Raw genomic sequence first — 111,982 nt, forward strand, 5'->3', positions numbered from 1 at the left:
GTTCGATCGGGACGAGAAGTTCGATCGGGACGAGAAGTTCGATCGGGACGAGAAGTTCGATCGGGACGAGAAGTTCGATCGGGACGAGAAGTTCGATCGGGACGAGAAGGACTTCGACTCGCACGACCGGGAGAAGAAGGACTTCGACTCGTACGACCAGGATGACTCCTACGACCAGGATGACTCCTACGAGAGCGACGAGGAGAAGGACGACTTCGACCGGGACGAGAAGAAGTTCGACGACCAGAAGAAGCGCGACAGGAAGTTCGACTACGCCGATTACGACGAGCAGGCGTACGACAGCGACCGGTACGAGAAGGATTACGACTCCTACGACCAGGACGAGAAGAACTACGAGGAGTCCTACGAATCCGCTCGTGACGAGAAGCAGCGCAACGACGGGTTCGAGAAGAAGAAGAAGAACGACTACGACGACGAGAAGTACGACTCCTTCGACAACGAGAAGAAGAACGACTCTTACGACGACGAGACGTACGACTCCGACGACAACGAGAAGTCTTACGACTCCTACGACGACGACCGGCACGAGAAGAAGCACGGCAAGAGACACGACGACAACGACGACGACGACCACAAGCACCACCACCACTGGGGCTGGCCCTACAAGTGGGACAACACCCACGGTTGGTGGCCTTGGAACGGTGACTGGGGCTACTACTGGCCTTGGGGCGCTCGCTACTGACGGACAGTTTGATTCGGGCTCTCGGGGACGCGTCGCGGCGCGCCCCGGGACCCCACCCCGCCGCACATTCCCACCCCTGTAAACCGATCTCCGCAGCCGAGTGTCAGATCTTCGCACTCGGCGCTTGATGGGAATGTGCGCCCCTCCTCATACTTGTCCGCGCCACTGCTCACGCAGTCGGACGCGGCAATCCTCCCCCCTGCACGGCTAGGCAAAGGGCGCTGCTCGCGCTGCCGGATGCGGCGCCTTCCAGCCCTTGTACGGTTTGGGCAAGTGCATTCAGATGCCGTTTCCTCCGACGCCTGTGCGGCCGGGTGAAGAATGCTGCTCGCGCAGTCGGACGTGACGTCTTCCGCCGCCTGCGCGCTGAGTGAAGTGCAGCCAGGTGCTACGCCCCCCGAAGCCCGTGTTCGCCTATGGGAAGGACCCTTCTTCCGCAATCGGGCGTGACTCCTTCTGGCCCTCGCGTGCAATGTCCTCCGCCCCTGTACGGCACTGGGAAGGTGCTGCTTGCGTGGCTTCTTCCGCCCGGTGCTATGTCCTTCGACGTCTTTGTGGCCGTGGGAAGGGTGCTGCTGCCCGTGTATTCGGATGTGACGGCTTCTGGCCCCGTGCGGCGGGCGAAGTGCATTCGGGCGCTATATGTTCCGATCCCTGGTGCGTCTGGGCAGGGAGGGCCCTGTGCAGGCGGGCGGAGGGTCGGGTGGGGCAGCGTCCTGTGCGGGCGGGGGGAGTGTTGGGTGGGGAGCGTCCTGTGCGGGCGGGGGTGGGGGCGGCGCGGGGAGGGTCTCCTGTGGGGCGGGGAGGGTCCTGTGTGGGTGGGCGGAGGCGTCGTGTGGGCGGGGTGGAGGGTGAGGTTATGTGGTTTGGTGGTGGGCTGTGGCGGCTTGTTCGGCGCGGCGGCCGTACCAGGCGCTCCATACCGCCACCAGCGTCAGCGTGCCGATCAGCAGGGCCGACGACAGGCCCGCCATGATGTCCACCGGGAGCAGGTAGATCAGCGGGATCCGTACTGCCGACTCGGTCACCAGGGCTGCGGCCCAGGTCAGCGTCATGGCCATGTACCCGCGCCGGAACTTCGGGTCCGCCTCGTAGAGCACATCCCAGCGGGCCGCGGTGGCCGCGTCGTCGGCGCCGAAGCGCTTGGCCATCCCGTACGCCGCCGGGTGGCCCGCCACGCAGGTGGCCACCAGCACGACGGCCATCACGCCGGTGGTGACGAACTTGACGGCGAGCATGAAGCGTTCGTCGCCGGTGAGGAAGGCGAGTGCGAGCCCGAGGCCGAAGATCAGGCACATGAAGGCGGCGAAGCCGTCCAGTCTGCGTTCCCGGATCCCGACGTGGGCGGTGCGCACGAAGCGCCAGGACGTACGTGGACCGGTTGCTCAGACTGCGGACCGGTTAGCTGGGCGACTGCCAAGGCTGCGGGCTGGGTGGGCGACCAGGTGGCGGGCTGGGTGGGCGGTCAGGCGGTGGGCCGACTGCTCGGGTCCGGGCTGGCTGGGCGTGTGTGGGTCGGCGGTCAGGCGCCGGGTTGGGTGGGCGGTCGGGTGGTGGGCTGGGTGGGCGCCGGGCGGTCGGGTGGTCGGGTGGTGGGCTGGGTGGGTGTGCGTGGGCCGGCTGCTCGGGCCGTGGGCCAGGTCAGGCTGTGGGTCGGCTCGGCTGCGGGTCGGCTAAGACTGCGGGTCGGCTCGGGCCGCGGGCTGCTTGGGCGTGCGTGACCGGCTGGCCGGCCGGTCGGCGCAGGCTGCACGTCGGCGCAGGTTTCCGGCCGGGTGGCGGGTGTGGGGCGGCTCGGGGTGTGGGGCGGGTGGTCAGCGGTCGACGATCTCGTTCTTGCCGATCACCACAACCCCTCCCCGGGTCAGGGCGAACCGGGTGCGGTCGTAGTCGAGGTCGAAGCCGATCCTGGCGCCGTCGGGGATCACGACGTTCTTGTCGATGATCGCCTTGCGGATGACGGCGCCCCTGCCGACCTTGACGTTCTCCATCAGTACGGAGTCCTCCACCAGCGAGTGCGAGTGGAGCACGACCTTGGGCGACAGGATGGACCGGATCGCCGTGCCGCCGGAGACGATCACGCCGGGCGACACCAGCGAGTCGATGGCCCGCCCCACCCGGTCTCCGTCGTTGTGCACGAACTTGGCCGGGGGCAGCGGATCGTGGCCGGTGAAGATCGGCCACTTGTCGTTGTAGAGGTTGAAGACCGGGTGCGCCGAGATGAGGTCCATGTGGGCCTCGTAGTACGCGTCGAGCGTCCCCACGTCGCGCCAGTAGCCGCGGTCGCGCTCGCTGGAGCCCGGCACGATGTTGTTCTTGAAGTCGTAGACGTCGGCCCCGCCCGACTTGACGAGCATCGGGATGATGTTGCCGCCCAGGTCGTGCTTGCTGGTCGGGTCGAGCGCGTCCTCCCGCAGCGCGTCGATCATCGACTGGGTCTTGAACACGTAGTTGCCCATCGACGCGTACACCTCGTCGGGGGAGTCCGCCAGCCCCACCGCGTCCTTCGGCTTCTCCCTGAACGCCACGATCCTGCGCCCCTGCGGATCGGTCTCGATCACGCCGAACTGGTCGGCCAGCGACAGCGGCTGCCTGATCGCCGCCACCGTCACGTCGGCGCCCGAGTCCTCGTGCTGCTCGACCATCTGACGCGGATCCATCCGGTAGATGTGGTCGGCCCCGAACACGATCACGTGCTCGGGCATCTCGTCATAGATCAGGTTCAGGTTCTGGAACAGTGCGTCCGCGGACCCCGAGAACCACCGCGGGCCGAGCCGCTGCTGCGCGGGCACGGGCGTCACGTAGTTGCCGAGCATCGCCGACAGCCGCCAGGTGCGCGAGACGTGCCGGTCAAGACTGTGGTTCTTGTACTGGGTCAGTACGACGATCTTCAGGAAGCCGCCGTTCGCCAGGTTGGACAGGACGAAATCGACGAGCCTGTATATCCCCCCGAACGGCACCGCCGGTTTCGCCCGATCCGCCGTGAGCGGCATGAGCCTCTTGCCCTCTCCACCTGCCAGCACAACCGCAAGCACCCTCCGGGACCTCATGCCCAGGACGCTACCCTCAAATGGCCGATCTATCGACGAATCCCGGCATGGAGACCTCCCTTCGTGTCCAGATTTGTTGCGCAATGGACGTCGGGGAGGTCGTCGAGCCGCTCAGGTTGACCTCTGGCGCGAAACTCGCTGCTTGTGGTGGCCCACCGGCCGCGGCCCACCATAAGGTCGTCTCATGCGTGTTGATCTGCTCAGCCGGGAGTACCCTCCCGAGGTGTACGGCGGGGCCGGGGTGCACATGGAATACCTGGCCAGGGAGCTGCGGAAGCTGGCCGACGTACGCGTGCGCTGCTTCGGAGCCGACCGCACCGAGCCCGGCGTCTCGGCCTACCGGGTGCCCGAGGGACTGGCGGCCGCCAACGCGGCGCTGCAGGTGCTCGGCGTGGACCTGGAGATGGCCGCCGCGTGCGAGGGCGCGGACGTCGTCCACTCGCACACCTGGTACGCCAACTTCGCCGGGCATGTCGCGAAGATGCTGCACGGCATCCCGCACGTGATCACCACACACAGCCTGGAGCCGTTGCGGCCGTGGAAGGCCGAGCAGCTCGGCGGCGGCTACACGATCTCGTCGTGGGCCGAGCGCACCGCCCTGGCGAGCGCGGACGCGGTCATCGCGGTGTCGGAGGGGATGCGCCGCGACGTACTGTCGGCCTACCCCGAGATCCCGCCGGACAGGGTCAGCGTCATCCACAACGGCATCGACACCGCCGAGTATGCCCCCGACCGCGACCTCGACGTGCTGGAGAAGCACGGGGTGGACCCGCACCGCCCGTATATCGTCTTCGTGGGCCGCATCACCCGGCAGAAGGGCCTGGTCCACCTCCTGCGCGCGGCGCGGTCCTTCGACCGGGACGCCCAGCTCGTGCTGTGCGCGGGCGCGCCGGACACGCCGGAGATCGCGGCGGAGGTCACCGAGCTGGTACGCGGCCTCGACCGGGACGGGGTGTTCTGGATCCAGGAGATGCTGCCCAAGCCCGAGGTCATCCAGTTGCTGACGCACGCGACGGTGTTCGTGTGCCCGTCGGTGTACGAGCCCATGGGGATCGTGAACCTGGAGGCGATGGCCTGCGAGACGGCCGTGGTGGCGACGGCCACCGGCGGCATCCCCGAGGTGGTGGCCGACGGGGAGACGGGCCTGCTCGTCCCGATCTCCCAGGGTCCTGACGGCACGCCGTACGATCCCGACCGGTTCGCCGCCGACCTGGCCGAGCGCGTCAACGCGCTGCTGCGGGACCCGGCGCGGGCCAAGGCGCTCGGGGTGGCGGGGCGGGCCAGGGCCGTCGAGCACTTTTCCTGGGAACGCATCGCCCACCGCACCATGGATCTTTACGCCACCCTGCGGCCCTGAGGTCCCACGAGGGTTCTCAGGGGGCGGTCCCGCCACGGTGGTAGAGGGCCCGGGGAGCGACCACACCATGCGAGCGGGCGCTGGTGAGGGTGCGGCCGTGGGCTGCTGCGTCACGACGGCCGACCGGGGTGAGGGGAGCGGGGCGCGCCGCCCCTGGACTCACACCAGGCCGCGGCGGCTGGCCTGGGCGCCGGCTTGGAAGCGGGTCTCCGCGTTGAGCTCGTCCAGGAGGTGACGCAGCCGGCGGCGTAGGGTGCGGGGGCTGGTGCCGAGCTGGCGGGCGATGGCGTCGTCCTTGAGCCCGGCCGCGAGCAGCGCCAGAAGCCTGCGATCCTCCAGGCTGAGCGCCCCGGCCGCAGGGCTGAGGGCACCGGTCGCGGGGCCGAGGGCACCGGCCGCAGGACTGACCGTCCCCGCGGCAGGGCCGGGCCCACCCGCAGTACGGCCGAGTGCCCCTTGTGCGGGGCTGAGCGCCCCCTGCGCAGGAGTCCCCTCCGTAGGGATGAGCGGTCCGGCCTCAGGGTCGAGGTCCGCGACCGGCGGTCCGGGATCGGTCGGCTCCAGCCGCGAATCACCGAGTTCCTGCCACAGCTCCGGCCGTACCGGAAGCGCCTCCCGCCACATCCGCTCGAACAGCTCCACCAACGCCATCACCATGGTGGACCCCGTGATCAGCACACCGCGCGTCAACGGCGGGTCCATCTGCAGGGGCATGACCGCCCGCCACCGGTCGACGATCGCCATCTTGAACGGCAGCTCCGGCAGGACCCGCGCCTCCTCGCCCGCCTTGATGAGGCTGCCCACCTCGTCGAGCGCCCCCGTATGGTCGAAGGCCTCCGGCACGTAGATGGTCCGGTAGCGGACACCGCTGCGGAGCAGGCCGGTCTGGAGCGGATTGTGGTAGTCCAGCACGTACGGCGGCCGGTCGAAGGTCAGCACCTCCTCCTTGGCCTCCTGCTGCAACCGTACGTACCACCGGGCCTGCTCCTCGGGCCCGGCCAGGACCTCCAGCTGACCGCCCTCGTCCGTGCCCTGGCCGACGGTGCGGAAGGCGGCCTCCAGCTCGTCGGCGGTGTCGGTGAGCCGGTCGAGCTCGCCCTGCATGCCGCGCACCAGCGAGCGGATCGCGGCGCCCGGGTTCGTCGCCGTCCAGCGGGGTGAGCGGCCCCACAGGCGGCTGACCATTCCCTTGGCGCGCAGCCGGCTCAGGGACGACTGGATGCGCCCCGCGCTCTCGCCGCTACGCCTGACCAGCTCCTGCACGGTGATGCCGGGACTGGCCAGCACCCCGCGGTAGACCCGCTCGTCGAAGGCGCTGATGCCCACGACCTCCAGCGCCCGGCCCTCCTCAAGCATGCCCACGATCTTGGCCAATTCCGGCAGTTGCCGCAATAGGCCACATCAACCACCTTGTCACCAAATTTCACTAACAGTTAGAAATCGGGATGTGCTTCAGAGAACCGCCCTTCTGGGCGTCGTGGTAACGGCCCTGATCGCCGCCGCCACGCCGGCCCAGGCGGCCCCCACCCCCGCCCCCTCCGCCAAGGCGACCACCCAGCCGGACAAGCCGTCCGGACCGCCCAAGACGATCACCCTGATCACCGGCGACAAGGTCACCCTCCGCGAGCTCCCCGACAAGCAGACCCAGCTCGACGTCAAGCCCGGCCCCGGCAGGGAGAAGGTCACGTTCGTGCACCGCCGGGGCAAGGACGGGCTCAGCATCGTCCCCACGGACGCGATGCCCCTTCTGGCCGCCGGCCGCCTCGACCCCCGGCTGTTCAACGTCACCCGGCTCGCCGCGCTCGGCTACGACGACGCCGCCAGCCCGGCGCTCCCGCTGATCACGACGTACCCGGACCAGGCCGGCGCCGCCACGCTGCGCGCCGCGGGCGGGCGCCCGCTGCCCGCGATCAACGGCGTCGCGCAGAGCGAGCCCCGCACCGGCGCGGGCACGCTGTGGAAGGCCCTGACCGGGCAGGCCAGGACGGCCGCGGCCGCGCCCGAGAAGATCTGGCTGGACGGCAAGGCCAAGCTCTCCCTCGACGTCAGCGTCCCGCACATCGGCGCGCCCCAGGCCTGGGCGGCCGGCCACACCGGCAAGGACGTGCCCGTGGCGGTCCTCGACTCCGGGTACGACCCCGGCCACCCCGACCTCCAGGGCCTGGTCACCAAGACCCAGAACTTCACCGACGAGCCCGACGTCCGCGACCTCAACGGTCATGGCACCCACGTCGCCGCCACCATCGCCGGCTCCGGCGCCGCCTCGGGCGGCAGGTACAAGGGCGTCGCCCCCGGCGCCAAGCTGCTGATCGGCAAGGTCTGCGTGCAGAGCGGCTTCTGCCCCGACTCGGCCATCATCGAGGCCATGACCTGGGCGGCCGAGAACGGCGCCCGCGTCGCCAACCTCAGCCTCGGCGAGCCCGACTCCATCGGCGTGGACCCCGTGGAGCAGGCCGTCAACAGCCTGTCGGAGAAGTACGGCACGCTGTTCGTCATCGCCTCGGGCAACGACGGCCCCCAGACGGTCGGCTCCCCGAGCACCGCGGACCGCGCGCTCTCCGTCGGCGCCTCCTACCGCGACGACGACACGGTCGCCCAGTTCAGCAGCACGGGCCCGCGCGTGGGCGATGCCGCGGTCAAGCCCGACCTGATCGCGCCGGGCGTGGGGATCGTCGCCGCGCGGGCCGCGGGCACGGGCCTGGGCTCGCCGGTCGACGACTCCTACACCGAGCTGAGCGGCACCTCCATGGCCACCCCGCACGTGGCCGGGGCCGCCGCGATCGTCGCCGGGCAGCACCCCGACTGGAAGGCCGACCGGATCAAGTCGGCGCTCATGGCCTCCACCGCGCCCGGTGACGAGCTGGGCGCCTACGTCCAGGGCTCCGGCCGCGTGGACGTCGCCCGCGCCGTCACCCAGCAGGTCACCGCCGAGCCCGCCAGCCTTAACCTGGGCGAGATCGAGCTGCCCAGCCCCGCGCCCAGGGAGCAGACGCTCACCTACCGCAACGACGGCGACGCCGCCGTCCGGCTGGACCTCAGCGTGATCGCCAAGGACGGCGAGGGCGCGACGGTGACGCCGTTCAAGCTCGGCGCCCCGGCCGTGGAGGTGCCCGCGCACGGCACCGCCCAGGTCAAGGTGACCGCCCAGCCGGGCCCGATCGGCACGTTCAGCGGCACGGTCATCGCCAGGAACGCCGACGTCACCGTCCGCACCGGCATCGGCATGCGGGTCGAGCCGGAGAAGCGCTCGCTCAAGCTGACCTTCACCGGCACCGACGGGCAGCCCGCGCGGGCCGCGTTCGCCGGCGTGATCGACCTCGAGACCAAGGAGCAGCGCAACTACGACATCGCCGGCGGCACGCTGGACCTCAGGCTGCAGAAGGGCCGCCGCTACACCGTCGTCACCCTCATGATGGACAGTGACGGCACCCTGGTGATGGCCGCCGACCCGGAGTTCACGCTCGACGCCGACCGCACCGTCGCCGCCGAGGCCCGCAAGGCGCGCCCGGTGACCGTCCGTACGGAGGAGCCCACCGCGCGGCTGGCCGTCGGCATGCTCGGCATGCTCCAGCTCGCCGAGGGCGTGCAGGCCATGGGCGTGGACATCGACCTGGCCGGCATGTGGGGCGCGGAGCGGGTCGAGGGCATCAAGGCCATCCCGACCACCCGCACCGTGAGCAAGAACTTCGCCTTCTACCGGTGGACGCAGTGGGCCAAACCGAAGGCCGACGGCAGCTACGACGACAGCCCGTACTTCTACCACCTGATGAAGGCCGAGCCGCGCATCCCCGCCGACCCCGGCTACCAGCCGCGCCGCCGCGACCTCGCCGAGGTCACCTCCACGTACGCCACGCAGCACGACGCCAAGTTCGGCGAGCGCTTCGCCCTGCCGGTGCTGTACGGCAAGGAGCTGGCCTGGATGCCGTACGGCCAGGTCTCGCGCTTCTCGCTGCCGTTCCGCAGGACCGAGTACTACACGCCCGCCGACACCGGCTGGTACCCGTCCTTCATCCAGTACCAGACGCCGCCGGACGGCTGGGACGACGTCGACCAGTTCTTCTTCGGCGACATCACCTCCTACCGGGCCGGCACGAAGACCGCCGACCGCTGGAACGGCGGCGTCTTCGCGGCCGCGCTCAACCCCGACGGCGACTACAACTGGCGTGACGAGAACCTGATGCAGTTCTCGGCCGGGCTGTTCGAGGACAGCACGCCGGACCGCGTCTCCTACGGCGACTACATCGCCCCGCAGGCCAAGGTCTACCGCGACGGCAAGGAGATCTACGCCGCCGACTACCTGCCGGGCTCGGTGGACGTGCCCGCCGAGACGAAGGCGAGCGAGTACCGGTTGACCATGACCGCCGACCGCGAGGCGAAGCAGACCAAGGTGTCCACCCGGGTCAGCGCCGAGTGGAAGTTCAGGTCGAAGTCGGCCGAGCCGGGCAAGCGCCAGGTGCTGCCGCTGCTGACCGTCAAGATCGCCCCCGAGCTGGACGACCGCAATCGGGCGGCGGTGGGTCTCATGAGCATCCCGCTGAGCGTCCAGCGCCAGGACGGCTCGCCCGACCTGCCGCTGCGCAAGCTCACGGTGGACATCTCCTACGACGACGGCCGCACCTGGCTGCCCACGCTGGTGCACCCGGCGGGCAACGGCACGTGGGCCGCGCAGACGTGGCACCCGGTCAGCGCGCGCGGCGGGTTCGCCTCGCTGCGCGTCAACGCCGCCGACACCGGCGGCAACGGCTTCACCGAGACCGTCATCAGGGCCTACCAGCTCAGATGACGTGATGGGAGCCCCGTCGCGTCCTGACCGGGCGCGGCGGGGCCCGCGTCACTTGACGCGTTCGAGCACGACGACCGGGATATCGCGGTCGGTCTTCTTCTGGTATTCGTCGTAGTCCGGCCAGGTGCGGGCCATCAGCCGCCAGAGCTCCGGCTTCTCCCCCTTGGAGGCCGTACGCGCGCGGGCCGTGAACTTGTCAGCCTTGACCTGTACCTCCACCTCGGGGTTGGCCAGGATGTTCTTGTACCACTCGGGGTGGTCGGGATCCCCGCCCTTGGACGCGACGATCACGTGGTCGTCGCCGTGCTTCTGGTAGATGAGTGGCGTCGTGTAGGAGCGGCCCGACTTGCGGCCCTTCGTGGTGAGGAGGAGGACGATCGTGTTGTTCCAGTCGTGCCCCTCCTCGCCGTTGGTCTCCTGATAACGCTGTACGTGTTCCTTGCCGTAGAGCATGATCCACAACTACCCATCGGGGGCGTGACCTCACCGTTACGCGCCGGGGTCTGTACGAGAAGTTAACAACCCTGGCAGGATGCATGTGTGTAAGCGCTTACAGTCCAAAGTGGAAGCGCTTACACAACAGGGAGACGCTCGATGGACGTGACCATCTACGAGGTGGCCCAGCGGGCCGGCGTGTCGATCGCGACCGTGTCCCGGGCGCTGCGCGGCACCGGCCCGGTCGCGGCCAGGACGCGCGAGAAGGTGCTCAAGGCGGTCGAGGAGCTCAACTTCACGCCCAGCCGCCTCGGGGTGAGCCTGGCCGAGGGCCGCCACGCCGCCAACGGCATCGTCTTCCCCGACCTCGCCGGCCCCTACTACACCGAGGTCCTGCTCGGCTACGAGGAGGTCGCCTCCGAGCTGGGGCGCTCCGTCGTCATCCTGTCCACCAAGGGGCGCACGCGGGTCAACGACCTGGTCAAGGACCTCGCCGGGCGGGTCGACGGCATGCTGATCTTCGGTCACACCGTCCCCGAGCCGCTGGTGGCCGAGCTGGTGCGGCTCGGCATGCGGCTGGTGTTCATCTCGCGCGACCCGCTGACCGGCGCCGACACGCTGCGCAGCGAGAACCGGGCCTCGGCGGGAGAGCTGGCCGCCCACCTGGCCGGGCACGGCTACGAGCGCTTCGCCTTCCTCGGCGCGCCCATGGCCAGCCAGGACGACGTGGACGAGCGCTGGCAGGGCGTGCGGGCGGTGCTCGGCGGCGCGATCGAGGCCGTGGACACGCGCCACTACACCGTCGAGTGCGGCTTCGAGGCCGCCAGGGACCTGCTCAAAGGCAGGGGCAGGCCCGAGGCGATCATCTGCTCCGACGACGAGGTGGCGCTGGGCGCGCTGCTGGCCGCCGAGGAGCTGGGCCTGAGCGTGCCCGGCGACCTGGCCGTGACCGGCTGGGACGACATCATGGCCGCCCGCCACGCCCGCCCGGCGCTGACCACCGTACGCCAGCCCATGCGCGAGCTCGGCGCCCGCGCCGCCCGCGCGCTCGACGAGCTGATCACCCGCGCCCGCGACCTGCCCCGCCACCAGAGCCTGCCCACCGAGCTGGTGGTCCGCTCCAGCTGTGGCGACCACCCCGAGACGTCACCGAGCCCTGACCGCCGAGCCGGAGATCCGTTCCGGCCGCGGTGACCAACCCCCAGGAGGTACTCCGTGAACACCACCATCCGGCGCGCCGCGGGAGGCGTGCTGGCCCTCGCGATGCTGGCGGCCGGCTGCGGCCGCAGCGCAGACAGGACTCCTGAGCAGGCGCAGAACGTCACGACCGGCAAGATCACGGGGGAGGTCACGGTCTGGGCGATGGGCGAGGAGGGCAAGGCGCTCGGCGCGTTCGTCAAGGACTTCGAGGCCGCCAACCCGGGCGTGAAGGTCAACGTCACGGCCATCGGCTGGGACGTGGCGCACGACAAGATCACCGCGGCCATCGCGGGCAGCGCCACGCCGGACGTGAGCATGGTCGGCTCCACCTGGTCGGGCGAGCTGGCCAAGACCGGCGCGCTGGAGCCGACCCCCGGCAACCTGGTCGACAAGTCCGTGTTCTTCCCCGGCGCCTGGCAGACGGTCGACGTCAACGGCACGGCGTACGGGGTGCCGTGGTACGTCGAGACCCGCGTCCTCTACTACCGCACCGACCAGGCGAAGAAGGCCGGTGTCGAGCCGCCGAAGACGTGGGAGGAGTTCACCGCGTTCGCCAAGGCGCTCAAGGAGAAGGGCGGCGCCAAGAACGGCTTCAACCAGAGCTACACGCAGGGCGCCTCCTGGCAGGAGGTGCTGCCGCTGATCTGGCAGGCGGGCGGCGAGATCGTCAAGGACGGCACGTACACGTTCGACACCCCCGAGGCGCTCACGGCGCTCAAGCAGTACGCGTCGCTGTTCACCCAGAAGCTCGCCCCCAACGACACCCCGGAGGGCGCCTTCCCCCAGAGCTTCATCAAGGGGGAGGTCGGCGGCTTCTTCTCCGGCCCGTGGATGGTCGGCGTTGTGAACAACGACGGCGGCCCCGGCTTCAAGGACAAGTTCGACGTCGCGCCCTACCCCAAGGGGCCGGTCTCGGCGACCAGCTTCCTCGGCGGGTCCGACATGGTGGTCTTCAAGAAGGCCAAGAACCGCGACGCGGCCTGGAAGTTCATCCAGTGGCTGAGCGAGCCGAAGGTCCAGGCCAAGTGGTACACGACGGTGAAGTCGCTGCCCGCGGTCGCGGCGGCCTGGCAGGAGCCGGAGCTGACCGCCGACAAGCAGCTCGCGGTCTTCGGCGAGCAGCTCAAGGACGCCAAGACGCCGCCGCCGTTCCCGACGTGGGAGCAGGTGGCCAGGGTGCTGGAGACCGAGCTGGAGAAGCTGGCCCGGGGCGCGCAGACACCCGAGCAGACGCTCAAGGCGATCCAGTCGCAGGCCGACACGATCGGCACCGGCCTGTGAACGCGGCGCCGACGCGGGAGGGCCCATGAACGCGGCGCCGACGCGGGAGGGCCCATGAGCGTGGCGGTCCCCGCCCGCCGGGTGGCGCCGATCAGGCTCAGGGGCACGTTACGCCAGGCCGGCATCGGCTGGATCTTCATCCTGCCGTTCGTGGTGCTGTTCGCGGTCTTCTACCTGGGCCCGCTGCTGGTCGGCATCGGCATGAGCTTCACCGACATGCGCAGCACCGACGTGAGCGACCCGCTCGCCGTCAACGTGGTCGGGGTCGACAACTACCTGCGGCTCATGAACGACGGCGCCATGCGCAAGGCGGCGCTCAACACCGTGGTCTTCGTGGTCACCGCGCTGCCGCTGACCATCGGGCTCGGGCTGGCCGCGGCCGTGCTGCTCAACTCGGGGATCGCCCGGCTGCCGGCCGCGTTCTTCCGGCTCGGCTACTACCTGCCGAACATCACCAGCATCATCGGCATCGCCGTGGCCTGGAAGTTCCTGTTGGAGCCGGAGGCCGGGCTGGTCAACCGGCTGCTGGAGCTGGTGGGCGTCCAGGGCCCCAACTGGCTGCAGAGCACGTCCACCGCCCTGCCGTCGATCATCGTGATGACGGCCTGGCGCAGCTTCGGCTTCAACATGGTCGTGCTGCTGGCCGCGCTGCAGAGCATCCCGAGGGAGCTGTACGAGGCCGCCGAGGTGGACGGCGCCGGACGCTGGGCCCGCTTCCGCGCGGTCACCGTGCCCTCGCTGCGGCCGGTGCTGCTGTTCTGCACCGTCTACAGCTCGGTCGGCTTCATGCAGTTCCTGGAGGAGCCGCTGGTCATGACCAGGGGAGGCCCGCTTGACTCCACGCTGTCGGCCTCGCTGGCCATCTTCAACCAGTTCGGGGTCGGCAACTACGGCTACGCGGGGGCCGCCTCGTCCGTGCTGTTCGTGGTGATCGTGGCGCTGGCCGTACTGCAGCTCAGGCTCGGGAGGCGCAGATGAGCCGGACCCGCCGCCAGCGCGCGGTCGTCTACCTGGGGCTGAGCCTGGGGCTGGCGCTGGTCGCCGGGCCGTTCCTGTGGACGGCGCTCAGCGCGGTCAAGCCGGAGCGCGAGATCAGGCGCGACCCGCCGACGTTCTGGCCCGAGACGTTCACGCTGGACAACTTCGCCGAGCTGTTCCAGCGGGTCAACATCGGCAACGCCTTCGCCAACAGCATGCTCATCGCGCTCGTGCTGGTCGCCACCAACCTGCTGTTCTGCTCCATGGTCGGGTACGCCTTCGCCAAGCTGTCCTTCCGCGGCAAGAACCTCGCCTTCGGCCTGGTGCTGGTGCAGCTCGCGATCCCGGCGATCGTGCTCATGGTGCCGCAGTTCGTGCTGATCGCGAAGCTCGGCATGGTCAACACGTTCATCGGGATCATCCTGCCGACCGTGGTGACGCCGCTCGGCGTGTTCATGATGCGGCAGTTCATCGCCGACCTGCCGGACGAGCTGATCCACGCGGCCAGGGTGGACGGCGCGGGGGAGTTCCGGATCTTCTTCACGATCATCCTGCCGCTGTGCGGGCCGCCGCTGGCCACGCTGGGGCTGATCACGTTCCTCGGCTCGTGGAACAACTTCCTGTGGCCGGCCGTGGTCGCGCAGAGCGAGAACATGTACACCCTCCCGGTCGCGCTCAACATCCTGAACGGGCACGAGGCCACCCACTACAACCTGCTGGTCGCCGGGTCGGTCGTGGTGATCGCGCCGATCCTGTTCCTGTTCGTCTTCCTGCAGCGCTTCTTCATCCAGGGCATCGCCACCACCGGCCTCAAGTAGAGGAGCCCCCCATGCGCAAGACAGTCCTGTCCGGCGTGCTCGCGCTGGCCCTGACGGTGCCGGCCACCCCCGCCCTCGCCGACGCCTCCGCGAACGCCACCCTGCTCCGCTACGCCGAGGACACCTGGCGGTCGATGGCCGCCATGGTGGAGCCGGCCACCGGCCTGCCCGCCGACAAGGTGACCGGCGACCTCGCGACCAGGGCGAAGGTCACCTCACCCACCAACATCGGCACGTACCTGTGGAGCACCCTCGCCGCCCGCGACCTGCGCCTGATCGGCGGCGGGGACGCCGCCGCCAGGATCGGCCGGGTGATCAAGGCGCTGGAGGGACTTGAGCGGAACACGCCCACCGGCCAGTTCTACAACTGGTACGATCCCGGCACCCTCCAGTTGATCCACACCTGGCCGGAGACCGGCGATCCGGTGCGCCTGTTCGCCTCCAGCGTGGACAACGGCTGGCTGGCCGCGGCCCTCATGATGGTCCGCAACGCGACCCCGCAGTACTCCGCCCGCGCCAACCGTCTGCTGACCTCCATGAACTTCGCCTCCTACTACGACCCCGCCGCCCGCCCCGACGCGGGCACCGGCCTGATCCGCGGGGGCTTCTGGCCCGAGCCGCCCGACGGCTGCTACGTCGCGAGCGACTACGCCGGCACCGGCACGACCGTCTACTCGACCTGCCACCACTACGGCGCGCCCGCCGAGACCCGCATCGGCCAGTACGTGGGCATCGCGCTCGGCCAGCTCCCGCGCGAGAGCTACTTCGGCCCGTACCGCACCTTCCCCGACAACGGCTGCGACTTCGGCTGGCAGGACCAGAAGCCGGTCGGCTCGTGGAAGAAGTACCTGGGCGTGAACGTCTGGGAGGGCACGTACGCCTACCGCGGCATGCGCTACGTCCCCAACTGGGGCGGCTCCATGTTCGAGGCCCTCATGCCGGACCTCGTGGTCCCCGAGGCGAAGTGGGCACCCAAGAGCTGGGGCCGCAACCACCCGGTGTTCGTGCGCGCCCAGATCGAGCACGGCATGAACGAGGCCAAGTACGGCTACTGGGGCTTCTCGCCGTCCAACGACCCGCACGGCGGCTACCGCGAGTACGGCGTGGACCCGCTCGGCATGGACGAGCCCGGCTACACCACCGACCGCGAGCGCACCAGTACCGACCCCGGCTACGAGGGCTGCCGCCCGGCCAAGCCGGAGCCCACGGCCTACGGCGACGGCGTCGTGACGCCGCACGCCAGCTTCCTGGCGCTGCCGTACGCGAAGGACGCGGCCATCGACAATCTGGACAAGCTCCGCCGGAACTTCGACGCCTACGGCCCCGGCGGCTTCTACGACGCCGTCGCGGTCCGCTCGGGGGCCGTGTCCAAGTGGTACCTGGCACTCGACCAGGGCATGGTGATGGCCGCCCTGGGCAACGTGCTCACCGGCGGCGACCTGCACCGCTACTTCGCGGGCTCGGGCGTGGAGGCCAAGCTGCGCCCGGTAATGGAAATCGAGGAATGGAACGTCACTTCATGAACAAGGCTGCCCACCGCGACTGGCAGGAGCGCATCGGCCAGGAGTCCGGTGCGATCACCCCGGCCTCCCGGCCCGAGCTGCCGGCCCCGACGGGCCTGTCGGCGGTCCCGGGAGCGGGCCAGGTGACGCTGACCTGGGACGCCGTGCCCGGGGCCATCGGCTACGTGGTGCACCGGGACGGGTCGCCGGCCACGCCGCCGGACGTGGACGTGCCCGCCGTCCCCTCCTGCCGGTACGTGGACACCGGCCACGGAGCGGCGTCCTACCAGGTGGCCGCCGTCGCCGCCGTGGACCACGCCGGCCCGCTGTCCGAGCCCGTCCAGGCCGCCCCGCTCGAAGGGCCGGCCGGGTTGTCGGTCCACGTGGACGCGGCGCGGGTCACCCGCGAGCTGCCGCGCCCGTGGGCGTACATGGTGGGGTCGGAGCACCTGTCGCACCTGCTGAGCACCGACGAGAGCGGCGGCCGGCCCATCGGCGAGGAGCTGGCCGAGGCGCTGCGTGTCATGCGCGACGAGCTCGGCGTCCAGACGGTCAGGGCGCACGCCATCCTCTGCGACGACCTGGGCGTCTACCGCGAGGTCGACGGTCAGGCGGTCTACGACTTCAGCCGCGTGGACGAGGTCTACGACAAGGTCGTGGCGCTGGGCCTGCGGCCGATCGTGGAGCTCAGCTACATGCCGCGCGACCTGGCCGCCGACCCCTCCAGGACCGTCTTCGGCTACGACGCCGTCGTCTCGCCGCCGAAGGACTTCGAGGCGTGGAGCGACCTGGTCAGGGCGCTCGTGGAGCACCTGGCCGAGCGGTACGGGATCCACGAGCTGATCGACCACTGGGCCTTCGAGGTCTGGAACGAGCCGAACCTGGCCGTCTTCTGGACTGGCACGCCCGAGGAGTACTTCCTGCTCTACGACGTCACCGCCGCGGCCGTGAAGAACGTGCACCCGGACCTGCGCGTCGGCGGGCCCGCCTCGGCGGCCGACGGCTGGGTGGAGGAGCTGCTCGCGCACGTCGAGGAGTCGGGCGCGGCGCTCGACTTCGTCTCCAGCCACACCTACGGCAACGCGCCGCTCGACTGGCGTCCCGTCCTGGCCAGGTACGGCGTGGACGTCCCCGTCTGGTGGACCGAATGGGGGCCCACGCCCACCCACTTCCACGGCATCGGCGACGGGCCGTTCGGGGCCGCGTTCCTGCTGCACGGCATGAAGTCGGCCGCCGGCCGGATCGCCGCGCTGTCGCACTGGGTGGCCTCCGACCACTTCGAGGAGCTGGGCCGGCCGCCGCGGCTGTTCCACGGCGGGTTCGGCCTGCTGACGGTCGGCAACCTGCGTAAGCCCCGCTTCCACGCGCTCACCCTGGCCTCCCGGCTGGGTGACGCGGAGCTGGCCGCCACGCTCGACGGTGACGTGGCCGGCGTCGAGGCGTGGGCGGCCCGGCACGAGGACGGCAGGATCGGCGTGCTGGTCTGGAACGGCACCCTCAACCACGCCCAGGCCGACGGCGCCCCCGAGCTCACCCGTACGGTGTCCCTGACCGTCGACGGGCTCGCCGGCGGGGAGTACACGGTCACCCACCACCGCATCGACCGCGACCACTCCAACGTGCAGGCGACCTGGCAGGCGATGGGCGGCGGCGACTGGCCGGCGGACGAGCAGTGGGACAAGCTCCACGCCGCCAACACCCTGGACGAGCTGGCCCCGCCGGCCACGGCCGCCGGGAGCACGGTCACCCTTGAGTTCGATCTGCCCATGCCGGGCGTGTCCTTCATCGAGCTGACACCGTAAAGAGCGATACCGTACGGGGCGATGTGGAGGTCTGAGGCACGGTTCTGTACGGGCGCGCACGCCGGTGAGAGCCTGTGCCCATGACCGAACCGGCTCGGGCGCTGGCCGCCCGCATCGAGCGGTTCGAGCAGGCCGCGGATCCCGGCCTGATCTGGGATCCCGCGGCCCTGGTCGAGGCCGAGCAGGCGATGCGGGCGTGCGCGGGCGACCGGACCGACGCCGTCACCTGGCGCCTGATCGGCATGCTCCACCTGGCCCGCTACCGGCTGGACCAGCGGTTCACGCAGGACGCGGCGGTGGCGGGCACGTACTTCGCCGCCGTGGCCGTGGTCGATCCGGCGCGGCTCCCGGAGCGGCTGCGCGGCTCGAACGTGCCCCCCGGCGACTCGGCCGACACGTGGACGGGGCTCGTCGAAGAGGTGTTCCAGCACGTGAACCCGTCGGCGTACCCGCACGTGGGGCTGCTGATCCACGCGCTCGTGCGGCGCGCCATGGCGCAGCCGACGACGGAGGTGGCCGACCGGCTCGGCGAGCTGCTGTTGCGGCAGTCGACGGGCTCGCCCGACCCCGCGTGGGCGCCCGGCGCGCTGGCGCTGCTCGGTGATGGGCTGGTGCGGCTGTTCGGGGCCACGGGGGAACTGGAGGTCGTCGACGACGCCGTGCACGTGCTGTTCAGGGCGGCGCTGGCCGAGCCGGCGTACGTGGACGAGCTGGGCACGGCGCTCGGGCTGGCGGCGTTCGGCGACGAGGAGCTGGCCGGGGCGTACGTGACGGCCGCGGAGGCGCCGCCGGCCGGCCAGGACCGGTCGCAGGCGCTGCTGGCGCTGGTGGAGCTCACCTGGGCGCGCTCGACCGGGTCGTACGCCGACCGCGACCTGCTGGCCTTCATCCGGGTCGGGCAGTGCGCGCTGGACTTCTGGCACGAGAAGTGGGCCCATCCCGGCGTGCTGGCGCCGTACGCGGCCGGGCTGGTCGAGTGGTTCGTCGTCACGGGGGACGAGCGCTCGCTCGAGGCCGGGACGGAGATGCTGGAGGCCCTGCACATCACGCCCGGCGAGACGGCGCGCGGGCTCGGCGCCGACCCCGTCGTGCGGCTCGGGCTGCTGGGAGACCGCCGCTGGAACCGGTACGGCGTCACCGGCGACTCCGACGACCTGGAGACCGCCATCGAGGTCATGCGCGAGGCGGCCGGCCAGGCTCCGCGCGGGCACTCCGACCGCGCCAGGCTGCTCGCCAACCTGGCGAACGCGCTGCTCAGGCGGGCCGTCGTGACCGGCGGGGACCCCGCGGAGCCGATCACGGCCGCGCGCGTCGCGCTCGCGGCCCACGGGGAGCGGGACCCGGCCAGGCCCAGGGTCCTGATGCTGCTGGGCCAGGCGCTCAAGCTCGACCTCGACGCCGGGCACGCCGACGAGGCGATCGCCGCGTTACGCGAGGCGCTGGCGGCCGGTGAGCGGCTGTCGGCGCGGGCGGAGGCGTACGGGCTCGTCTCGGAGGTGCTGCGCTGGCGGGCCGCGCGCTCGGGACGGGTGGAGGACCTGAACGAGGCGGTGGCGTCCGCGCGCCAGGGCCTGGAGGTGGCCGTGAAGTCCGCCCAGGACCCGGCGCCCGCGCAGCGGGTGCTGTGCGGGGCGCTGCTGGCGCGCTTCTCGGCGCAGGGCGACCCGGGGGACCTGGGGGAGGTGCTCGAACTCGCCCGGGAAGGGGACCCGGAGCTGCTGTCGCAGCTCGGCGCGGCCCTCGACGGGACGCCGGTGCCGGACGAGCGGCTCGCGGGGGTCGCGACCGAGCTGGCGCTGGCCACGCGGAACGACGAGGTCACGGTCGAGCTGCTGCGTTACGCCGAGCGGCAGGCCGAATCGCCCGGCGAGTTCCTGCTGGAGTCCGGGCTGCGGCTGGCCTCGCTCGGGCGGCTGCGGGTGGCCTGCGCCGTGCTGGGGCGTTCGGCGGAGGCGTTCGGCTCCGGCTTCGAGGAGGGGGCTCGGACGGCGTACGCGCTGGCCGAGCAGGGGCGCGCGTACCAGGAGCTGGGCGAGCTGGGCTCGGCGCTGGAGTCGTTCGCGCGGTCGGCGGCCGGCTACGGCTCGCTGGGCGAGGTCCGGGCCGAAGCGCTCCAGCTCGGCAGCATGGGCGTCGTGCTGCTCAGAGCCGGCGACCCCGTCCGCGCGCTCGAACACCATCACCGCGCCATCGCCCTGTGCGAGAGCGCCGGGCTGGCGGCGGAGGAGGCGGCCCAGCAGGGGTACGCGGCCGAGGCGTTCCTGGCCGCCGGCGACCCTGAAGGGGCCGTGGCCTGCGCGGTCCAGGCCCGTGAGCTCTATCGGGAGCTGGGCGAGACCGTGCCGGCCGCCATGGCGCTCGTCCACGCCGCCCGGGCGGCCGTCGACCAGGACGACCTCACCGCGGCCGCGGAACGCATGGCCGCCTGCGCCATCGAGCTGGAGGCCGCCGGGGCGTGGGAGGACGCGTGCCGGGCGCTCGACGCGCACGCCGTCCTGCTGGTGGAGCGCGGTCACCCCGGGCAGGCCGCCGCCTGCGAGACCCGGCTGGTGGAGATCGTGCGGCGCAGGGGCGAGCGGCGCGAGCCCGCCGACGAGTGGTACCGCATCGCGGGGCGCCGTCGGGGCCGTGGGGACTCCGACGGTGCCCGGACGGCCTTCGGGCTGGCCGAGCGCGAGTACGAGTCGCTCGGCCACTACGACGGGGCCGCCTCGGCGCGCTACAACCTGGGCGCGCTCTCGTACGCGGAGGGGGATCCAGGGGGGGCGCTGGAGGAGTTCGGGGCGGCGGCGGAGGCGTTCGCCAGGTTGCGTGCCGCGGTCAAGGAGGCGTCCGCGCTGACCATGCGCGCCTCCTGCCTGACCGCCCTCGACCGCCACGACGACGCGCTGGCCGACCTGGAGCGGGCGCTGGAGCTGGCCGCCACCGAGGGGGATGTGGGGGCCGTCCTCGTCGCCGTGCTGGGGCGGGTGGCGCTGGACCTGCGGCTCGGCTCGTGGGAGGAGGCGGCGGAACGGCTGAACTCGGCCCTGGGGCTGTCGGCCGGGGACCCGCTCAAGGAGGCCGTCGTCCGCGACCGGCTGGCCGCGCTGGCGGCCCGTACCGGGGACCTGGACGCGCAGGTGGAGGCGCTGGAGCTGGCGGTGGCCGGATTCCACGCCGGCGACCAGCCCCGGCTGGCGGCGCTCACCTCGATCAAGCTCGGCTTCGCGCTGGAGGAACGCGGCGAGTTCCACCGCGCCCGAGCCGCCCTCGAAACCGGCCTCGCCACCCTCACCCCACCACCCACACCTTCCGACCGGCCTTCGCCGCTCGACCCGGCGTCGTCCGGCGGTTCGGGGGAGCGCGGCGACTCCGCGCAGGCCGGCGGGGCGTTTGAGCTCATCGCGGTCATGGGCGGGGGCCTGGACGCGGAGCTGCTGTCGCGCCTGGCCCGCATCCAGCTCACGCTCGGCGAGGCGACCCGCGGCCACGCGACCCTGAACCAGGCGATCAGAGCGGCGGACGGCGACCGGGCCGAACGGCTGGAGACCTGGCTCCGCATCGAGGAGGCGGAGGCCGCCGGCGACCTGGAGACCGCCCGCGCCCTGGCCGAGCAGACGCTCGCCGCGAACCCCGTCAACGGCCGCCCACCCGCCTCCGACTACCACTCGTTCCTGCTGGTCAAGCTCTCCTCCTTCTGCCGGGCGCTGGGGGACCTGGAGGCCGCCCGCGCGTACGCCGCCCGCGGCTACGAGCTGCGCGACGCCCTCGTGATCGACCACCTGCGCAACCTCGGCGCGGCGGCCCGGGACCTGGGCCGCCTGGACGAGGCCGCCGACCACCTCACCGAGGCCGTCGCCCTGGCCCGCGACTCGGACGCCGCGCTCCCCGCGGACCTCGTCCAGGCGCTCGACCTGCTCGGTCGCGTCCGCGCCGACCAGGCCCGCTGGGCGGAGGCCGCACACGCCTTCGACGAGGGGCTGGAGCTGCTGTCCTCGCCGGTCTGGCGCGCGTTGCGGGCCCCGTTGCTGGCCGGACGGGGCGCGCTCCACCTCAAGCTGGGCGAGCTGGCGGAGGCCGAGGCCCTCTACCGGCAGTCCATCGCGATCGTGGAGGAAGCCGGTTCCCGGACAAACCTCGCCGACAGCTACGCCGACCTGAGCCTGGTCTGCGCGCTGCGGGACTCGACGGACCAGGCCAGGCTCTTCGCCGAGAGGGCCCTGGACATCGAACACGCCCGCGGCCGGACCCGCGGCGTGGTCCTGGCGCTCATCCTGCTCGCCCGCCTCGAGGACTCCTCCCGCGCCGAGGTCGACCTGGCGGAGGCCGCGGCCCTGGCCCGGGAGATCAGATATCGGGCAGGGGAGGCGCTCGCCCTCGGCCGGCTCGGCGCGCTGTACGTGGCCACCACCTCGTACGCCCGCGCCCACCGGCACCTGTCGGAGGCGATCGGGCTGCTGGAGGAGCTCGGGCACGAGCTGGAGCTGGGGATCGCCCTGCACAACCGCTCCGTCGCCGCCGAGCGTCTGGGGGACCTGCCGAGCGCGCTCGCCGACGCCGAACGGGCCTGCGACCTGGGCCACACCTCCGGCCGCGACCGCGCGATCCGGCTCGCGGTCCGCCTGGGCCGCGGCCTGGCCGCCTGGCGGCACCTGGAGCACGCCAAGTCCCACACCCTGACCACCCATCTGGGCCACCGCCGCTGGCCAGGGCAGACGGGGGGTGGTGGTGACCGCTGGTCCGAGCCGGCGCGTCAGGGTGAGGAGTCCTGGCCCTGGACGGTCGAGGACCGGCCGACCGCCGCCGACCTCAGCCATCGGCGCTGGCCCGTGCCCGACGGCGTGCCCGCCGAGCTCGTGGAGGCGGAGCGGCGCGGACTCGACACCATGCGGACGCTCAGATCGGCCGCTGGGAACACCCGGGACCCGTCGGAAGCCGCGACGCTGCTCGGACGCGCCCGCACCGCCGAGGCCGAGGTGGAGGCGCTGTGGCGGCGGATGGAACCCCTCGCCCCCGACCACGTCGCCCTGCGCCGGGACCCGCCGCTCGACCAGCTCCACCTCGACGCCCTCGTCACCTCCGAAGGCCGGCCCGGCAACGGGACCGCCGTGGTCGGCTTCCACGTCGGCGAGGAGAGCGTGACGGTGCTCGCCCACCGCACCGGCTGGTCCGAGCCGCGCGCCTTCCCCACCACCGTCGGCCACGACCTGCTGGCCGACTTCACCGCCACCACCGTCGGCCGCCGTCCCGGGCTGCTGGACATCGAGGCGCGCCGCCACCGCGCGGCCGTCTGGCGCCGCCTGGCCGACCTCCTGCTGTCGGACGTCCTCGACGCGCTCGGCGACGACCTGGACCACCTCTACCTGATCCCGCACGCCGGGCTGCACCGGGTCCCGCTCCACGCGCTGGCCCCGGACGGCCGCTCGCTCCTCGAACGCGCCCTCGTGACCTACACGCCCTCCGTCGCCGCCCTGACCCGCCTCACCCGGCGGGGCCCCGCGACGGGCAGCCGGTCGCTGGTGCTCGGGTACACGCCGGATCCCGAACCCGGGGGCGCGCTCGAAGCGGCGGCGCGGGACGCCGGCGCCCTGCTGGACGTCCCGCCCCACACCGGTCCGGCCGCCACCGCGACCCGGCTCCCCGGCACCTGGGACGTGGTGCAGCTGTCGTGCCCGGGCCTGTTCGACCCGGACGACCCGTTCGGCTCGGGCATCGGGCTCGCCGACGGCCTCCTGACCGGCAGGCGGCTCATGAGCATGGCCGTGGACGCCCGGCTCGTCGTCCTCGGCTCCCACGAACGCGACCCCGCGCCGGGTGGCGGCGACGACGTGGCCGCCCTGGCCCATGCGTTCCTCCACGCGGGCGCCAGGTCCGTGCTCCTCCCGCTCTGGCCGGTCTCCGGCGAGGTCACCAGGGCCCTGATGCGCGACGTCCACACCAGGCTGCGCTCCGGCATGGGCCCGGCACGGGCGCTGCGGGAGGCCGTACTGGAGCTGCGCGACCTCTACGGCCCCGCCGAGCCCGACCTGTGGGCCCCGTACGTCCTGGTGGGCCTGCCCTCCTGACGAGCGGGCGAGCAGCCTCTACGGTGGGACGCAGCAGAACGCGAGGAGGACGATGGACAGCCGGCGGCCGATGCGTGCCGACGCGCGGCGCAACAGGGAGCGGATCCTCCAGACCGCCCGGGAGGCCTTCGCCACCGAGGGCCTGGCCGTGTCGCTCGACGAGATCGCGCGCCGGACCGGGGTCGGCCCCGGCACCGTCCACCGCCACTTCCCGGCCAAGGAGGCGCTGGTCGAGGCGGTGCTCGCCGACCGCCTCGGCGGGCTCGCCGAGCAGGCCCGCCAGGCCGTCCGGGCGGATCAGGGCGGGTCGGCGTTCTTCCCGTTCCTGCTCGGCCTGATCGGTGAGGCCCGCGCCAAGCAGGACCTCGCCGACGCGCTCGCCAGGGCGGAGGTCGATCTGTCGGAGCTCACCCGGCGGCTCGCGCTGGACCTGCGCCGGGCCTTCGCCGAGTTGCTCGCGCGGGCACAGGAGGCCGGCACCGTCCGGGCGGACGTGGACGCCGAGGACGTGCAGGCCGTCGTGCTCGCGGCGATCACCGCCGAGCGGCATCGGGCCGACCCCGAACGGCCGGGGCGTATCGCCGCTGTGGTGCTCGACTGCCTGCTGGTCGCGTAGGGCGGCTCAGTCGCCCAGCCACTTCGAGTCCGGCATGAGCGTGGCCGCGACCAGGTAGCCGAAGAAGCCGATGGCCAGGCCCACCGCGTACGCTCCGAAGACCTCGGGGGTGCCCACCAGCGCGGTCACCGCCCCGCCACCCACAGCGGCCAACACCGCCGAGAGGTCGGACAGGCATGCCGCGCCCTGCCTGCGGCGCAGCGTCCCGTACGTGATCCAGCCGATCACCAGCCCGAAGCAGATCGCGCCGAGCACGGCCATGCGAGGACCTCCTCGTGGTCAGCCGCCACCGTGTCGCGCGGCGGCGGCCCGTGGGCCTGATAGCCGTTCACGATCGCACGAGGCGCGCCCGCCTGGCTAGAGGTAGCTCCTGGTCGCGCTCACCAGATCGGGGGTGGCGTCGCGGGTGTCGAAGGAGAGGGCGGAATCGGGGGTGCGCTCGCGGACGTCCTGGTCGCGGATCGCGAACACGGCCGGGACGACCCCCACGTCGCCGTAGCGGCCGGTGACGGCCTCGCCGATCGCCCGACGTACGGCGCCGACCACGTCACGCGAGGTGTGGCCGGGACCGGAGGCGGCGAGATAGCCCAGCATGCCCGCGAAGCGCAGCTCCGCCTCGGCCGCCGGGCGCTGCTCGGGCAGCACGGGACGGTCCAGCCAGAACACCTTGCCCGCCAGGAACGCCTGGTAGTCGTCGCCCTCGTGGCGGAGCACGCGCGCCGTCTCGGCGAGCAGCTCCCCGAACTCGGCCAGCTCCGACTCGGGCGGCAGATCCGTGGTGACGAACAGGGGCACGATCAGCGCGTCGAGCATTGGACTATCCCTCCGTGAGGAGGCTCATCGTAGGACCCGCGACCGACAATCCCGGTTCACGCCACTCCCCGTGGCGCTCTAGCGTTCGGTCCACTCGTCCTGTAACGCCGAGTGCACGATCGAGTCGCGCCACCCGTTCGGCGTGTGCACGTGGTGGCGGATGCGGCCTTCCTCGACCATCCCGGCGGTCAGCATCGCGAGCTGGGCCGGTAGGTTCGCCGGGGAGCGGGCGCCCCAGACGCGGTGCAGCCCGAGCTGCTTGAACCCGAACGACAGTAACAAGCGCACGAGGTCCGTGCCGACCCCGCGTCCCCACTGGTCGGGGTGGAGGCCGAAGCCGATCTCGGCGCTGTGCGGGTGGTCGGCCTCGATGTGCAGGCGGGCCACCCCGATCACGTCGCGGCGGGCCGTGTCGATCACGGCCAGGACGTACAGGCGGCGTGGCTCGGTCGCGGCCGCCTCCTGGGCCTGGGCGACGAGCCCCGCCACCTCGGCCAGGCTGCGGGGCGCGAACGGCATGTGCTGCGTGGCCGTGGTGTCGCCGTAGACCGCGTGCAGCGCGGTCACGTCGGCCTCCGCGACGTCACGGAGGCCGAGCCGTTCGCCGTTGTACACCACCCGCCGCATTTGCAGACGGTAACGCGATTCCCGTGATCTCTACAAGCCCATGTCAAGTGGCGAGTTGACTCCCGTAAGCCCGCGCCACAAGCTCGGCGACGGCGCTGTGCGCGCCGAGCGGCTCCGCGTGCCCGGCATTGATCGAGGCGGCGGCCTGCTCGACGATCCCCGTGGGGGACTCGTGGCCGATCATGCAGGGCGCGATGGCCAGGCGCTCGGCGCCCGCCGCGCGCAGCCGCTGGGCCGCCATCGCGATGCCCGGCTCGCTGTCGAGCGAGGCCGAGACGACCGGCAGCGTGAGCCTGGAGGCCAGGAGCACCGCCGTGGCCTGCACCGCGTGCACCGCGCGCTCCCCGCCCACCGTGGCCATGATGACGGCGTCCACGGGGCTGGAGACGTTCAGCAGCCGTACGCGGTCGGCCCTGGCCAGGCCGCGCTCGGCGAGCCTGATGTGCAGGGCCTCGGCCAGCAGCGGGTGCGGGCCGAGCGCCTCGGTGACGACGGCGCCGCTGCCGCTGGCCGCGACCGCCTTGCCGATCTCAGCCAGGACGACCGGATCGTCCCAGGTGAGCAGGGGCACGATGACGGCGTCGCGGCCGGAGGGCAGGGAGTCCGCCAGGTCGGTGACGCTCGTCAGCCGCACCTCGATCTGCGGGTGGTCGAGGCGTACCACGGCCGCGATCTCTTCGGCCACGCCGGCCGCCGCGCCGGGGGTGGCGAGCACGAGCATGGGGGCGTCCGGCGGCAGGGACGTGGGCACGGGACGGCGGTGGCGACCGCCGCCCGGCCGGGGGGAACGTTCACGTACAGGCAGGCTCACAGCCGCGCAGTTTATGCGTATTAGGTGGAGGTTGCTCTGTGAATAGGTGGCGATTCCGTCACAACCAAGACGCTGCGCGCAAAAGAGTCAACCACATCTTGACTACCGCGACGGAACCACGACCGACTGGGGATTCCCGGGGGCGTACACCGTGATGCCCTGCGGCAGCGACTTGAGCTTCTCGATCTCCGCGCACGCCGGGCACTTGTCGTAACCGTCCTGCCTTGCCCGGTTCGCGTCCGCCTCCGCCTTGGCCTGGGCGACCTTCGCCTGCGCCTCGGAGACAGCCGCCGAGGCGGCCAGCGAGCGGTCCACGGCCTGCTGCACCTCGCCCGGCAGCGTCACCTTGGCCAACGTGAAGCGCAGCCCGGTGAGGAAGTCGCCGCCGAGCGTGGCCGGCAGGTCGCGGGCCAGCGAGGCATTGACCGCGTTCTGGACCTTGACGATGTTGGCGTTGCTGTCCTGCGGTTTGAGCGTGGAGCTCTCCAGCAGCGAGCAGGACGGCACGAGCTCGGCGCAGCGCATGGCGCCGATCTGGCCGCGCAGCGCGTTGTCGATCACTGGGCGGACCGCCTGGCCGAAGAACGCCGACCAGCCCTCGTCGCCCTCCCACGCGTAGAGCGAGCGGTCGTCCTGGGCGCGGAAGGTGCGGGTGCCGTACTTGTCGTCGAACGTCCTCAGCGTGTGATGGTCCAGGTTGAGCGTGAAGTAGAGGGTGCCCTCGATGCCGAGGTTCACCCCGTCGCTGCTGGGCACCGTGACCACGTCCACGCCGAGCGTCGTGGCCCGCTTGGGGTCGGCGGTGATCGTGTAGAAGCGCTGCTGCGCCGGGTAGAGGTGGGTGGACGACCACATGCCGGTCCAGGTCAGGCCGGAGCCGGGGTTGATCACCTGGCGTACCTGGTTGTCGTCGAGCGGGCCGCCGTCGCGGATGACGGCCACCTCGCCGCCGCCGGTGCTCTCCAAGCCCCCCAGGCCCCCGATGAGCAGGGGGACGGCGATGAGCGCGGCGACGACGATCAGGGCGATTCTCATCAATACCCCTTCCGCGCGGGCGGCGTTGGCAGCCGCCGCCCGCGGCTTCTCGCGGCGTTTTCCGGCTGAGCTCAGAGCTTCCGGCTCAGGCGAACGGTCCCACCTGGCCGGGCAGGGAGGCCCTGGCCTCGGAGCCGGGGTCGGGCTGCGCGGCCAGGTCGAGGTCGCGGGTCTCCGGGGCGATGGCCAGGCCCAGGGCCGTGACCGCCAGGGCGACCACCACGTAGATCGACACCGCGACCGTGGTCTTGTACGTGTCGAACAGGCTGAGGGCGATGATCGGGGCCAGGGCGCCGCCGACGATGCCCGCCACCTGGTAGCCCATGGAGGCGCCGCTGTAGCGCAGTCGCGTGCTGAACAGCTCGGCGATGAAGGCCGCCTGCGGCCCGTACATGGCGGCGTGGGTGACGAGCGCTACCACGGCGGCCAGCGCGATCAGCGGGAACGATCTGGTGTCGAGCAGCGGGAAGAACGCGAACGCCCACACCGCCGCGCCCACCACGCCCGCGAAGTAGACCGGGCGCCGCCCGAACCGGTCCGACAGCGCGCCGGCCAGCGGGATCAGCACGAGCTGCAGCGCCGACCCGATCAGCACCGCGTTGAGCGCGTACGAACGCGGCAGCTTCAGCACCGTGGTGAGGTAGACGATGATGTACGCGGTGAACGTGTAGAAGGCCACGTCCACCCCGATCCGCGCGGTGAAGGCGGACAGCAGGGCCCGCGGGTGCGTGCGCAGCACCTCCAGCAGCGGCATCTCCGCCTTGGCGCCCTGCTCCTTGACCTGGGCGAACAGCGGCGACTCGGTCACCCGCAGCCGCACCCACAGGCCCACGAACACCAGCACGCCCGACAGCAGGAACGGCACCCGCCAGCCCCACGACAGGAACGCCGCGTCGGACAGCGTGAACGACAGGAGCGTCAGCAGCCCGGTGGCCAGCACGTATCCGGCGGGCACGCCGACCTGCGGCCAGCTCGCGTTGAAGCCGCGCCGCCGCCCGTCGCCGTGCTCCAGCGACATGATCACCGCGCCGCCCCACTCGCCGCCGAGCCCCAGGCCCTGCACGAACCGGAGCACCGCCAGCAGGATCGGCGCGAGCACGCCCGCGCTCGCGTAGCCGGGCAGCACGCCGATGAGGAACGTCGAGACGCCCATCACCAGGAGCGTCACCACCAGCACGGTCTTGCGCCCCGCCCGGTCGCCGAAGTGGCCGAACACGACGCCGCCGAGCGGCCGGGCGACGAACGCCACGGCGTTGGTGGTCAATGACGCCAGCGTCGCGTTGAACGGGTCGAGCGCGGGGAAGAACAGCTTGGGGAAGACCAGGGTCGCGGCCGTGGTGTAGAGGAAGAAGTCGTACCACTCCAGCGACGTTCCGATCAGGCTGGCGAGGATCACCCGCCGGGTCTGTTGCGCGGAGCCTGTCATTCGATCGCTCCTTGTTCGTCTAGGGGGTCCTCTTCAACATAAGAATCGTTGAACAATTCGACAAGAGGTTTGCTCCATGATTCGCTGTCAAATGTGGATAACGTGGTTGCCGATCTCGCTCAGGACCGCCCCCGGCTGGGCCGCAGCAGCACCGCGGAACGGGTGGCCGACATCCTGCGCGACCGCATCAGCGAGGGCTTCTTCCGTCCTGGGCAGCGGCTGTCGGAGGAGTCGATCTCGGAGGGGCTCGGCGTGTCGCGCAACACGCTGCGCGAGGCGTTCCGGCTGCTCGGCCACGAGCGGCTGCTCGACCACAAGCTCAACAGGGGCGTGTTCGTCCGGCTCCCGTCCGCCGAGGACGTCGCCGACCTCTACCGCGTGCGCCGCGTGCTCGAAGGGGCGGCCGTACGGCGCGGCCCGGCCCCCGAGGCGCTGGCGGTGATCAAGGAGGCCGTGCTCGACGCCGAGCGCGCCGCCGAGCAGGACGACTGGCAGGGCGTCGGCACCGCCAACATCCGCTTCCACCAGGCGCTCGTCTCGCTGAACGAGAGCCCCAGGATCGACGAGGCCATGCGCCAGCTCCTGGCCGAGCTGCGGCTGGTCTTCCACGTGATGGAGAACCCGCGGGCCTTCCACGAGCCGTTCGTCGACCGCAACCGGACCCTGCTCGGGCTCCTCGAGTCGGGGCGGCCCGGGAAGGCCGCCGCGTACCTCGACGACTATCTCGACCACGCCGAACGGCTGCTCATCGAGGCGTACACGCCGTAACGTCTGTGGCATGGACCGGATCTTCACCGTTGACGAGGCCCGCGAGCTGCTTCCCGCTGTCATGCGTGACGCCCGCGAGGTGATCGCCGCCCGCGCCGACCTGGCCGAGATCGACTTCGACCGGCGGGCCACGGGGAGCTCCCCGCTCGGCGGCCTGCCCGAGATCAAGGGGCTGCAGGCCCGCATCGAGGAGATCCTCAGCGGGTGGACCGAGCGGGGGATCGAGGTCAAGGGCATCGCGCCGGTGCTGGTCGACTTTCCCGCAGTGATCGACGGGGTGTCGGTGCGGCTGTGCTGGATCGAGGGCGAGCCGGAGCTGGCCTGGTACCACCGTACGGAGCTCGGCTTCGCCGGCCGCCGCCCGCTGGACCCCGGGAGGGCGTGAGCCGCAGCCGTGGCCGATCTGTGACCAACCGCGCACGTCAAGCGGGTGTCTAACGGGGTGAGCGAAAGGATCACACCGATGAGGCACCCCTCAGCGACCGCGGCCCTGCTGGCGTCGGCGGTCATCGGCGGACTGGGGCTCGCGCCCGGCGCCGCCCACGCCCAGTCGAAGTCCCCGGAGGCCCGCGCCGCCTGGGTCAAGACCTGCACCCACAAGAAGGACGACCTCGAATACCCCTGCGGTCACTGGCAGCTGATCATGCGGGACGGCCGCAAGGTCGCCGTGCCCGGCGCGGCCACCTCGCAGATCGACGCCAAGGGCAACGAGGTCCACGACACCCTCACGTTCGCCATCAGCGCCGACGGCCGCGTGATGGCGTACGAGCGCAAGAGCGACCACCGCCTGGTCGTCCAGCCGATCGCGGGAGGCCCGGCCAGGACGCTGCCCAAGGCCGCGGTCCCCAAGGGCTTCGGCACCTCCGACATCGGCGTCTACCTGTCGCCCAAGGGCGACACGGTCGTGATCGACTACGGCGACGAACCCGTGCGCCTGCCCGCCAAGGTCATCACGGTCGCGACCGGCAAGATCACGACGCTGCCCCGCGGGGAGGGCATGTTCGGGTTCAGCGGCGACGGCGACGAGGTGCTGACCAATCGCTACCTGAGCGACAACACGCTCCGCCTGACCGCGCGCCGGCTCGGCGGCGCCTCGATCAAGGCGACCCCGCCCCAGCTCGTCGTGAACGCCCCCACCCTCGCCCTGGCCCCCGACGGCCGGACGGTGGCCGTGTTCACCGCGGGCAACGCCGACACGAAGAAGCCGCCGCGGGTGCGGACCTACGACCTGGCGACCGGACAGCTGTCCGGCGGCGCCGACCTGCCGCTCACGCCCGGCGTGCCGCCGGACCTCGCCTGGTGGGGCCCGGACGGCCTGCTCCACGCGGTGGTGGAGAGCGGTGACGTCGGGGAGACGGCGGTGATACGGGAGCTCACCGTCGATCCCGGCTCCGGGGCGGTCAAGCAGACCGGCCGATACACGATCAGCAAGACCAGGTACGCCTATGTGAAGGCGGGGGAGTGAACGACATGAAAGCCAAGATCTTCGCGGTCCTCGCGGCCGCCGTCGTCGCGGTGCCGGGGGGCGTCGCGTACGCGGAGCCGCAGGCGCAGGCACACGAGCAGGCACATCGGGGGCATGACAGCGTCCGGTACGCCGCCATCAAGAGCTGCGGCAAGGACGGGGACGCCAAGCCGTGCGGCGACTGGCGGCTCGTCATGCACGACGGCAGCCAGAGCACGCTGCACGACGCCCAGACGGTCGCGCTCGACGTGAAGGGCAAGAAGCTCGTCTACGCCTCGGCGCCCATCGCGGTCAGCGGCAACGGCCAGCGGATCGCGTACCTCACCAAGACCGGCAAACTGGCCGTGCGCACGCTCGGGGGCGGCGTCAAGCTGTTCGCCAAGAACGCGCTGCCCCGGGTGGACCAGAACAACATCACCCTGCGCCTGTCCGACGACGGCGCCCGGCTGGCCGCCGTCATCTCCGGCGAGAAGGTCCAGAGCACGCGGGTGTTCGACACCGCCACCGGCGCCCGGCTCGGCTCCGTGCCGGGCAACCTGATCGTGCTGGGCTTCAGCGGCGACGGGGACGAGGTGCTCACCAGCGCCGACGGTGACGAGGGCGTCACCGACCTGGCCGTCTACAGCGACACGGGCGAGCAGCTCGTACGCGGCACGCCGCCGCAGGTCGTGTCGTCCAACTCGCCGCAGGCGCTGTCCGCCGACGGCCGCACGGTCGCGTCCCTCGTGGCGGGGAAGAAGCCGCAGCTCGTCCTGTACGACATGCAGAGCGACCAGGTCGTCGGCCGCAAGAAGCTCAATCTGCCGGCCGGGGACGTCGACATGGTCGACTGGACCGGGGACACCCAGGTGACCGTCCACCTGGTCCAGTACCAGGAGAGCGGCAACAAGATGACCATCGTCCAGATCGACACCGAGACGGGCGCGGTCAAGGTCCGGGACCGGTATCGGATGCTGAAGGGCATGTTCGTCTTCGCGGCGTGCGGCGGCTGACGCTCCCGAGGGGCAAGCCTCCGCCGGTACGGCGCAGGGCCGGGGCGGCCCGTCAGTATGGGGCGGCCCGTCGTCCGGGATGTATGGCGGGCCAGGGGAGGGCGGCGGGCCTTCCCCGGTCGCGCACTGGCCTCACCTTCTCGAGGTGGAGTTCACCGAATTCTCGGAGGATGCCTCGCCTTCAGCTTCAGGCCGGGGAGGAATCGAAGTCTCGCGGAGCAGGGCAGGGATGGCTGAATCGCCGCCCAGACGATCCGGACTCAGACGACAACGAACGCTCAAAATTGTCGTACCTCCTCGATAGATTAAGCGACCGTGACTGCGGTAGCGATTGCGGGCGAGGATGCCGGGTATGCCCGGTACACCTTCCGGCTTCGTGTGTCGCGCACGGCTGGTCGCGCTCTGCTGGGCGAGTGGGACCGTTGCCGCTGGGTGTGGAATCAGTGCGTAGCCACATCCAAGGCCGCGCACTTGCACAATAGGATCCATCCAGAAGACAAGCAGACCTGTGGCCCGGCCCAGCTCGACAAGATGCTGACAGGGTGGCGCGGCGAGCACGAATGGCTCGCGGCGGGGGCGTCGGTGCCGCAGCAGCAGATTATCCGTGACTTCGCCAGGTCCCGCGCCAAGGCACTCAAGGACATCAAGGACCGGCTGCCCGTCTGGCAGCGGGCCGGGATGCCCGCTTCAAGAAGAGGGACCGGGCCGACCCTAGCCTGAACTACACGCGGCGCGGCTTCCGCCTCAAGGACGACCGTCTGCACCTAGCCGGGAACATCGTCCTGACCGTGGTGTGGTCCCGCCGCCTGCCTGCCGACCCGTCCAGCGTGCGCGTTTTCCGGGACGGTCTCGGCCACTGGTATTGCTCTTTCGTCGTGCCCGCCCGGGCCGAACCGCTGCCCGCCAACGGGCGGGCGATCGGCATCGACTGGGGAGTGAAAGAGGTCGCCACCACGACCAGCGATGACTATGACCTGCCGCACGCCGAGTACGGCAAGCAGGCCGCCAAGAGGTTGTCCCGGTACGACCGGATGATGGCCCGCCGCAAACCCGCCCAAGGACAGCCGGGCTCGAAGGGCTACCGCAAGGCGAAGAAGCTGCGCGCAAAGAAGCACAAGAAGATCGCCCGCCAGCGCCAGGACACCGGCCGCAAGTGGGCCAAGAAAGTCGTTCGCGACCATGATGTGATCGCGGTAGAGGACTTCCGTCCGAAGTTCCTGGCCAAGTCCAGCATGGCGCGCAAGGCCGCGGACGCGGCCATCGGCGCGACCAAGCGCGCCCTGCTTGAGATGGCCCGCAAGCACGGCCGTGAGCTGCGGCTCGTCAACCCCGCGCACACCACCATGGACTGCGCACAGTGCGGAGCGAGAGCCAAGCACGCACTACCTCTCTCCGAACGTACCTACACCTGCGCCGTGTGCGGAGCCGTCTCCCCGAGAGACAAGAACTCCGCACGCGTGATGCTGGTCCGGGCTGGTCTGAACCCGGCTGGTGCTGATCGCGTAAGACCTGACCGTCCGCTGGACGGTCAGGCAGCGTGAGCCAGGAATCCCTCGTTTTCAGCAGGCGGGGGAGCAGTCAATCGACCAAGGCGATGGCCAGTCGAATGCGTGTTTGAACAAAGGCATACACTGGCCGCATGACAGCCTCGTTCCAAGCATCTCTGCTCGGCCTCGACGAGGAGCTCGGGGTCGGGCCGCTCGGCGCCACGGTCCGCAGGACTCACCTCGACCACGGCGCCTGGATCGACCTGCGGCCGGGCTGGCTCACGGGGGCCGACACGCTGTTCGAGCGGCTGGCCGGGACGGTGCCGTGGCGGGCGGAGCGGCGGCGCATGTACGACCGGGTGGTGGACGTGCCGCGGCTGCTGAAGTTCTACGACGAGGACGAGACCCTGCCGGATCCGGTGCTCGAGGACTGCCGCCGGGCCCTCGACGATCATTACGGGGAGGAGCTGGGGGAGCCGTTCCGTACGGCGGGGCTCTGCTTCTACCGCGACGGGCGCGACAGCGTGGCCTGGCACGGCGACACGATCGGGCGGGGGAGCACCGAGGACACCATGGTGGCGATCGTCTCGGTCGGCACCCCCCGCCCGCTCCTGCTCCGGCCGCGTGGCGGCGGGCCCTCCATCCGGCGGGATCTGGGGCACGGGGATCTGATCGTGATGGGCGGGAGTTGCCAGCGGATGTGGGAGCACGCGATCCCGAAGACCTCCCGGCCGGCGGGGCCGCGCATCAGCATCCAGTTCCGCCCCCGCGGCGTCCGGTGACACCGCCTACGGGGTTATCGGAGGGTCAGGTGGGCGAGGCGGCCCTGGTCGCCGGAGGCCCAGCAGGAGAGGTCGCGGGTGCAGGACACCGTGTCGAACGATCCGTTGTCGAAGGTCTCCCAGGTGCGCCCGCCCGACCACGTCACGTCGCTGCCCGAAGGCCCCACCGCGATGGCGGCGAACGGCAGGTGCGGGAGCCATGCCACGCCGGAGCGGTAGGCGGGCGGTGGGGTGGTGGCGGGTTGCCAGGTGGTGGCGCCGTCCCGGGTGAGGGCGGCGGCGCTGGGGGAGGGCTGGTCGGGGCGGTAGTCGCCGCCGACCGCGAGGCCGTGGTGGCGGTCGCGGAAGGCCAGGCCGAAGACGCCGCGGGCCGGGTCGCCCGCGGGGATCGGGGTGTCGGAGACCGTCCAGGTGCGTCCGCGGTCGCCCGAGTGGAACACCCGTGACCGCTCCGCCCCGCCGCTGGCCAGCCAGGCGTCCCGGCCGCCCGCGGTGGCCAGGCACTGCCCGCTCGCCGCGAACCCCGCCTCGCCCGTCAGCGCCGGCGGCATCCCGTCGGCCGGCAGCACCCGCCAGCTCCGCCCGCCGTCGTCCGTGGCCAGGATCCGGAACCTGCCGTCCACCGGGTCGCTCATGGCCAGCCCGTGCCGCCGGTCGAAGAAGGCCAGGCAGTCGTAGAACGCGCGGGGCTCGTCGTTCCTGAACGCCTCCGTCCACGTGCGCCCGCCGTCCTCCGTCCGGTAGACGCGCGAGTCCGTGCCTTCGCCGATCGACAGCGCCACGGCCCTGCGCTCGTCGAACGCCTCGATGTCGCGGAACTGGAGCGCGGAGGTGTCGGGCGGGGAGACGTTCTGCCAGTTCCGCCCGCCGTCGACGGTCCTCAGCACGGTGCCGCCCGAGCCCGAGGCCCAGACCACGTCCCGGCTGACGGGCGACAGGCCGCGCAGGCGCGCGGTCACCCCGGTCTCCTTGAGCTCCCAGCCGACCTTGGGGGTCCCGGCGTGGGCGGCGGGGACCGGGGCGGCGAGTACGGCGGCGGCCGCTGACAGCGCACTCAACGCGATTCGAAGCTTCATGTCGGGCAAACTAGTCCAAAGGATCAACACCGTCCATGGTGTCCGCCCGGGCTTCGGTCAGGCGGACTCGCGGGCCGCACCCCAGGACAGCAGCGCCTCCGCCGTGTCGAAGCGGCGGCTGGAGTCCGACTCGCCGAGCAGCGCGCCCACCAGCGTGTGGCCGCGCTTCTCGCCCGCGAACGCCAGCGTGAACCCGGCCGCCCGGGTGAACCCGGTCTTCAGCCCGATCGCGCCCGGCGTCCCGAGCAGCTTGTTGGTGTTGCGCCAGCTGTACGAGCGGTGCTCGGAGGTGGCGTCCAGCGAGTGGTACCGGGTCCCGGCCACTTCCTTGATCAGCGGCACCTGCACGGCCTTGGCCGCCAGCATGCTCTGGTCGCGAGCGGTGGAGTAGCCGTCCCCGCCGCGCTTGGGCAGGCCGTCGGCGTTGACGTACTCGGTGTCGTTCATGCCCAGCTCGCGCGCCGTCGCGTTCATCTTGCCGACGAAGCCGCCGACGCCCGGGCCGTAGGTGCGGGCGAGCGCGTGGGCGGCGTCCGCGCCGGAGGGGAGCATGAGGCCGTACAGGAGCTCGCCGACGGTGAGGCGGTCGCCGGGCCGCAGGTCGGCGGTGGTGCCGCCGCCGTCCTCCGCGTACTGGACGTCCTCCCGCTTGACCTGAACCACGTCCGTGGGCTTGGCGGTCTTCAGGACGACGTACGCGGTCATCATCTTGGTGACGCTGGCGATCGGGAGGCGGTCGTCGGCGTTCTTGCTGAACAGCTCCTTGCCGGACGAGGCGTCCATCAGGTAGGCGGCGCTGCCGTACACCGAGGGCGCGTCCTGCTGGACGGTGTGGACGGGGGCGGCGGCGCTTGCGGGTGCGGTGAGCCCCGTGACCAGGGCAAGGGCACCTGCCGCAGCGGCCAGGTGGGCTTTCCGGATACGCATCGCTCCAGATTGCCGCGCCCTTTGAGATGCTTTTGCCGAAATGGGCGATATTTCGCGACAAAGGGCGCGGAAAGCCCGGCCATGCCGAAGGAATCGGTCAGGTAAATCTTTTCCCGGACGTCCAGAAGTTGTCGGCCACGCGCTCACCCGCCAGCAACTCCGAGAACAAATCCTCCCACAATGGCATCACCAATTCAGGCGCGTACGCACGCGACGCTTTGTGCGCCGCCTTCCCCATCCGCACCCGCAGCTCCCGGTCACCCATGACCCGGCTCAGCGCGGCGGCCAGCGCGTCCACGTCCCGCGGCGGCACGAGCACGCCGTCCACCCCGTCGGTCAGCACGTCCCGGGGTCCGGTCGGGCAGTCGAAGGCGACCACGGGCAGCGCGTGCGTCATGGCCTCGATCATCACCATCGGCAGGCCCTCGAACCGGGAGCTCAGCGCGTACACGGAGGACTCCGCCAGCTCCCTGTCCAGCCGGTCGGTGCGCCCGGCCAGCGACACGTGCTCGCCCAGCCCGAACCCGTCGATGAGCCCCTGCAACTGGCCCTTGCGCGGCCCGGTGCCGAAGATGCGCAACCGCCATTCCGGATGCTCCCGCACCACCTGCGCGAAGGCCGTGATGAGCAGGTCGAACCCCTTCTGCGGCACCAGCCGCCCGGCCGCGACCACGACGGGATTGACCTGCTGGGAACGTTCCTGGTCGGCCTGATGGACCGCGTTCGGGATCTGCACGATGGGGGTCGAGGGCAGCAGGCGCTGGTACTCGAGGCGGTTGGTGCGCGTCAGCACGGTGACCGCGTCGAACCGGCCGTAGTGGCGGGCGATCTCCCTGCGGATGGTGTCGGGGTACGCCGACAGGTTCATGTGCTCCTGGGCGACCCTGACGACGTCCTTGGCGGCGCGGCGGGCGGCGATCAGGTTCAGGGCGGGCCTGGTGGTGACGAGGACGCCGTCGCGCAGGCCGGAGACGTACTCCATCGCCGCCCACTCCACCCGCTCGGTGAAGTAGTCGGCCGCGAACTCGCCCCTCGGCACGATCTTGCCGCGTACCCTGCGCCAGGCCCTGCGCCCGAACGAGTCCGGCACCCTGCCGCCGCGCTGGTCCACCAGCGCGGTGATCCCGACCCGCGGGTCGAGCGCGAACTGGGGGGTGTCGCGCCGCCGCACCAGGCTGACCAGCTCGACGTCGTGGCCCGCGGCGGCCATCGCGTTGGCCTGGTTGACGACGGTGCGGATGGTGCCGCCCATGCCGTACGCGTGCAGCATGAGGTAGCGGATCTTCACGTGAGGTACCCCCAGGTCCGGCACATGGGTTTCAGCGCGTCCGGGACCTGGTCCGCGGAGGGGAGCTCCCGCGCGGGCTGCACGGCGCCGGAGCGGATCTTGTCGCGCCAGTCGCCGAGGCCCTTCTCCAGGACGGACTGCTTCCCGTAGGCGAGCATCCCCGGCTCCCACTCCAGGCCCAGGAACTCGCAGATCTCGCGGGTCACCCTCTCCGGGTCGGCGCTCAGCTCCTCGTACCTGACGGTCAGGCCGGGCAGGGCTGACCTGGCCCGTTGCACGGCCTTCATGTACCGCAGCGCGTCCAGCGCGGCCTCCTCGGGGGTGCGCCTGTCGGGGCTGGCCTCGTGCCAGGACGCGGCGATCGAGGCGGGGTGGCGGAGCAGGAAGACGAAGCGCGCGTCGGGCCAGCAGGCGGCGATGCGCTGGTAGGCGAAGGCGTTCGCGGGGGTCTTGTCCACGATGAACCGTTTGCCGCTGCGTACCAGCTCCCGGTGCAGGACGCGGTCCCACAGCAGATGCTCCAGATCGGCCTGGTTGTGGCCGAGGGCCGTCATCGCCTTGGCCGCCAGGTTCGTGTCGAACTGCACGCGGAGGCGGCGTACGTGCAGCTCGTGAGGGGCGTGCAGGGCGGAGTGGGCGTTCAGAATCGCGCGCAGGAGCGTCGAACCGGACCGCACGGGGGACAGGAGGAAGACGGGGGAGTCGAGCAACCGGTCGGTCGCCGGATCCGCGGGCGGTCTGATCTCGGGAACGGGCTGGGGAGGAGCCGCTTTTCCTACACGTTCGATCTGGAATCCGGTGAACCTGACCAGCGCTTTGTTCATTTTGCGCTGCCAGTTCATGCCGAGGGAGACTACCCATCGTTCCTGGCAATTCCCTGGCAACGGTAAACGGCGGACGTAATCTGATATTTGCCGATACGCTCGCGCGCGTGGACGATCTCGATCGCGTTTCCTGGGGCAAGCTGAAGCACGCCTACGGCCGGGCCACGGACGTGCCCGGCCAGATTCGGGCGCTCGCGTCCGCCGACGAAGGCGAGCGCCAGAAAGCCATGTCGGCGCTCTACGGCAACATTTTCCACCAGGGCACCCGCTTCCCGGCCACCCCGCACGCGGTGCCGTTCCTGGCCCGCCTCGCCGCCGACCCCGCCACGCCCGACCGTGAGCTGATCCTCCATCTGCTCGCCTCCCTGGCCCTCGGCTACGAGGAGGGCCACCTGCCGGAAGGCGTCGGCATCGCGCGCTGGCGCGAGGAGAGCGCGGGCGTGCAGTCCAGGAGCAAGGAGGAGGCCGACGCCCACCTCGAGCAGTGGGTGGCCGAGGCGCCGAACGACGCCGTCCGCAGGGACCGGGCCTACGTCCGGCAGACGTACGACCACAAGCTGGAGCGCATGTTCGACGCCGCCATGCTGGCCTCCTACGACGCCGTCAGAGAGAACCTGCCGATCTCCCTCCTGGCCGACGGGGATCCGCACGTCAGGACGGCCGCGGCGTACCTCGTGAGCTGGTTCCCCGAGGAGGCGGACACCACCGGGCCCGCGCTCGCCGGCCTCGTCGAGGCCGACGCCGGCCCGGTCGCGGTCGCGACGGCGATGTTCGCGCTCTCCCTGCTGCCCTGGCCGGCAGAGGCGTCGGCAGGGGCGTCGGCAGGGGCGATCGAGCGCGGGCTCGGCCACGCCGACGGCCTCGTACGCGACGCCGCCGCGCTGGCGCTGGTCAACCTGCACGGCGAGGACGCGCCCCAGCAGGCCCGCGACGCCGTCGTCAGGCTTCTCACCGCCACCGGCGACACCCCGCTCCCGTACGCCGAGGGCGACCTGGCCACGCTGGCCGCCCGCGTCAGCAAGCGACGCCTGCCCGGTGAGGCGCCCGCCCGGGCCCAGGCCCTCATCGCCCGCCTGGCGGCCGCGAAGCCCGTGGACGCCTTCCCGATCGCGGGCGACCTCCTGGAGACCGTCGCGGACGCGCCGGAGCTACGGCGCGCCGCCCTCACGGCCATCGCCGACCTGGGTGACGACGCGTGGAGCTGGATCAACCTCCAGGAGGTCCTGCGCGCCCACGGCGTCCCGGACGACCGGGACGCCCTGCGGGAGCACCTGCGGGATCACTGACCGGCCAGGCCGGTGTGGGCGACGCCGCGTACGATCTGCCGCTGGAAGAGCACGAACACCACCAGCAGCGGCAGCCCGGCCAGCACGACCGAGGCCATGATCTGCGCGTACCGCAGCCCGAACGTCCCCTGCACCACGTTGGCCAGCCCGACGGGCAGCGTCATCGTGTTCGGGTCGGTGGAGACCAGGAACGGCCAGAGGAAGTTGTTCCAGGTCGTGATGAACGTGAAGATCGACACGGCGGCCAGCACCGGGCGCGACAGCGGCAGCACGATCGTGAAGAACACCCGCCACCGCCCGGCCCCGTCCACGAAGGCCGCCTGTTCCAGCTCCGGCGGCACGTCCTGGAAGAACTTGAACAGCACGTACACGATCAGCGGCGCCGCCACCTGCGGCAGGATGATCGCCCACCAGGTGTCGACCAGCCCGAGCGCCACCATCTCCGCGAACAGTGGCGCGATCAGCACGTGCGGCGGCACCATGATCCCGGCCAGGATCACCGCGAGCAGCACCCGCTGCCCCTTGAACTGTGTGCGCGCGAACCCGTACGCGGCCATCGCCGAGAACAGCACGGTCAGGAACGTGACGATCACCGCGGTGACGGTCGAGTTGATCGCCCACTTGACGATGCCGCCGGTGCCCAGGACCAGCCGGTACGAGTCCAGCGTGATCTCGCTGCCGAACCACTGCAGCGGGACCTTCGTGGTCTCGGTCTCCGGCTTGAGCGAGGTGGCGATCGCCCAGGCGATGGGCGCGAGCCAGACGACCGCCAGGGCCAGGGCGACCACCAGCAGGACGAGCTGGCTGAAGCTGAACCGCTTGGTCATGACGAGACCTCCGTCCGCTTGCGGAACAGCCGCAGCTGCGCCAGGGAGACGATGACGATCAGGACGAACAGGATGTACGAGACGGCCGAGGCGTAGCCGGTGCGGTAGCCGGTGAAGCCGACGTCGTAGGCGTACTCGATGATCGGCCTGGTGGAGTCCTGCGGCCCGCCGGCGGTCATCAGGTAGATCTGGTCGAACACCTTCAGCGACGCCAGCAGCTGCAGCACCACGATGAGCGCGGTCGTGCGGCCGAGCAGCGGCAGGGTGATCGAGCGCAGCTTGTCCCAGGCCGAGGCGCCGTCGATGGCGGCGGCCTCGTACAGGTGCTGCGGGATCGACTGCAGCGCGGCCAGGTAGAGCAGGAAGTTGAAGCCGACCGTCCACCAGACCGTGGTCAGCACCATCGACCACATGGCGACCGACGGGTCGCCCAGCCACAGCGTGTCCGTGCCGAGCGTGCCGTTGAGCAGGCCGTAGTCGGGCGGGTAGATCATCTGCAGCCACAGCAGCGACACGACGGCGGACGGCAGCAGGAACGGCCCGAAGAACGACAGCCGCCACAGCCACTGCACGAACCGCAGGTGGTGCACCAGCAGCGCGAACCCGAGGCCGAGCAGCACCAGCGGGACCGTGCTCAGCACGGTGAACACCAGCGTGTTCCACAGCGAGTGCCACATGCGCGGGTCGGCGAACGCCTCGGCGTAGTTGGCGAACCCGACCAGGTGGTTGTTGCCGCCCGCGATGTTCACGCTCGACAGGCTCATCCGGAAGCCGAGCACCGTCGGCCAGACCAGGAAGGCCAGGTAGATCAGCAGGAACGGCGCCACGAACAGCAGCCCGTGCTGCGTCCAGCCACGCCGGACCTTCGCCTGGGCGACGGGGGCGGCGGTCGCGGGGGCGGCGACAGTGGTCATGCGCCCTCCTTCGTCGGTCGCACGACCAAGGTGCCGTGTTCATTGGTGACCTCGACAAGCTCGGTCATGCGCGCTCCTTCGTCGGTGCGATGACCTCGACGAGCTCGGTCATTGGCGCTCCTCGGCGGGGAAGGGGTTCGGGGCGGACAGCAGCCGGTCGAGCGCCGCCTTGGCCGCGGCCAGGCCCTCCTCCGGCGTGTGGTCCCCGGTGATGACCGGGGAGAAGGCCTGCCCGAACTCGAGCCACAGCCGCGACGCCGACCCGGCGAACCACACCTGCGGGTCGAGCGCGACGTCGGTGATGACCGAGCGGTACTCCGACTGCGGCTGGAGAGCCAGGTACTCGGGCTCCTCCAGCGCCGGCAGGTACGCGGGCACGTGCCCGGCGACCGCCCAGTCCGCGCTGTTCTTGACCAGGTAGGCGATGAACCGGTACGTGGCCCGCTCCACCTCGGGGTCGCGGTCGCGCTGGTGCGGCAGCACGAACGAGTGGCAGTCGGCCTGCGCCGCCCCCGAGCCGAACACGTTGGGGAACCGGGTCATGCTGAACGGCGTCTTGCGCTCCTTGAGCCCGGTGGTCTCCCAGTCGCCGTTCCACAGGAACGCGGCCTGGCCGTTGGTGAAGTTGGCCACCGAAGCCCCGTAGTCGGTGCGCCGGTCGCACAGCCCCTCCTCCCCGAGCCGGCGCATGAACCGCAGCACCTCGAGCGCCTTGGCGTCGTCGATCGCGATCTTGGTGCCGTCGTCCGACAGCAGCGTGCCGCCGCTCTGCGGGTAGAGCGAGTACCACACGCGCCAGGGGCCCACGGTGCCGATGCCGAGCGCGTCGTAGGCCAGCGGGGGCTTGCCGCCCATCACCTCCTTGGCCTTGTTCAGCGCCGCCACCAGCTCGTCCACGCCCGTCGTGGGCTTCAGCTTGCCGTCGGGGCCGAGCAGCCCGGCCTTCCCGCAGATGTCGGTGTTGTAGTACTGCACCATCGGGTGGGCGTCGAACGGGATCGCGTACAGCATTCCGTCGAGGTGGGCACGCTCCCAGATGGGCGGGCTGAAATCGGCGGCCCGCAGGCCGACCTCCTCCAGCAGCTTCACGTTGATGGGGTCGAGGATCTGCCCGGCGCCGATCCCGGCGAGGCGGGCCAGGTGGAAGGTGGCCAGATCGGGGGAGCGGCCGCCGGAGCCGGCCATCGCGATCTTCGTGTAGTACGGCTCGCCCCAGGCGAGCACGTTCTCCTCGACGAAGATGTCCGGGTTGTCCTTGGCGAACGCCTGGACCATCTTGTTCATGATGATCCCGTCGCTCGCGCCGAGGAAGTGCCAGTACTGGACCCGGGTCCGGGACGAGCCGAGCCCGACGGGGATGGCGCATCCGGTGGCGGCGGCGCCGGCGAGTGCGAGGCTTCCGCCGAGAAGCAGGCGGCGGGAGATGTGAGGGGGATCTTGCACGGTGGCCTCTTCCTGCGAGCTGTCGCTTTCCGCTGAGGTCGGGGGCCGTTTGTTTCGATGGGGTTACCCGAGTGTTAGCGGTAACAACCGGCGTGTCAAGCCCCTCCCTGACCAGCGCCACCTGGTGGCGCACCCCTTGACCGGCCTCCTTGTTATCGCTAACAATCTGGATCACGTAACGCCCGCGAAACCCAGGAGATCTCTCCGTGCACCAGGCAAAACTCACGCTCGATCCCGCGTTCAAGGTCGCCCCGGTCCGGCGGCGCACCTTCGGCACGTTCGTCGAACACCTCGGGCGCTGCGTCTACACCGGCATCTTCGAGCCGGGCCACCCGTCGGCCGACGAGGACGGCTTCCGCGGCGACGTGCTCGACCTGACCAGGGAGCTGGGGGTGTCCACGGTCCGCTACCCGGGCGGCAACTTCGTCTCCGGCTACCGCTGGGAGGACGGCGTCGGACCCGTCGATCGGCGCCCCCGCCGGCTGGACCTGGCCTGGCACAGCACCGAGACGAACGAGGTCGGCGTGGACGAGTTCGTCCGCTGGTGCCGCAAGGCCGGCGTCGAGCCCATGATGGCGCTCAACCTCGGCACCCGCGGCATCGAGGCGGCCCTCGACCTGCTGGAGTACTGCAACCACCCGTCCGGCACCGCGCTGTCCGACCAGCGCATCGCCAACGGCTCCAAGGAGCCGCACGGGATCAGGATGTGGTGCCTGGGCAACGAGATGGACGGCCCCTGGCAGACCGGGCACAAGACCGCCCACGAGTACGGCCGGCTCGCCGCCGAGACCGCCCGCGCCATGCGCATGGTGGACCCGTCCCTGGAACTGGTCGCCTGCGGCAGCTCCAGCTCCAGCATGCCGACCTTCGGCGCGTGGGAGGCCACGGTGCTGGAGGAGGCGTACGACGTGGTGGACTACATCTCCTGCCACGCGTACTACGAGGAGAAGGACGGCGACCTGGGCAGTTTCCTGGCCTGCTCGACCGACATGGAGTACTTCATCCGCTCGGTCGTGGCCACCGCCGACTCCGTCGGCGCCCGGCTGAAGTCGCGCAAGCGGATCGACATCTCCTTCGACGAGTGGAACGTCTGGTACCTGTCGCGCTTCCAGAACGCCGCGCCGCCCGCCGACTGGCCGATCGCGCCGCGGCTGCTGGAGGACCACTACCACCTGGCCGACGCCGTCGCCTTCGGCGGCCTGCTGATCACCCTGCTGCGCAACAGCGACCGGGTCACGGCCGCGTCGCTGGCCCAGCTCGTCAACGTCATCGCGCCCATCGTGACCGAGCCCGGCGGGCGGGCGTGGCGCCAGACCACCTTCCACCCGTTCGCGCAGGCGTCCCGGCTCGCGGCCGGCGACGTGCTGCGGGTGGAGCCGGTGTCGCCGTCGTACGAGACGGCGCAGTTCGGCGAGGTGCCGCTGCTGCACGCGGTGGCCACGCACTCGGAGGAGGGCACGACGCTGTTCGCCGTCAACCGCTCGACCGACGGGCCGCTCTCGCTGGAGATCGACACCCGGGCGCTCGGCGGCGCCCGCATCGTCGAGGCAACCACCCTGACGGACCCGGACGTCTACGCCCGCAACACGGCCGACGACCCGGACCGGATCGCGCCCCGGGCCAACCCGGACGTGGAGCAGGACCCGGCCCGCGTGCTCCTGCCCCCGGTCTCCTGGAACGTGATCCGCCTGGCCCGCCCGTAACCACCACACCGGGCTGACCGTTGGCGCTCAGCCCGGCCCCTTTGCGGGGCTGACCGCTGACGCCCAGCTCGGCTCCTACGCCTCCGGGGCCGGGGCCGGGGCCGGGGCGGTGCTCTCCCTTACGACCAGCTCGGGCTCCACCAGCCGCCGCGCGTCGACCGACGCTCCCGCCATCCGGTCCAGCAGCAGGTGGAAGGCGTGCCGGCCCACCTCGTGGAAGTCCTGGCGTACGGTCGTCAGCGGCGGCCAGAAGTACGCCGACTCGGGGATGTCGTCGAACCCGGCCACGCTCACGTCCTCCGGCACCCGCCGCCCGGCCTCACGCAGGGCGCGCAGCACGCCGAGCGCCATCTGGTCGTTGGACGCGAACACGGCGGTGACCTCGGGATCCCGGGCCAGCTGCTGCCCGAGCTGGTAGCCGGAGCGCGAGCTCCAATCACCCCGCAGCACCTCGGGCACCGGCCGGTCGGCGGACTCCAGCACGCCCCGCCACCCCTCGATGCGCCCGTTCGCGTCGAGCCAGTCGGCGGGCCCGGCCACATGCCACACCGTGCGATGGCCGAGGCTGAGCAGGTGCCGGGTGGCCCTGGCGGCGCCCGTACGCTGATCCACCTTGGCCACGGGCACGGGGATGTCGTCCCCGGCGTCGACCGCGACCACGGGCATCTCGGCCGGCAGATGCCGCAGCCCGTCGGCGGCCGACTCATGCGGCGCGACGATGATCACCCCGTCCACGGCCTGGTCGCGCAGCCGTTCCACGCCTTCCTCCATCGACCTGCGGCTGAGCGAGGGCAGGCTGGCGATGCTCACGTTGAACCCGGCGTTCCTGGCGGCCTGCTCGATGCAGTAGAGCGTGGAGGCGGGCCCGTACAGGGTGGTGTCGATGCTCACCACCCCGAGCACCCCGGACCGCCCGGTGACGAGCTGGCGCGCGGCCTGGTTGGGCCGGTAGTCGAGCTCCTGCACGGCGGCGAGCACGCGCGCCCTGGTCTCGGCCCGCACCCGATCCGGCGCGTTGAGCACGCGCGACACGGTCATGGCCGAGACTCCGGCGAGCACGGCTACGTCCATGAGCACCGCAGGCCTGCCGTCCCTGGATCTCACGGAGGCTCACCCCCTTGCCGATAACGCTAACAGCCGCCGATCCCGAACGCGCGGACCATTATCACCGCCCGACCCGCCTCCCGAAAAGCACGGCCTTCCACGACGGGGCCGCTTCGCGCTCCGAATTCCAGACAGCGCCTCCCACGCTGTTTCAGGCGCCTTCGACGATGTTCCACAGCATGCTGTGGAACTTGGCATGCTCGGAAGCCGGGATGGCGGCGAGGCGTTCGCTGATGGCCGCGTCGCGGGCCACGGCGACCTGGTTCTTCACCTCGACGCCCCTCGGCGTGGCCGCCGGAATGCGGACGCGCCGGTCGCGTTCGGAGACGTTGCGGACGATCAGGCCGTCCTTCTCCAGGCGGTCGATGATGGCCACCAGCGTCGTCTTGTCGATGTCGAGCTCGCGGGCGATCTCGAGCTGAGTGCGCTGAGAGCCGTCGCTGACCAGGGCGAGGACGAGCCAGTCCCGCAGGTCGGCGAGGCCGGCCGCGCGCGACACCCTGTTGAAGGCCTCCTTGAGCGCCTCGGCGGCGCGGTGGGCCAGCCAGGTCAGGTCTTCGCTCGGGACGGGGCGGTCACTGTCTCGGTGCACGAGCGGATGCTATCGCATGATCCTCGGATGGTCCGGTCTCATATCGTCTTGCTCCGGATAATCTATCTCCGTATGGTTGAGCTCTCGGAGACCGCCCTCAACGGCTGGGAGAACGCGCATGACCACCGACCTCGAAGCCCGGATCCGCCGGCTCGAAGACCGCGTCGAGATCGTCGAGCAGGTCACCAAGTACGCGATCGGCGTCGACCGCCGTGACTGGGAGCTGTTCGCCGCCTGTTTCACCGACCCCGTGTACACCGACTACTCCGAACTGGGCAGCCCGGCCGGAAGCTTCGCCCGCGACGAGGTCGTCCGCCGCATCAGCGAGGCCCTCGACGGATTCACCGCCACACAGCACCTCAGCCCCAACCATGTCGTCGAATTCGACCCGGACGATCCCGACCGGGCGATCTGCCACTCCGCCATGTACGCGCAGCACCTCCTCGAAGGGTCCGAGCGCGGCGACTTCTACCTGCTGCGCGGCTCGTACACCAACCACATGCTCCGCACCCCGGACGGCTGGCGCATCGAGCGCATCGTCCAGCACGTCGGCTGGGCCGACGGCAACCGCGGCGCGGTCGCGGAAGCCGTGGCGCGGACCCGGGCGAAGGGAATCAGGGGATAGCTGGGGCGCGGGCCCGGGGGAAAGGGACCAGGGGATAGCCGGCGCTCGGCGGGTGCTAGGGTGTGAAACGCTCGTGATCAGAAGCTAGGAGACCAGACGTGGCAGGTGACGACGACATCTCCGGGTGATACCGGAGATTGACCGGCCCCGGCAGGCGCACATGACCGCCGCCGATGTGGCCCTCGTCGTCATTCCCGAACCCCTGTCCCCTTTACCGGGCGGCTTCGGCGCGCCCGCGTTCTCTCACGAGGTCTTCTCGCATGTCCGACGCGTTCATCATCTGCTCCAGCCTGTCCTTCTCCTGGCCTGACGACACGCCCGTCTTCAGCGACCTGTCCTTCACCGTGGGCGGCGGCCGTACGGGCCTCGTCGCCCCCAACGGCGCGGGCAAGAGCACGCTGCTCAAGCTGATCGCCGGCGAGTACCGGCCCGGAGGCGGGAGCGTGTCCGTCGGCGGGCTGCTCGGTTACCTGCCGCAGAGCCTGCCCCTCACCGGCGACCTGACCGTGGCCGAGGTACTCGGCATCGCCCCGGTGATCGCCGCGCTGGACGCCATCGAGTCGGGCGACGCCAGTGAGGAGCACTTCACCACGATCGGCAACGACTGGGACATCGAGGAGCGCACCCGCGCCCAGCTCGACCGGCTCGGGCTCGGCGATCTCGTGTTCGACCGCACGCTGCGGACGCTGAGCGGCGGCCAGGTCGTCTCGCTCGGCCTGGCCGCGCAGCTGCTCAGGCGGCCCGACGTCCTGCTGCTCGACGAGCCGACGAACAACCTCGACCTCGCCGCCCGCCGCCGGCTCTACGACGTGCTCGGCGACTGGAACGGCTGCCTGCTCGTGGTCAGCCACGACCGGGCCCTGCTCGACCGGATGGACCGCATCGCCGAGCTCGACCGGGGCGAGGTCCGCTTCTACGGCGGCGACTTCACCGCGTACGAGGAGGCCGTACGCGCTGAGCAGGAGGCCGCCGAACGGAACGTGCGCAGCGCCGAGCAGGAGCTCAAGCGCGAGAAGCGGGAGATGCAACAGGCCCGCGAGCGCGCCGACCGCCGGGCGAGCAACGCCGCCCGCAGTCTCAAGAGCGCCGGGCTGCCGCGCATCTTCGCCGGGAACATGAAGCGGGGCGCCCAGGAGTCGGCCGGGCGGGCAGGCCAGATGCACGCCTCCCGCGTCAGCGACGCCAAGGCCAGGCTCGACGAGGCCGGGCGGGCACTGCGCGACGACCAGAAGATCACGCTGGAGCTGCCGGGTACGAACGTGCCCGCCGGGCGCACGGTGTTCCACGGCGAGCACCTGCATGCCCGCGGCCTGTTCGCCGAGCCGGGCGTCGACCTGACGGTCCGCGGGCCCGAACGCATCGCGCTGACCGGCCCCAACGGCGCGGGCAAGTCGACCCTGCTACGCCTGATCAGCGGCGACCTGGCACCCGACGGCGGCACGACCAGGCGGGCCGACGGCCGGGTCGCCTACCTGTCGCAGCGGCTCGACCTGCTCGACGTCGAGCGCACCGTGGCCGAGAACCTGGCCGCGTTCGCCCCCCGCAGGCCGGAGGCGGAGCGGATGAACCTGCTCGCCCGCTTCCTGTTCCGCGGCGCCCGCGCGCACCTGCCGGTGGGTGTGCTGTCGGGCGGTGAACGGCTGCGCGCGACGCTGGCCTGCGTGCTCTGCGCCGATCCGGCTCCGCAGCTCCTGCTGCTCGACGAGCCCACCAACAACCTCGACCTGGTCAGCGTGGGGCAGCTGGAAAGCGCGCTCGGCTCGTACGAGGGGGCGTTCGTGGTGGTCAGCCACGACGAACGGTTCCTGGCGGAGATCAGGGTGGAGCGCAGGCTGGAGCTGTCCGGCGGCCGGCTGCTGGAGACCGGAGGGCCCGCCGGTGAGTGACGCGCTGCTCGCCCGCGACCTCGTACGGACGCTGGGCACGCGGCGCGTGCTCGACGGCGTCACCCTCACCGCCGCCCCCGGCCGCCGGATCGGGCTGATCGGCGAGAACGGCGCGGGCAAGTCCACCCTGCTGCGGCTGCTGGCGGGGGTGGACCAGCCCGACTCCGGCACCGTCGTCCGCCCGGCCGACCTCGGCTTCCTGCACCAGGAGCTGCCGTTCGCCAGCGATGCCACGGTCGCCGACCTGCTCGACGACGCTCTGCGCGAGGCGCGCGCGGACCTGGCCGAGCTCGACCGGCTCACCCGGGCGCTCGCCGGGGCCCCGGACGACGCCGCTCTGCTCGAAGCGTACGGAGCCCGGCTCGACCAGGCCCAACAGCGCGAGTCCTGGGACGCCGACCGGCGCGCGGAGATCGTCCTCGACCGGCTCGGCCTGGGTGGCGCGCCGCGTTCCCGTGCGCTCGCGTCGCTGTCGGGCGGGCAGCGCGGGCGGCTCGCCCTGGCGGCGCTGCTCATCAGGCGGCCCGCGGCACTCCTGCTGGACGAACCCACCAACCACCTGGACGACGCCGCCGCGGTGTTCGTGGAGGAGCAGCTGTGCGGCATGACCGGGGCCGTGGTCGTGGCCAGCCATGACCGGGCGTTCCTGGACGCGGTCTGCACGGACCTGGTCGACCTCGACCCCGCGGTGGACGGGCCTGTCCGGTACGGGGGCGGGTACGGCGCGTACCTGGCCGAGAAGCGGGCCGAGCGGGAGCGCTGGGAGCAGCGGCACGTGGAGGAGCAGGCCGAGCTCGGCGAGCTGCGCCGGTCCGTCGCGGTGACGGCGCGGCGGGTGGCGCTGGACGGGCTGCGGCGCGACAACGAGAAGATGGGGTACGGGCACCGCGGGGGGCGCGTGCAGAGCCAGATCTCGCGCAGGGTACGCAACGCCGCCCGGCGGCTGGCCGAGCTGGAACGCGACCAGGTCCCCGCCCCACCGGCGCCACTCCGCTTCCACCCTCCTGCCCTGGCCTCCCACTCGCCGGAGGACGCCGCTCCGGCCCTGGCCTCTCACGCGCCGGACGACGCCACTCCCGCCCTGAGCACCCCCGCGCCCGAGGGCGCCGCACCCGACTCGCCGGAGAACGCCGCTCCCCACGCGCCCCTGCTGTCGTTGAGGGACGTACGGGTGCCGGGACGGCTCGCGATCGACCGGCTCGACGTGTCGCCAGGGGAGCGCTTGCTGATCACCGGACCGAACGGCGCGGGCAAGTCGACGCTCCTGGCGGTACTGGCCGACCGGCTCGACGCGGAGGGCGAGGTGCGGCGGCGGCGCGGGCTGACCGTCGGGCTGCTGGCCCAGGACACCGTGTTCGAGCGGCCGGACCGCACGGTGCGGGAGACGTACGAGCTGGCACTGGGAGCGGAGCGCGCCGAGTCCATCCCGCTGCGCTCCCTCGGCCTGATCGGCCGGCGGGACGTGGACCTGCGGGTGGGCGAGCTGTCCGTCGGCCAGCGCCGGCGGCTCGCGCTGGCGCTGCTGGTGGCGGACCCGCCGGAGGTGCTCCTGCTCGACGAGCCCACGAACCACCTCTCGCCCCGCCTCTCCGACGAACTGGAGGAGGCGATGGGCACGGCGGGACCCGGCGCGATCGTGATCGCCAGCCACGACCGGTGGTTGCGGGCGCGCTGGCAGGGCCGTCACCTCCGGCTTCACCACCGCGACAGGTGACGCCGGCACCAGCCAGGAGGCGAACGACAAAGGCCTCAATCCGCGTGCGGCGGCCCCGCCTTGACGCGCTGCACAAGTTGCTCCATGGAGCCCCGATATCCGTGGAGGTGCTCCAGCCACCAGGTAGCGCCCGCGTCGGCGTAAGCCTTCACCGAGGAGCCGGGCTCACTGACCCCGATGAGCGCCACGTCGAAACCCGCGGCTGAAGGCCGGTGCCGGAGCACCTCTCCGACCTGAACGGCGAGCGAGTCCGGCGACAGCGTCATGCGGCATTCCTGGTCGTCGCCGCCGACGATCCACCCGTCCCAGCGAGCGGCCCGGCGAAGAGCGCCCGGAGCCGAGCCGCCGACCCACACCGGGACCCGGGGGCGCTGGAGGGGCAACGGCGACAGGCGTACCCCGTCGACCGTGTAGTGGGCACCCCGGTGGTGCACCTCGGCGCCGGACCAGAGCGAGGAGATGACCTCCAGCGCCTCGTCGAGCACGTTCCCACCGGGCCGGGACGAGCCGAACGCGGTGAACTCGGCGGTCACTCCGCCCAGCCCGGCACCCAGGATCGCCCGGCCGCCGCTCAGCCGATCGAAAGTGGCCACGGTGTGAGCCAGCGTTTCCGGACGGTGCCGGGCCACGGCGGTTACCGCGGTGCCCAACCGGACACGGGAGGTTTCCTGGGCCGCGGCGGCCAGCACCACCCACGGGTCGGCCGATGGCGTCCCCCAGGCGAAGGCAAGGTGATCCCACACCACCACGGCATCCCATCCGGCGGCCTCGGCCTCCCGAGCCAGATGAACCAAGCGCGATGGCTCTGCGAGCTCACCGAGGATCGCGATGTCGATGCCGTAACGCATAGGCCCACCCAAGCACTCGGCACCGACGTTTCAGGACGACGTCGAGGGCGGGAGTCCGTTGCCGAGGAGGCTCGGCATGGCGGCCGGTCAGGGCGTCGGATCTTGATCGACCTGAGCTGCGGCGTCAGGGTGTAACCGACTCAGGAGGCCGTTCTCGGCGCTGCGCGGCCTCAACGGCGAACTCGCCGTAGTCCCTGGGACGGATGGGCGGGCGGTCTGCTTCAGGGCCGGCCCTCTGCGGCCATGCGTTACCTCCTCATGGCGCTTCGGAGCACTTGCCCGGTTCGGAGCGGACGGTTAGTGTTTTTTGCGAAGCGATCCAGAGTGATGTGCTGCGGGGATGGTCACTCAGGGCCGACGAAGCGGCTGGATCATCCGCGATGCCCGTGCTGGCGGACACGCGGTCATGGGGGGAAGACGCGCAAGCGTCTGGGAAGTGACCCAACGGACCGTGGACCGGGATCGCAGATGATCCTTCTAAACGCAACCTGGCAGCGAGTGGCTCTCGGCGCGCTCTTGGTTCTTCTCCTCATCCCGGTTGTCGCCATAATGGCGCCGGCGTTGCCCATCCTGATCTGGCGGTCGGAGGGGCGTGAGTTCGTTCTCGCCCTGTTCGACAAGGTCACGGAGCTTGCACGGGCACTCGTGCCACGGGATGACGGCAACGACGAAGCCGTCGAAGGTGAGGGCCTCAAGCTCGCTCCGGCCGATCAACAGAGCGTCGAGCCGACAGCGGAGATGGAACCGGTGATAGCAACCACCGCAGCTACCCAGGGCGCCGACAGAACCCCACCTCGATTACCTTCGCAACGATCGTGGTGGATGAAGCTGGGCCAGGGGGCGAGTTGGGACTTCCCGGACAGGTAGTGGGGGTGAGTCGGGCGTCAGCACAATGTCAGCACCAGTGCTGGCAACAACGATGATCGACCCGGAACAACAAGAAGCCCCAGACTCTCGGCATGTGCCGTGAGCTGGGGCTTCAACTCTTGAACTGGTGGACGATACTGGGATTGAACCAGTGACCTCTTCCGTGTCAGGGAAGCGCTCTCCCGCTGAGCTAATCGTCCGTGGAGGTGGCGACGGGATTTGAACCCGTGTGGACGGCTTTGCAGGCCGCTGCCTCGCCTCTCGGCCACGCCACCGAGTCGAATCTCTCCGAGCGGAAGACGGGATTCGAACCCGCGACCCTCACCTTGGCAAGGTGATGCTCTACCACTGAGCCACTTCCGCGTTGCTGCCTCGACAACTCTAGCGCGTTCGCCGACCGGATGGTTACGCGTAGCGGTGGAGTGCGCCTATTTGCGGAGCTGGCGGGCCACGCTCCGCTCAGTGGCGGGCAGGCTGAGGAAGATCTCCAGGATGCGGGTGAGGCGGTGGACCTCGATGCGGTGGAAGGCGGGGCCTTCCGAGCGGGCCAGGAGGAGGGAGAGGGCCAGGGGCGGCAGGGGGGCGTGGATGACGTGCAGCCCCTCCTCCAGCGTGATGGCCGTCGGGCGGGACGGGGTCTCCTCCGGGACGATCAGGTCTTTCGGGGCGCGCCAGCTGGCGTACAGGACGCGCTGCTCGGCCGTCGTGGCGGCCCAGTCGGCGCTGAACAGGACCGGGAGCGAGTCGACGAGCGTGGTGAGCGCGCGGTCGCCCGCCGTGGTGATGTACTTGAGAATCTCCAGCTCAGGGTACGTGCCCGGGGCCTCCCGCGTGGTCCAGATGCCCTCGACCGCCACGCCCTCCACCGTCTCCAGGCTCTTGACCAGCGACTGCCTGGGCGTGCTCTCCGCGCAGAAGACCGTGATGTCGTCGACGGCCTGGCCGGCGCCCCGGTCGAGCACGGTCACCTGGGTGATGTCGGCCCCCGACGCCCCCAGGACCTTGGTCACCTGTGCGAGCGAGCCCGGCTTGTCGGGCAGCGCCACCCGTACGCGAAGAAGCATCCGTCCTCTCTCCGCTCAAGATGCGAACAACAACGTCTCTGATCAGCTTAGCCATCCTGCGTCAGGCATATTCGGCTGGGATCGTTGCCCACCTGGGCGGGGAGGCGTGGGCGCTCACCCTGAGCGACCATGAGATTACCAGGCTTTGGCCTGTGCGGGTAGAACGTGTGAGCGATGCGCGAGTGGCAACCTGACGTTGGCGAATACCGGTTACGGCCTGACCTGCGCTACAACTGACGGGGTGAAGATTGGGCCGATTGGGGTGTGGCCGCCGGTGGTGCTGGCGCCGATGGCGGGCATCACGAACGCGCCGTTCCGGGTGCTGTGCAGGGAGCAGGGCGCGGGCCTGTTCGTCTGCGAGATGATCACGACGCGCGCGCTGGTCGAGCGCAACCCGAAGACGCTGCGGATGATCAGGTTCGCGGAGTCGGAGCGGCCCAGGAGCATCCAGCTGTACGGGGTGGATCCCGACATCGTGGGGCGGGCGGTCAAGATGATCGCCGAGGAGGACCTGGCCGATCACGTCGACCTGAACTTCGGCTGCCCGGTGCCCAAGGTGACCAGGCGCGGGGGCGGGTCCGCGCTGCCGTACAAGAGGAATCTGCTGCGGCGGATCCTGCGGGAGGCGGTGGCCAACGCGGGGTCCTTGCCCGTCACGATGAAGATGCGCAAGGGGATCGACGACGATCACCTGACGTATCTCGACGCGGGGCGGATCGCGGTCGAGGAGGGCGTCACGGCGATCGCGCTGCACGCCCGTACGGCCAAGCAGCATTACGGGGGAGTGGCCGACTGGGAGGCGATCGCCCGGCTGAAGGAGGCCGTGCCGGAGATCCCCGTGCTGGGCAACGGCGACATCTGGTGCGCCGACGACGCCCTGCGCATGGTGGCGCGCACCGGGTGCGACGGCGTGGTGGTCGGGCGGGGCTGCCTGGGGCGGCCGTGGCTGTTCAAGGACCTGGAGAACGCGTTCAACGGCAGCCCCGAGCGGGCCCGGCCCACGCTCGGCGAGGTCGCGGAGGTGATGGCCAGGCACGCCGAAGGGCTGACCGAGTGCTTCGACATCGAGCGGTACGCGGTCGCCGATTTCCGCAAGCACGTGGGGTGGTATCTGAAGGGGTTCACGGTCGGGAGCGAGCTGCGGCGGGAGCTGGCCACGTCCGAGTCGCTCGACGGGCTGCGCGAAGGGCTGGCGAAGCTGGAACACGACCAGCCGTGGCCGCCGAACACCGACACGCCTCGGGGGAAGTCGGGGGAGCGGACCAAGGTGCTGCTGCCGGACGGGTGGCTGGACGACCCCTGGGACTGCGTGATCCCCGACGGCGACGCGGAGTCCGACATCTCCGGCGGTTGACCTCTTCTTCGGGTACGCGGCTTAGTGCGGGCCGGTGATCTCGGTGCCGCAGGGGCCGCCGCCCACGGACGTCGCCAACTGGACGGGTTCGCCCGACATCGTGAGGGTCGGGTAGTACTCGGCGATCCGCTCGGCCGAGCGGCCCACGTAATGGCAGATGAAGCTGCGCCTGAAGCGGTCGGCCGTGCTGTTCGGCTCCGAGCCGTGCACCAGGCTGCCGTTGAAGAACAGCACGTCCCCGGGCTCCATGTCCACCGGCACCTTCGTCAGGCCGGGCGGCGGCGGCACGTACTCCCTGGTGAAGGAGATGTCCTGGTCCGCCTCCTCCGGGCAGAACAGGTCCATGAGGTGCGTCCCCGGCACGACCTCGAGGCCGCCGTTGGCCCGGTCCACCTTGTCGAGCGCCACCCATGCGGCCACGCACGTGCCCGGTTCGACCCGGAGGTAGAAGTTGTCCTGGTGCAGCGCCTGGCCCCTGGCGCCCGGCGGCTTGAAGTAGAACATGCTCTGGGCTGCTATCGGCTCCTCTCCTAGGATGTCGCGGAGAATCGCGGCGATGCGCGTGTCGAGCAGATACCGCAGGGCCAGGTCGTTCACCTGGTGAGGGTGCATGATCCGCGGGTAGTCACGGAGGATGTCGTACGGCCGGCCGGGTTCCTGCGGCTGCGGGGCGAAGTGACCTGGGATCGGCCCCTTGGCGTGCAGCGCCATGAACGCGTCGCGCAGCTCGGCCACCTCTTCCTGGGCGAGGAGACCGGGCACCAGCAGGTACCCCTGATCGTGGAAGTCGTTGAGCCTCATGTTTCCCACGCTAGAGACCGGGATCGTGGAACGGTATGCCTGTGACCGCTGAGGACATGTCTGTTCCTGCTGCCGAGCTGACGATCGTCGGCCACTACGACAAGGCGCCCGGGTACGCCACCCGCCGTCCCGCCGGGTCGCCGAGCTGGCTGCTGCTGTGGACGGAGGCGGGGGCGGGGTTCGTGGCGCAGGGCGGGGCGTCGTTCGAGGTCCGGGCGGGGGACCTGGCGGTGCTCGGGTCCGGGGTGTCGCAGTACTACCGGGTGCTGCCGAAGGCGGAGCGGTGGCGGTTCTGGTGGGTGCACTTCCAGCCCCGGCCCTCGTGGGCGGCCTGGCTGGGGCCGTTCGCCCGGGGTGACGGGTGCCATCTGGTCGGGGGCGTGCCGGTGGGCGTGCGCGGGCGGATGGGGCTGGCGTTCGAGCGCGCGCTCCAGGACGCCCGGTGGGTGCCGGCCGCGCCCCTGCCCGACGCGTACCGTCCCGTGGCGGCTTCCGCCGAGGCGCGACTGCCCGCCGTCGTCCTGTCGGGGCCGGTGCGCGAGCTGGTGCTGGGGGCGGTCGAGGAGGCGATCGTCCTGGCCACCGCCTCCGCCCGGCCCGAGGGGGCGCGGCGGCCGGACGAGGGCGACGAGCGGGTACGCCGGGCGCTCGCGCTCATCGCCGCCGAACCCGGTGCGGCGCACTCGGTCGCCTCGCTCGCGCGTGCCGTCGCGCTCTCGCCGTCCCGCTTCGCCCACCTGTTCGCCGCCGAGACCGGGCGCAGCCCGATGCAGGCGGTCCGCGAGGCGCGGGTACGGCACGCCGCGAGTCTGCTGGAGGTGACGGACCTGGACGTGGGGCAGGTGGCGGCGGCGTCCGGCTTCGTCAGCCCGTTCCACTTCAGCCGGGCCTTCAGCCGCGAGTACGGCCTGCCACCCCGCGACTACCGCGCCCGCCGCCGCCCGCCCTCCTGACCCAAGGGCGTCAGCGGGTGAACGGGAGAGGGCCTCTGTCGGGGGTGAAGAGCTGGTCGTCGAGGTGGTCGACCGCGTAGTCGATGGCCCCCACCACCACGCACTCGTCCCCCAGCGTCGACGCCCGCACCTCCGGCATCCGCATGCACGTACGCTCCAACCGCTCCCGCAGCCGCCCCAGCAGCACGTCGGACGAGCGGGAGAAGCCGCCGCCCAGTACCACCATCTGCGGGTCCAGGATGAGCACCATCGCGGCCGTGCCCACCGCGAGGTCGTCCACGTACCGTTCGACGGCGGCGAGCGCCACCGGGTCCCCGTTGCGGGCGGCGGCCAGCGTCCAGCCGGCCGCGTCCTCGGGCGGCGTGCCCTCGGGGAGGGACGGGCAGGTGTTGAGGTGCTCGGCGGGGTCGTACCAGCGGGCCTCGGGCAGCATGGAGATCTCCCCGGCCGCCGCCCCGAACCCCCTGTGCACCTTCCCGCCGATGATCAACCCGGCTCCCATGCGCCGGCCGACGTGCATGAACACCACGTCCCTGGCGCCCTTGGCCACCCCGCGCCGGGTCTCGGCCATGGCGGCCAGGCGGCTGTCGTTCTCGATGAGGATCTGGCAGGGGAACATCTCGCGCAGCTTGCCCGCGAGGTCGAGGTCGCGCCAGGCGGGTACGGCGGCCGAGTAGATGACGCGCCCCTCGACGTCGATCACGCCGACCGTGCCGACCGAGATCATCCACAGGTCGGAGACCGACGTACGGCTGAGCGCCAGGCAGCCGGAGATGGCGCGTTCGATCGCCGCCAGGCGCTCCTCGATCGGGTCGTCGGGCAGTACCGGCTGCCGGGTCTCGGCGAGGATCTCGCCGTCCAGGTCGGACAGGGCGGCGCGGATGTTGTGACCCCCTATGTCCACCCCGACCAGGTAGCCGCTGTCGGCGCGGAAGCGGTAGCGGCGGGCCGGCCGGCCCATCGTGCCGGGGCTCGGCGGCACCTCCTCCACCCAGCCCAGGCCCATGAGCTCGTCGGTGACCTCCTTCATGGACGGCCGCGACAGGCCGGTGCGCTCGGCGAGCGCCGACAGGGTGAGCGGTCCCGCCCTGCGCAGCTCCCGGATGGCCGTCAGCGAGTTGAGCTGCCGCAGCCGGGACAGGTCGCCGCCGCGAACGTCCGCCATCGCCGTCCTTAAGTAGGTCTCCTCTGTAACCAGAGATTATGCCAGCGATTGACGGCTGTACGCGCCGCCTCCACCTCCTGTTATTGCGCCAAAAATCCGTCATTGACCCCGCCGGAGAGCCAGTGCTACTAATGAAGTGCTCCTTCGTAAGTCGAGAGGATTGAGGATGTCGTTCGAAGACATCGGCGAGATCAGGTGCGGCCCTGGCGAGGCGCGGGTGTTCGAGCACGGCTGGCAGTCGTGGAGCCCCACCGGCGCGTACCGCCTGACGGACACTCCGCCCCGGCCCGCCGACGAGACCATCCAGATCCTCGCCTACCGCCCCGAGACCCCCATCCCCCAGGGGGTGTTCCAGGGCGAAGGGCTGCTGGCCGTCGAGCCGGGTGACGGCTCCGTCGAGCTCTGGTCCGCGCCCGGCCCCCTCCGGGTGCCCTCGATCAGGGCGCGTGAAGAGGGCGGCCGCCTGGTGATCTCCGCCGACGGCCCGGTACGCCACCACCGCGCCGAAGGCGACCTGGACCAGGCCCTGCGCGACTGGGCGGACACCATGACGGAGAAGCGGACGTTCCCAGCCGTCCCGCCCATGTGGTGCACCTGGTACGGCTACTGGGACAAGGTCACCGACGCCGACGTCATCGAGAACCTCCAGAGCTCCGAACGCCTCGGCCTGGGCGCCGACATGTTCCTCGTCGACGACGGTTACGAGGCCGAGATCGGCGACTGGCTGGAGGGGCGGCCGGAGTTCGGCTCGCTGGCGCGGGCCGTGGACGCCGTCACGGGCGCCGGGCGGCGGGCCGGGATCTGGACCGCGCCGTTCCTCGTCGGCCACCGCAGCCGGATCTTCCGCGAGCACCCCGACTGGCTGGTCCGGGACGCGTACGCCGGGCGCATGTGGGACCAGGAGCTGGCCGTGCTCGACGTCACCAACCCGGAGGCGGCCGAGCATCTCGTGAACGTCTTCCGCACGTTCAGCGCCATGGGCATCAGCCACTTCAAGCTCGACTTCATCTACGCGGGAGCCCTCGCGGGCGGGCGGCACGAGGACCTCGACCCGATCGCCGCGTACCGGCGGGGCCTGGAGCTGATCCGCCGGGGCGCGGGCGCGGACGCCACCCTGCACGGGTGCGGCGCGCCCATGCTGCCCAGCATCGGCTTGGTCGACGTCATGCGGGTCAGCCCGGACATCGCGCCGACCCTGCAGCCCAAATCCGGCGACATCAGCCAGCCGTCCCAGCTCGGCGCCCGGCTCACCGGCGCGGCCCGCGAGTTCCTGCACGCCCGCTGGTGGGTGAACGACCCCGACTGCATCATCCTGCGTCCCGAGGTGGAGGCGCGGGAGGAGTGGGCCGCGCACATTGCCGGCACGGGCGGCCTGCGCGGGTCGAGCGACCCGATCGCGGCGCTGGACGACTGGGGCCTGGAGACGACCAGGCGCCTCATGGTCCCGACGGCGACGGACCCCTCGTGACCACCCACATCGCGCGGAGCAGCCTGGTGGCGGACGTCAAGGTGGCCAAGAGGCGGGGGAGCGGCCGGCACGCCTACCTCTTCGTCGCCCCGAGCCTCTTCGGGGTGATCGCGTTCCTCCTGCTGCCGATGCTCATCGTGCTCGTCCTCAGCCTCTTCGACTGGGAGCTGCTCTCGTCCCCCGAGTTCGTCGGGCTGGACAACTACCGCCGCCTGGCGGGGGACGGGCAGGCGTGGCACTCGCTCGGGGTGACGGTCGCGTACGTGCTGCTGTGCATCCCGCTCCAGACCGTGCTCGCCCTGGCCCTCGCCATGCTGCTCAACCAGCGCGTCAAGGGCGTCAGGTTCTACCGCTCGCTCTTCGTGGTCCCCTGGATGGCCACGCCCATCGTCCTCGCGCTGATCTGGAACTGGATCTTCGACCCCCGCGAGGGCGCCATCAACAGCGCGCTCGCGCTGGTCGGCGTCACCGGCCCCGACTGGCTGTCCGACCCCGCGTGGGCGCTGCCCGCCGTCGCGCTGGTCAGCATCTGGCAGTACACCGGCTACAACATGCTGTTCTTCCTGGCCGGCCTGCAAGGCATCCCGAAGGAGCTGCACGACGCGGCCGAGACCGACGGCGCGACCCCGGCCCAGCGGTTCTGGCGGGTCACGCTGCCGCTGCTCAACCCCACGATGTTCTTCGTCAGCGTGACAAACCTGATCGGCGCCTTCCAGGTGTTCGACACGGTGTTCGCGATGACGGACGGCGGCCCCAGCCACACCACCGAGGTGCTGAACTTCCGGATCTACCAGACCGCGTTCAAGGAGTTCGACTTCGGCTACGCGGCCACGCTGTCGACGTTGCTCTTCCTGATCATCTTCCTGGTGACGATGGCGCAGGTCAGGTTCTTCGGCAAGCGCACCACCTACGACCTGAGCTGAGAGCTGAGAGACTCGTGGCCAAGCGAATTTTCCTGTACGCCGTGCTCGCCATCGGTGCGTTCGTCTCCGTCTTCCCGTACCTGCTCGTGGTCCTGACCGCGTTCAAGACGCAGGGGCAGCTCAGCGAGACGGCCCCATGGCTGCCGGGGCTGCCGCCGACCACGGACAACCTGGCGAAGATGCTGGCCGGCGACTTCCCCCGCTACCTGCTCAACACGGCCGTGATGACGGCGCTGCTGACGGCCGGGCAGCTGGTGTTCACCACGTTCGCCGCGTACGCGTTCGCCCGGCTCCGGTTCAGGGGCAGGGACGCGCTGTTCTGGCTGTTCGTGGCCACGATGATGGTGCCCAGCGCCGTCACCATGATCCCGCTGTTCCTGATCATGCGGCAGCTGGACCTGGTCAACACCTGGTACGGCCTGCTCGCCCCGTACGTGCTCGGCACCCCGTACGGGATCTTCCTGATGCGCCAGTTCTTCAAGACCCTGCCCGCCGGCCTGGAGGAGGCGGCGCGGATCGACGGAGCGGGCCCGCTGACGATCCTGCTGCGCGTCATGCTCCCGCTCTGCCGCCCGGCGCTCGGCACGCTGGCGATCATCACCGTGATCTCGTCCTGGAACAGCTTCCTCTGGCCGCTGATCATCACCAGCGGCGACGACACCAAGGTCATCACGGTGGCCATCGCCACGCTCAAGCAGGGCATCGGCGTCGACTACAACCTCATGATGGCCGGCAGCCTGATCGCGCTGGTCCCGATGGTGGCCATCTTCATCTTCTTCCAGAAGCACATCGTCAGATCCGTGGTCCTCACAGGTCTCAAGTAAGAAGAGGTCAGCGAATGTTGCGCAACCCCCCGATTCGCTGGGCGCTGCTCGGCGCCGCCCTGCTCGCCCTCACCTCCTGCGGCTCGGGCTCGGGCGGCGGAGGCGGGTCCGATCAGGTCACGTTGACGTACCGGCTCTGGGACGACCAGCAGAAGGTCGGCTACGAGAAGGTCATGGCGGCCTTCGAGAAGGCCAACCCCGGCATCCACGTCAACATCGAGCTCCTGCCGTACGACCAGTACTGGACGAAGCTCACCGCCGACGTCGTCGCGGGCACCGCGCCGGACGTCTTCTGGATGACCCCCACCCAGTTCCCCGAGTACGTCACCAAGGGCGTCCTGTCGCCGGTCCAGGTGGACGCGTCGAAGTACCACCAGACCGTCGTCGGCTCCTTCACCTACGAGAACAAGCTCTACGGCGTCCCGAAGGACTGGGGCATCGTCGGCCTGCTCTACAACAAGGACCTGTTCAAGCAGGCCGGCGTCGAGATGCCCGACAAGCTGACCTGGGCCAAGGACGGCACCGGCACCCTCCTCGACACCGCGCGCAAGCTCACCGTGGACGAGGCCGGCAAGCACCCCGGCGACGCGGGCTTCGACCCCGCCAAGGTCAAGACGTACGGCTTCGCCTCCTGGAACCACTACCAGACGCAGTGGATGAACTGGGTCAGCTCCAACGGCGGCAAGCTCGTCGACAAGCCCTTCGGCAAGTACGCCTTCAACGACCCGGCGTCGGTCGAGGCGCTGCAGTTCGGCGTGGACCTGGTCAACAAGCACCACGTCGCCCCGCCCGCCACCCAGACGAACCCGCCCACCGGCAAGATCACCGACATGTTCAAGGCGGGCAAGGTCGCGATGTTCCCCGCCAACAACGCGCTGCTGCCGTTCGTGGCGCCGGAGGCCACGTTCGAGATGGGCGTCGCGGCCATGCCCGAGGGGCCGCAGGGCCGCTCCGTCAACCTGAACGGCCTGGCCGAGGCCGTCTACGCCAAGAGCAAGCACCCCAAGGAGGCCATGAAGCTGGCCGAATACCTCGGCACCCAGGAGCCGCAGAAGATGATGGCCGACGGCGGCTACGTCTTCCCCGCGCTCAACGGCCTCAGCCAGGGCTACGTCGACTACTGGAAGGCCAAGAAGATCGACGTCGCGCCCTTCGAGCAGGAATCCACGGGCTCGACCTTCCCGCTGCCGGTCACCACCGGCTTCACCGGCTTCGAGACCAAGCTCAACCAGATCTTCAACGAGATGTACCTCGGCAAGCTCACCCCCAAGGCCGCCGCCGACCAGGCCGTGGCCGAGGGCAACGCCACCGTCAAGTAAGGACCCCCATGATCACCCGGCGTTCACTGTTCGCCGGGGGCGCGAGCCTGGGCATTTCCGCCGCACTGGGTGCCGAACCCGTGCGCGCGGCCGTCCGGCGCGCCCCTCTCTCCGACCCCTTCCAGCTCGGCGTCGCCTCCGGCGAGCCCACGCCCGGCGGCGTGGTCCTGTGGACCCGGCTCGCCATGAACCCGGTCGCCCTCGACGGCCTCGGCGGCATGCCGGCCCGCCCGGTGCCGGTCCAGTGGCAGCTCGCCAAGGACGAGAACTTCCGGCACGTCGTACGGAGCGGCGCCGAGGTGGCCCGCACCGACGCGGCCCACAGCGTGCACGTCGAGCTCGACGGCCTCCAACCGGGCGCCGAGTACTTCTACCGCTTCAAGGCCGAAGGCGAGCTCAGCCCCGTCGGCCGCACCCTCACCGCCCCCGCCCCCGGCACCCGCAGCCGGGCCCTGAACCTGTCGTTCACCTCCTGCGCCGACTACCAGGTGGGCTGGTTCACGCCGTACCGCAGGATGGCCGAGGACCAGCCCGACCTGATCGCCTTCCTCGGCGACTACATCTACGAGTACGGCGACTACAAGTACCCGGTCCGCGACCAGGCCGGCGGCGAGTGCTTCGACCTGGCCGGATACCGGTTACGCCACGCCCAGCACAAGGCCGACCCCGAGTCGCAGCTGGCCCACGCCATCGCCCCCTGGGTCGTGGTGTGGGACGACCACGACATCGAGAACGCCTGGGCCGGCGACGTGCCCGAGCAGCCCGACCCGCCGTTCCTGGCCCGCCGGGCCGCCGCCTTCCAGGCGTACTACGAGAACATGCCGCTGCGCCGCGCCCAGAAGCCGAACGGGTCGGCGCTCAAGCTCTACCGCAGCATCCGCTGGGGCGCGGTGGCCAACCTGCACCTGCTCGACACCCGCCAGTACCGCGACCTGTACGCGTGCACCGGCAAGAGCGGCACCGTCGGCCCCGACTGCCTCGACCGCCTGGAGCCGAACCGCACGATCCTGGGCCGCGACCAGGAGGCCTGGCTGGACGGCGAGCTGAAGGGCTCGCGCGCCACCTGGGACCTGCTCGGCCAGCAGGTCTTCCTCATGGAGATGGACTGGACGAACGGCGAGGGCAAGGGCTACTCGAACGAGGGCTGGGACGGCTACGTCGCCTCCCGCAACCGCCTGACGGCCGCCATCGACACCTACAAGCGCAACGCCGTCGTGCTCACCGGCGACGTGCACAGCCACTGGGCCGGCGAGGTCAAGCGCGACTACCAGGACCCGGAGTCGAAGTCCGTGGCGGTCGAGCTGGTGACCACCTCGGTGACGAGCGCCGGCAACGGCCTGGACGAATACCCCAACACGCAGGTGCTGCTCAACGAGAACCCGCACGTGAAGTTCTTCAACGGCCGCCGGGGCTACGTGCGCACCAAGCTCACCCAGCAGGAGATGAAGGTCGACTTCCGGTCGCTGTCACGCGTCACCGAGCCGTACGCCCCCGCCTACACCTCCGGCTCCTTCGCCATCGAGCCGGGCGCCGCCAGACTCAACCCCGCCTGACAGGACTCCCATGCGCATCCTCACGGCCGCCACCGCGGCGGCCCTCCTCGCCATGCCCTTCGTGCCGTTAGCCGGCACCTTGGCCAGCACCGCCGAAGCGGCGGCCGGTCCGCCGATGGGCTGGAGCAGCCGGTCGCTCGGCTGCTCGGTCTCCGAGTCGTCGGTACGCAAGGCCGCCGACGCCCTCGTGCCCCTCGTCCCGCTCGGCTACCGGTACGTCATCGTCGACGACTGCTGGCTGGCCGCGCAGCGCGCGGGCGGAGCCCTCGCCCCGGACGCCACCCGCTTCCCCGGCGGTGTCAAGGCCCTGGCCGACTACGTCCACGGCAAGGGCATGAAGCTGGGGCTCAGCCTGTCGGCGGGCACCAAGGCGTGCTCCGGCGGCGGCCCCGGCTCGTACAAGAGCGAGGCCGCCGACGCCGAGCAGCTCAAGGGCTGGGGCGTCGACTACGTCAAGTACGACTGGTGCAACATCCCCGCCGCCGACTTCCCCGGCCAGAACGTGCAGCAGATCGCCCAGGTCCTCTACCCCCGCATGCGCCAGGCCCTCGGCGCGGACGTCGTGTTCGCCATGAACAACGAGGACGGCAGCACCGTGCCGTGGCTCTGGGGCAAGGGCGCGGGCGCCACCACCTGGCGGACGAACGTCTACAACCGCCCCATCCCCGACACCTACGCCACGATGGTGGACATCTGGGAGACCAACCAGCTCAGGGCCGAGTACGCGGGCCCGGGCAGCTGGGCCGACCCCGACCTGATCCAGGCCGGACGCGGCGGGATGACCGAGGCCGAGTACCGCTCCCAGTTCACCCTCTGGGCCGTCGGCGCCGCGCCGCTGATCCTGCAGGCCGACCCGGCCGCCGCGCCGCCCTCGGTCGTGGCCAACCCCAAGGTCGTCGCCGTCGATCAGGACTCGCTGGGCGTCCACGGCACATTCGTCAAGACCGACGGCTGGTACCACGTGCTGTCCAAGCCGCTGGCCAACGGCGACCGGGCCATCGCGCTGTTCAACGAGAGCGACCGCGCGGCCACCATCGCGACCCGGCTCGGCGGCTCGCGCTACCGGGTCGAGGAGCTGTGGAGCGGCGCGGTCGCCTCGTCCAAGGGCGAGCTGTCGGCCCAGGTCCCCGCGCACGGGGCGCTGCTCTACCGGGTGAGCGAGAGCCGCGAGCAGGCGCCGCCGCTGGTGACGTTCGAGGCCGACCCGCCCAAATTCCTCGGCGACGACCGGCCCTCGGTGCTGGAGCCGGGCAAGGCCGGCGAGATCGTCACCCGGGTCACCAACACCGGGGCCACCGCACGGCTGCGTGACGTCGAGGTCGCGGCCCGCGTACCGGACGGGTGGCAGGTCGCCGCGCGCACGCCTGCCAGGGCGAGCCGGCTCGACGGCGGCGAGACGCTCACCGTGAAGTGGGCCGTCACCCCGCCCGCCGGCGCGACGCCGGGGAACTACGAGCTCACCTTCACCCAGGGCGCCCAGACCGCCGTGGCCGTCGTGACGGTCGCGACGGCGCCGGGGCCGGGGCGGACCTCCCTCAGCGACGTGGCCTGGACCAGCGCCAAGAACTACTTCGGCCCGGTCGAGAAGGACACCAGCAACGGTGACAAGGCGGCCGGCGACGGCAAGCCGATCACCATCGAGGGCGTCACCTACGCCAAGGGCCTCGGCGCCCACGCGCCCGCCGAGATCGAGTACTACCTCGCCGGACGCTGCTCCACCGTCGAGTTCCAGGCCGGGATCGACGACGAGGTCGGCGCGGCGGGCTCGGCCGACTTCGAGGTCTGGACCGACGGCGGCCGGGTCGCCCACTCGGGCGTGCTCACCGGCGCCATGCCCGCCCGCAAGGTCACCGCGTCCGTCGAGGGCGCCAGATATGTCCGGCTGGTCGCGACCAACGGAGGCGACAACGCGACCTCCGACCACGCCGACTTCGCCGACGCCGCCATCATTTGCAAGTAAGGAGTCTGCCGTTGTTGATCGTTCCCAAGCCCGTCAAGCACGAGCCCAGGCCAGGGGCGTTCGTTCTCGACCGCGAGACCTCGCTCGCCGCCGACCCGGCGCTCGGCGAGGTGGCCGCCTGGCTGCGCGGCGAGCTCGCCCCCGTCACCGGTGGCCAGCTGCTGCCGGGAGGCTCGGGAACGATCACCCTGGCGCTCGGCGACCTGCCGCCGGAGGCGTACCGGCTGACCGTCGGCGCCACGGTGGAGATCGTCGCGGGCGGTCCCGCCGGGGCCTTCTACGGAGCGCAGACGTTCAGGCAGCTGCTGCCGCCCGCCGCCTTCAGGAAGGCCGGGGGCGGCCCCTTCGAGGTGCCCGGCGCGTACGTCGAGGACGCGCCCAGGTTCGGGTGGCGCGGGGCCCTCCTCGACGTCGCCCGGCACTTCATGGTCAAGCGGGACGTGCTCCGCTTCATCGACCTGCTGGCCCTGCACAAGCTGAACGTCCTGCACCTGCACCTCACCGACGACCAGGGCTGGCGGGTCGAGATCCGCCGCTACCCGAGGCTGACCGAGGCCGGCTCCTGGCGCAAGGAGAGCCAGACCGGCTGGGACGGCCCCATGGACGGCCGCCCGCACGGCGGCCACTACACCCAGGACGACATCAGAGAGATCGTCGCCTACGCGGCCGCCCGGCACGTGACGGTGGTCCCCGAGATCGACCTGCCCGGCCACACCCAGGCCGCCATCGCCGCCTACCCGGAGCTGGGCAACCTGGACGCGCCCCTGGAGGTGCGCACGACCTGGGGCGTCGGCCACAACGTGGTCAACGTCGAGGACAGCACGATCAAGTTCTTCCAGAACGTGCTGGACGAGGTGCTCGACCTGTTCCCCAGCCCGTACATCGTGCTGGGCGGCGACGAGTGCCGCAAGGACCAGTGGCGGGCCAGCCCCGCGGCGCAGCGGCGCATCGCCGAGCTGGGGCTGCGGGACGAGGAGGAGCTGCAGAGCTGGTTCATCCACCAGTTCGACGCCTACCTGACGGCGCGCGGCCGCCGGCTCGTCGGCTGGGACGAGATCCTGGAGGGCGGCCTCGCGCCCGGTGCGGTGGTCGCGTCCTGGCGCGGCGAGCTGGGCGCGGTGACCGCCGCCAGGAGGGGCCACGACGTGATCAACTGCTCGAACACGAGCCTCTACCTGGACTACCGGCAGGGGCCGGGGGAGGAGGAGCCGGTCCCGTTCGGGACGGTGCTGGCGCTGGAGGACGTCTACGCCTTCGAGCCCGTGCCCGCCGACCTGCGCGGCGAACCGGCGGCCGACCGCGTGCTGGGCGCGCAGTGCTGCCTGTGGACGGAGCTGATCGACTCCGCCCGGCACGCGGACTACATGGCCTTCCCCCGGCTCACGGCCTTCTCCGAGACGGTGTGGAGCTCTCCCGAGCGCGACCTGGCCGACTTCCGCACGCGGCTGGCGGCGCACCTGCCCCGCCTGGAGGCGATCGGCGTGGAGTACCGGCACGAGGAGGGGCCGCTGCCCTGGCAGACCCGGCCCGGCGTGCCGGGCCGGCCGGAGGACCCGGAGCGCTGGCAAGCCAAACTCGACGCCTGGACCAGCAACCTGCGCCGTTAGACCTCTACGGTGCCGATGTCCACGTGCCCGCCGCTGCGCCAGTAGACGTTGCCCTCCCTGGAGAGCAGTCCCTCGTCCACCAGGTAGCGGCGCAGCGCCGCGTAGTCGTCGTGGAAGGCCCGCAGCGTCACGTTGACGTCCTTCTCCGGGTAGCGCACACCCGGCTCGAACAGCGTGGCGATGTAGCGCAGCACCACGAGCCGCTTGTCGCGGCGCATCCCCATGGTCGTCAGCCGCCCGTCCACCAGGAACGTGCGCAGCACCCGCTCATCGGCGCTCAGCGCCTGCGCCGGCTCGGCCCGCGCCCGCAGCAGCTCCCTGAACCGCTCGGGCGCGGCCCGCCACTTGCCGCTCTCGTCACACGTCGCCAGGCCGCCGCCGGCCAGCTTGCGCAGTGCCTTGGGGGACAGGCCGTCGGTCTCGCCCAGCACCAGGGAGGCGAAGGTCCGTAACGTGTCGTCCTGATAGAGCAGTCCGAGCACGCGCCTGAGTTCTTCGTCGTTCACCCCTACCATTTTGTCGCATGATCCCAGCGCTGTTAGTCGCGGTCTCGCTCGCCATCCCGAACAACTTCCTGCTGTACGAGAAGGCCGCCGCCACGAAGGACGACAACCCCGAGACGAGCTGGACGGCCAGCGGCAAGAGGTCCGCCGCCCTGGTCGTCAACCCGTGCCAGAAAGCCAGGCTCGCCCAGTCGGGCCGCGCCCAGGCCAGGACGCTCACCTACACCGCGGTGCCCGACTACTCCAAGTCCGAGCAGGTGATCCTCTACGCGACGGCCGAGGCCGCGGGCAAGGCCCTGCGCGACCTGGGCGCCGCCGTACGCGCCTGCTCCCGGTCCGGCTACCGCTACTCCGCCGCCGCGATGGACCTCGGCGACGAGGGGCTGAAGGTCACCGGCCAGGCATACCAGGGCAAGAAGGCCGCCGTCGGCGGCGAGCGGGCCATGGTGACCCGCCGCGGGAACGCCCTGATCCTCTACACCGTGGCCGGCGAATGGGGCAAGCCCGCCAAGGCCGACTTCAAGCAGCAGACCAGTGACACCAAGCGCATGCTCGCCAAGGTCTGCACCATCGCCGACTGTTGATTGCGAGAAATGTCTCGATCTTGGGACATTGTCATGACACGACCCCGACGTTCCACCGAGGACACTTGATCCGACAGGCGTGTGCCGGGGCGCCCTTGCCAGTCCGTTCCGGCACACGGCTTGTCATTTTCTGGGGCTGCATTGGGCTTCGGGGGCAGCCCCAGCGCAGCTTCCCAGCCGCCTCAGAGTCTGTTGAGGCCGGTCACGTGCAGGACCGCGCGGCCCTCCTCGTCGGAGGCCGCCAGATCCACCTGGGCGTCGATGCCCCAGTCACCGTCGCCGGCCGGATCCTTGATCGTCTGCCGGACCTTCCAGAGCCCGCTCTCCTCCTCGATCCGCAGCAGCGCGGGCCCGCGCGCGTCGGCGTCGGTGAAGATCTCCTCATGGTCGGCGTAGTACGCGTCCAGCGCCGCGCCCCAGTCGACGTCGGGAGCCAGCTCCTCCAGCTCCTCCTCCTTCTCGATGGCGCACAGCTCCACCAGCCGGAACATCGCGTTGCGCACCAGCACGCGGAAGGCCCGCGGGTTGGCCGTGACCGGCCGCACCTTGGCCTCCAGCTGGTCCTTCTGCTCCAGCGCCTCGGCCGGGTTGGTGAGCTTCTCCCACTCGTCGATCAGCGAGGAGTCGACCTGGCGGACCAGCTCGCCGAGCCACTCGATCAGATCGACCAGATCGTCGGTCTTGAGGTGCTCGGGCACCGTACGCGACAGCGTCCGGTAGGCGTCGGCCAGATAGCGCAGCACCGTGCCCTCGGACCTGGTCAGCTCGTAGAACTGGATGTAGTCGCTGAACGTCATCGCCCGCTCGAACATGTCGCGGATGACGGACTTGGGGCTGACCGTGTAGTCGCCCACCCACGGATGCCCGCGCCGGTAGGTCTCGTAGGCCCCGAGCAGCAGGTCCTCCAGCGGCATCGGGTACATGACCTCGGCCAGCTGCTCCATGCGCTCTTCGTACTCGATGCCGTCGGCCTTCATCTGCGCGACCGCCTCGCCGCGCGCCTTCTTCAGCTGCGCCGACAGGATCTGCCGCGGGTCGTCGAGGATCGACTCCACGATCGAGACGATGTCCAGCGCGTACGACGGCGACTCGCGGTCGAGCAGGTCGAACGCGGCCAGCGCGAACGTGGACAGCGCCTGGTTGAGTGCGAAGTCCTCCTGCAGGTCGATCGTCAGCCTGGCCCGCCGGCCCTGCTCGTCGGGCTCGGCGAACTGCTCCACGATGCCGCCCGCCAGCAGCGACCGGTAGATCGCGATGGCCTGGCTGATGTGCCGCCGCTGCCACTTGCGGTCCTCGTGGTTGTCGGTCAGCAGGTGCTTCATCGCCTGGAAGCAGTCGCCCGGCCGGTTGATGACCGCGAGCAGCATCGCGTTGCTGACCTTGAAGCGGGAGTTGAGCGGCTCCGGCTCGGCCTCCTGGAGCTTCTGGAAGGTCTCCTCGCTCCAGCCCACGAACCCCTCCGGCGGCTTCTTGCGCGCGTAGCCGCGCCGCCGCTTGGGGTCGTCGCCGATCTTGGCCAGGGCCTTGGCGTTCTCGATGTCGTGCTCGGGGGCCTGGCAGGCGACGTAGCCGATGGTGTCGAACCCGGCCCGGCCCGCCCGGCCCGCGATCTGGTGGAACTCGCGGGCGCGCAGCCGCCGCACCTTGTTGCCGTCGTACTTGGACAGCGCCGTGAACAGCACCGTCCTGATCGGCACGTTGACGCCGACGCCGAGGGTGTCGGTGCCGCAGATGACCTTCAGCAGCCCCGCCTGGGCCAGCCGCTCCACCAGGCGCCGGTACTTCGGCAGCATCCCCGCGTGGTGCACCCCGATGCCGTGGCGCACCAGCCGGGACAGCGCCCGCCCGAACCGCGTCGTGAAGCGGAAACCCCCGATCATCGTGGCGATGGCCTCCTTCTCGGCCTTCGTCGCCATGTTGATGGACATCAGGGCCTGCGCCCGCTCCATCGCCGCCGCCTGCGTGAAGTGCACGACGTAGACCGGCGCCTGCCCGGTCTTGAGCATCTCCTCCAGCGTCTCGTGCAGGGGCGTCATCCGGTAGGAGTAGATCAGCGGCACCGGGCGTTCGGCGTGCTTGACCACGGACGTCGGCCGGCCGGTGCGCCTGGTCAGGTCGCGCTCGAACATCGACACGTCACCGAGCGTGGCCGACATGAGGATGAACTGCACGTTGGGCAGCTCCAGGATCGGCACCTGCCACGCCCACCCGCGGTCGGGCTCGGCGTAGAAGTGGAACTCGTCCATGACGACCTGGCCGATGTCGGCCCCGGCGCCGTCGCGCAGCGCCACGTTCGCCAGGATCTCGGCCGTGCAGCAGATGATCGGCGCGCCCGGGTTGACGCTGGCGTCGCCGGTCATCATGCCGACGTTCTCGGTGCCGAAGATGGCGCACAGGTCGAAGAACTTCTCCGACACCAGCGCCTTGATCGGCGCGGTGTAGAAGGTGCGCTGGTCGCGCGTCAGCGCCGCGAAGTGGGCGCCCGCGGCCACCAGCGACTTGCCTGAGCCGGTCGGGGTGGCCAGGATCAGGTTGCTGCCGGAGACGACCTCGATGAGCGCCTCCTCCTGAGCGGGATAGAGAGTGAGCCCCCGCTCGGAGTTCCACTGGACGAACGCGTCGAAGATCGCGTCCGGGTCGGCGTCGATGTCTTCGGGCAGGCGGTCAACGAGTAGGCTCACGCTCTCTATCCTGCCGAAGTTTGCCGGGTGGTCGAACCGGCAGGGGCCTTTTATCGCAAGTCGAGCTGAAGCAGCACGGTGTCGATCCAGCGCCCGTGCTTGAATCCGACCGCCCGCAGCCGCCCGGCCTCCTCGAATCCGAACGCCTTGTGCAGCCGGGCCGACGCCGGGTCGCCCGAGTCCGCGATCACCGCGATCATCTGGCGGGCGGGGGTCTCGCCGGTCTTCTTGATCAGTTCGGCGAGGAGCAGCTTCCCGAGCCCCCGTCCGGTGAAGGCGGGCGCCAGGTAGATCGTGTCCTCGACCGTGTGCCGGTAGGCCGGCTTGGGGCGGTACTGGGCGACGTAGGCGTACCCGGCGACCGCGCCGTCCACCTCGGCCACCAGGAACGGCAGCCCCGCGCCCGCGATGCCGTCCGCCTTGGCCCGCCACTGGCCGATGTCGAGCGGCGTCTCGTCGAACGTGGCCACGCCGCCGGTCACGTAGTGGGCGTAGATGTCGGCGACGGCGGGCAGATCGGCTTCGGCAAGGGCGCGGATACTCGTCATGGCTCACATTCTGCGCAACGGCGTATGACGGCGGCGTTTCGCGATCCTCACCCGTTCCTTCACGTCCGTGCCCGCGGCGCGGTCAGCAGCAGCCCGCCGAGCAGGGCGAGCACCGCGAGGAACGGCCCGCCGCCGGGCGCGAACCCGCCCACCGTCAGGGTCAGCACCCCGCCGCCGATCAGCACGACCGAGGCGAGCGTGCCGCCCCATCCGCCCTTCCCGTACGGCAGCGCGGGCGGCGTCTCGAACCTGTGGAACCCCTTCAGCAGCGGCCACATGACCAGGCACAGCAGCCCGAACCAGATCGGCCACCCGGCCAGCCAGAACGCGCTGCCGGGCCGCGGCGTGTCGATCCCCAGCAGGACCACCACCACGCCGGTCACCGCGAACAGGGCCGGCATGTGCCAGAGGTACACGGTCATGATCCTGGGGCTCGCCCAGGCCAGCAGGCGGCCGGTGCGCAGCCGGAGCAGCCACGGCCGCAGCAGGGTGACCAGGCCGATCTGGCCGATCCCGACGGCCAGCATGGCCAGGGTGGGCGGGGCCATGTTCGACACCTCGGCGCCCGGCAGGCCGATCATGCTGCTCGGGTAGGGGCCGTAGGCCACCAGCAGGGCAGCGGCCCCGTACCCGCCGATCGCCAGCGCCCACGGGCGCCGCAGCCGGCCCTCGGCGTAGAAGAAGCCGAGCTGGTGCACCGCCAGCCAGACGAACACGATGTTCAGGTAGCCCAGCGCCTCGAACCCGGTCGAGAAGCGCACCACGTCCGTCAGCACCGCCCCGGCCGCCAGCGCCGCGGGGACGCGCAGGCCGTACCGCTCGTGCAGGCGCAGCGCGTACGGGGTGGCCGTGACGGCGATCAGGTAGACGGCCAGGAACCACAGGAGCTGGCCGGTCAGCCGCGCGCCCGTCTCCAGCGGCTGCGGCGGCACCCCCAGCGTGAGCAGCACGTGGGGGAGCGGGATCCACACCGCCGCCAGCGGCAGCAGCGGCCAGGCCAGCCGGCGCAGCCTCGTGGCCAGCCACCGCTGCGCGCCCTTGTCCGCCCGGGCGAAGCTGATCGCGTTCGCCGCGCCGCCCGCGAAGAACACCAGCGGCATGACCTGGCTGATCCACGTCACCACCCACACGCCGGGCGTCGAGAGCGCGTTCCCCGTGGTCAGCCGGCCGCCGTCATAGGTCAGCACCGGGATCGTCCAGTGCTGGAACACGATGAGCGCCATGCCGAAGACACGCAGCAGGTCGATGAACGGGTCCCGCACCGCCGTGCGGGTGCCCGCGCGGGACGGCGCCGCGGGAGCGGCGGTGGGGCGGTCCAGCAGGACGGTCATGGGAGAGCCTCGATTCGCACGGAGCGGTGAGCCTGGGGCGGAGAGCGGTAGCTTGCGTGACCAGCGGAGCCCCGTGCGAGCGCGACCAACAGGCACGAGGAGCTGAATCAAGGCTCCCGCCGGGGGCGTCCGCGCACATTGCCGCTCACCACCGTCTTGCGGTGGAGATCACGTGACCCTCCGGGGTAGGGCTGGCCCTACCCTCGGACACCCGTACACCCGCTCGTGCCGGTGACCGCCACGCCATACGGTGATTCCATGCGCTCCCGGATGAGGCGTGTCCTTCTCGACACCCGTTACACGCTCGTCGGCTTCCCCACGGCCGTCATCGGCTTCGTGATCATGCTCGCCGGCTTCGCGGCCGGCCTGGGCACGGCGATCGTGTGGCTGGGCGTGCCCTTGCTGGCCGGCACGCTGCTGGCCGCCCGGGGCTTCGCCGACGCGGAGCGCGGCTGGCTCGCCGACGTGCTGGACCGCCCGCCCGTACGGCCCCGCTACAAGCCCGCGCCGCCCGGAGCGGGCCGCTTCCGCCGGGCGGTCAACCCGCTGACCAGCGGGCAGTCCTGGCTCGACCTGCTGCACGGCATCATCAACCTGCCGTTCGCCATCCTGTCGTTCGTGCTCACCGTGGTGTTCTGGGCGCTCCCGCTGGCGGGCCTGACCTATCCGGTGTACGGCATCATCACCTCGCGCATCCCCGGCAACGTGGAGCTGCCCGAACTGCTCGGCCTGGGCGACGGCTACGGCGTCAACTCGATCTTCTACGTCTCCCTCGGCCTGGTCTTCGCCCTGATCATGCCGTTCGCCGTGCGCGGCTCCGCGCTGCTGCGCGCCGGGCTCGGCCGGGCCCTGCTGACCGGCGTGGCCGAGCTGCAGGAGCGCATCGACGACCTGGCCCAGGGCCGCGCCGCCGCCGTCTCCGCCGAGGCCAACGCGCTGCGCAAGCTGGAGCGCGACATCCACGACGGGCCGCAGCAGCGGCTGGTCTCGCTGGCCATGGAGCTGTCCAGGGCGCAGCGGCAGATGGCCAAGGACCCCGAGGCGGCGCAGGCCACCATCAAGTCCGCCATCTCCGCCACCCGCGAGACGCTCGACGAGCTGCGCGCGCTCTCGCGCGGCATCGCGCCGCCCATCCTGTCCGACCGCGGCCTCGCGCCCGCCCTGGCGGCCCTGGCCGGGCGCTGCACGGTCCCCGTCGACCTCGACGTGCAGACCGTCGAGCGCTACCAGGCGGCGGTGGAGAACGCCCTCTACTTCGTCTGCGCCGAGACCCTCACCAACGTGGCCAAACACAGCCGCGCCACCAGCTGCGCGATCCAGCTGGTCCGCATCGGCGACATCCTCATGCTCACGATCGGGGATGATGGGGTCGGCGGCGCGCACGTCGCCAAGGGACACGGTCTCGCCGGGCTGGCCGACCGGCTCCGCGCCGTCGACGGGGAGCTGAGCGTGCAGTCGCCGGACGGCGGGCCGACAGTGATCGTGGCGGAGGTGCCGTGCGGGTAGTCGTGGCCGATGACGCGGTTCTGATCAGGGAGGGCCTGGTCAGGTTGCTGGAGGAGTTCGGCTGCGAGGTGGTCGCGACCGTCGGTGACGGCGACGCCCTCGTGCTGGCGATCGCCGAGCACAGGCCGGACGTGTCGGTGGTCGACGTGCGGATGCCGCCGTCGTTCACCGACGAAGGGCTCAAGGCGGCCGTGGAGGCGCGGCGCAGGGTGCCAGGGGCGCCCGTGCTGATCCTTTCGCAGTACGTCGAGGTCTCCTACGCCGACGATCTGCTCGCCGACGCCAGGGGCGCGGTGGGTTACCTGCTGAAGGACCGGGTCGTCGACGTGGACGAGTTCCTGGAGGGCCTGCGGCGGGTGGCCGCGGGCGGGACGGTGTTCGATCCGCAGGTGGTGTCCCAGTTGATGGTGCGCAGACGTAAGGACGATCCGCTGGCGCAGCTGACGCCGCGGGAGCGCGAGGTGCTCGGGCTGATGGCCGAGGGGAAGTCCAATCCGGCCATCGGACGGCAGCTCGTGATCAGTGACGGGGCCGTGGAGAAGCACATCAGGAGCATCTTCAACAAGCTCGGCCTCTACGCGGAGGACAGCGACCAGCATCGCCGGGTGCTCGCCGTCCTGACCTACCTGCGTTCCTGATCCTCCCACCGGTCGAGGGCCGGTCCGGGGGAGGGGCGAGGGGGGTGTCGAGGGGTGGTGGCCGGTCCGCGCGGCGTCGCGCGCGGACCTGGCCGCTCGGGGGATTAGCCGAGCGCGTCGACCAGCTTCTTGCGCTGCTGGGCGCCCAGGCCGCCGAGGCGACGCTTCTCGTCGACGCCCGCCTCCTCCATCAGCGCGGTGGCCTTGGCCGGGCCGACGCCCTTGACGGCGCGCAGGGCCTGCGACACCTTGATCTTCTTCGCGATGTCGTCGTCGCGCTCGAGCAGCTGGGCGAACGTCAGCTCGCCGGCCTTGACCTTGGCCAGCAGGGCGGTGCGGGCCGCACGCGCCTCGGCGGCCTTGGCCAGAGCCGCCTGACGCTGCTCGGGGGTGAGAGTGGGAAGTGCCATCTCGGTTCTCTCCTCGGGGAGTTTACGTTCGGGATTCTGTTACCCGTGGTGCAGTGGCTAATCATGGCGGATACCAGCGGTTCGTGTTGCGAAAAGCGCCGCTCAACGTGTCCGCCAGACCTCCGCGGCCGCTTCCGCGCAGACCACGTCCTGCGTGATCGTGCCTCCGCTGACGCCTATGCCGCCGACCACGCGTGCTCCCCCACCGTAGTCCGCCCAGAGCGGGATGCCGCCTCCGACGCAGACGTAATCATGCCTGGGCAGGCCATATAGGTCACCTCCCGGAGCCGTCCGCACGGCCAGCTCCGCGGTGGGTCCGCGCAGGGCCACCGAGGTGTACGCCTTGCCCTGCGCGAGGCCCGGCCCCGCGATCTCCGCACCCTCCATACGCTGGAAAGACACCAGATGTCCGCCCTCGTCGACCACCGCCACGGAGATCACCGCGCCTTCGCGGATCGCCCGCCTGACGGCGGCCTCGGTCATGCGGAGCGCGAGCTCGAGATTCACGCGTGCTTCCCTCGGATCGCCGGGGTCATGATGGGTCTTCCTCTCATGCGTACAACCCTTGGCCGGGCGCGGCAAGATCGCTAGCATGGCTCGGAAGGGGAAGCGGGCCGGAGGGGCTTCACCCTTTCAGCGTGGAATTCATCACATTCTGCCGCTCGGGCGTGTCGCGACCCTGGTCAGGCCGGTTTCCCGCCACATTTCGACACACTCCGGCGTGAGGAAGGCGTCGAACACCGACTCCATCGCCCCCACCAGAGCCCCCCGCCAGCCCAGCGCCGAGCCCTCGATCCTGGGTGGGTGGTCGCGGCGGATGGCCATGAGGCGGGGCTCGCAGGCCGCGAGGAGCGTCTTCCCGGCGCGCTCGCGCAGCTCCACGCCGTGGCCCGAGAGGGTCACGACCTCGGGGTCGTGGGCGTTGACGAGTGCCGCGATGCCGCGTCCGAGCGCTCTGGCGTTGGCCGCGACCGCCTCCTCGCTGGTGGCCAGCACCCGCTCGGCCTGGGCGCGCCCCTTGCCGCCGCCGTGGGCGAGGCCGACGTGGCGGAGCAGGGCGTTCGTGCCGACGTCCATGCTCCAGCAGCCGATCGCGCCGCACGGGCAGGGGCGGTCGCCGCCGGTCAGCGGCATGTGACCGAACTCGGCCCCCGCGCCGCTCGCCCCGCCCAGCGGCCGGCCGTCCACGACGAGCACGCCGCCGAGGTCGAAGTCCACGTGCAGGTGCAGGCCCACCTGGACGCCCTGCAGCCGCCCCCTGCGCGCCTCGGCCAGCGCCGCGAACGCGGTGTCGTTGCCCACGACGGGCGCCGGGACGTCCGGGCCGAGCAGGCGCGGGACGTCGACCGACCGCCAGCCCAGGTGGGCGATGTCCACCAGGCCGCCGTGCCGGACCGGCCCGGCGAAGGCCACCCCGAGGCCCACCACCCGGTGTCCGAGGCGGCGCCGGTGGGCGGCGACGGCCTCGCCCAGGGGTATCAGGACGCCTTCTGGGGTGCCGTCGTGCGGGCGCAGGTCAAGCGTCTCGGTCCGGCCGCCGAGCTCGCAGGCCGCCAGCTCCCAGGCGTCCTCCCGTACGTCGACGGCCAGGGCGAGCGGGCCGCGCGGATGCGGCCCCGGCACCTGCGTCGGGCGTCCCCGGGCGTGCTCCCTGGCGGGTTCCTCGTGCAGCAGTTCGTCCTCGGCGAGCCCGGCCACCAGCACCGACGCCGTCCCTCGCGCCAGGCGCAGGTCGCGGGTCAGCTGCGACCTGGTGCGGGTGGCCCCGCAGTCGTGTACGGCGCGCAGCAGCCGGACCCGGTTGTGCGCGCGAAGCTCGCCACTCGTCGTAGCACCGATCACGGACCACAGTTTATGCTCTAGCCGTGAACAAAAGCCTCATTGACGCCAGACGTGCTCGTGCCGGAGTGTTCGGATTCTTCTTCCTCGCCGGGTTCGTGATGGGTTTGTGGGCCGCCGGGCTCCCGTCCCTGAACGACCGGCTCGGCCTCGGCCCCGCCAGGCTGGGCAGCGTCCTGCTGCTGATCTCGGGTGGCGCCCTGGTGTCGATGCTGGTGGCGGGGCCGCTGGTGGACAGGTGGTCCAGCCGCCGGGTGTGCTGGTTCGCCGGTCCCTTCTCGGGGCTGGTGCTGCTCGGCCCCGCCCTCGCGTCCTCGTACTGGGCTCTGGCGGTGCTCGCGGTGCTGTTCGGGATCGGGCTCGGGGTGACCGAGGTCGCCATGAACGCCCACTCCGTCGAGGTCGAACGCCGCTACGGCCGCCCGATCATCTCGGCCTTCCACGGCACGTGGAGCCTGGGCGGGGCGGCCGGCGGCGGGCTCACCTCGCTCGCGCTGCAGACCGGCGTGGACGCGCAGTGGCTGCTCATCGCGGCGGCGCTGGTCGTGCCCCTCCTGTACGTGCCGGCGGCCCGCCTCCTGCTCCCCGACCCGCCCGCCCACGCCACCGCGTCGGAGACCGGCGCCTCTTCTGGCTCGTCGCTGGGCTGGGGCCTGATCGCCCTGCTCGGCCTGGCCGCCTTCGCGGCGCACCTGAGTGAGGGCGCCGCCATCGACTGGGCCGCCCTGCACGCCCGGTGGGTGCTGGACACGGATCCGGCCATGGCGCCGCTCGCGTACACGATCTTCTCGGTGGCCATGACCACTATCCGCCTGCTCGGCGACCCCATCCGCGCCCGGCTCGGCTCGGTGCGCACCATCCAGCTCGCGGGCGTGTTCGCCACCGCCGGCTACATCCTGGTCCTGGCGTCGCCCGTGGCGGGAGGCGCCCTCCAGATCGTCTGCGCCTGGACCGGCTGGGCGCTGGCGGGCGTCGGGCTGGCCACGGTGATCCCGGTCCTCTTCAGCGCGGTCGGGGCCGCCGGGGGCCGCGTCGGCCGCGCCCTCGCCATGGTGACCGCCTTCGGCTACAGCGGCCTCCTCCTGGGGCCCGCCGTCCTGGGCTACGTGGCCGAGGCCTCGTCCCTGCCGGTCGCCTTGATCATCCCGGCGGTCCTCGCCGCCGTCGTCGCCCTCAGCGGCGCCCCCGCCATCCGCGCCCTGACCCACCTCCCCACCTCAACCCCCAACCCTGACCCCACCCCGGCCCCGGCCCACGACTGACCCCGCGCACCGGACCCCGCGGCGGCTCCCGGTCCCCGTTGTCGCCGCCGCGCACCGGGTGCCGGGTCGGCGGGGTGTGGGGCGGTGGTGCTCGGCGTGACTTGCACGGGGGCCGGTCGCCGTGTGGGCGGTGGCGGGTTGCCGTGGGAACGTGGGAAACTGCGGAATGTGGGTTTGACCTGGTGTTATGCGATCGTGACTTGACCTGCAAGTTACGCGCATATTTCATGTCCCAAACACCGTAAACGTTTACAGCACCTAGATCGTAAACGTTTACAGGACATGGAAGGACAGCCTTGGCCGACGGACCCACGATCAACACGATCGCCGAGCGCGCCGGTGTCTCGATCGCCTCCGTCTCGCGGGTGCTGAACGGCCTGCCGACCAGGCAAGAGACCGTGCGCAAGGTGATGGCCGCCGCCGACGAGCTCGGCTACGTGCGCAACGCCGTGGCCAGGTCGCTCAAGTCGCGCCGCACCCACCAGGTCGCCTTCGCCATGGCCGACGTCGGCAACCCCGCCTACCTGGCCATGCTCCGCCAGATCCAGCCCGTGCTGAAGGCCGCCGGGTACCGGCTCGTGCTGCACTCCACCGACGCCGTCGTGGCCGACGAGATCGACGTGCTGCACAGCCTGGGCGAGCGGTACGTGGACGGGCTGATCATGAGCCCGCTGCGGGTCACCGAGGCGCATCTGCAGATGCTGGCCGCCGCCCGCACCCCCGTCGTGATCATCGGCTCGGTGCCCGAGGGCACCCGCGTGGACAACGTACGGGCCGACTCGCGGACCGGCGTCAGGCTGGCGATCGATCACCTGTACGCGCTCGGCCGCCGCCGGATCGCCATGGTCAACGGCCCGCTGGACACCGTCCCCGGCGCCGCCCGCGGGGCCGCGTACCGGGAGGCGCTCCAGGACCTCGGCTTGCCCTACGACGAGAACCTCGTGCAGATCGGCGACTTCTACCGTGCGGAAGGGGGCCGGGCGGTGGCGGAGCTGCTCGCCAGGGTTCCCGACGTGGACGCGCTGATGTGCGCCAACGACCTGATCGCGCTCGGCGCGCTCGACGTGCTGCGCGCGGCCGGCCGACGGGTGCCGGAGGACGTGGCGGTGGTCGGCATGGACGACACCGACCTGGCCGCCGCCTCCTGGCCGTCGCTGACCAGCGTCTCGCTGGGGTCCGCCGAGCGCGGCAAGGCAGCCGCCGAGCTGCTGCTCGAACGGCTGCAGGGAGGCGATCGCGAGCCGAGGCTGGTCACCGTGCCGCCCGAGCTCGTGGTCCGCGCCTCCACCGCCGGATACGAGCCCGGATACGAGCACCGTACGGACGAAAGGGAAGAGGCGTGACGGCGACCGTGACGAGACCGGCGCCGCCGCGCGGGACGCGGCGCGCCAAGCGCCGCCGGATCTCGCGCCAGACGCGCGAGATGTGGCTGCTCATGCTGCCCGCCCTGGTGCCGGTGGCGCTGTTCAGCGTGGGCCCGCTGCTGTACGGCATCGGCCTGGCGTTCACCGACGCCCGCAACACCCGCAACCACGAGACGAGCTTCGTCGGCCTGGAGAACTTCGGCCGGCTGCTGACCGACGACGAGTTCTGGTCCTCCTTCAAGATCGGTGCGATCTGGGGCGTCTCGGTGACGGTGCTGCAGTTCCTGGCCGCGCTCGGCCTGGCGCTGCTCCTCAACGAGAACCTGCGGTTCCGGGGCGTGGCCCGGGTGCTGGCGGTGGTGCCGTGGGCGATGCCGCCGGTGGTCATCGGCCTGATGTGGAAGCTCGTCTACCACCCCGACGCGGGCATCCTGAACGACCTGCTGGGCACGGACGTCAACTGGCTGGCCGACTTCTCGCTCGCGCTGCCGGCGATCATCGTGGTCGGCATCTGGACCGGCATGCCGCAGACCACGGTGGTCCTGCTGGCGGGCCTGCAGGGCATCCCGAAGGAGCTCTACGAGGCGGGCGAGGTGGACGGCGCGACCCGCTGGCGGCGGTTCTGGAACATCACGCTGCCGCAGCTCAGGCCGGTGATCGTGGCGATCACCTCGCTCGACTTCGTGTGGAACATCAACCAGTTCGGCCTGGTCTACGTGCTCACGCAGGGCGGGCCGGGCGGGCAGACGCGGCTGCCGATGCTGTTCGCGTACGAGGAGGCGTTCCGGTACCGGATGGCCGGTTACGCCTCGATGCTCGGCCTCGCGATGGCGATCGTCGTGCTGGCCGTGCTCGCGCTCTACCTGGGGCGCCAGATGAGGGAGGCCAAGTGATGAGGCGCTTCTCGCAGTACGCGGCGCTGGTCGCGTACATCGTCTTCCTGGCGTTCCCGCTGGTCTGGCTGCTGTCGACGGCGCTGAAGACGCCGCGGGAGATGGCCCTGGCCGACCCGACGTGGATCCCGCGCGAACCGACGCTGGCCAACTTCGCCGACGCGTTCGGCGAGCAGGACCTGGTGGGCGCGGGGCTGCGCAGCCTGGTCGTGGCGCTGTTCAGCAGCGTGATCACGGTGCTGATCTCGCTGCCCGCCTCCTACGCGATGGCGCGCTACCGCAGCCTGCTCAACCGGATCGCCATCGGGTGGGTGCTGGTCAGCCAGGTGTTCCCGTTCATCCTGATCATCATTCCGCTCTTCATGATCCTGCGCGATCTGGACCTGGTGAACACGCTGCCCGGCCTGGTGGTCGTGCACGTGACGTTCACGCTGCCGTTCGCGCTGTGGATGCTGCAGGGGTACGTGCGCTCGGTGCCGCGTGAGCTGGAGGAGGCCGCGGCCGTGGACGGCGCGACCCGGCTGCGCTCGATCGTGAGCGTGGTCGCGCCGCTGCTGGCGCCGGGCGTGGTGGCCACGCTGCTGTTCTCGTTCATCTCGTCGTGGAACGAGTTCATGTTCGCGCTCGTGGTCCTGCAGAACCCCGATGTCATGACGCTCCCGCTCACTCTGGTGCGGTTCACCGGTCCTGAGGGGGTGGCCAGGCTCGGCCCGCTGGCCGCGGCGTCGCTCATGGCGACGATCCCGAGCCTGATCTTCTTCGCAATCATTCAGCGGCGACTGAAGTCCGGCCTGATGGCCGGCGCCGTGAAGGGCTAGGAGGCTCACATGCGAATCACGTCCGCTCTGGCGGCTGCGGCGATCCTCACGCTGGCCGCCGCGTGCGGCGGGGGAGGCGGCGGCACGCAGCCGTCGTCCGCTCCCAACGAGCCAGTAAAGATCAATTTCCTCAGCCTGGCGTGGCAGAAGGAATCCGTCGCCGCGAACAAGCAGCTCGTGGACGAGTGGAACAAGGCCAACCCCAACATCCAGGTCACCTACGTCCAGGGCAGTTGGGACAACGTCAACGACCAGCTCGTCACCCAGTTCGCCGGCGGCACGGCGCCGGACGTCATCCACAACGACTCGCCCGCGCTGTCCGGCTTCGCCTCCGACGGCTACCTGCTCGACCTGAAGGACAAGCTGCCCGCCGAGCTCAAGAGCGACATTCCGCAGCCCGCCTGGGACACCGTCACCTTCGACGACGGCAAGGGCCAGCAGGGCGTGTACGGCGTGCCGTTCCTGCAGGAGTCGCAGGTCATCATCGCCAACAAGAAGCTGCTCGACCAGTCCGGAGTGCGCATCCCGACGCCGGACAGCCCGTGGACGTGGGACGAGTTCTCCGAAGCCGCCAAGAAGATGACCACCCAGCGCGTCGTTCCCTCTTCCGGTGACTCCGAGTCTGCCATGGGTCAGGGGTATGGCGTGGCCTGGCCGATGAAGTCGCCGGTCAACAAGACGCTCAACCTGGCGCTCAACTTCGGCGGCACGTTCTTCCAGACGGCCGACGGCAAGACCACGGTCAAGGTCGGCCCCGAGGAGCGCGAGGTGCTCCAGCGCATCCACGACCAGCTCTACAAGGACAAGTCCGCCGACCCGGCGGCGCTCGGCCAGGGCACCGCGGACCCGCTGCCGGCCTTCTACAAGGGCAAGTTCGCGCTGCTGCCCGCCGGCGTCTACCTGCGCCAGCAGGTCGCCGAGCAGGCTCCGCAGGGCTTCGAGTGGGTCACGCTCCCCGCGCCGAAGGGCACGAGCGCCCAGCAGGGCGCGGTCTCGCAGACGCTGTCGATCGCGCAGGACAGCAAGCACGCGGACGAGGCCATGAAGTTCATCGCCTTCTTCCTGAACGGCGCGAACCAGGCCAAGCTCGCCAAGGGTGACTGGCTCCTGCCGACCTCCCAGGCGGCCGCCGCCGACCCGGCGATGACCACCAAGGAGAACGGCTGGGACGTGGCCACCGCCTCCGCCAAGAACCTCGTCGTGGCGCCGTTCCTCAAGGTGAACGGGTTCGACGAGTGGAAGACCAAGGTGGCCACGCCGACGCTGCAGGAGTACTTCGCCAATAAGATCACCATTGACCAGGCGGCCTCGAAGCTGGTCGAGGACGGCAACAAGGTGTTGGAGCGGTACCAGCGGTGATTTATCGGGATAAAGCCCGTGGGTGTCTCCTCGGCCTCGCGGCCGGGGACGCCCTCGGGGCCCCGGCCGAGAACCTGTCGCCGTCGGAGATCCGGCGGCGGTGGGGCCGGCTCACGGAGATCGAGGGCGGCGGGACCGACGACACGGAGTACGCCATCTTCGCCGCCTCGCTCCTGGTGCGGCACGGGCACGCGCTGACCTCCGCCGACGTGGCGGAGGCGTACCGGCGGGAGATCATCCCGCGGATCGCCGGGCCCATGCGCGGAGCCGGGTTCTCCGAGCTGGGCACTGTCGAAGCGCTTCGCCGCGGGCTGGAGCCGCCGCTGACGGGGCTGGTGCACTCGCACGGCTGGTCGGACGGGCTCGCGATGCGCGCGGCGCCGTACGGGGTGTTCTGCCCGGGCGATCCGGCGGAGGCGGCCCGGCTGGTGGAGCAGGACGGGCTGGTCAGCGGGTCCGGCGAGGGCATCCTGGGTGGCCGCGCGGTCGCCGGGGCCGTGGCCGCCGCGATGGGCGGGGCCTCGGTCCAGGACGTCGTACGGGCGGCCTTGTCGGTGATCCCCGCCGACTCGTGGACGGCCCGCAACGTCGTACGGGCCTGCGGGACCCTGCCCACGACGCACGAGGGCGCGCTCGTCGAGGCGCTGCACGAGGCCGTGGTCGTCAGGCACTACCCCTGGACCGACGTCGCCCCCGAGGCCGTGGCGCTGGCGCTGGCCGCCGTGCTGGCCGGGGACGGCGACGTCGAGGCGTCCGTGACGTTCGGGGTGAGCCTGGGCAGGGACGCCGACACGATCGGCGCCATCGCCGGGGCGATCGCCGGAGCCATGCGCGGCGAGGGCGGCGTGCCCGAGCGGTGGGCGGCCAGGATCGGACCCGTGACAGGCAAATGCCTGCCCGTCGTGGCCGGAAGACACGTACTGGACGTCGCCGACGAACTGGCGGGAGGACTGTAGATCACGATGTCGGGGGACAGAATCAGAGGGGCCTTCGCCGGGCTCGCCGTCGGTGACGCCGCCGGATGGCCGGCGGCCAGGCACCGGGCGGCCCTGCACGCCCCCTGGAGCAGACGCCTGCACAGAGAGCTGGACGCCTTCGCGGAGGAGCACGAGGTCACCACGCTGCCGGTCCCGTTCGCGCTCAACCAGCCCACGGCCCCGCTGGCCGTAGGCCCGTCCGACGACGCCGAATGGCTCGCCTGGACGGCGCTCACGATCGACCGCCCGAGGGCCGAGGCGTTCAGGGAGCTGCCCCGGGACGGCGTCAGAGGACGGATCTCGGTGGCCACCGCGCTCGACAACCTCGCCAAGGGCGTCGAGCCGCCCGCGTCCGGGCACGACAACCCGCACCATTTCGACGACGCCGCCGCCGTCAGGGCCGTGGCGTTCGGGGTCCTGGGCCGGGACCCCACGCAGGACGCCCAGGTGACGAACGCCTACGACGGCGTCCTGGGCGCCCTGGCCATGGCCGCCGCCGTGGCCGAGGCCGTGCGGTCGGGATCGGTGACCGGGGCGGTGGAGGCGGCGCTGGCCGTACTGCCCGAGGACACCGCCATCGGCCACAACGCCCGCGCGGCGCTGGCCGTCACGCGCAAGGCGGGCGACCCGTTCGCGGCCGTGCCCGCGCTGGACGCCGCGCTGCTCGACCACGTCTACAGCTACGGCGTCGGCGCCGCGCAGACCGTGCCGGTGGCGCTGGCGCTGGCCGAGGCGGCGGGCGGCGAGCTCACGCGGGCCGTGCCCGCGGCCGCCTGCCTGGCCTCACTGGCCGACTCGGCGCCCGCGCTGACCGGCGCGCTCGCGGGCGCGTGCCGTGGGCTGGAGGCGATCCCGGAGGGGTGGATCGCGTCGGCCCGCACGCTGGCCGGTTGTTGCCTGCCTGACCTGGCGGGCCGGGATCTGATCCAGCTATCGACAGGACTATCGGAGGGAATCGCATGACGCCGCTTGAAGACAGGGCCACTGGCTGCGTGGCGGGGGCGGCGGTCGGTGACGCGCTGGGCGGCGCCACCGAGGGCTGGACCCCCGAGCAGATCGTCGAGAGGTACGGAGGCCGCGTCGAGGGCATCGTGCCGCCGTTCAACGAGGACTGGCGCAACGCCCGACCCATCGCCCCGTACCACAAGGGCGACGGCCACATCACGGACGACACGTTGATGACGCACGCCCTGATCCGCGTGTATGAGAAGGCCGGCGGGCACCTGACCGCGTACTCGATGGCCGAGCACCTGGTGCCCGAGCTGATGGGCGAACGGCGCTGGATCCCCGAGCTGGAGGCCGAGGCGCTGCCGCTGCAGCGGATCTTCCTGGCCGAGAAGTGGATCGTGGCCAGGCTCCACTACGGGCACGTGGACCCGCGCGAGGCCGGCGTCGGCAACATCGTCAACTGCGGCGCCGCCATGTACGTCGCCCCCGTCGGCATCGTGAACGCCGCCGACCCCGACGCCGCCTACGCCGAGGCCGTCGACCTGGCCGGGGCGCACCAGTCCAGCTACGGCCGGGAGGCCGCCGGGGTGATGGCCGCCGCCGTGGCCGAGGCCATGCGACCGGGCGCCACCGCGGACTCCGTGATCGCGGCCTGCCTGCGCCTGGCCAAGGACGGCACGAGGGCCGCCATCGAGTCCGTCTGCGAGGCCGCCGCCGGGCTGGGGCACTGGGACGGGTCGTTCGAGACGCTGCGTGCCGCCATGCGGCCCTACGACACGGTCGCCGACACCTACCGCGACCAGGGGCTGGGGGCGCGGCGGCCGAGCCGGGTGCACAGCATCGAGGAGCTGCCGCTGGCGCTCGGGTTCCTGGTGATCGCGAAGGGCGACTACCGCGAGACCGTGCTGGGCGGCGTCAACTACGGGCGCGACGCCGACTCGATCGCGTCCATGGGCGGGGCCATCGCGGGCGCTCTCGGGGGGCTGTCCGCGGTGCCGTCGCCGTGGGTCTCGCAGGTGGGGGCGGCCAGCCGGACGGACCTGGTGGCCCCCGGGCTCGCCATCGCGGAGGTGGCGCGCCGGGTGCACGCCGACGACCTGGTACGGCGCCGCGGCCACGAGGCCGCCTTCGCCGACCTCGACCGCCGGTGATCCGGCTCACCTGGGTCCAGCCGGAGGACCTGATCGGGCACGAACTCCGCCAGGCCGCCGAGGACGGCCGGGCCACCGGCCCCGACGCGGAGCGCGTGCGGGAGATCGCGGCCCGCTGGCACGCGGCCGGCGGGCACGACGCGCCCCCGCGCGCCGGGGCCTCCGAGCCGGGTGCGGCCCGGCTGCGGGACCTGGCCGGGGAGCTGCTGGACGAGCTGGCCGCCGTCCCGCCCCCGCTGCCCGAGCCCTCGGACCTGGCCGGCATCGTCGCCGCCTGCCCGTCCTGGCCGGGCACGGCCCAGGGAGCGGCCTCTCGAGCGGCCGTGGATCCGGCGCGGGTGCTGGGCGCGTGGCAGGGGCGGGCGGCCGGGTGCGTGCTCGGCAAGCCCGTGGAGAAGATCCCGCGCGAGGGCATCAGGCAGATCGCCGAGGCCACCGGCAACTGGCCCATCCGCGGCTGGTTCACCGCCAAGGGGCTTCCGGACGACGTCGCCCGCCGCTGGCCGTGGAACCGGCGCAGCGCCGTCAACTCCCTGGCCGAGAACATCGACGGCATCCCCGAGGACGACGATCTCAACTACCCGCTGCTGGCCCTGTCCGTCCTGGAGCGCCACGGCCGCGGCTTCACCACCGACGACGTGGCCAAGCTGTGGCTGGACGAGCTCCCCGCCGGCCGTACGTTCACCGCCGAGCGGGTCGCGTACCGCAACCTCCTGGACGGCGTCGAGCCGCCCGCCACGGCCACGCACCGCAACCCGTTCAGGGAGTGGATCGGCGCCCTGATCAGGGCCGACGTGTACGGCTGGAGCAACCCGGGCGACCCCGCCACGGCGGCGGAGCACGCCTGGCGCGACGCCCGCCTGACCCACACCGCGAACGGGATCTACGGGGCGATGTTCGTGGCCGCCATGTGCGCGGCCGCCTTGGTCGCCACCTCGCCCGAGGAGGTCGTACGGGCGGGCCTGTCGGTGGTGCCGGAGCGCTCGCGCCTGCACGAGGCGGTACGCCTGGCCGTCGCGGACGCCGCCCGCGAGGACGGCTTCGAGCGGGTCGTCGACCGCCTGCACGAACGCCATGGCGGCCTGCACTGGGTGCACACCATCAACAACGCCGCCCTGATCGCGGCCACGCTGATCCACGGCCGGGGCGACTTCACCGCCACGATCGCCGGAGCGGTGGCCGGCGGCTGGGACACCGACTCCGCCGGGGCCACGGCCGGCTCCGTCGCGGGCGCGCTGAACGGCGGCGTGCCGGACCAATGGCGGCTGCGCGACAGCCTGGCCAGCAGCCTGACCGGGTACGACGGGGTGGGGCTGGCCGCGCTGGCCGCCCGTACACAGGAGATGATGGGGCCATGATCTCGGTTTTCGGCAGCGCCAACATGGACCTCGTCGCGTACGTCTCCGAGGCCCCCAAGCGGGGCGAGACGGTCACCGGGCACCGGTTCCGCACCGTGCCCGGCGGCAAGGGCGCCAACCAGGCCATCGCCGCCGCCCGCGCGGGCGCGCACGTGGCCTTCCTCGGGGCGGTGGGCGACGACGGGTTCGGGGCGGAGATGCGCGCCACGCTGGCGGAGGCCGGAATCGACGTACGCGGCCTGCGCGAGGTGCCCGGGCCCAGCGGCATCGCGCACATCGTGGTGGACGACGAGGGCGGCAACTCGATCATCGTCGTCCCCGGCGCGAACGGCACCGTCGCCGGTCCCTCGGGCGAGGACCTGGCCGCCATCGCCCGCTCGGACGCGCTGCTGCTCCAGCTCGAACTGCCCATGGAGGCCGTCGTGGCGGCCGCGCAGGCCGCCCAGGTCTCCGGCGTGCATGTCTACCTGACCCCGGCCCCCGCCCGGCCGCTGCCGGACGAGCTCCTCGACGCGGTCACCACGATCGTCCCGAACGAGCACGAGGCCGCCGCCATCACCGGCGCCGCCGGCCCGGACGCCGCCCTCGACGCGCTGCTGGAGCGGGTCGAGGAGGCGCTGATCACGCTGGGCTCCGAGGGCGCGCTCTACGGGTCGCGCTCGGGGGAGCGGCTGCGGGTGCCCGCGGTGAAGGTGGAGGCCGTGGACACGACCGCGGCGGGCGACACCTTCGTGGGCGCGTTCGCCGTGGCCAGGTCGGAGGGGATGAGCGTGGCCGACGCGCTGGGCTTCGCGTCCACGGCCGCGGCGCTGTCGGTGCAGCGGGAGGGGGCCAGCACGTCCATGCCGACCCGCCACGAGATCGAGGCCGCGCTGCCCTAGCCCTCGGCCCGTTCGTAGCGCAGCAGCGCCACCCCGGCGTCGAACGTGCGCGTCTCCACCAGGCGCAGGCCGGTCCGCTCCTTGAGCGGCGGGAACACCGGCCGGCCGCCGCCGAGGACGACCGGGTGCACCATGATGTGGTACTCGTCGATCAGCCCCAGCTCGGTGAGCGCGCCGGCCAGCCGGGAGCCGCCGTTCAGCAGGAGGTCCTTGCCGGGCCCGCTCTTCAGCTCGGCGACCTCCTTGGCGAGGTCCCCGGAGACGATCCGGGCGTCCCAGCCGGCCTCCTGCAGCGTGGTGGAGAAGACGACCTTCGGGGTGCTGCGCCAGATGGGGGCGAACTTGAGGTCGTGCGGGTCGTCCGAGATCGACTCCGCGTGGGGCCAGTAGTTGGACATCATCTCCCAGACGACGCGCCCGTACAGGAAGGTGCCGACGCGGGCGTGGACCTCGTCCCCGTACGCCGACAGCTCCGGCCCCATCGCCGGCCAGTCGAACTCCCCGTTCGGGCCCTCGATGTGGCCGTCTACGGAGGTGTGGACCCAGTAGATGAGCTTGCTCATGGTGTGCTCCTTCGCGTTGTGCTCATGACTGGGTCGGAGCCGCCCGCGCGTTCTTCACATCCCTTCCGAAGATTCTTTCTCCTGTGTCCAGGGAAGCCTCACGGGGGCCTGGGGCCGTACCCCGGCCAGGAGGTCCGGCAGCAGCGCGGCCAGCCCGGGCGGGAACACGCGCTCCTCGGTGGCGGCCAGCTCGTTCGCGCGCCACCAGCGGTGGCCGAGCTTGAACTCCTCCGTCTCGTACTCCTCCAGCGCCGTGGGGGTGACGGTCGCGGACGGCACGCGGGCGAAGAAGTACGTGTGCACGGTGTAGAAGTGGCGGCCCAGGTTGGACCACGCGCCTTCGTTCACCGCCACGGGGTCGCCGAGGTCGGCGGCGCCGAACACGTGGCCGGTCTCCTCCAGCGCCTCGCGCGCCGCCGCCTGCGCCGGTGACTCGCCCGGCTCCAGGCCGCCGCCGGGCAGGTGCCAGGCGGGCTCCTTCGGCCACGGGTCCGGCGGGATGAAACGGAGCAGCAGAACGCCGTCGTCGGGGGCGGCCAGGATGACGCGGGCCGTGGGCCGCTGCGTGCGGAGGATCACGGTCGAACCGTAACGAACGGCGGGCTGCGCGGGGCTACGAGTCGTGCAGGTGGGCGAGCGTCTGCTCCAGCTCCGCCTGCAGGATCGCGCCCGCCGCCTCCCCGTCCCCGTCCCGGACGGCGGCCACCAGCTCCGCGTGCGTGTCGTGCCCGGGATTGCGGTCGTGCGCGCGCAGCCCCAGCACCTCCACCAGGCCGATCAGCGCCTCGCGCAACGCCGGCGCGAACTCGGCGAACAGGTCGGTCAGCACCGGGTTGCCGGCCGCCGCGACGACCGCCGCGTGCAGGGCGATGTCGGCGTCCACGAACGCGGCGTCGTCCTGCGACGCCGCCCGCGCCCGCGCCGCCAGCGCTTCCTCCAGCGCCGCGACGTCCTCCTCGGTGCGCCGCTGCGCGGCCATCCGGGCGGCCTGCGTCTCGACCATCATGCGCACCTCGTAGACGTCCGTGATGGCGGCCCGACGGAGCCGGGCAGGCCAGTCCTCGGCGATCGCAGTGGCGATCACGAACACGCCCGAGCCCTGCCGGGCCTGCACCAGCCCCGCCCCGGCCAGCGCGCGCAGCGCCTCCCGGACGGTCGAGCGCCCCACTCCCAGCGTCTTGGCCAGCGCGTTCTCGCCGGGCAGGCGGGTGCCCACGGGCCACTCGCCCTGCGTGATCTGCTCGCGCAGGTGCTGGGTGGCCTGCTCGACGAGCGGGCTGGGACGGAGGGAGCCGAGCGGCATCGAACGAACCTCTCAGGTTGTCTGAGGACCTGTGTTGTGATTAGTGTAGCCGCCATGACGCCGTCCGTGTACGCCTGGAACCGTCAACGTCCCAGCACCATGCCCTACCACCGCTACCGGCCCGCCCACGAGCGCGTCGAGGTGCCGCTCACCGAGCGCGACTGGCCGTCCGCGCGCATCACGCGGGCCCCGCTCTGGGTGCCCGTGGACCTGCGCGACGGCAACCAGGCGCTGGCCGAGCCGATGGACCCGGCCCGCAAGCGCCGGATGTTCGACCTGCTGACGGGCATGGGGTTCAAGGAGATCGAGGTCGGCTACCCCTCCTCCAGTCAGCTCGACTTCGACTTCGTCCGCCACCTGGCCGAGCCCGGCGTCGTGCCGGAGGACGTGACCGTGGTCGTCTTCACGGCCGCCAGGCGCGACCTGATCGAGCGCACGTTCGCCGCCATCGAGGGCCTGCCTCGCGCGGTCGTGCACCTCTACACCGCCACCGCCCCCACCTGGCGGAACGTGGTGCTCGGTCATGACAGGCAGGAGCTGCGCGGCCTGATCATGGACGCCGCCGGGCACATCGCCCGGCTCGCGGACGGCCTCGACGTGCGCTTCCAGTTCTCGCCGGAGGTGTTCAACCTCACCGAGCCCGACTACGTGCTGGAGGTCTGCAACGACCTGACGGCCCTGTGGGACGCCGCGCCGGACCGCCCGGTGATCCACAACCTGCCCGCGACGGTCGAGGTGGCCACCCCCAACGTGTACGCCGACCAGATCGAGTACATGCACCGCCACCTCGACCGCAGGGACGCGGTGATCCTCTCGGTGCACCCGCACAACGACCGCGGCACCGGCGTGGCCTGCGCCGAGCTGGCCGTGCTGGCCGGCGCCCAGCGGGTGGAGGGCTGCCTGTTCGGCAACGGAGAGCGGACCGGCAACGTGGACCTGGTGACCCTCGCGCTCAACCTGCACACCCAGGGCGTGGACCCCATGCTCGACCTGTCCGACATCGATGAGATCCGCCGGGTCGTGGAGCACTGCAACCGGCTGCCCGTGCCCGAGCGCCACCCGTACGCGGGGGACCTCGTCCACACCGCCTTCTCCGGCACCCACCAGGACGCCATCGGCAAGGGCCTGGCCCACCACGCCAAGCGGGCCGCCGAGCTGGGCGTGCCGCCGGAGCAGGCGCCGTGGGAGGTGCCGTACCTGCCCATCGACCCCGCCGACGTGGGCCGCGGCTACCAGGCGGTCATCCGGGTCAACAGCCAGTCCGGCAAGGGCGGCATCGCCTACCTCCTGCGCACCCGTTACGGCCTGGAGCTGCCCCGGCGCCTGCAGATCGACTTCTCCTCGGTCGTGCAGCGGGCCACCGACGGCAGTGGCGAGGAGATCACCGCCGAGCAGCTGTGGGAGCTCTTCCACGCCACCTACCTGGCCCCGGGGGAGACCGGCGCGCTGGCCGAGTGGAGCACGAGGGAGACGGCGCCGGGCGTACACGAGTTCGAGGGCACGCTGAAGTCGGGGCGCCGGCTGCGCGGCACCGGCAACGGGCCGCTGTCCGCGCTGACCGCCGCGCTCGGCGACGACGGGATCGACGTGGACATCCTCCACTTCGCCGAGCACGCCCTGGACCCGGGCCGGGGCAGCCTCGCCATCGCCTACGTGGAGGCCCGCGTGGACGGCGTCACCAGCTGGGGCGCGGCCCAGGACACCTCGGTCCTGACCGCCTCGGCGCACGCCGTGCTGGCCGCCGTCAACCGCGTGCCGGCCTGATCAGGTCGTGGTGGTGATCTTCGCGTCCAGGTGGGCCGCGCACTCGTCGCGGAAGTAGAGCGTGCGGGAGCGCAGCCGCTTGGGGTCGGCCAGGACCGCCCGGGAGACCGAGGGCACGACGGCGTGCCGTACGGAGGCGAACAGCCGCGCCACGTCGGCGGGAGAGGCTCCCTGGGCGCCGAGCCCCGGCGCGAGGATGGGGCCGTTGAGGTCGTCCAGCGAGTGCTCCAGCTCGGGCAGCGTGGCCCCCATCACGACCCCGATGGGCCCCAGCGGCTCGTGCCCGGCGTTCGCCGCGGCGACCCCGGCCAGCACCTGGTCGGCCACGAGCCGCTGCAGCGGGGCCGCCTCCGGGTTGGAGGTGCGGGCCAGCACGAAGACGCCGGCGTCGTTGGCCAGGGCCGACAGGATCGCGCCCGCCAGCGACCCGAACCCGAGGTACGGGCTCAGCGTCACGGCGTCGGCGGCCAGCGGGCTGCCCCGGTCGAGGTAGGCCTCGGCGTAGGCGGCCATCGTGCTGTCGATGTCGCCCCGCTTGACGTCGAGCAGCACCAGCGTCCCGGCCTCGCGCAGGTCGGCGATGGTGCGTTCCAGCACCGCGATGCCGCGGCTGCCCCAGCGCTCGTAGAAGGCGGACTGCGGCTTGACCAGGGCCGCCACGTCGCCGACGGCCTCGACGACCGTGCGGCTGAAGCGTTCCAGGCCGGTGGGCGAGTCGTCGAGCCCCCAGGCGTGCAGCAGCGCCGGGCTCGGATCGATGCCCACACAGAGCGGCCCGCACTCGTCGAGCCTGGCTCGAAGGCGCGTCCCGAATGACTCGTTCATTTCAAGGGCCCCCTTATGACCGTACGCAGCCTAGCTTGCGGCGGCCGTGGCCAGGAATGCTTACTTCGGCGCCGGTATGGGATCGGGCCTTCAAGTGGCTTTCTGGGGGTAGATCAGGCTATATGTACGAGATCGCCCATCGGGTGCTGGTGCTGCGTACCGATCCGCCGCGTGATGTCACCGTCACGGTCGGCGTGCCTTACGAGGAGCCGACGGGGGACTGGTCGTGCCCGTACCGGATCGACGGGCTCGACGGGTGGGAGCACGAGCGGAAGGTCACCGGGGTCGATTCGCTGGAGGCGATCGAGCTGGCCCTGGCCATGCTCCGGGCGGCGCTGGCGGGCTCGCACGAGGCCAAGGAGGGGCTGCTGAGCTGGGACGAGGCGCCGTCGGGGCAGCGGCCGCAGACGGTGTACGTGAGCTTGGACAAGCTCCGCGATATCGCCTATGTCGCGATGAAGCACGAAATAGCGCCAGAAGAGGTCGTAAGTCAGGTTGAAGTGGCGGATGTCGTTCTTGATTTCGGCGACGCCGGGCAACTCCTCGGCCTGGAGATCTCGAACGCGGCCGGGCGGCTCCCGCCCGAGATGCGGATCTGAAGGATCGGCATAATCGGCACCATGAGCGCCGGCACCCTCCCCCGCCTTGTGGCCACCGACCTCGACGGAACCCTCCTCAACTCCTCACGTGCCATCACCCCCCGCACCCGAGAGGCCCTTCAGGCCGCCCGCGCGGCCGGAGCCGAGATCGTCTTCGTCACCGCCAGGCCGCCGCGCGGCATCCGCGCGATCGCCGATCAGGCGGGCGTCACGGGCGTCGCGATCTGCAGCAACGGCGCGATCGTGTACGACCTGGCCACCGACGAGGTCGTCACCAGCCATCTCCTCGACCGGACGGCGGCGAACAAGGTCGCGCAGGCCCTGGCCGCGGCCCTGCCCGGGGTCGGCCTGGCCGTCGAGACGGGCCGGGGCGTGCTCGCCGAGGCCGCCTACACCAGGCGCATCGTGGAGGACCTGGCCTACCTCCGCGAGGTGAGCTCCGTCTTCGACGGCGACGACCCCATCATCAAGCTGCTCGCCCAGTCGCAGACCAGCACGGCGGACGAGATGATCGCGGCCGTCATGGCGGGGATCGAGGGGCTGGCCGAGGTCACGCACTCCGGCGGGACCGGGCTCCTGGAGATCAGCGCTCCCGGGGTGACGAAGGCGAGCACGCTCGACGTGCTGTGCCGGGAGTGGGGGATCGCGCCCGGCGAGGTGGTGGCCTTCGGCGACATGCCGAACGACCTGGCCGTGCTCGCCTACGCGGGCGCCGGGTACGCCATGGCCAACGCGCACCACCTGGTGCTGGCGGCGGTCGAGCGCCGCACGCTGTCCAACGACGAGGACGGCGTGGCCGCGGTGCTGGAGGTGCTGTACGGCTGAGGATCCGTACGTGCCCGCCCGCCCCCGCAGGCGGGCACGTACGGTGTCAGGCGTCGTCGTCCGACACCCGTGAGGCGCCCTTACAGGTGGTGGGCGACTTGCCGAGCAGCGGGAGCAGCGACCCGCAGGTGCTCACGGGCAGCGACACCGGCTCGATGATCTCGTCGTTGAAGATGGTCACGTTGCCGATCAGAGGCGGGGGACCGCTCGGCCCGGCGGCCTCGCCCTCGGCGTGAGCGGCGCCCGCGATCGAGCACACGAACACCGCGATCGTCACGATGGCGGCCGGCCGCCTCACCGCCGCGCCTAGGCGGCGACCCGTTCCTGCTTCAGGGCCGACTGCCGCTCGCCCCCGTTCGTCTCGGCGTCGCGCCGCGCGCCCGCCATGATGCGGTCGATCAGCGCCAGCGTCAGCGCCGAGACCACGAAGGTCAGGTGGATCAGCGTTTTCCACAGCAGCTCCCGGTCGGTGATGGTGGGTCTGGACGCGTTGATGAAGATCTGGAGGAGGTGGACGGACGAGATGCCGATGATCGCCATGGCCAGCTTGACCTTCAGCACGTTGGCGTTGACGTGGGAAAGCCATTGGGGCTGGTCGGGGTGCCCATCGATGCGTATTCGGGAGACGAACGTCTCGTAGCCGCCGATGATGACCATGATGAGCAGGTTGGAGACCATGACCACGTCCACGAGGCCGAGGACGATCAGCATGACGGTGGTCTCCGGTGGTGAGCCGCCGAAGCCGAGCTCGATCAGATGGAGCAACTCCAGCATGAACCGCCACGTGTACACGATCTGGGCGAGGATCAGCCCCATGTAGAGCGGCGCCTGAATCCACCGGCTGAGGAACATGAAGTAACCGACATAACCAGACATGGTCCGTGACTCCGGTGGAGGGTCGGCCACGGGCACCTGCGCGAGCCGCACTAGGACGTGAAGACGTTGACGTGCTGGACCCAGGTCTCGACGCGCACGATGGGCGGGTCGGTGGTGAGCTTGTCGAAAGCGATGGAGGGTAGGGCGCCCGCCAGCGCGAGTGCGGCGACGGCGGTCAGGACGCGGACCTTCAAAGGATCTCCTAGCTGCTCTGCGCTATCGGATGGACTGGGCTTGCGCTGCAGGGGGAACTGATCGGGCCACCGTGGCGGGCGGCGCGGCCGGCTTCGCCGCGCCGCCCGCCCGGATAACCGGATCGGCCGGGGACGTGCCCAGGCTGAGCCGGTCAGGGCTGCAAGCAGCTCACGGCCGGGACCTCGGCCGGCACGGCCGGGGCGGTCGGGTCGATCAGCGTCGTGGCGCCGGCGCCGGCCTCGGCCAGGCAGGGGACCAGGGCGAGAGGGTCCACCACGGCGTAGGAGGCCGGGGCGGAGAGCAGGGTCAGGCCACCGGCGAGGGTCGCGACGGCGGCGATCCTGCGGGGGGAGAAAAGCATAGAACCTCCTGGGAGACGGTAATGAACAACCGTCGTCTAGCTACCCAGGGTAGTGATCCAGTAACGCTCCGTATATTAGAAAGCTCTCACGTCTCCCAGCGGTCCTGCGCGGCCATGACCTCGTCGGCGTGGTCGTGCGCCCACGCCCCGAACGCCTCGATCGGGCCGAGGAGCGTGCGGCCGAGATCGGTCAGCTCGTACTCGACGCGGGGTGGGGCCTCGGCGTACGTGCGGCGCGTGATCAGGCCGTTGAACTCCAGGCGGCGCAGCGTCTCGGTGAGGACCTTGGTGCTGATGCCGCCGATCTCCTCGCGCAGCCGCCCCGGCCGGCGCGGGCCGTGGCGCAGCGCCCACAGGACGACCGCGTTCCAGGTGTTGGCCAGCAGGTCGAAGGCCAGCCGGGCCTGGCAGTCGGCGATGAACCCCAACGAGGCCTCCGTTAGGCACCAAATGGTGTGTGACGGGCTTTCTACAGTCCCTTCTACTTACCAGTTCATGCGATGGAGGACGAACATGCGTATCGGGATCCTGGGGGCGGGCGGCATGGCGGACGCCCTGGGCACGCAGTGGGCCAGGGCGGGGCACGAGGTGATGATCAGCGGCAGGGACGCCTCCGCGAGCGCGGCCCGCGCCGCGACGATGACGGCCGAGGCGTCCCGCACCCGCGCCGAGACCCCGGGGGTGCGGGCCGGGAGTTGGGCGGAGGCGGCGGCGTTCGGGGAGGTCGTGATGGTGGCCGTCAGGCAGGCGGGGCTGGCCGGCGTGCTCGAGTCCGCCGGCGCCGGGCTGCGCGGCAAGCCCGTCATCGACGTGGCCAACGCCGAGGGCCCGTACGACCCCGCCCGCCCCATCGCCCCGCTGATCCGCGACCTCACGGGAGGGCATGTGGTGAAGGCGTTCAACCTGTGCCACGTGGACGTGTGGCGGCTGACGCCGCCGGTGTTCGACGGCAGGCCGCTGGCGGTGCCGCTGTGCGGTGACGACCCGGCCGCCCTGGCCGCGGTGCGTACGCTGGTCGCCGACCTCGGCTGCACCCCGGTGGACGGCGGCGGGCTCGACCGGGCCGTGCTGCTGGAGGCGACGGCCGCGTTCATGATCGGGCTCTGGTTCGGCGGCGCCGACGCCCAGGCCGTGCTCCCCCCGGTGGCTTATTCGGGCGTCTGAGCCGTACGACCGGCGGTGTATCGGGGATGACGACGAGCGGCGGATGCCCTCCGGCGGGCCCGGCAAGATCCTGGAGACCTCAAACCAGGTCGAAGGAGAGATCCAGTGGTAACCCAGGTCGCCAAGGGGAACGGGTACGTGACCGCGTTCAAGGCCGTGGTCGTCCTCAACACGCTGTCCGTCCTGGCGCAGGCCGTGACGGCCGGGCAGCTGATGAGCGGGGGAGGGGCGGGCTCGCACGGCATGGGGGCGTTGGCCGTGCACGTGCTGGGGCTGCTGCAGCTCGTCGCGGCCGTCCTGCTGTGGCGGCCCGCCCGGGGCCCGGGCTGGCCCGCGCTGGTCGGCCTGGCGGTGCTGCTGCTCGGCTTCGTCCAGTCCGCCATGGGCGGCTCGGGCGTGCTGGCGGTGCACGTACCGCTCGGGATGACCCTGTTCGGGCTCAGCGTCTGGCTCCTCGTCTGGGCCTGGCGCCCGCGGTGACGACGGGGGTCAGCCGGGCTGGTGGGTTCGGGCATCAGCCGGGGTGAGGGCCGGTGGTCGGCGCGGGCATCAGTCGGGGTGGCGGGCCAGGTGGTCGGCGCGGCGGATCGGGTCGGGGAGGCGGTAGCGCGGGGCGAGGCGCAGGACCTGGACGGTGACGGTGTCCAGGGAGACGCGGTGGCCCTGGGAGACGTACACCGGCTTGATCTGCCGCTGCGTGCGCAGCGCGCGGCCGACGACGGCGCCCTCGTGGACGATCGGCGCCCAGTCGCCCCGCTCCGGCCCCGGCGGCTCGTGCGTGCCGACGAAGGGCGTCTTGCCCACGCCGAGCGCGGGCAGGCCGGTCAGCACGCCCAGGTGGCAGGCCAGGCCGAAGCCGCGCGGGTGCGCCAGCCCGTACCCGTCGCAGACCAGCAGGTCGGGCGTCACCGTGAGCCGTTCGAGCGCCTCCACCAGGGCGGGCAGCTCCCGGAAGGCGAACAGCCCCGGCACGTACGGGAACGCCACCCGGCCGCGCACCGTCACCTCCTCCACCGTCGCCATCGTGCCGGCGTCGAGGACGACCACGGCGGCCGTGAGGGCGTCGTCGCCGTGATAGTGCACGTCCAGGCCCGCGACCAGGGAGAAGTCGGCGGGGCCGGTGAGCTCGACGCGTCCGCGGAGCCGGTCCTGGACGGCCTCGGCCTCGGCGGTGGTGGTGGGCCATGGGTGAAGCTGCTGTACCTGCACCCGGCCTAAGCTATTACGCGTAGGGTCGGCTCATGATCGAGGTGCTGGTGGTCGTCGGCCCCGGCGTGGTGGCCGACGCGGGGTTGCTGGAGGAGATCGCGGCCCGCGAGTTCGCCGCCGCGGGGGTCTCCGGGGCGCTCGTCCACGCCCGCGACGCCTCTCACGTCCTCTCGCTGCTGTCGTCGCCGTCCTCGCCTGAGGGGGCGGGCGGTGTGGTCGTGCTGCCGGGGTCCTCGGCCGAGGTGCGCTCGCTGATCGGGCGGGACCTCGGGGCGGTGGTCTGGGTGGACGTCGAGCGCGCCGACGGGGTGACGGCCGGGGAGGGCGCCACCCACCTGCACGGGCGCGGCGTCGGCGGGCTGGCCTGGGGGATCCGCCATGCCGTGCACCGGGTACGGCATCCGTCGCGGCGGATCGCGTACGGGCCACTGCCGGAGCAGCGGGGCGAGCTGTACCTTCCGGACGCCGACGAGCCGCCCGTGGTGATGTTGATCCACGGCGGGTACTGGCGGTCGATCTGGGCGGCCGACATCATGGGGCCGCTCTGCGCCGACCTGGTCGGGCGCGGGTTCGCGGTGTGGAACCTCGAGTACCGGCGGCCGGACCTGCACGGCTGGGACGCGACGACGGCGGACGTGGCGGCGGGACTGGCCATCCTCGCGACGGCGCACGCCGCGCCGCCGTACGGCTCGGGCACGCTCCCGCCGTACGGCTCGGACACGCTCCCGCCGGACGCGCTCCAGCCGGACGCCGATCGGACGGTGGCGCTGGACCTCACCCGGGTGACCGTCGTCGGCCACTCGGCAGGCGCCCAACTCGCCCTCCGCGCGGTCGCGGACGCGGCGACCGGCGGCGCCCAGGCGGCGGCGGATGAGGCTCACGCGGACGGTGGGGCTGGTGGGGCTCACGCGGCGGGCGCTCGTGCGGTGGGTGGGGTGCGGGTGGTGATGGCGGTGTCGCTCGCCGGGGTGCTCGATCTTGTGGAAGGCGACCGGCGGTGGGTCGGGACCGGCGCCGTCGGCGCCGCCCTGGGCGGGCGCGCTCCCGAAGGCCAGGTGGCGGCGCCGCCGTACGCGGACGCCTCGCCGTTGCTCCGGCTCCCGCTCGGAGTACGCCAGCTCGTCGTCCAGGGCGCCGCCGACGACCTGGACCTGGTCGACTTCAGCCGCCGCTACGCCCGCGCGGCCGAGGAGGCCGGCGACGAGGTGACCTACCTCGAAATGCCCGGCGACCACTTCGACGTCATCAACCCCGCCACCCCGATCTGGCAGGCCACCGCCCGAGCGCTGGCGGGAGACCCCGCCCCAAGGGGATAAAACGGACGACAACTAACATGACCGGGTGATCGTCGGAGAAACGCTCGGCCTGCTCGGAGCCGGGGTGGCGGCCGGAGTGGTGAGCACGGTCGTCAGCCTCGCCTCGATCGTCTCCTACCCGGCGCTCCTGGCGTTCGGCCTGCCTCCGCTCACCGCGAACGTCACCAACACCGTCGCCCTCGTCTTCACCGGCATCGGCGCCGCCGCCGGATCGCGGCCGGAGCTGGCGGGGGAAGGCGCCCGGGTGCTCAAACTCGGCCCCGTGGCCGCGATCGGCGGCGCGACCGGCGCGTTGCTGCTGCTGGTCACCCCGGCCAGGACGTTCGAGCTGATCGCGCCCTGGCTGATCGCGATGGCCTCGCTGCTGCTGGTCAGGCCGCCGTCGGGGCGGGCGCACGGCGAGCACGGCGTGCTGGGGCGGGTGGCGCTGTTCGCCGTGACGATCTACACGGGGTACTTCGGCGCGGCCGGCGGGCTGATGGTGTTCGCCGTGCTGGCCCTCATGTTCGACCACCCGGCGGCCAAGCTGAACGCCATGAAGAACGTGATGTCCGGGCTGGCGAACGCGGTGGCCGCGCTCGGGTTCGCGCTGTTCGGGCCGGTGAACTGGGCCGCCGCGGCGCCGCTGGCGGCCGGGTTTCTGCTCGGGGGGTGGGTCGGGCCCAGGATCGCGCGCCGGCTGCCGGGCAACAGCCTGCGCTACCTGGCGGCCGCCTGCGGGCTGGCGGTGGCGGTCAAGCTCGGCTGGGACTCGTACGCGCGCTGACCCCCTCGGGCGCCCCAGTGGAGAGCCCGGTGGCGAGCGCGGTGGCGAGCGCGGTGGCGAGCGCGGTGGAGTGCCCGGTGGCGAGCGCGGCGAAGCGGGTGGTGACCCGGTGCCAGATCGGCGTGGAGACCGGCTCGTCCGCCACCGCCCGCGCGTGGACCTCCTCGGGGTCGAACCCGTCCGGCGACCACTCGCGGATGCGCGCGGGCAGCACCTCGGGATGGAACTGCACGCCCCAGGCCCGCTCGCCCACCCGGAACGCCTGGTACGGGCAGGCGCCCGTCTCCGCCAGCCAGACGGCCCCGTCGGGCAGCCGGGTGACCGCGTCCTTGTGGTGCTCGATCGCGGGCACCACCTCCGGCAGCCCGTGGAACAGCGGATCGCCCGCGGCCTCGGGCCGGATCGTGAGGGGGAGGCTGCCGTTCTCCGGCGCACCGGTGTCGGCGGTCACCTCGCCGCCCGCGACCTCCGCGAGCAGTTGCCCGCCCAGGCAGATGCCGAAGAAGGGCACGCCCTCCTCCAGCGCCTGCCCCGCCAGCCGCCGGGCGTCGGCCAGCCACGGCGCCCGGTCGTCCTCGCCGGGCAGGTAGCCGCCGCCGAGCATGATCATGGCCGCGTGGTCGAGGCGGCCGGGCAGGGGAGCGCCCTCGTGGGCGAGCACGAGGTCGAGCTTCAGCCCGGCCTCCTCCAGCCAGCCGCCCAGCCGGCTGGGGCCGCCGCTCCTGCTGTTCTGGACGATCAGGATCCGCTCGTTCACGGGAGGTTCGCCGCCCTGGCCGTGTGGCGCAGCAGCAGCGCGGTCGTCACCGGGCCGACCCCGCCAGGGACCGGCGTGAGCGCGCCCGCGACCTCCGCCACCGCGTCGAAGTCCACGTCGCCGACCAGCCCGCCGTCGTCCGTGGGGTTGGTGCCGACGTCGATCACCACCGCGCCCGGCGCCACGTGCCCGGCGCCGATCAGCCCGGCGCGGCCCACCGCCGCGACCAGCACCTCGGCGGTGGCGGTGATGGAGGCCAGGTCCCGGGTGCGCGAGTGGCAGACGGTCACCGTGGCGTTCCGGTCGAGCAGCAGGTGGGCCAGCGGCTTGCCCACCACGGTCGAACGCCCGACGACCACCGCCCGCCGCCCCTCCAGCTCCACCTCGTAGTGGTCGAGCAGCGCCATCACGGCCGCCGCCGTGGCGGGCGGGAACGCGGGCAGCCCGGCGGCGAGCCGGCCCAGCGAGAGCGGATTGGCGCCGTCGACGTCTTTGCGCGGGTCGATGGCCGCGGCCAGTCGCTGCGCGGAGGCGCCCGCGGGCAGCGGGGTCTGCAGCATGAGGCCGTGGACGTTGGCGTCGGCGCTGAGTTTGGTCAGCGTCTCGCCGATCCGCTCGGGCGCGGCCTCGGGCCCGAGATCGACGATGTCGCAGGCGATGCCCACGCCGGCCGCCGCCTTGGCGATCGACCTGACGTACCACAGGCTCGCCTCGTCGTCCGTCGCCACCACCACGGCCAGCCGCGGCTGCGGACCCGCCGCGGCCTCGGCCTCCGTCTGGGCCCTGATGGCGGCGGCCAGCTCTTTCCCGGTCAGGGTTCTCACGGGTTGATCTCCTCGCGTACTTCGGCGGTCACCCAGTCTGCCCTGGCCACGGCCGCGTCCACACCGTGGACACGGGCGTTCAGCTCCTCGCGTATCCGCTCGTCCTTGATACCCGACAGGTTGACCTCGACGTTGATCCGGGCGGTGGTGAGCGCGGCGCGGGCGGCCTCCGCGGCGGCGGCGACGTCGGTGACGACGTTGCGGTTGCAGATCGGCAGCAGCACCTCGCACAGCTCGATCACCCGCGTGGCGGTCTCGACCACCCTGGCGGGCGGCTCGGCGGCGCCGGCCAGCGCCCGGGCGATGGCGGTGCTGCGCTCCTCGCCCTTGGGCAGCCGGTACGCGTTCGTGACCGCGGTGAACGCCGCCGCGTCCGCCTCGGCCAGCCGCAGCGCGCGGACCCGCAGGGTGTCGGTCTCCCCGATCACGCCGACGACGGTCTCGGCGTGGCCGGCGTACTTCTCCCCGGTCGTGTAGCGGGCGACCATGCCGAGCAGCGCGGCGCCCTGGGCCGCGTGCAGGGCGGCCGTGGCGCCGCCGCCCGGCGCGGGCACTCTGTCGGCCAGCTCGGTCAGGAAGTCGACGATCTTTGAGTCGCGCATGGCGGCATTCTGTCAGGCCACGCGTCCCTCATTCCCGATGCATCGGCCGCGTGGCGTCCTCCGGTCCGCTGTAGGACGCGTACGGCGAGGGCGCCGGCCCGTACTCGGGCTGGTGGACGGCCTGCTTCCCCGAGGACCGCCACCGCGACGGGAACAGCGAGACGACCACCAGGGCCACCCCCAGGAACAGCAGCACCCCCGAGTCCGCCACCGTCAGGAACCCCTGCTCCATGACGTTCGGCAGCCAGTGGTCGGGCAGCACCCGCACGCCGCTCTGCACCTCCACTGTGGGAATGACGCCCAGGGCGGTGAACGCCAGGCCGCCGAGCAGCGAGGCGATCGGCGACAGCCGCGAGCCGGCCAGGAACGCGAACGCGATCCCCGACCCCACGATCGCGGACAACCCGAGCCAGGACGGCTGGAACGCCGACTGGAACCTGAGCAGGTATTCGCCGATGCCGTACCAGAGGCTCGCGGCGATGATCGGAGGGAGGAGCAGCCCCGCGACCACTCCCAGAACATGACGGGCACCGTTTGACATGTCTAAACCCCGTTTGTTCGCTTGTGCCCCAACCTACCGCGCGATCCCACGGCGTGCTGGTCGCCTTCCCCACCCCTCCTTGCTGAAAGCTCCCTGTGAAGGCTGCCCTCAGGCTTTGCCCGGGCCGCGGGCGCGGGCATCGTGGGCCGCATGAGATCCGCGATCCTGAAGACCGCACTCAGCACCCTCGTCGTGGTCCTGCTCAGCGGCGTGCCCGCGCAGGCCACTGTGCAAGCCACTGTGCAGGCCACTGCGCAAGCCACTGGGAAGCCCGACACGTTCGCGCTGCCGAACGGGTTCCAGCCGGAGGGCATCGCGATCGGGCCTGGCCCGTACGCCTACTTCGGCTCCCGGGCGAGCGGTGACATCTACCGGGCCGACCTGCGGACCGGCGAGGGGTCCGTCATCAGCAAGGGCCCGGGCACGCCCTCGCTCGGGCTCAAGACCGACGGGCGCGGGCGGCTGTTCGTGGCCGGAGGCGCCGGCGGCGACGCCCGCGTGGTCGATCTGCGTACCGGCGAGGTCGTCAAGTCGTACAAGCTGACCGCCGACCCGGCGTTCGTCAACGACGTCATCCTCACCGGGCGTGCCGCCTACTTCACCGACTCCCGCAACCCCGTCCTGTACAAGCTGGAGCTCGGGCGCGGCGGCGCGCTGCCCGGCGAGGCCGTCAAGATCCCGCTGTCCGGCGCCATCCAGTACACGACCGGCAACAACGCCAACGGCATCGCCCCCAGCCCCGACCGGGAGTCGCTGCTGATCGTCCAGTCGAACACCGGCAAGCTGTTCGAGGTCGACCCGGCCTCCGGGGTCACCACGGAGGTGGACCTGGGCGGCGAGTCGCTCGTCAACGGCGACGGCCTGCTGCTGGAGGGGCGGACCCTGTACGCGGTGCAGAACCGCCTGAACGCGATCGCCGTCGTCAGCCTGACGCGCGACGGCGCATCCGGAAAAGTCGTGAAACGGCTGACCGATCCGCGGTTCGACATCCCGACGACGGTCGCCGCCTCCGGCAAGCGCCTCTACCTGCCCAACGCCCGCTTCACGACGACCCCGGCCCCCGACACGCCGTACTCGGTGGTCGCCGTCAAGCGCTGACAGCCCTGGACGGGCAGGGGGCCGCCCTGCCCGTGCGGGCCCTACTTCTTGATCGTGTAGCTGTCGCCGTAGACCTTCCAGGTCAGCGGCGGGTTCAGGTCGAGGTTGCCGTTCTTGAGGAAGACGCGCTGCATCGTGTCCACGCGCGTCGTGTCCTCGTGCGCCTCCTCCGCCTTCATCGCCGCCTTCCTGGCGTCCAGGAAGGCGTTCAGGTACGTCACCTCGTTCCCGCCCTGCGCGGGCGGCTTGGCCTTGGCCAGGGCCGACTTCCTGATGCCGCCGAAGCTCAGCTTGTCGCTGCCCGGCCCGTGCATGACCATCGCGTCGTAGTAGACGAACTGGCCGAGCGCGCGCAGCCCGTCCTGCTTGGCCTGGTTGACGGCCGGGTTGAAGTACACGCGGTCGCGCTCGTCGTTCTGGGCCTGCTGGAAGACGGTGTCCTTGGCGGCCGTCTTCCAGTCCTTGGTGAAGTTGGGGTCGAGGCCCTTGTGGGAGGCGCTGCCGTTCACCTTGCGCAGGGCCGGGAGGTACTTGGCGAGGACGTTGCCGGGCTTGCGCTCGGCGTAGAGCTCGACTAACTCCAGCATGTCGCCGGTGCCCGAGCAGAAGCCGATGATCCCCGCCGTGTAGCCGCGGTCGTCGTCGATGTCCTCGATGTAGCCGTACTGGGCCTTCCAGTCGAGCGAGGAGTTCTCCGCGCTGGACACCAGCTGCATGGCGATGTCCTTCTTGTGCGGATCGTCGAGGTCGGCCGGGCCGGTGCCGGTGACGGCGAGGGAGAGGGTCAGGAGTGTGGCGGTCAGCACATGAGCCCCTGAGAAGAGAGGGAGGTTAGGAAAGCTTCCTAACGAACCATACTCCGATAAGTCAACCTACGGGGCTCATGTTGTGAAAACTAACCCAAGGGCCGCAATGCGGCCAGCTGTTGCTCGAACGGGACGACCTCCTCCTCGGCCTCGGCCTTGGGCCTGCGGTGCAGCAGCAGGTCGGCCAGCTCCTCGGCGGCGCGGGCGATGCGCGGGCCGAGGCCGTCGGTGAAGGCGTCGGCCGCGCCGCCCCAGTCCTCCGAGGCCGCGTACACGGCGGTGGGGACGACGACGGCCCGCAGGTAGGCGAAGAGCGGGCGCAGCGCGTGCTCCAGCGCCAGCGAGTGCCGGGCCGTGCCGCCGGTGGCGGCGATCAGTGCGGGCTTGCCCGCCAGCGCCCCGTCGTCGATCACGTCGAAGAAGGACTTGAACAGGCCGCTGTAGGAGCCGCTGAAGATCGGCGTGACCGCGATGAGCCCGTCGGCCTCCGTCACCGCCTCGATCGCCGCGCGTAGCCGGGCGTTCGGGAAGCCGGTCACGAAGTTGTTCGCGATGTCCACGGCCAGGTCGCGCAGCTCGATCACGCGTACCTCGGCCGGAGCCTGGCGGGTGACGGCCTCCGTCAGGCGGTCGGCGAGCAGGCGGCTGGAGGAGGGCTGGGTCAGCCCCGCGGTGACGACGGCGAGCTTCATCTGGTCGATCTCCTTTCCGATGGGTCAGGCGGTGGCGGGGACGCGGGCGGCGTGGGTGGGCCCGTCCGGGACCTCGGCGGGGCGGTCCTTGGCGAACTCCTTGCGCAGCACCGGCACGACCTCCTCGCCGAGGATGTCGAGCTGCTCCAGCACGGTCTTCAGCGGCAGGCCCGCGTGGTCCATCAGGAACAGCTGGCGCTGGTAGTCGCCGAAGTAGTCCCTGAACTCGAGGGTCTTGTCGATGACCTGCTGCGGGCTGCCCACGGTGAGCGGCGTCTCCGCCATGAACTCCTCCAGCGACGGTCCGTGGCCGTACACGGGGGCGACGTCGAAGTACGGGCGGAACTCGCGTACCGCGTCCTGCGAGTTCTTGCGCATGAACACCTGGCCGCCCAGGCCCACGACGGCCTGCTCCGCGGTGCCGTGGCCGTAGTGGGCGTAGCGCTGGCGGTAGAGGTGGATCAGGCGCATGAAGTGCTCCTTCGGCCAGAAGATGTTGTTGGCGAAGAAGCCGTCGCCGTAGTAGGCGGCCTGCTCGGCGATCTCGGGGCTGCGGATCGAGCCGTGCCACACGAACGGCGCCACCCCGTCCAGCGGGCGCGGTGTCGAGGTGAAGCCCTGCAGCGGGGTGCGGAAGCGCCCTTCCCAGTCGACGACGTCCTCGTGCCACAGCTTGTGCAGCAGGGAGTAGTTCTCGATGGCCAGCGGGATGCCCTGCCTGATGTCCTGGCCGAACCACGGGTAGACCGGTCCGGTGTTGCCCCGGCCCAGCATGAGGTCCACCCGGCCGTCCGCCAGGTGCTGCAGCATGGCGAAGTCCTCGGCGATCTTCACCGGGTCGTTGGTCGTGATCAACGTGGTGGCGGTGGACAGGATCAGGCGCTCGGTCTTGGCCGCGATGTAGCCGAGCATGGTGGTCGGCGAGGACGGCACGAAGGGCGGGTTGTGGTGCTCGCCGGTCGCGAACACGTCGAGCCCGACCTCCTCGGCCTTGAGCGCGATCGCCACCATCGCCTTGATCCGCTCGTGCTCCGTCGGCGTCCTGTCCGTGGTGGGGTCGGTGGTGACGTCGCCCACACTGAAGATTCCGAACTGCACTTTAGTCACCATCCATGACTGTTGAACTTTTGACGGATACGGTAGCGCACAGCCCCGCTGAGATATTCCACCATGGTCCCCCGGCATGGCCTCCCGGCGGCTGAACGGCTAGGCGGCCAGCGCGTTGATGTCGGACGGGCCGAGGATGCGCTTGGGCGCGCCGCGCTCGGCGACCGCGATCATGGCCCGTCCGATGCGCTCCGTCGTGGTGAGCGCCGACGCGAACAGCCGCCGCAGGATCGGGTAGAGCGGCCGCGTCACCACATAGGCCAGCCGGTAGACCCGGGTCCGCGACGTGACGCCGTGCATCGGCTGGATGTAGCCGGGCCGGAACATGTAGGCCTCGAAGGGCAGCTCCAGCAGCGCGTTCTCGGTCGCGCCCTTGACCCTGGCCCACATCGAGCGCCCCTGGGCGTCGGTGCCGGCGCCCGACACGTACACGAAGGTCGAGCCGGGGTTGAGCCGGGCCAGTGTGCGGCCCGCGGACAGGGTGACGTCGTAGGTGATCCGCCGGTAGTCCGGCTCGCTCATGCCCGCCGACGAGACCCCGAGGCAGAAGAAGCAGGCGTCGTAGCCGGCCAGCTCGGCCTCGATCGGGGCGAGATCGAGCAGGTCGCGGTGGGTGATCTCGCGCAGTTTGCCGTGGACGACCCCCGTCGGGGCACGCCCGACGGTGAGCACGGCGTCCACCCGGTCGTCGAGCAGGCATTCCCTGAGCACCCCGCGCCCGATCATTCCGGTCGCCCCGAACAGGATCACCCTCATGCCCCGATTGTCTCTCGGATCTCGTCGGGCAGGGGATAAGGCCGCTCCGCGGGCAGCAGGCCGGTCACATCCGCACGCGCCACGACCGCCGCGCGCACCTCCCGTACCCGGTCGGTGATGTCGGTGATCGCCAGCGTCCAGTCGTCGACGTAGCGCCGCACGGCCTCGCCGGACAGCCCGACCTGGATCGACCGGTACGGCAGCGCCTGGTGCCGCACCCCGCGCTCGGGATCCCACTGGATCCGCACCGGACTGCGCCGCATCCGGTCCGACCACCCGGGGCGGCGGTCGTCATGGCTCAGGCACGAGTGCGCCAGCGCCCACTCGAACCCCTCCCGCGACAGCGAAATGGCCAGCACCCGCTCCTGGCCGGGCTTGGTCGCCCACCCGCACCGGTACATCATCCACAGGAACGACGGCTTGATCCACGTCATCCGCTCGCGCTTGAACGGCGTCACGAACCGCTGCGCCGCCACGGCGGGCCCGGTGATGGCGGCGTCGTAGGCCTGGTAGACGGTGATCGACTCCTCGGTGTAGGCGGCGCGGATCTGCCGGTAGGGCATGTTCATGCGGCCCAGCCTGGCGAAGAGCCGCACCGGAGGGCAACGGATTATGGCCCCGCGAGGTCCCGGACCGCGAGCGCCAGGTGGGCGGTGGCGGGCGTCGGGACGGTCAGGCCGCGGGCCGAGATGCCGATCGCCCACTGCGTCCCGGGCACGACCGCGCTCGCGCACGCCACGTCCTTCCTGAACTGCCCGTGCTCCTCCACAACCTGCCCGGGCCGCAGCCCCGCCAGCTCCTCCTCCAGCTCCTCCACGCTCGACGGGGTCACGGAGGTGAAGCGCTGCATGCCGTGCCCGGTGAGCACGCCGCGCCGGACATGGGGCGGGAGGGACAGCAGCAGCGCCTTGCCGAGCGCGGTGGCGTGCGGCGCCGTCTCCAGACCCGCCTGCAGGTCCTCCAGCCACGGCGAGCGCGGCCCCTCCGCCACCTCCACCACCATCAGCCGCTCGTCGGCGAGCTGGGCCAGGTAGGCGGTGTGGCCGGAGGCGTCGGCCAGGTGCCGCAGCACCTCCGAGGCGCGCGGCGGCCGCTCGAACGACTCCAGCATCTCGTGGAACCGCTCGGCCACCTGCGAGCCCGGCAGGTAGTCGCCGTCGGGCAGCCGGTGCAGGTAGCCCTCGTAGCACAGGGTTCGGACGAGGTGGTACGACGTGGACAGGTTCAGGCCACATCGGCGGGCGATGACCTTGACCGACAGCGGCCGGTCGGCACGCGAGACCTCTTCCAGCACGCGGAGCGCGCGGGAGACGCTGCGGATCAGGTCGCTGGGTTCTTCCCCGGTCATCCATATAGCATGCCGCCGCGTCGGCTTCTCCGCCCTTACGCGAAGGACCGAGCTTGCAGCCGTTCGGCGGCCGTGACGGCTCCCGCTACGGCTCCATGGCCCTGGTCCGGTGCACGGCCTGGAGCAGCCCGACGGCCACCAGCCCGGCGACCGTGGCCGAGCCGCCGTAGGAGACGAACGGCAGCGGCACGCCCACGATCGGCACGAGGCCCACGGTCATGCCCACGTTCACGAACGTCTGGAACGCGATCCACGACACCAGCGCACCGGCCAGCACGGTCCCGTAAGGGGAGTCGCCGCGCCGGGCGATGGCCGGCCCGCGCCACAGCAGCGGGGCCAGGGGCGTCAGCGTACGGTCGATCACGACGGTCAGGACGGCGGCGGCGAGCACGAGCAGGACGAACGCCCGCTTCACCGACGGGACCAATCGGGCAGCAGCACGTCACGCATGGCCTGGAAACGTTCGACGCAGCGGCCCGCGCCGAGGGCCACCGAGTAGAGCGGCTTGTCCACGACCCGGATCGGCATGCCGGTGGCCGCGCCCATCCGGTCGGCCAGGCCGCGTAACAGGGCGCCGCCGCCGGTCAGCACGATCCCGTTGTCCAGCAGGTCTCCCGCGAGTTCGGCCGGGCACTGGTCGAGCGTGGCCTGCACGGCGTCGATGATGGCCTGGACCTGGTCCTCGATGGCCTCGCTGATCTGCTCGGAGGTGATGGTGGTGGTCTTCGGCAGCCCGCTGACCAGGTCGCGGCCGCGTACCGGGGCCGAGGTCTTCGGATCGAGCTGCCGTGGCCCGGTCGCGGGCGCGGCGTCGAGCTGCCTGGCCCTGGACCTGAACGGGTTCCAGCGGTGCGGGGCGGGCGACGGCTCCGGCTCCTCCACGGCGACCGCCATGGCCTGCCCGTCGGCGAGGGGGACGCCGACCCGGTGCCTGCCGGGGACGGGGTCGGCGTCGTGCACGGGAGCGGGCCTGACCATGCCCAGGTCGATCTTCAGCCGTTCGGCCGTGCGCTCGCCCAGCAGCAGCGCGTGCTCCTTCTTGGTGTGGGTGATGATCGCCTCGTCCAGCTCGTCGCCGCCCACCCGCAGCGACTTCGCGACCACGACGCCGCTCAGGGAGACGATGGCGACCTCCGTGGTGCCGCCGCCGATGTCGACCACCATGTTGCCGGTGGCCTCGCCGACCTTCAGCCCGGCGCCGATCGCCGCGGCCATCGGCTCCTCGATGATGTGCACCCGGCGCGCGCCCGCCTCGTAGGCGGCCTCCTTGAGCGGTCTGATCGTGGCGATGTGCGGGGGAGTACGGCCCATCATCCGCTTGGCCGCCCTGCCCACGGCCACGACGGTGTTCTTGTGCAGGTTGATCGCGATGACGGAGGGCTCGTTCAGGACGATGCCCTTCCTGCGGACGTAGACGAGAGTGTTGGCCGTACCGAGATCGACGGCTATGTCATGACCGAGAAGACCCAATGCGAATGCCATGTGCCGCACAGCCTTTCGACCGGGAAGGGCAGGGGGACTGCTGCCCGCACTCGCGCTGCCCTGACGGTTTTGACCACAAACGTCTTAACTCTGTATCGGCCCCCGTCCCCGCAGCTCAGCCGGTGTGCCAGGCCGGGTGGCGAGCACGGGAACCGGATCAGCGGGCGGTGCGCCAGGCCTGCTCCTCCACCAGCTCCACGCTGCGCCACCCGCCGGAGGTGCGCCGCAGGCGATGGTGGTACCAGCCGCCGCCGTGCAGGAAGCCCTCGGTGTCCGCGGTGACCATGTCCCTGGTGGGGGCGAGGGTGTCGGTGAAGGGGGCGCTCACGCGCGCCTCGCCGTCCTGGAAGTCGATGGTCGGGGCCCCGATGAGGTGCAGCCGCCCCGGCCAGTGCGGCAGCACCTCGGCGAGCCAGGCCTTGACCTCGTCCCGGGTGCCCCTGATGCCGCCGGTGGCGCGGTAGTCGATCACCGCGTCCGGGCTGAACACCTCGTCGAGCAGGTCCCACTGGCCGGAGTCGATGGCGCGGGTGTAGCGGGCCAGCAGCCCGGTGATTTCGAGTCGATCGGCGATCTCCTGGGTGTCCATGGGGTGATCGTCGCGCTTTGCGCGCTCGTTGGCCAGATCATTCAGCGGCGCAGCAGCCCGGCCAGCCGTTCGCGTGAGGCCCGTACGGTGAACGGCTCGCAGGCCGCGCAGAAGTAGCCGCGGCCGAACGTGAACTCCACGGCGCCGCCGGTGGCCAGGCTGACCAGCACGCGCTCGTTGTCCACGCTCACGGTGCGCGGGTACTGCGGCGGCGGCATGAGCGGGCGCAGCGCCCCGGCGAGCCGCCGACGGCCCGCCGGGGTGAGCACGGCCGGGGTGAAGATCTCCTGTACGGCGAGCGCCCGGCCCAGGGCCCGGTCGTAGTTGACGGCCCGCCAGGCGTCCCCCGCCATCATGTAGCGGACGGAGATCACGTCGGCGTCGTTACGCACGACGACGTACGTGGCCGTGACGAGACCGGTGGCCGCGGGGTCGGCACGCAGGCTTCGGGACGTGCGTTCGACGGCCTCGCGTACGGGCTCGGCGAGCGCCGCGTTGATCCGCGCCGCGTCGGTGCCCTGGGCCCGCGGGTAGGAGACGTCGATCGTGAGCCTCGGGCGCTGCTCCCGCCAGGCGACGGGGCCGAGCGCGACCCGCTCGCGGGCCGGGCCGCCCTTCACCGCCGGCGCCGCCGCCACGAGCACCAGCAGTGCCGCGCCGTACAGGAGGATCTTCCGCCGCAGCGGCACCATCAGCGCCACGGCCACGAGTGGCCCGGTGACGAGCCCCGTCTGCAGCCCGTTGACCGGGTCGAACAGGCTGGCCAGCCCGCCGGCGAGCACCGACAGCCCCCAGACGGCCGGCAACGGGGCCGCGCGGCGCTCTTTCGCGTTCAGCCGGGCGAAGCCGAGGTAGACCAGCCCGGCGAGG

At 71.5% G+C, this 111,982-nt stretch carries 107 protein-coding genes, 3 tRNA genes and 1 pseudogene (1 of these 111 cut by a window edge); 54 read left to right on the top strand and 57 right to left on the bottom strand.

From position 1 onward, the window contains the following. Nucleotides 1-703 (top strand): annotated as a pseudogene (locus AB0L65_RS47070) (hypothetical protein); the annotation flags it as partial. 857 nt (nt 704-1,560) lie between these two features. Here AB0L65_RS47070 and AB0L65_RS47075 read toward each other — a convergent pair. Together AB0L65_RS47075 and glgC are read right to left on the bottom strand one after the other, a co-directional pair. Continuing rightward, nucleotides 1,561-2,058, bottom strand: a complete 498-nt coding sequence (locus tag AB0L65_RS47075; protein ID WP_364260348.1) for a VC0807 family protein — start codon at nt 2,056-2,058, stop codon at nt 1,561-1,563. Nucleotides 2,059-2,517: 459 nt separating this feature from the next. Next, a complete protein-coding gene (glgC, locus tag AB0L65_RS47080; RefSeq protein WP_364260351.1) occupies nt 2,518-3,753 on the bottom strand; it encodes a glucose-1-phosphate adenylyltransferase in 1,236 nt (411 codons plus the stop codon). Between the two features lie 184 nt (nt 3,754-3,937). On the opposite strand from glgC, the gene glgA reads away from it, so the two are divergent. Next, complete coding sequence (glgA, locus tag AB0L65_RS47085) at nt 3,938-5,110, top strand: glycogen synthase (RefSeq protein WP_364260354.1); 1,173 nt, start codon at nt 3,938-3,940, stop codon at nt 5,108-5,110. A 159-nt stretch (nt 5,111-5,269) separates the two neighbouring features. Here the strand turns inward: glgA and AB0L65_RS47090 are convergent, their stop codons facing one another. Then, entirely contained in the window at nt 5,270-6,466 is a 1,197-nt protein-coding gene (locus tag AB0L65_RS47090; protein WP_364260357.1) for a helix-turn-helix domain-containing protein, read from the bottom strand. Between the two features lie 91 nt (nt 6,467-6,557). On the opposite strand from AB0L65_RS47090, the gene AB0L65_RS47095 reads away from it, so the two are divergent. Then, nucleotides 6,558-9,893: a S8 family serine peptidase gene (locus AB0L65_RS47095; protein WP_364260360.1), complete on the top strand. Its 3,336-nt coding sequence runs from the start codon at nt 6,558-6,560 to the stop codon at nt 9,891-9,893. 48 nt (nt 9,894-9,941) lie between these two features. On the opposite strand, the gene AB0L65_RS47100 is transcribed toward AB0L65_RS47095, so the two are convergent. Next, nucleotides 9,942-10,346, bottom strand: a complete 405-nt coding sequence (locus AB0L65_RS47100; RefSeq protein ID WP_364260363.1) for a nitroreductase family deazaflavin-dependent oxidoreductase — start codon at nt 10,344-10,346, stop codon at nt 9,942-9,944. A gap of 141 nt (nt 10,347-10,487) precedes the next feature. Here AB0L65_RS47100 and AB0L65_RS47105 point away from each other — a divergent pair, with 141 nt between their 5' ends. From AB0L65_RS47105 to AB0L65_RS47140, 8 genes are all read left to right on the top strand, one after another. After that, nucleotides 10,488-11,522 (top strand): LacI family DNA-binding transcriptional regulator, encoded by a 1,035-nt coding sequence (locus AB0L65_RS47105; protein WP_364260366.1) that lies wholly within the window; start codon nt 10,488-10,490, stop codon nt 11,520-11,522. A gap of 21 nt (nt 11,523-11,543) precedes the next feature. Beyond that, nucleotides 11,544-12,809: a sugar ABC transporter substrate-binding protein gene (locus AB0L65_RS47110; RefSeq protein WP_364260369.1), complete on the top strand. Its 1,266-nt coding sequence runs from the start codon at nt 11,544-11,546 to the stop codon at nt 12,807-12,809. Nucleotides 12,810-12,863: 54 nt separating this feature from the next. Continuing rightward, on the top strand, nt 12,864-13,787 hold the full coding sequence (locus AB0L65_RS47115; protein WP_364260372.1) for a sugar ABC transporter permease: 924 nt from the start codon (nt 12,864-12,866) through the stop codon (nt 13,785-13,787). After that, nucleotides 13,784-14,605 (top strand): carbohydrate ABC transporter permease, encoded by an 822-nt coding sequence (locus AB0L65_RS47120; RefSeq protein ID WP_364260374.1) that lies wholly within the window; start codon nt 13,784-13,786, stop codon nt 14,603-14,605. Before AB0L65_RS47115 ends, AB0L65_RS47120 begins: the two co-directional genes overlap by 4 nt. Nucleotides 14,606-14,616: 11 nt before the next feature. Beyond that, nucleotides 14,617-16,128: a glucoamylase family protein gene (locus tag AB0L65_RS47125; protein WP_364260377.1), complete on the top strand. Its 1,512-nt coding sequence runs from the start codon at nt 14,617-14,619 to the stop codon at nt 16,126-16,128. Then, nucleotides 16,125-17,909: a hypothetical protein gene (locus AB0L65_RS47130; RefSeq protein ID WP_364260380.1), complete on the top strand. Its 1,785-nt coding sequence runs from the start codon at nt 16,125-16,127 to the stop codon at nt 17,907-17,909. The genes AB0L65_RS47125 and AB0L65_RS47130 overlap by 4 nt, the downstream gene beginning before the upstream one ends. A gap of 80 nt (nt 17,910-17,989) precedes the next feature. Continuing rightward, a complete protein-coding gene (locus tag AB0L65_RS47135) occupies nt 17,990-23,956 on the top strand; it encodes a CHAT domain-containing tetratricopeptide repeat protein (RefSeq protein WP_364260383.1) in 5,967 nt (1,988 codons plus the stop codon). A 52-nt stretch (nt 23,957-24,008) separates the two neighbouring features. After that, a complete protein-coding gene (locus tag AB0L65_RS47140) occupies nt 24,009-24,572 on the top strand; it encodes a helix-turn-helix domain-containing protein (protein WP_364260386.1) in 564 nt (187 codons plus the stop codon). Nucleotides 24,573-24,578: 6 nt separating this feature from the next. On the opposite strand, the gene AB0L65_RS47145 is transcribed toward AB0L65_RS47140, so the two are convergent. The 6 genes from AB0L65_RS47145 to AB0L65_RS47170 all read right to left on the bottom strand — a co-directional run bounded on the left by AB0L65_RS47145 (nt 24,579) and on the right by AB0L65_RS47170 (nt 29,284). Beyond that, nucleotides 24,579-24,833 (bottom strand): hypothetical protein, encoded by a 255-nt coding sequence (locus AB0L65_RS47145; RefSeq protein ID WP_364260389.1) that lies wholly within the window; start codon nt 24,831-24,833, stop codon nt 24,579-24,581. A 96-nt stretch (nt 24,834-24,929) separates the two neighbouring features. Continuing rightward, nucleotides 24,930-25,385, bottom strand: a complete 456-nt coding sequence (locus tag AB0L65_RS47150; RefSeq protein WP_364260392.1) for a hypothetical protein — start codon at nt 25,383-25,385, stop codon at nt 24,930-24,932. 78 nt (nt 25,386-25,463) lie between these two features. Further along, nucleotides 25,464-26,012 (bottom strand): GNAT family protein, encoded by a 549-nt coding sequence (locus AB0L65_RS47155; protein WP_363972430.1) that lies wholly within the window; start codon nt 26,010-26,012, stop codon nt 25,464-25,466. Between the two features lie 43 nt (nt 26,013-26,055). Next, nucleotides 26,056-26,763, bottom strand: coding sequence for a hypothetical protein (locus AB0L65_RS47160; protein WP_364260395.1), 708 nt, complete (start codon nt 26,761-26,763; stop codon nt 26,056-26,058). A gap of 162 nt (nt 26,764-26,925) precedes the next feature. Then, a complete protein-coding gene (locus AB0L65_RS47165) occupies nt 26,926-27,858 on the bottom strand; it encodes an SPFH domain-containing protein (RefSeq protein WP_364260398.1) in 933 nt (310 codons plus the stop codon). Nucleotides 27,859-27,943: 85 nt separating this feature from the next. Beyond that, nucleotides 27,944-29,284 carry an MFS transporter gene (locus AB0L65_RS47170; RefSeq protein ID WP_364260401.1) on the bottom strand — a complete coding sequence of 447 codons (1,341 nt, stop codon included), beginning with the start codon at nt 29,282-29,284 and terminating at the stop codon, nt 27,944-27,946. 93 nt (nt 29,285-29,377) lie between these two features. Between AB0L65_RS47170 and AB0L65_RS47175 the strand changes: the two genes are divergently transcribed. From AB0L65_RS47175 to AB0L65_RS47205, 7 genes are all read left to right on the top strand, one after another. After that, the gene (locus tag AB0L65_RS47175; RefSeq protein WP_364260404.1) at nt 29,378-30,052 is read left to right on the top strand and encodes a GntR family transcriptional regulator; all 675 of its coding nucleotides are present in this window, start codon (nt 29,378-29,380) and stop codon (nt 30,050-30,052) included. Between the two features lie 10 nt (nt 30,053-30,062). After that, a complete protein-coding gene (locus AB0L65_RS47180; protein ID WP_364260407.1) occupies nt 30,063-30,437 on the top strand; it encodes a DUF2203 domain-containing protein in 375 nt (124 codons plus the stop codon). A 78-nt stretch (nt 30,438-30,515) separates the two neighbouring features. After that, nucleotides 30,516-31,517 carry a hypothetical protein gene (locus tag AB0L65_RS47185; protein ID WP_364260410.1) on the top strand — a complete coding sequence of 334 codons (1,002 nt, stop codon included), beginning with the start codon at nt 30,516-30,518 and terminating at the stop codon, nt 31,515-31,517. 5 nt (nt 31,518-31,522) lie between these two features. Then, entirely contained in the window at nt 31,523-32,509 is a 987-nt protein-coding gene (locus tag AB0L65_RS47190) for a hypothetical protein (protein ID WP_364260413.1), read from the top strand. 315 nt (nt 32,510-32,824) lie between these two features. Beyond that, a complete protein-coding gene (locus AB0L65_RS47195) occupies nt 32,825-33,229 on the top strand; it encodes a hypothetical protein (protein ID WP_364260416.1) in 405 nt (134 codons plus the stop codon). Continuing rightward, nucleotides 33,226-34,050, top strand: coding sequence for a transposase (locus AB0L65_RS47200; protein WP_364260686.1), 825 nt, complete (start codon nt 33,226-33,228; stop codon nt 34,048-34,050). Before AB0L65_RS47195 ends, AB0L65_RS47200 begins: the two co-directional genes overlap by 4 nt. 98 nt (nt 34,051-34,148) lie before the next feature. Beyond that, nucleotides 34,149-34,778, top strand: coding sequence for an alpha-ketoglutarate-dependent dioxygenase AlkB (locus AB0L65_RS47205; RefSeq protein ID WP_364260419.1), 630 nt, complete (start codon nt 34,149-34,151; stop codon nt 34,776-34,778). Nucleotides 34,779-34,792: 14 nt separating this feature from the next. On the opposite strand, the gene AB0L65_RS47210 is transcribed toward AB0L65_RS47205, so the two are convergent. From AB0L65_RS47210 to AB0L65_RS47225, 4 genes are all read right to left on the bottom strand, one after another. Beyond that, entirely contained in the window at nt 34,793-35,854 is a 1,062-nt protein-coding gene (locus AB0L65_RS47210; protein WP_364260422.1) for an oxidoreductase, read from the bottom strand. Nucleotides 35,855-35,911: 57 nt separating this feature from the next. Beyond that, on the bottom strand, nt 35,912-36,781 hold the full coding sequence (locus AB0L65_RS47215) for a D-alanyl-D-alanine carboxypeptidase family protein (protein WP_364260425.1): 870 nt from the start codon (nt 36,779-36,781) through the stop codon (nt 35,912-35,914). Between the two features lie 97 nt (nt 36,782-36,878). Beyond that, nucleotides 36,879-38,069: a glycosyltransferase family 4 protein gene (locus AB0L65_RS47220; protein ID WP_364260428.1), complete on the bottom strand. Its 1,191-nt coding sequence runs from the start codon at nt 38,067-38,069 to the stop codon at nt 36,879-36,881. Then, entirely contained in the window at nt 38,066-38,911 is an 846-nt protein-coding gene (locus AB0L65_RS47225; protein WP_364260431.1) for a sulfotransferase, read from the bottom strand. The genes AB0L65_RS47220 and AB0L65_RS47225 overlap by 4 nt, the downstream gene beginning before the upstream one ends. 89 nt (nt 38,912-39,000) lie before the next feature. Here AB0L65_RS47225 and AB0L65_RS47230 point away from each other — a divergent pair, with 89 nt between their 5' ends. Then, nucleotides 39,001-40,179: a hypothetical protein gene (locus AB0L65_RS47230; RefSeq protein WP_364260434.1), complete on the top strand. Its 1,179-nt coding sequence runs from the start codon at nt 39,001-39,003 to the stop codon at nt 40,177-40,179. Here the strand turns inward: AB0L65_RS47230 and AB0L65_RS47235 are convergent. From AB0L65_RS47235 to AB0L65_RS47245, 3 genes are all read right to left on the bottom strand, one after another. Then, nucleotides 40,173-41,006: a carbohydrate ABC transporter permease gene (locus AB0L65_RS47235; protein WP_350727033.1), complete on the bottom strand. Its 834-nt coding sequence runs from the start codon at nt 41,004-41,006 to the stop codon at nt 40,173-40,175. The two genes, AB0L65_RS47230 and AB0L65_RS47235, sit on opposite strands and share 7 nt — an antisense overlap. Further along, nucleotides 41,003-41,920: a sugar ABC transporter permease gene (locus tag AB0L65_RS47240; RefSeq protein WP_364260437.1), complete on the bottom strand. Its 918-nt coding sequence runs from the start codon at nt 41,918-41,920 to the stop codon at nt 41,003-41,005. The genes AB0L65_RS47235 and AB0L65_RS47240 overlap by 4 nt, the downstream gene beginning before the upstream one ends. Before the next feature lie 108 nt (nt 41,921-42,028). Beyond that, complete coding sequence (locus tag AB0L65_RS47245) at nt 42,029-43,363, bottom strand: extracellular solute-binding protein (protein ID WP_364260440.1); 1,335 nt, start codon at nt 43,361-43,363, stop codon at nt 42,029-42,031. 206 nt (nt 43,364-43,569) lie between these two features. Here AB0L65_RS47245 and AB0L65_RS47250 point away from each other — a divergent pair, with 206 nt between their 5' ends. After that, entirely contained in the window at nt 43,570-45,066 is a 1,497-nt protein-coding gene (locus tag AB0L65_RS47250) for an alpha-N-arabinofuranosidase (RefSeq protein WP_364260442.1), read from the top strand. A 75-nt stretch (nt 45,067-45,141) separates the two neighbouring features. Here AB0L65_RS47250 and AB0L65_RS47255 read toward each other — a convergent pair whose 3' ends face one another. Together AB0L65_RS47255 and AB0L65_RS47260 are read right to left on the bottom strand one after the other, a co-directional pair. Continuing rightward, nucleotides 45,142-46,137, bottom strand: a complete 996-nt coding sequence (locus AB0L65_RS47255; RefSeq protein ID WP_364260689.1) for a LacI family DNA-binding transcriptional regulator — start codon at nt 46,135-46,137, stop codon at nt 45,142-45,144. 184 nt (nt 46,138-46,321) lie between these two features. Continuing rightward, a complete protein-coding gene (locus AB0L65_RS47260) occupies nt 46,322-46,762 on the bottom strand; it encodes a MarR family transcriptional regulator (protein WP_364260445.1) in 441 nt (146 codons plus the stop codon). 118 nt (nt 46,763-46,880) lie between these two features. Between AB0L65_RS47260 and AB0L65_RS47265 the strand changes: the two genes are divergently transcribed. From AB0L65_RS47265 to AB0L65_RS47275, 3 genes are all read left to right on the top strand, one after another. Further along, on the top strand, nt 46,881-47,387 hold the full coding sequence (locus AB0L65_RS47265) for a nuclear transport factor 2 family protein (protein ID WP_364260448.1): 507 nt from the start codon (nt 46,881-46,883) through the stop codon (nt 47,385-47,387). Nucleotides 47,388-47,647: 260 nt separating this feature from the next. Then, nucleotides 47,648-49,273, top strand: a complete 1,626-nt coding sequence (locus tag AB0L65_RS47270; protein ID WP_364260451.1) for an ABC-F family ATP-binding cassette domain-containing protein — start codon at nt 47,648-47,650, stop codon at nt 49,271-49,273. Continuing rightward, a complete protein-coding gene (locus AB0L65_RS47275) occupies nt 49,266-50,987 on the top strand; it encodes an ABC-F family ATP-binding cassette domain-containing protein (RefSeq protein WP_364260453.1) in 1,722 nt (573 codons plus the stop codon). Before AB0L65_RS47270 ends, AB0L65_RS47275 begins: the two co-directional genes overlap by 8 nt. A 35-nt stretch (nt 50,988-51,022) precedes the next feature. Here the strand turns inward: AB0L65_RS47275 and AB0L65_RS47280 are convergent, their stop codons facing one another. Then, nucleotides 51,023-51,835, bottom strand: coding sequence for an LLM class flavin-dependent oxidoreductase (locus AB0L65_RS47280; protein WP_364260456.1), 813 nt, complete (start codon nt 51,833-51,835; stop codon nt 51,023-51,025). 468 nt (nt 51,836-52,303) lie between these two features. Between AB0L65_RS47280 and AB0L65_RS47285 the strand changes: the two genes are divergently transcribed. Next, nucleotides 52,304-52,702, top strand: coding sequence for a hypothetical protein (locus tag AB0L65_RS47285; protein ID WP_364260459.1), 399 nt, complete (start codon nt 52,304-52,306; stop codon nt 52,700-52,702). A gap of 125 nt (nt 52,703-52,827) precedes the next feature. Here AB0L65_RS47285 and AB0L65_RS47290 read toward each other — a convergent pair. From AB0L65_RS47290 to AB0L65_RS47305, 4 genes are all read right to left on the bottom strand, one after another. Further along, nucleotides 52,828-52,902 (bottom strand) — tRNA-Val (locus AB0L65_RS47290). A 1-nt stretch (nt 52,903) separates the two neighbouring features. Then, a tRNA-Cys gene (locus tag AB0L65_RS47295) sits at nt 52,904-52,977 on the bottom strand. Nucleotides 52,978-52,993: 16 nt separating this feature from the next. After that, nucleotides 52,994-53,065 (bottom strand) — tRNA-Gly (locus tag AB0L65_RS47300). A 65-nt stretch (nt 53,066-53,130) separates the two neighbouring features. Then, on the bottom strand, nt 53,131-53,766 hold the full coding sequence (locus AB0L65_RS47305; RefSeq protein ID WP_364260462.1) for an ACT domain-containing protein: 636 nt from the start codon (nt 53,764-53,766) through the stop codon (nt 53,131-53,133). Nucleotides 53,767-54,007: 241 nt separating this feature from the next. Between AB0L65_RS47305 and dusB the strand changes: the two genes are divergently transcribed. Further along, entirely contained in the window at nt 54,008-55,120 is a 1,113-nt protein-coding gene (gene dusB, locus AB0L65_RS47310) for a tRNA dihydrouridine synthase DusB (RefSeq protein ID WP_364260465.1), read from the top strand. Between the two features lie 21 nt (nt 55,121-55,141). Here the strand turns inward: dusB and AB0L65_RS47315 are convergent, their stop codons facing one another. Then, the gene (locus AB0L65_RS47315; RefSeq protein ID WP_364260467.1) at nt 55,142-55,921 is read right to left on the bottom strand and encodes a phytanoyl-CoA dioxygenase family protein; all 780 of its coding nucleotides are present in this window, start codon (nt 55,919-55,921) and stop codon (nt 55,142-55,144) included. A 56-nt stretch (nt 55,922-55,977) separates the two neighbouring features. On the opposite strand from AB0L65_RS47315, the gene AB0L65_RS47320 reads away from it, so the two are divergent. Next, nucleotides 55,978-56,874 (top strand): helix-turn-helix domain-containing protein, encoded by an 897-nt coding sequence (locus tag AB0L65_RS47320; RefSeq protein WP_364260470.1) that lies wholly within the window; start codon nt 55,978-55,980, stop codon nt 56,872-56,874. Nucleotides 56,875-56,884: 10 nt separating this feature from the next. On the opposite strand, the gene AB0L65_RS47325 is transcribed toward AB0L65_RS47320, so the two are convergent. Beyond that, nucleotides 56,885-58,039, bottom strand: a complete 1,155-nt coding sequence (locus AB0L65_RS47325; protein WP_364260473.1) for an ROK family protein — start codon at nt 58,037-58,039, stop codon at nt 56,885-56,887. Between the two features lie 166 nt (nt 58,040-58,205). On the opposite strand from AB0L65_RS47325, the gene AB0L65_RS47330 reads away from it, so the two are divergent. Genes AB0L65_RS47330 through AB0L65_RS47360 form a run of 7 tightly spaced genes read left to right on the top strand, consistent with a single transcriptional unit; the run spans nt 58,206 to nt 67,693 of the window. Next, nucleotides 58,206-59,507, top strand: a complete 1,302-nt coding sequence (locus AB0L65_RS47330) for a glycoside hydrolase family 36 protein (RefSeq protein WP_364260476.1) — start codon at nt 58,206-58,208, stop codon at nt 59,505-59,507. Next, nucleotides 59,504-60,430, top strand: coding sequence for a sugar ABC transporter permease (locus AB0L65_RS47335; protein ID WP_364260479.1), 927 nt, complete (start codon nt 59,504-59,506; stop codon nt 60,428-60,430). The genes AB0L65_RS47330 and AB0L65_RS47335 overlap by 4 nt, the downstream gene beginning before the upstream one ends. Nucleotides 60,431-60,444: 14 nt before the next feature. Further along, a complete protein-coding gene (locus AB0L65_RS47340) occupies nt 60,445-61,254 on the top strand; it encodes a carbohydrate ABC transporter permease (RefSeq protein WP_364260482.1) in 810 nt (269 codons plus the stop codon). A 14-nt stretch (nt 61,255-61,268) separates the two neighbouring features. After that, entirely contained in the window at nt 61,269-62,573 is a 1,305-nt protein-coding gene (locus AB0L65_RS47345; RefSeq protein ID WP_350727051.1) for a sugar ABC transporter substrate-binding protein, read from the top strand. Nucleotides 62,574-62,581: 8 nt separating this feature from the next. Next, nucleotides 62,582-64,126, top strand: a complete 1,545-nt coding sequence (locus tag AB0L65_RS47350) for an alkaline phosphatase D family protein (RefSeq protein WP_364260485.1) — start codon at nt 62,582-62,584, stop codon at nt 64,124-64,126. A 10-nt stretch (nt 64,127-64,136) separates the two neighbouring features. Then, the gene (locus AB0L65_RS47355; RefSeq protein WP_364260488.1) at nt 64,137-66,086 is read left to right on the top strand and encodes an NPCBM/NEW2 domain-containing protein; all 1,950 of its coding nucleotides are present in this window, start codon (nt 64,137-64,139) and stop codon (nt 66,084-66,086) included. A gap of 17 nt (nt 66,087-66,103) precedes the next feature. Then, nucleotides 66,104-67,693 carry a beta-N-acetylhexosaminidase gene (locus tag AB0L65_RS47360; RefSeq protein WP_364260692.1) on the top strand — a complete coding sequence of 530 codons (1,590 nt, stop codon included), beginning with the start codon at nt 66,104-66,106 and terminating at the stop codon, nt 67,691-67,693. Here AB0L65_RS47360 and AB0L65_RS47365 read toward each other — a convergent pair. Then, nucleotides 67,690-68,199, bottom strand: coding sequence for a DUF2087 domain-containing protein (locus AB0L65_RS47365; RefSeq protein WP_357735930.1), 510 nt, complete (start codon nt 68,197-68,199; stop codon nt 67,690-67,692). The two genes, AB0L65_RS47360 and AB0L65_RS47365, sit on opposite strands and share 4 nt — an antisense overlap. 17 nt (nt 68,200-68,216) lie before the next feature. On the opposite strand from AB0L65_RS47365, the gene AB0L65_RS47370 reads away from it, so the two are divergent. Continuing rightward, complete coding sequence (locus AB0L65_RS47370; protein ID WP_364260491.1) at nt 68,217-68,780, top strand: hypothetical protein; 564 nt, start codon at nt 68,217-68,219, stop codon at nt 68,778-68,780. 182 nt (nt 68,781-68,962) lie between these two features. On the opposite strand, the gene AB0L65_RS47375 is transcribed toward AB0L65_RS47370, so the two are convergent. The 3 genes from AB0L65_RS47375 to AB0L65_RS47385 are packed head-to-tail and all read right to left on the bottom strand — an operon-like array spanning nt 68,963 to nt 73,340. Next, complete coding sequence (locus tag AB0L65_RS47375) at nt 68,963-71,470, bottom strand: DUF3516 domain-containing protein (RefSeq protein ID WP_364260695.1); 2,508 nt, start codon at nt 71,468-71,470, stop codon at nt 68,963-68,965. 41 nt (nt 71,471-71,511) lie between these two features. Beyond that, a complete protein-coding gene (locus AB0L65_RS47380) occupies nt 71,512-72,009 on the bottom strand; it encodes an N-acetyltransferase family protein (RefSeq protein WP_363972322.1) in 498 nt (165 codons plus the stop codon). 59 nt (nt 72,010-72,068) lie between these two features. Continuing rightward, the gene (locus AB0L65_RS47385) at nt 72,069-73,340 is read right to left on the bottom strand and encodes an acyltransferase (protein ID WP_364260494.1); all 1,272 of its coding nucleotides are present in this window, start codon (nt 73,338-73,340) and stop codon (nt 72,069-72,071) included. Nucleotides 73,341-73,610: 270 nt separating this feature from the next. Here AB0L65_RS47385 and AB0L65_RS47390 point away from each other — a divergent pair, with 270 nt between their 5' ends. After that, nucleotides 73,611-74,846, top strand: a complete 1,236-nt coding sequence (locus AB0L65_RS47390) for a sensor domain-containing protein (protein WP_364260497.1) — start codon at nt 73,611-73,613, stop codon at nt 74,844-74,846. Continuing rightward, entirely contained in the window at nt 74,837-75,484 is a 648-nt protein-coding gene (locus tag AB0L65_RS47395; protein WP_350727058.1) for a response regulator transcription factor, read from the top strand. Before AB0L65_RS47390 ends, AB0L65_RS47395 begins: the two co-directional genes overlap by 10 nt. 104 nt (nt 75,485-75,588) lie before the next feature. Here the strand turns inward: AB0L65_RS47395 and mihF are convergent, their stop codons facing one another. The 3 genes from mihF to AB0L65_RS47410 form a co-directional block, all read right to left on the bottom strand. Continuing rightward, nucleotides 75,589-75,894 carry an integration host factor, actinobacterial type gene (mihF, locus tag AB0L65_RS47400; RefSeq protein WP_043641121.1) on the bottom strand — a complete coding sequence of 102 codons (306 nt, stop codon included), beginning with the start codon at nt 75,892-75,894 and terminating at the stop codon, nt 75,589-75,591. A 102-nt stretch (nt 75,895-75,996) separates the two neighbouring features. Further along, entirely contained in the window at nt 75,997-76,401 is a 405-nt protein-coding gene (locus AB0L65_RS47405; RefSeq protein ID WP_364260500.1) for a heme-binding protein, read from the bottom strand. 141 nt (nt 76,402-76,542) lie between these two features. Beyond that, nucleotides 76,543-77,736 (bottom strand): ROK family protein, encoded by a 1,194-nt coding sequence (locus tag AB0L65_RS47410; RefSeq protein ID WP_364260503.1) that lies wholly within the window; start codon nt 77,734-77,736, stop codon nt 76,543-76,545. A gap of 23 nt (nt 77,737-77,759) precedes the next feature. On the opposite strand from AB0L65_RS47410, the gene AB0L65_RS47415 reads away from it, so the two are divergent. The 10 genes from AB0L65_RS47415 to rbsK all read left to right on the top strand — a co-directional run bounded on the left by AB0L65_RS47415 (nt 77,760) and on the right by rbsK (nt 88,744). Then, nucleotides 77,760-78,995 (top strand): MFS transporter, encoded by a 1,236-nt coding sequence (locus AB0L65_RS47415; protein WP_364260506.1) that lies wholly within the window; start codon nt 77,760-77,762, stop codon nt 78,993-78,995. 296 nt (nt 78,996-79,291) lie between these two features. Continuing rightward, entirely contained in the window at nt 79,292-80,338 is a 1,047-nt protein-coding gene (locus tag AB0L65_RS47420; RefSeq protein WP_364260509.1) for a LacI family DNA-binding transcriptional regulator, read from the top strand. After that, complete coding sequence (locus tag AB0L65_RS47425) at nt 80,335-81,252, top strand: sugar ABC transporter permease (protein ID WP_364260512.1); 918 nt, start codon at nt 80,335-80,337, stop codon at nt 81,250-81,252. The genes AB0L65_RS47420 and AB0L65_RS47425 overlap by 4 nt, the downstream gene beginning before the upstream one ends. Next, the gene (locus AB0L65_RS47430; protein WP_364260515.1) at nt 81,252-82,070 is read left to right on the top strand and encodes a carbohydrate ABC transporter permease; all 819 of its coding nucleotides are present in this window, start codon (nt 81,252-81,254) and stop codon (nt 82,068-82,070) included. Before AB0L65_RS47425 ends, AB0L65_RS47430 begins: the two co-directional genes overlap by 1 nt. A gap of 9 nt (nt 82,071-82,079) precedes the next feature. Further along, nucleotides 82,080-83,429, top strand: coding sequence for a sugar ABC transporter substrate-binding protein (locus tag AB0L65_RS47435; protein ID WP_364260518.1), 1,350 nt, complete (start codon nt 82,080-82,082; stop codon nt 83,427-83,429). Beyond that, the gene (locus AB0L65_RS47440; RefSeq protein WP_364260521.1) at nt 83,426-84,385 is read left to right on the top strand and encodes an ADP-ribosylglycohydrolase family protein; all 960 of its coding nucleotides are present in this window, start codon (nt 83,426-83,428) and stop codon (nt 84,383-84,385) included. Before AB0L65_RS47435 ends, AB0L65_RS47440 begins: the two co-directional genes overlap by 4 nt. Before the next feature lie 6 nt (nt 84,386-84,391). Then, nucleotides 84,392-85,369 carry an ADP-ribosylglycohydrolase family protein gene (locus tag AB0L65_RS47445; protein WP_364260524.1) on the top strand — a complete coding sequence of 326 codons (978 nt, stop codon included), beginning with the start codon at nt 84,392-84,394 and terminating at the stop codon, nt 85,367-85,369. After that, on the top strand, nt 85,366-86,505 hold the full coding sequence (locus AB0L65_RS47450; protein ID WP_364260527.1) for an ADP-ribosylglycohydrolase family protein: 1,140 nt from the start codon (nt 85,366-85,368) through the stop codon (nt 86,503-86,505). The genes AB0L65_RS47445 and AB0L65_RS47450 overlap by 4 nt, the downstream gene beginning before the upstream one ends. Continuing rightward, the gene (locus tag AB0L65_RS47455; protein WP_364260530.1) at nt 86,502-87,863 is read left to right on the top strand and encodes an ADP-ribosylglycohydrolase family protein; all 1,362 of its coding nucleotides are present in this window, start codon (nt 86,502-86,504) and stop codon (nt 87,861-87,863) included. The genes AB0L65_RS47450 and AB0L65_RS47455 overlap by 4 nt, the downstream gene beginning before the upstream one ends. Continuing rightward, on the top strand, nt 87,860-88,744 hold the full coding sequence (gene rbsK, locus AB0L65_RS47460) for a ribokinase (RefSeq protein ID WP_364260533.1): 885 nt from the start codon (nt 87,860-87,862) through the stop codon (nt 88,742-88,744). Before AB0L65_RS47455 ends, rbsK begins: the two co-directional genes overlap by 4 nt. Here the strand turns inward: rbsK and AB0L65_RS47465 are convergent. Genes AB0L65_RS47465 through AB0L65_RS47475 form a run of 3 tightly spaced genes read right to left on the bottom strand, consistent with a single transcriptional unit; the run spans nt 88,741 to nt 90,610 of the window. Next, nucleotides 88,741-89,307: a dihydrofolate reductase family protein gene (locus AB0L65_RS47465; RefSeq protein WP_364260536.1), complete on the bottom strand. Its 567-nt coding sequence runs from the start codon at nt 89,305-89,307 to the stop codon at nt 88,741-88,743. The two genes, rbsK and AB0L65_RS47465, sit on opposite strands and share 4 nt — an antisense overlap. Before the next feature lie 54 nt (nt 89,308-89,361). Further along, nucleotides 89,362-89,886 carry an NUDIX domain-containing protein gene (locus tag AB0L65_RS47470; RefSeq protein ID WP_364260539.1) on the bottom strand — a complete coding sequence of 175 codons (525 nt, stop codon included), beginning with the start codon at nt 89,884-89,886 and terminating at the stop codon, nt 89,362-89,364. 34 nt (nt 89,887-89,920) lie between these two features. Beyond that, the gene (locus AB0L65_RS47475) at nt 89,921-90,610 is read right to left on the bottom strand and encodes an FCD domain-containing protein (protein ID WP_364260542.1); all 690 of its coding nucleotides are present in this window, start codon (nt 90,608-90,610) and stop codon (nt 89,921-89,923) included. Between the two features lie 54 nt (nt 90,611-90,664). Between AB0L65_RS47475 and leuA the strand changes: the two genes are divergently transcribed. Continuing rightward, on the top strand, nt 90,665-92,374 hold the full coding sequence (gene leuA / locus AB0L65_RS47480; RefSeq protein ID WP_364260545.1) for a 2-isopropylmalate synthase: 1,710 nt from the start codon (nt 90,665-90,667) through the stop codon (nt 92,372-92,374). Here leuA and pyrF read toward each other — a convergent pair whose 3' ends face one another. Continuing rightward, nucleotides 92,375-93,199 carry an orotidine-5'-phosphate decarboxylase gene (gene pyrF / locus AB0L65_RS47485; RefSeq protein WP_364260548.1) on the bottom strand — a complete coding sequence of 275 codons (825 nt, stop codon included), beginning with the start codon at nt 93,197-93,199 and terminating at the stop codon, nt 92,375-92,377. Between the two features lie 122 nt (nt 93,200-93,321). Between pyrF and AB0L65_RS47490 the strand changes: the two genes are divergently transcribed. Both AB0L65_RS47490 and AB0L65_RS47495 read left to right on the top strand, forming a co-directional pair. Then, a complete protein-coding gene (locus tag AB0L65_RS47490; protein ID WP_364260551.1) occupies nt 93,322-93,798 on the top strand; it encodes a DUF2283 domain-containing protein in 477 nt (158 codons plus the stop codon). Nucleotides 93,799-93,819: 21 nt separating this feature from the next. Beyond that, nucleotides 93,820-94,623, top strand: coding sequence for an HAD family hydrolase (locus AB0L65_RS47495; RefSeq protein ID WP_364260554.1), 804 nt, complete (start codon nt 93,820-93,822; stop codon nt 94,621-94,623). A gap of 46 nt (nt 94,624-94,669) precedes the next feature. Here the strand turns inward: AB0L65_RS47495 and AB0L65_RS47500 are convergent, their stop codons facing one another. The 5 genes from AB0L65_RS47500 to AB0L65_RS47520 all read right to left on the bottom strand — a co-directional run bounded on the left by AB0L65_RS47500 (nt 94,670) and on the right by AB0L65_RS47520 (nt 96,483). After that, nucleotides 94,670-94,921 (bottom strand): hypothetical protein, encoded by a 252-nt coding sequence (locus AB0L65_RS47500; protein ID WP_364260556.1) that lies wholly within the window; start codon nt 94,919-94,921, stop codon nt 94,670-94,672. Nucleotides 94,922-94,929: 8 nt separating this feature from the next. Further along, a complete protein-coding gene (locus AB0L65_RS47505) occupies nt 94,930-95,499 on the bottom strand; it encodes a TIGR00645 family protein (protein ID WP_364260559.1) in 570 nt (189 codons plus the stop codon). A gap of 50 nt (nt 95,500-95,549) precedes the next feature. After that, nucleotides 95,550-95,693 carry a hypothetical protein gene (locus AB0L65_RS47510; protein WP_185077192.1) on the bottom strand — a complete coding sequence of 48 codons (144 nt, stop codon included), beginning with the start codon at nt 95,691-95,693 and terminating at the stop codon, nt 95,550-95,552. A 152-nt stretch (nt 95,694-95,845) separates the two neighbouring features. After that, a complete protein-coding gene (locus AB0L65_RS47515; RefSeq protein ID WP_364260562.1) occupies nt 95,846-96,055 on the bottom strand; it encodes a hypothetical protein in 210 nt (69 codons plus the stop codon). An 86-nt stretch (nt 96,056-96,141) separates the two neighbouring features. Then, the gene (locus tag AB0L65_RS47520) at nt 96,142-96,483 is read right to left on the bottom strand and encodes a helix-turn-helix domain-containing protein (protein ID WP_364260565.1); all 342 of its coding nucleotides are present in this window, start codon (nt 96,481-96,483) and stop codon (nt 96,142-96,144) included. Between the two features lie 85 nt (nt 96,484-96,568). Between AB0L65_RS47520 and AB0L65_RS47525 the strand changes: the two genes are divergently transcribed. After that, the gene (locus AB0L65_RS47525) at nt 96,569-97,219 is read left to right on the top strand and encodes an NAD(P)-binding domain-containing protein (protein ID WP_364260568.1); all 651 of its coding nucleotides are present in this window, start codon (nt 96,569-96,571) and stop codon (nt 97,217-97,219) included. Nucleotides 97,220-97,324: 105 nt separating this feature from the next. Continuing rightward, nucleotides 97,325-97,699, top strand: a complete 375-nt coding sequence (locus tag AB0L65_RS47530; RefSeq protein ID WP_364260571.1) for a hypothetical protein — start codon at nt 97,325-97,327, stop codon at nt 97,697-97,699. 69 nt (nt 97,700-97,768) lie between these two features. Here the strand turns inward: AB0L65_RS47530 and AB0L65_RS47535 are convergent, their stop codons facing one another. Continuing rightward, complete coding sequence (locus AB0L65_RS47535; RefSeq protein WP_364260574.1) at nt 97,769-98,428, bottom strand: endonuclease V; 660 nt, start codon at nt 98,426-98,428, stop codon at nt 97,769-97,771. 32 nt (nt 98,429-98,460) lie between these two features. Between AB0L65_RS47535 and AB0L65_RS47540 the strand changes: the two genes are divergently transcribed. Both AB0L65_RS47540 and AB0L65_RS47545 read left to right on the top strand, forming a co-directional pair. Further along, nucleotides 98,461-99,744, top strand: a complete 1,284-nt coding sequence (locus tag AB0L65_RS47540; RefSeq protein WP_364260577.1) for an alpha/beta hydrolase — start codon at nt 98,461-98,463, stop codon at nt 99,742-99,744. A gap of 25 nt (nt 99,745-99,769) precedes the next feature. Beyond that, nucleotides 99,770-100,510: a sulfite exporter TauE/SafE family protein gene (locus tag AB0L65_RS47545; protein ID WP_364260580.1), complete on the top strand. Its 741-nt coding sequence runs from the start codon at nt 99,770-99,772 to the stop codon at nt 100,508-100,510. Here the strand turns inward: AB0L65_RS47545 and AB0L65_RS47550 are convergent. Genes AB0L65_RS47550 through AB0L65_RS47565 form a run of 4 tightly spaced genes read right to left on the bottom strand, consistent with a single transcriptional unit; the run spans nt 100,479 to nt 103,234 of the window. Continuing rightward, the gene (locus tag AB0L65_RS47550) at nt 100,479-101,267 is read right to left on the bottom strand and encodes a type 1 glutamine amidotransferase (RefSeq protein ID WP_364260583.1); all 789 of its coding nucleotides are present in this window, start codon (nt 101,265-101,267) and stop codon (nt 100,479-100,481) included. The two genes, AB0L65_RS47545 and AB0L65_RS47550, sit on opposite strands and share 32 nt — an antisense overlap. Beyond that, nucleotides 101,264-102,091 (bottom strand): bifunctional 5,10-methylenetetrahydrofolate dehydrogenase/5,10-methenyltetrahydrofolate cyclohydrolase, encoded by an 828-nt coding sequence (locus AB0L65_RS47555; protein WP_364260586.1) that lies wholly within the window; start codon nt 102,089-102,091, stop codon nt 101,264-101,266. Before AB0L65_RS47555 ends, AB0L65_RS47550 begins: the two co-directional genes overlap by 4 nt. Continuing rightward, the gene (locus tag AB0L65_RS47560; RefSeq protein ID WP_364260589.1) at nt 102,088-102,693 is read right to left on the bottom strand and encodes a cyclodeaminase/cyclohydrolase family protein; all 606 of its coding nucleotides are present in this window, start codon (nt 102,691-102,693) and stop codon (nt 102,088-102,090) included. The genes AB0L65_RS47555 and AB0L65_RS47560 overlap by 4 nt, the downstream gene beginning before the upstream one ends. A 28-nt stretch (nt 102,694-102,721) precedes the next feature. Continuing rightward, nucleotides 102,722-103,234 carry a hypothetical protein gene (locus AB0L65_RS47565; protein ID WP_364260592.1) on the bottom strand — a complete coding sequence of 171 codons (513 nt, stop codon included), beginning with the start codon at nt 103,232-103,234 and terminating at the stop codon, nt 102,722-102,724. A gap of 150 nt (nt 103,235-103,384) precedes the next feature. Here AB0L65_RS47565 and AB0L65_RS47570 point away from each other — a divergent pair, with 150 nt between their 5' ends. Continuing rightward, entirely contained in the window at nt 103,385-104,332 is a 948-nt protein-coding gene (locus AB0L65_RS47570; protein WP_364260595.1) for a superoxide dismutase, read from the top strand. A gap of 41 nt (nt 104,333-104,373) precedes the next feature. Here the strand turns inward: AB0L65_RS47570 and AB0L65_RS47575 are convergent, their stop codons facing one another. The 10 genes from AB0L65_RS47575 to AB0L65_RS47620 all read right to left on the bottom strand — a co-directional run. Next, on the bottom strand, nt 104,374-105,138 hold the full coding sequence (locus tag AB0L65_RS47575; RefSeq protein ID WP_350727092.1) for a chitosanase: 765 nt from the start codon (nt 105,136-105,138) through the stop codon (nt 104,374-104,376). 89 nt (nt 105,139-105,227) lie between these two features. After that, complete coding sequence (locus AB0L65_RS47580; RefSeq protein WP_364260598.1) at nt 105,228-105,830, bottom strand: FMN reductase; 603 nt, start codon at nt 105,828-105,830, stop codon at nt 105,228-105,230. A gap of 24 nt (nt 105,831-105,854) precedes the next feature. Then, entirely contained in the window at nt 105,855-106,928 is a 1,074-nt protein-coding gene (locus AB0L65_RS47585; protein WP_364260601.1) for an LLM class flavin-dependent oxidoreductase, read from the bottom strand. Nucleotides 106,929-107,036: 108 nt separating this feature from the next. Continuing rightward, entirely contained in the window at nt 107,037-107,693 is a 657-nt protein-coding gene (locus AB0L65_RS47590; protein ID WP_364260604.1) for an epimerase, read from the bottom strand. Continuing rightward, the gene (locus AB0L65_RS47595) at nt 107,690-108,262 is read right to left on the bottom strand and encodes a DUF4291 domain-containing protein (RefSeq protein WP_364260606.1); all 573 of its coding nucleotides are present in this window, start codon (nt 108,260-108,262) and stop codon (nt 107,690-107,692) included. Before AB0L65_RS47595 ends, AB0L65_RS47590 begins: the two co-directional genes overlap by 4 nt. 41 nt (nt 108,263-108,303) lie before the next feature. Then, entirely contained in the window at nt 108,304-109,041 is a 738-nt protein-coding gene (locus AB0L65_RS47600; RefSeq protein ID WP_364260609.1) for a helix-turn-helix domain-containing protein, read from the bottom strand. Between the two features lie 85 nt (nt 109,042-109,126). Further along, nucleotides 109,127-109,456, bottom strand: coding sequence for an FtsW/RodA/SpoVE family cell cycle protein (locus AB0L65_RS47605; protein WP_364260612.1), 330 nt, complete (start codon nt 109,454-109,456; stop codon nt 109,127-109,129). Further along, entirely contained in the window at nt 109,453-110,523 is a 1,071-nt protein-coding gene (locus tag AB0L65_RS47610) for a rod shape-determining protein (RefSeq protein ID WP_364260615.1), read from the bottom strand. The genes AB0L65_RS47605 and AB0L65_RS47610 overlap by 4 nt, the downstream gene beginning before the upstream one ends. Before the next feature lie 157 nt (nt 110,524-110,680). Further along, nucleotides 110,681-111,112 (bottom strand): nuclear transport factor 2 family protein, encoded by a 432-nt coding sequence (locus tag AB0L65_RS47615; protein WP_357736056.1) that lies wholly within the window; start codon nt 111,110-111,112, stop codon nt 110,681-110,683. Nucleotides 111,113-111,153: 41 nt separating this feature from the next. Then, nucleotides 111,154-111,982 carry the 3' end of a hypothetical protein gene (locus tag AB0L65_RS47620; RefSeq protein WP_364260618.1) on the bottom strand. 1,700 nt of this gene lie beyond the right edge of the window, so only the last 829 of its 2,529 coding nucleotides appear in the window; its start codon lies beyond the right edge, outside the window — the gene reads right to left on this strand; it ends in the stop codon at nt 111,154-111,156.

Origin of the sequence: Nonomuraea sp. NPDC052116 (genome assembly GCF_040680035.1) — a bacterium.
GTDB classification, from domain to species: Bacteria; Actinomycetota; Actinomycetes; order Streptosporangiales; family Streptosporangiaceae; genus Nonomuraea; species Nonomuraea angiospora_A.

What these genes read in the sequence shown, in the direction of transcription:
- glgC (WP_364260351.1), bottom strand. Translation starts at nt 3,753, where the DNA reads ATGAGGTCCCGGAGGGTGCTTGCGGTTGTGCTGGCAGGTGGAGAGGGC.
- glgA (WP_364260354.1), top strand. Translation starts at nt 3,938, where the DNA reads ATGCGTGTTGATCTGCTCAGCCGGGAGTACCCTCCCGAGGTGTACGGC.
- AB0L65_RS47090 (WP_364260357.1), bottom strand. Translation starts at nt 6,466, where the DNA reads ATGCTTGAGGAGGGCCGGGCGCTGGAGGTCGTGGGCATCAGCGCCTTC.
- AB0L65_RS47100 (WP_364260363.1), bottom strand. Translation starts at nt 10,346, where the DNA reads ATGCTCTACGGCAAGGAACACGTACAGCGTTATCAGGAGACCAACGGC.
- AB0L65_RS47105 (WP_364260366.1), top strand. Translation starts at nt 10,488, where the DNA reads ATGGACGTGACCATCTACGAGGTGGCCCAGCGGGCCGGCGTGTCGATC.
- AB0L65_RS47115 (WP_364260372.1), top strand. Translation starts at nt 12,864, where the DNA reads ATGAGCGTGGCGGTCCCCGCCCGCCGGGTGGCGCCGATCAGGCTCAGG.
- AB0L65_RS47120 (WP_364260374.1), top strand. Translation starts at nt 13,784, where the DNA reads ATGAGCCGGACCCGCCGCCAGCGCGCGGTCGTCTACCTGGGGCTGAGC.
- AB0L65_RS47125 (WP_364260377.1), top strand. Translation starts at nt 14,617, where the DNA reads ATGCGCAAGACAGTCCTGTCCGGCGTGCTCGCGCTGGCCCTGACGGTG.
- AB0L65_RS47130 (WP_364260380.1), top strand. Translation starts at nt 16,125, where the DNA reads ATGAACAAGGCTGCCCACCGCGACTGGCAGGAGCGCATCGGCCAGGAG.
- AB0L65_RS47135 (WP_364260383.1), top strand. Translation starts at nt 17,990, where the DNA reads ATGACCGAACCGGCTCGGGCGCTGGCCGCCCGCATCGAGCGGTTCGAG.
- AB0L65_RS47140 (WP_364260386.1), top strand. Translation starts at nt 24,009, where the DNA reads ATGGACAGCCGGCGGCCGATGCGTGCCGACGCGCGGCGCAACAGGGAG.
- AB0L65_RS47145 (WP_364260389.1), bottom strand. Translation starts at nt 24,833, where the DNA reads ATGGCCGTGCTCGGCGCGATCTGCTTCGGGCTGGTGATCGGCTGGATC.
- AB0L65_RS47150 (WP_364260392.1), bottom strand. Translation starts at nt 25,385, where the DNA reads ATGCTCGACGCGCTGATCGTGCCCCTGTTCGTCACCACGGATCTGCCG.
- AB0L65_RS47155 (WP_363972430.1), bottom strand. Translation starts at nt 26,012, where the DNA reads ATGCGGCGGGTGGTGTACAACGGCGAACGGCTCGGCCTCCGTGACGTC.
- AB0L65_RS47165 (WP_364260398.1), bottom strand. Translation starts at nt 27,858, where the DNA reads ATGAGAATCGCCCTGATCGTCGTCGCCGCGCTCATCGCCGTCCCCCTG.
- AB0L65_RS47170 (WP_364260401.1), bottom strand. Translation starts at nt 29,284, where the DNA reads ATGACAGGCTCCGCGCAACAGACCCGGCGGGTGATCCTCGCCAGCCTG.
- AB0L65_RS47180 (WP_364260407.1), top strand. Translation starts at nt 30,063, where the DNA reads ATGGACCGGATCTTCACCGTTGACGAGGCCCGCGAGCTGCTTCCCGCT.
- AB0L65_RS47185 (WP_364260410.1), top strand. Translation starts at nt 30,516, where the DNA reads ATGAGGCACCCCTCAGCGACCGCGGCCCTGCTGGCGTCGGCGGTCATC.
- AB0L65_RS47190 (WP_364260413.1), top strand. Translation starts at nt 31,523, where the DNA reads ATGAAAGCCAAGATCTTCGCGGTCCTCGCGGCCGCCGTCGTCGCGGTG.
- AB0L65_RS47205 (WP_364260419.1), top strand. Translation starts at nt 34,149, where the DNA reads ATGACAGCCTCGTTCCAAGCATCTCTGCTCGGCCTCGACGAGGAGCTC.
- AB0L65_RS47210 (WP_364260422.1), bottom strand. Translation starts at nt 35,854, where the DNA reads ATGAAGCTTCGAATCGCGTTGAGTGCGCTGTCAGCGGCCGCCGCCGTA.
- AB0L65_RS47215 (WP_364260425.1), bottom strand. Translation starts at nt 36,781, where the DNA reads ATGCGTATCCGGAAAGCCCACCTGGCCGCTGCGGCAGGTGCCCTTGCC.
- AB0L65_RS47225 (WP_364260431.1), bottom strand. Translation starts at nt 38,911, where the DNA reads ATGAACTGGCAGCGCAAAATGAACAAAGCGCTGGTCAGGTTCACCGGA.
- AB0L65_RS47235 (WP_350727033.1), bottom strand. Translation starts at nt 41,006, where the DNA reads ATGACCAAGCGGTTCAGCTTCAGCCAGCTCGTCCTGCTGGTGGTCGCC.
- AB0L65_RS47240 (WP_364260437.1), bottom strand. Translation starts at nt 41,920, where the DNA reads ATGACCACTGTCGCCGCCCCCGCGACCGCCGCCCCCGTCGCCCAGGCG.
- AB0L65_RS47255 (WP_364260689.1), bottom strand. Translation starts at nt 46,137, where the DNA reads ATGGACGTAGCCGTGCTCGCCGGAGTCTCGGCCATGACCGTGTCGCGC.
- AB0L65_RS47265 (WP_364260448.1), top strand. Translation starts at nt 46,881, where the DNA reads ATGACCACCGACCTCGAAGCCCGGATCCGCCGGCTCGAAGACCGCGTC.
- AB0L65_RS47270 (WP_364260451.1), top strand. Translation starts at nt 47,648, where the DNA reads ATGTCCGACGCGTTCATCATCTGCTCCAGCCTGTCCTTCTCCTGGCCT.
- AB0L65_RS47280 (WP_364260456.1), bottom strand. Translation starts at nt 51,835, where the DNA reads ATGCGTTACGGCATCGACATCGCGATCCTCGGTGAGCTCGCAGAGCCA.
- AB0L65_RS47285 (WP_364260459.1), top strand. Translation starts at nt 52,304, where the DNA reads ATGATCCTTCTAAACGCAACCTGGCAGCGAGTGGCTCTCGGCGCGCTC.
- AB0L65_RS47305 (WP_364260462.1), bottom strand. Translation starts at nt 53,766, where the DNA reads ATGCTTCTTCGCGTACGGGTGGCGCTGCCCGACAAGCCGGGCTCGCTC.
- AB0L65_RS47315 (WP_364260467.1), bottom strand. Translation starts at nt 55,921, where the DNA reads ATGAGGCTCAACGACTTCCACGATCAGGGGTACCTGCTGGTGCCCGGT.
- AB0L65_RS47320 (WP_364260470.1), top strand. Translation starts at nt 55,978, where the DNA reads ATGTCTGTTCCTGCTGCCGAGCTGACGATCGTCGGCCACTACGACAAG.
- AB0L65_RS47325 (WP_364260473.1), bottom strand. Translation starts at nt 58,039, where the DNA reads ATGGCGGACGTTCGCGGCGGCGACCTGTCCCGGCTGCGGCAGCTCAAC.
- AB0L65_RS47330 (WP_364260476.1), top strand. Translation starts at nt 58,206, where the DNA reads ATGTCGTTCGAAGACATCGGCGAGATCAGGTGCGGCCCTGGCGAGGCG.
- AB0L65_RS47345 (WP_350727051.1), top strand. Translation starts at nt 61,269, where the DNA reads ATGTTGCGCAACCCCCCGATTCGCTGGGCGCTGCTCGGCGCCGCCCTG.
- AB0L65_RS47350 (WP_364260485.1), top strand. Translation starts at nt 62,582, where the DNA reads ATGATCACCCGGCGTTCACTGTTCGCCGGGGGCGCGAGCCTGGGCATT.
- AB0L65_RS47355 (WP_364260488.1), top strand. Translation starts at nt 64,137, where the DNA reads ATGCGCATCCTCACGGCCGCCACCGCGGCGGCCCTCCTCGCCATGCCC.
- AB0L65_RS47370 (WP_364260491.1), top strand. Translation starts at nt 68,217, where the DNA reads ATGATCCCAGCGCTGTTAGTCGCGGTCTCGCTCGCCATCCCGAACAAC.
- AB0L65_RS47380 (WP_363972322.1), bottom strand. Translation starts at nt 72,009, where the DNA reads ATGACGAGTATCCGCGCCCTTGCCGAAGCCGATCTGCCCGCCGTCGCC.
- AB0L65_RS47385 (WP_364260494.1), bottom strand. Translation starts at nt 73,340, where the DNA reads ATGACCGTCCTGCTGGACCGCCCCACCGCCGCTCCCGCGGCGCCGTCC.
- AB0L65_RS47390 (WP_364260497.1), top strand. Translation starts at nt 73,611, where the DNA reads ATGAGGCGTGTCCTTCTCGACACCCGTTACACGCTCGTCGGCTTCCCC.
- mihF (WP_043641121.1), bottom strand. Translation starts at nt 75,894, where the DNA reads ATGGCACTTCCCACTCTCACCCCCGAGCAGCGTCAGGCGGCTCTGGCC.
- AB0L65_RS47430 (WP_364260515.1), top strand. Translation starts at nt 81,252, where the DNA reads ATGAGGCGCTTCTCGCAGTACGCGGCGCTGGTCGCGTACATCGTCTTC.
- AB0L65_RS47435 (WP_364260518.1), top strand. Translation starts at nt 82,080, where the DNA reads ATGCGAATCACGTCCGCTCTGGCGGCTGCGGCGATCCTCACGCTGGCC.
- AB0L65_RS47445 (WP_364260524.1), top strand. Translation starts at nt 84,392, where the DNA reads ATGTCGGGGGACAGAATCAGAGGGGCCTTCGCCGGGCTCGCCGTCGGT.
- AB0L65_RS47450 (WP_364260527.1), top strand. Translation starts at nt 85,366, where the DNA reads ATGACGCCGCTTGAAGACAGGGCCACTGGCTGCGTGGCGGGGGCGGCG.
- rbsK (WP_364260533.1), top strand. Translation starts at nt 87,860, where the DNA reads ATGATCTCGGTTTTCGGCAGCGCCAACATGGACCTCGTCGCGTACGTC.
- AB0L65_RS47465 (WP_364260536.1), bottom strand. Translation starts at nt 89,307, where the DNA reads ATGAGCAAGCTCATCTACTGGGTCCACACCTCCGTAGACGGCCACATC.
- AB0L65_RS47475 (WP_364260542.1), bottom strand. Translation starts at nt 90,610, where the DNA reads ATGCCGCTCGGCTCCCTCCGTCCCAGCCCGCTCGTCGAGCAGGCCACC.
- leuA (WP_364260545.1), top strand. Translation starts at nt 90,665, where the DNA reads ATGACGCCGTCCGTGTACGCCTGGAACCGTCAACGTCCCAGCACCATG.
- pyrF (WP_364260548.1), bottom strand. Translation starts at nt 93,199, where the DNA reads ATGAACGAGTCATTCGGGACGCGCCTTCGAGCCAGGCTCGACGAGTGC.
- AB0L65_RS47490 (WP_364260551.1), top strand. Translation starts at nt 93,322, where the DNA reads ATGTACGAGATCGCCCATCGGGTGCTGGTGCTGCGTACCGATCCGCCG.
- AB0L65_RS47495 (WP_364260554.1), top strand. Translation starts at nt 93,820, where the DNA reads ATGAGCGCCGGCACCCTCCCCCGCCTTGTGGCCACCGACCTCGACGGA.
- AB0L65_RS47505 (WP_364260559.1), bottom strand. Translation starts at nt 95,499, where the DNA reads ATGTCTGGTTATGTCGGTTACTTCATGTTCCTCAGCCGGTGGATTCAG.
- AB0L65_RS47515 (WP_364260562.1), bottom strand. Translation starts at nt 96,055, where the DNA reads ATGCTTTTCTCCCCCCGCAGGATCGCCGCCGTCGCGACCCTCGCCGGT.
- AB0L65_RS47525 (WP_364260568.1), top strand. Translation starts at nt 96,569, where the DNA reads ATGCGTATCGGGATCCTGGGGGCGGGCGGCATGGCGGACGCCCTGGGC.
- AB0L65_RS47540 (WP_364260577.1), top strand. Translation starts at nt 98,461, where the DNA reads ATGATCGAGGTGCTGGTGGTCGTCGGCCCCGGCGTGGTGGCCGACGCG.
- AB0L65_RS47560 (WP_364260589.1), bottom strand. Translation starts at nt 102,693, where the DNA reads ATGCGCGACTCAAAGATCGTCGACTTCCTGACCGAGCTGGCCGACAGA.
- AB0L65_RS47565 (WP_364260592.1), bottom strand. Translation starts at nt 103,234, where the DNA reads ATGTCAAACGGTGCCCGTCATGTTCTGGGAGTGGTCGCGGGGCTGCTC.
- AB0L65_RS47570 (WP_364260595.1), top strand. Translation starts at nt 103,385, where the DNA reads ATGAGATCCGCGATCCTGAAGACCGCACTCAGCACCCTCGTCGTGGTC.
- AB0L65_RS47580 (WP_364260598.1), bottom strand. Translation starts at nt 105,830, where the DNA reads ATGAAGCTCGCCGTCGTCACCGCGGGGCTGACCCAGCCCTCCTCCAGC.
- AB0L65_RS47590 (WP_364260604.1), bottom strand. Translation starts at nt 107,693, where the DNA reads ATGAGGGTGATCCTGTTCGGGGCGACCGGAATGATCGGGCGCGGGGTG.
- AB0L65_RS47595 (WP_364260606.1), bottom strand. Translation starts at nt 108,262, where the DNA reads ATGAACATGCCCTACCGGCAGATCCGCGCCGCCTACACCGAGGAGTCG.
- AB0L65_RS47600 (WP_364260609.1), bottom strand. Translation starts at nt 109,041, where the DNA reads ATGACCGGGGAAGAACCCAGCGACCTGATCCGCAGCGTCTCCCGCGCG.
- AB0L65_RS47610 (WP_364260615.1), bottom strand. Translation starts at nt 110,523, where the DNA reads ATGGCATTCGCATTGGGTCTTCTCGGTCATGACATAGCCGTCGATCTC.
- AB0L65_RS47615 (WP_357736056.1), bottom strand. Translation starts at nt 111,112, where the DNA reads ATGGACACCCAGGAGATCGCCGATCGACTCGAAATCACCGGGCTGCTG.